108 protein-coding genes, 3 tRNA genes, 1 other RNA gene and 1 other annotated feature (1 of these 113 running past the window's edge) are annotated in these 115,343 nt (G+C 53.9%); of the genes, 69 read left to right on the forward strand and 43 right to left on the reverse strand.

Annotated elements, in window-relative coordinates:
* Positions 1-645: the 3' portion of a glutamine amidotransferase gene (locus tag NR302_RS08035; protein ID WP_258145171.1), read on the forward strand. Its footprint begins 81 nt before the window's first position; the window shows 645 of its 726 coding nt (coding positions 82-726); the start codon falls outside the window, past its left edge; its stop codon occupies positions 643-645.
* Here the strand turns inward: NR302_RS08035 and NR302_RS08040 are convergent.
* Positions 633-1,196 (reverse strand): class I SAM-dependent methyltransferase, encoded by a 564-nt coding sequence (locus tag NR302_RS08040; protein ID WP_061716776.1) that lies wholly within the window; start codon positions 1,194-1,196, stop codon positions 633-635. The two genes, NR302_RS08035 and NR302_RS08040, sit on opposite strands and share 13 nt — an antisense overlap.
* A 317-nt stretch (positions 1,197-1,513) precedes the next feature.
* On the opposite strand from NR302_RS08040, the gene NR302_RS08045 reads away from it, so the two are divergent.
* Positions 1,514-3,034, forward strand: a complete 1,521-nt coding sequence (locus NR302_RS08045) for an aldehyde dehydrogenase family protein (protein ID WP_008102757.1) — start codon at positions 1,514-1,516, stop codon at positions 3,032-3,034.
* A 172-nt stretch (positions 3,035-3,206) separates the two neighbouring features.
* The gene (locus NR302_RS08050) at positions 3,207-3,419 is read left to right on the forward strand and encodes a hypothetical protein (RefSeq protein ID WP_008102759.1); all 213 of its coding nucleotides are present in this window, start codon (positions 3,207-3,209) and stop codon (positions 3,417-3,419) included.
* A gap of 101 nt (positions 3,420-3,520) precedes the next feature.
* Here the strand turns inward: NR302_RS08050 and fumA are convergent, their stop codons facing one another.
* The gene (gene fumA / locus NR302_RS08055) at positions 3,521-5,164 is read right to left on the reverse strand and encodes a class I fumarate hydratase FumA (RefSeq protein WP_008102761.1); all 1,644 of its coding nucleotides are present in this window, start codon (positions 5,162-5,164) and stop codon (positions 3,521-3,523) included.
* Between the two features lie 164 nt (positions 5,165-5,328).
* Positions 5,329-6,843 carry an anion permease gene (locus tag NR302_RS08060; protein ID WP_008102763.1) on the reverse strand — a complete coding sequence of 505 codons (1,515 nt, stop codon included), beginning with the start codon at positions 6,841-6,843 and terminating at the stop codon, positions 5,329-5,331.
* Between the two features lie 605 nt (positions 6,844-7,448).
* On the opposite strand from NR302_RS08060, the gene NR302_RS08065 reads away from it, so the two are divergent.
* Together NR302_RS08065 and NR302_RS08070 are read left to right on the forward strand one after the other, a co-directional pair.
* Positions 7,449-10,229: a flavocytochrome c gene (locus NR302_RS08065; protein ID WP_061716774.1), complete on the forward strand. Its 2,781-nt coding sequence runs from the start codon at positions 7,449-7,451 to the stop codon at positions 10,227-10,229.
* 51 nt (positions 10,230-10,280) lie between these two features.
* A complete protein-coding gene (locus NR302_RS08070; protein ID WP_258144959.1) occupies positions 10,281-11,240 on the forward strand; it encodes an FAD:protein FMN transferase in 960 nt (319 codons plus the stop codon).
* On the opposite strand, the gene dcuR is transcribed toward NR302_RS08070, so the two are convergent.
* From dcuR to NR302_RS08090, 4 genes are all read right to left on the reverse strand, one after another.
* Positions 11,234-11,953, reverse strand: coding sequence for a two-component system response regulator DcuR (dcuR, locus tag NR302_RS08075; protein WP_008102769.1), 720 nt, complete (start codon positions 11,951-11,953; stop codon positions 11,234-11,236). The genes NR302_RS08070 and dcuR overlap by 7 nt on opposite strands.
* Positions 11,950-13,575 carry a sensor histidine kinase gene (locus NR302_RS08080; protein WP_258144960.1) on the reverse strand — a complete coding sequence of 542 codons (1,626 nt, stop codon included), beginning with the start codon at positions 13,573-13,575 and terminating at the stop codon, positions 11,950-11,952. The genes dcuR and NR302_RS08080 overlap by 4 nt, the downstream gene beginning before the upstream one ends.
* 108 nt (positions 13,576-13,683) lie before the next feature.
* On the reverse strand, positions 13,684-14,220 hold the full coding sequence (gene msrA / locus NR302_RS08085; RefSeq protein WP_061716771.1) for a peptide-methionine (S)-S-oxide reductase MsrA: 537 nt from the start codon (positions 14,218-14,220) through the stop codon (positions 13,684-13,686).
* 63 nt (positions 14,221-14,283) lie between these two features.
* A complete protein-coding gene (locus NR302_RS08090) occupies positions 14,284-14,838 on the reverse strand; it encodes a flavin reductase family protein (protein WP_008102775.1) in 555 nt (184 codons plus the stop codon).
* Positions 14,839-14,944: 106 nt separating this feature from the next.
* Between NR302_RS08090 and NR302_RS08095 the strand changes: the two genes are divergently transcribed.
* Together NR302_RS08095 and NR302_RS08100 are read left to right on the forward strand one after the other, a co-directional pair.
* The gene (locus NR302_RS08095) at positions 14,945-15,448 is read left to right on the forward strand and encodes an ATP-binding protein (RefSeq protein ID WP_258144961.1); all 504 of its coding nucleotides are present in this window, start codon (positions 14,945-14,947) and stop codon (positions 15,446-15,448) included.
* An 18-nt stretch (positions 15,449-15,466) separates the two neighbouring features.
* Positions 15,467-16,525, forward strand: a complete 1,059-nt coding sequence (locus tag NR302_RS08100) for a nitronate monooxygenase family protein (protein ID WP_258144962.1) — start codon at positions 15,467-15,469, stop codon at positions 16,523-16,525.
* Positions 16,526-16,541: 16 nt separating this feature from the next.
* Here NR302_RS08100 and NR302_RS08105 read toward each other — a convergent pair whose 3' ends face one another.
* Complete coding sequence (locus tag NR302_RS08105) at positions 16,542-16,934, reverse strand: YgiW/YdeI family stress tolerance OB fold protein (protein ID WP_258144963.1); 393 nt, start codon at positions 16,932-16,934, stop codon at positions 16,542-16,544.
* A gap of 274 nt (positions 16,935-17,208) precedes the next feature.
* On the opposite strand from NR302_RS08105, the gene katE reads away from it, so the two are divergent.
* Together katE and NR302_RS08115 are read left to right on the forward strand one after the other, a co-directional pair.
* Positions 17,209-19,473 carry a catalase HPII gene (gene katE / locus NR302_RS08110; protein ID WP_258144964.1) on the forward strand — a complete coding sequence of 755 codons (2,265 nt, stop codon included), beginning with the start codon at positions 17,209-17,211 and terminating at the stop codon, positions 19,471-19,473.
* 269 nt (positions 19,474-19,742) lie between these two features.
* Positions 19,743-21,311 (forward strand): sensor domain-containing diguanylate cyclase, encoded by a 1,569-nt coding sequence (locus NR302_RS08115; RefSeq protein ID WP_258144965.1) that lies wholly within the window; start codon positions 19,743-19,745, stop codon positions 21,309-21,311.
* 8 nt (positions 21,312-21,319) lie between these two features.
* Here the strand turns inward: NR302_RS08115 and NR302_RS08120 are convergent, their stop codons facing one another.
* From NR302_RS08120 to NR302_RS08135, 4 genes are all read right to left on the reverse strand, one after another.
* Positions 21,320-21,571, reverse strand: a complete 252-nt coding sequence (locus NR302_RS08120; RefSeq protein WP_008102814.1) for a hypothetical protein — start codon at positions 21,569-21,571, stop codon at positions 21,320-21,322.
* Between the two features lie 83 nt (positions 21,572-21,654).
* Positions 21,655-22,917, reverse strand: a complete 1,263-nt coding sequence (gene umuC, locus NR302_RS08125; protein WP_258144966.1) for a translesion error-prone DNA polymerase V subunit UmuC — start codon at positions 22,915-22,917, stop codon at positions 21,655-21,657.
* Complete coding sequence (umuD, locus tag NR302_RS08130; RefSeq protein WP_256696276.1) at positions 22,917-23,339, reverse strand: translesion error-prone DNA polymerase V autoproteolytic subunit; 423 nt, start codon at positions 23,337-23,339, stop codon at positions 22,917-22,919. Before umuD ends, umuC begins: the two co-directional genes overlap by 1 nt.
* Positions 23,340-23,479: 140 nt before the next feature.
* Positions 23,480-23,992: a GNAT family N-acetyltransferase gene (locus NR302_RS08135; protein WP_258144967.1), complete on the reverse strand. Its 513-nt coding sequence runs from the start codon at positions 23,990-23,992 to the stop codon at positions 23,480-23,482.
* A gap of 196 nt (positions 23,993-24,188) precedes the next feature.
* Between NR302_RS08135 and NR302_RS08140 the strand changes: the two genes are divergently transcribed.
* From NR302_RS08140 to NR302_RS08155, 4 genes are all read left to right on the forward strand, one after another.
* Positions 24,189-24,467, forward strand: coding sequence for a hypothetical protein (locus NR302_RS08140; RefSeq protein WP_008102827.1), 279 nt, complete (start codon positions 24,189-24,191; stop codon positions 24,465-24,467).
* Positions 24,468-24,680: 213 nt separating this feature from the next.
* Positions 24,681-24,926, forward strand: coding sequence for a regulatory protein YcgZ (ycgZ, locus tag NR302_RS08145; RefSeq protein WP_007891089.1), 246 nt, complete (start codon positions 24,681-24,683; stop codon positions 24,924-24,926).
* 121 nt (positions 24,927-25,047) lie between these two features.
* On the forward strand, positions 25,048-25,338 hold the full coding sequence (locus NR302_RS08150) for a hypothetical protein (RefSeq protein ID WP_179451180.1): 291 nt from the start codon (positions 25,048-25,050) through the stop codon (positions 25,336-25,338).
* Between the two features lie 62 nt (positions 25,339-25,400).
* On the forward strand, positions 25,401-25,667 hold the full coding sequence (locus tag NR302_RS08155) for a biofilm development regulator YmgB/AriR family protein (RefSeq protein ID WP_008102831.1): 267 nt from the start codon (positions 25,401-25,403) through the stop codon (positions 25,665-25,667).
* Positions 25,668-25,702: 35 nt separating this feature from the next.
* On the opposite strand, the gene NR302_RS08160 is transcribed toward NR302_RS08155, so the two are convergent.
* From NR302_RS08160 to NR302_RS08185, 6 genes are all read right to left on the reverse strand, one after another.
* Positions 25,703-25,963, reverse strand: a complete 261-nt coding sequence (locus NR302_RS08160; RefSeq protein WP_154181509.1) for a hypothetical protein — start codon at positions 25,961-25,963, stop codon at positions 25,703-25,705.
* 85 nt (positions 25,964-26,048) lie between these two features.
* Positions 26,049-26,858 carry a hypothetical protein gene (locus NR302_RS08165; RefSeq protein WP_008102835.1) on the reverse strand — a complete coding sequence of 270 codons (810 nt, stop codon included), beginning with the start codon at positions 26,856-26,858 and terminating at the stop codon, positions 26,049-26,051.
* Positions 26,859-27,056: a hypothetical protein gene (locus NR302_RS08170; protein WP_008102837.1), complete on the reverse strand. Its 198-nt coding sequence runs from the start codon at positions 27,054-27,056 to the stop codon at positions 26,859-26,861.
* Positions 27,057-27,252: 196 nt separating this feature from the next.
* Positions 27,253-28,404 (reverse strand): lactaldehyde reductase, encoded by a 1,152-nt coding sequence (gene fucO, locus NR302_RS08175; protein WP_258144968.1) that lies wholly within the window; start codon positions 28,402-28,404, stop codon positions 27,253-27,255.
* Between the two features lie 205 nt (positions 28,405-28,609).
* Entirely contained in the window at positions 28,610-29,293 is a 684-nt protein-coding gene (locus NR302_RS08180; RefSeq protein ID WP_258144969.1) for an outer membrane protein, read from the reverse strand.
* Between the two features lie 153 nt (positions 29,294-29,446).
* The gene (locus NR302_RS08185; RefSeq protein WP_154152545.1) at positions 29,447-29,740 is read right to left on the reverse strand and encodes a hypothetical protein; all 294 of its coding nucleotides are present in this window, start codon (positions 29,738-29,740) and stop codon (positions 29,447-29,449) included.
* Between the two features lie 536 nt (positions 29,741-30,276).
* Between NR302_RS08185 and otsB the strand changes: the two genes are divergently transcribed.
* The 15 genes from otsB (at position 30,277) to cheZ (ending at position 47,778) form a co-directional block, all read left to right on the forward strand.
* Positions 30,277-31,065 carry a trehalose-phosphatase gene (gene otsB / locus NR302_RS08190; RefSeq protein ID WP_258144970.1) on the forward strand — a complete coding sequence of 263 codons (789 nt, stop codon included), beginning with the start codon at positions 30,277-30,279 and terminating at the stop codon, positions 31,063-31,065.
* Entirely contained in the window at positions 31,062-32,501 is a 1,440-nt protein-coding gene (otsA, locus tag NR302_RS08195) for an alpha,alpha-trehalose-phosphate synthase (RefSeq protein WP_258144971.1), read from the forward strand. Before otsB ends, otsA begins: the two co-directional genes overlap by 4 nt.
* A 1,069-nt stretch (positions 32,502-33,570) precedes the next feature.
* Positions 33,571-33,921, forward strand: a complete 351-nt coding sequence (flhD, locus tag NR302_RS08200; RefSeq protein ID WP_008102850.1) for a flagellar transcriptional regulator FlhD — start codon at positions 33,571-33,573, stop codon at positions 33,919-33,921.
* Positions 33,921-34,499, forward strand: coding sequence for a flagellar transcriptional regulator FlhC (gene flhC, locus NR302_RS08205; RefSeq protein ID WP_008102852.1), 579 nt, complete (start codon positions 33,921-33,923; stop codon positions 34,497-34,499). The genes flhD and flhC overlap by 1 nt, the downstream gene beginning before the upstream one ends.
* Positions 34,500-34,631: 132 nt before the next feature.
* Complete coding sequence (gene motA / locus NR302_RS08210) at positions 34,632-35,519, forward strand: flagellar motor stator protein MotA (protein WP_007891047.1); 888 nt, start codon at positions 34,632-34,634, stop codon at positions 35,517-35,519.
* Positions 35,516-36,547 (forward strand): flagellar motor protein MotB, encoded by a 1,032-nt coding sequence (gene motB, locus NR302_RS08215; RefSeq protein ID WP_258144972.1) that lies wholly within the window; start codon positions 35,516-35,518, stop codon positions 36,545-36,547. The genes motA and motB overlap by 4 nt, the downstream gene beginning before the upstream one ends.
* Positions 36,548-36,557: 10 nt before the next feature.
* Positions 36,558-38,528 carry a chemotaxis protein CheA gene (gene cheA / locus NR302_RS08220; protein WP_258145172.1) on the forward strand — a complete coding sequence of 657 codons (1,971 nt, stop codon included), beginning with the start codon at positions 36,558-36,560 and terminating at the stop codon, positions 38,526-38,528.
* Between the two features lie 22 nt (positions 38,529-38,550).
* On the forward strand, positions 38,551-39,048 hold the full coding sequence (cheW, locus tag NR302_RS08225) for a chemotaxis protein CheW (RefSeq protein WP_008102858.1): 498 nt from the start codon (positions 38,551-38,553) through the stop codon (positions 39,046-39,048).
* A gap of 168 nt (positions 39,049-39,216) precedes the next feature.
* Positions 39,217-40,896, forward strand: coding sequence for a methyl-accepting chemotaxis protein (locus NR302_RS08230; protein ID WP_154181513.1), 1,680 nt, complete (start codon positions 39,217-39,219; stop codon positions 40,894-40,896).
* Positions 40,897-41,166: 270 nt separating this feature from the next.
* The gene (locus NR302_RS08235) at positions 41,167-42,828 is read left to right on the forward strand and encodes a methyl-accepting chemotaxis protein (RefSeq protein ID WP_258144973.1); all 1,662 of its coding nucleotides are present in this window, start codon (positions 41,167-41,169) and stop codon (positions 42,826-42,828) included.
* Positions 42,829-42,996: 168 nt separating this feature from the next.
* Positions 42,997-44,673: a methyl-accepting chemotaxis protein gene (locus NR302_RS08240; RefSeq protein ID WP_061716731.1), complete on the forward strand. Its 1,677-nt coding sequence runs from the start codon at positions 42,997-42,999 to the stop codon at positions 44,671-44,673.
* Between the two features lie 103 nt (positions 44,674-44,776).
* Positions 44,777-45,652 (forward strand): protein-glutamate O-methyltransferase CheR, encoded by an 876-nt coding sequence (gene cheR / locus NR302_RS08245; RefSeq protein ID WP_008102867.1) that lies wholly within the window; start codon positions 44,777-44,779, stop codon positions 45,650-45,652.
* Positions 45,649-46,698, forward strand: a complete 1,050-nt coding sequence (locus NR302_RS08250; RefSeq protein WP_008102868.1) for a chemotaxis response regulator protein-glutamate methylesterase — start codon at positions 45,649-45,651, stop codon at positions 46,696-46,698. The genes cheR and NR302_RS08250 overlap by 4 nt, the downstream gene beginning before the upstream one ends.
* Before the next feature lie 39 nt (positions 46,699-46,737).
* Positions 46,738-47,127: a chemotaxis response regulator CheY gene (gene cheY / locus NR302_RS08255; protein ID WP_008102871.1), complete on the forward strand. Its 390-nt coding sequence runs from the start codon at positions 46,738-46,740 to the stop codon at positions 47,125-47,127.
* Positions 47,128-47,136: 9 nt separating this feature from the next.
* Positions 47,137-47,778, forward strand: coding sequence for a protein phosphatase CheZ (gene cheZ, locus NR302_RS08260; protein WP_008102872.1), 642 nt, complete (start codon positions 47,137-47,139; stop codon positions 47,776-47,778).
* A 73-nt stretch (positions 47,779-47,851) separates the two neighbouring features.
* Here the strand turns inward: cheZ and NR302_RS08265 are convergent, their stop codons facing one another.
* Complete coding sequence (locus NR302_RS08265) at positions 47,852-48,670, reverse strand: DeoR/GlpR family DNA-binding transcription regulator (RefSeq protein ID WP_008102874.1); 819 nt, start codon at positions 48,668-48,670, stop codon at positions 47,852-47,854.
* Positions 48,671-49,046: 376 nt separating this feature from the next.
* On the opposite strand from NR302_RS08265, the gene NR302_RS08270 reads away from it, so the two are divergent.
* The 7 genes from NR302_RS08270 (at position 49,047) to NR302_RS08300 (ending at position 56,835) form a co-directional block, all read left to right on the forward strand.
* The gene (locus NR302_RS08270) at positions 49,047-49,844 is read left to right on the forward strand and encodes a GolD/DthD family dehydrogenase (RefSeq protein WP_154194788.1); all 798 of its coding nucleotides are present in this window, start codon (positions 49,047-49,049) and stop codon (positions 49,842-49,844) included.
* A 63-nt stretch (positions 49,845-49,907) separates the two neighbouring features.
* Positions 49,908-50,843, forward strand: a complete 936-nt coding sequence (locus NR302_RS08275; RefSeq protein WP_008102877.1) for a D-ribose ABC transporter substrate-binding protein — start codon at positions 49,908-49,910, stop codon at positions 50,841-50,843.
* 42 nt (positions 50,844-50,885) lie between these two features.
* Complete coding sequence (locus NR302_RS08280; protein ID WP_258144974.1) at positions 50,886-51,497, forward strand: DUF2291 family protein; 612 nt, start codon at positions 50,886-50,888, stop codon at positions 51,495-51,497.
* A gap of 9 nt (positions 51,498-51,506) precedes the next feature.
* Entirely contained in the window at positions 51,507-53,027 is a 1,521-nt protein-coding gene (locus NR302_RS08285; RefSeq protein WP_258144975.1) for a sugar ABC transporter ATP-binding protein, read from the forward strand.
* Between the two features lie 20 nt (positions 53,028-53,047).
* A complete protein-coding gene (locus NR302_RS08290; protein WP_008102883.1) occupies positions 53,048-54,115 on the forward strand; it encodes an ABC transporter permease in 1,068 nt (355 codons plus the stop codon).
* Positions 54,116-54,126: 11 nt separating this feature from the next.
* Entirely contained in the window at positions 54,127-54,924 is a 798-nt protein-coding gene (locus NR302_RS08295) for a glucose 1-dehydrogenase (protein ID WP_258144976.1), read from the forward strand.
* A gap of 474 nt (positions 54,925-55,398) precedes the next feature.
* Positions 55,399-56,835 carry a YchO/YchP family invasin gene (locus tag NR302_RS08300; RefSeq protein WP_258144977.1) on the forward strand — a complete coding sequence of 479 codons (1,437 nt, stop codon included), beginning with the start codon at positions 55,399-55,401 and terminating at the stop codon, positions 56,833-56,835.
* Positions 56,836-56,925: 90 nt separating this feature from the next.
* On the opposite strand, the gene NR302_RS08305 is transcribed toward NR302_RS08300, so the two are convergent.
* Entirely contained in the window at positions 56,926-57,999 is a 1,074-nt protein-coding gene (locus NR302_RS08305; RefSeq protein WP_308713866.1) for a porin, read from the reverse strand.
* 876 nt (positions 58,000-58,875) lie between these two features.
* Between NR302_RS08305 and NR302_RS08310 the strand changes: the two genes are divergently transcribed.
* The 6 genes from NR302_RS08310 to spy all read left to right on the forward strand — a co-directional run bounded on the left by NR302_RS08310 (position 58,876) and on the right by spy (position 65,776).
* Positions 58,876-60,096, forward strand: a complete 1,221-nt coding sequence (locus NR302_RS08310; protein ID WP_154183270.1) for an aspartate aminotransferase family protein — start codon at positions 58,876-58,878, stop codon at positions 60,094-60,096.
* Positions 60,093-61,124, forward strand: a complete 1,032-nt coding sequence (gene astA / locus NR302_RS08315) for an arginine N-succinyltransferase (protein ID WP_154152525.1) — start codon at positions 60,093-60,095, stop codon at positions 61,122-61,124. Before NR302_RS08310 ends, astA begins: the two co-directional genes overlap by 4 nt.
* On the forward strand, positions 61,121-62,587 hold the full coding sequence (gene astD / locus NR302_RS08320; RefSeq protein WP_258144978.1) for a succinylglutamate-semialdehyde dehydrogenase: 1,467 nt from the start codon (positions 61,121-61,123) through the stop codon (positions 62,585-62,587). Before astA ends, astD begins: the two co-directional genes overlap by 4 nt.
* Positions 62,587-63,915: an N-succinylarginine dihydrolase gene (gene astB, locus NR302_RS08325; protein WP_258144979.1), complete on the forward strand. Its 1,329-nt coding sequence runs from the start codon at positions 62,587-62,589 to the stop codon at positions 63,913-63,915. The genes astD and astB overlap by 1 nt, the downstream gene beginning before the upstream one ends.
* 45 nt (positions 63,916-63,960) lie before the next feature.
* Positions 63,961-64,956: a succinylglutamate desuccinylase gene (astE, locus tag NR302_RS08330; protein ID WP_154152517.1), complete on the forward strand. Its 996-nt coding sequence runs from the start codon at positions 63,961-63,963 to the stop codon at positions 64,954-64,956.
* A 322-nt stretch (positions 64,957-65,278) separates the two neighbouring features.
* Positions 65,279-65,776 (forward strand): ATP-independent periplasmic protein-refolding chaperone Spy, encoded by a 498-nt coding sequence (gene spy / locus NR302_RS08335; RefSeq protein ID WP_061716717.1) that lies wholly within the window; start codon positions 65,279-65,281, stop codon positions 65,774-65,776.
* Between the two features lie 79 nt (positions 65,777-65,855).
* Here the strand turns inward: spy and cho are convergent, their stop codons facing one another.
* From cho to NR302_RS08350, 3 genes are all read right to left on the reverse strand, one after another.
* Positions 65,856-66,716, reverse strand: a complete 861-nt coding sequence (gene cho, locus NR302_RS08340) for an excinuclease Cho (RefSeq protein ID WP_258144980.1) — start codon at positions 66,714-66,716, stop codon at positions 65,856-65,858.
* 143 nt (positions 66,717-66,859) lie between these two features.
* Positions 66,860-67,687: an ammonia-dependent NAD(+) synthetase gene (gene nadE, locus NR302_RS08345; RefSeq protein WP_008102906.1), complete on the reverse strand. Its 828-nt coding sequence runs from the start codon at positions 67,685-67,687 to the stop codon at positions 66,860-66,862.
* Positions 67,688-67,804: 117 nt separating this feature from the next.
* Positions 67,805-68,995, reverse strand: coding sequence for a multidrug effflux MFS transporter (locus NR302_RS08350; protein ID WP_091003186.1), 1,191 nt, complete (start codon positions 68,993-68,995; stop codon positions 67,805-67,807).
* Positions 68,996-69,186: 191 nt separating this feature from the next.
* Here NR302_RS08350 and osmE point away from each other — a divergent pair, with 191 nt between their 5' ends.
* Positions 69,187-69,522, forward strand: coding sequence for an osmotically-inducible lipoprotein OsmE (gene osmE / locus NR302_RS08355; protein WP_007892614.1), 336 nt, complete (start codon positions 69,187-69,189; stop codon positions 69,520-69,522).
* 55 nt (positions 69,523-69,577) lie between these two features.
* Here osmE and NR302_RS08360 read toward each other — a convergent pair whose 3' ends face one another.
* The 6 genes from NR302_RS08360 to hxpB all read right to left on the reverse strand — a co-directional run bounded on the left by NR302_RS08360 (position 69,578) and on the right by hxpB (position 74,904).
* On the reverse strand, positions 69,578-69,961 hold the full coding sequence (locus NR302_RS08360; protein ID WP_258144981.1) for a DUF6515 family protein: 384 nt from the start codon (positions 69,959-69,961) through the stop codon (positions 69,578-69,580).
* A gap of 229 nt (positions 69,962-70,190) precedes the next feature.
* Complete coding sequence (locus NR302_RS08365) at positions 70,191-71,582, reverse strand: L-cystine transporter (RefSeq protein WP_258144982.1); 1,392 nt, start codon at positions 71,580-71,582, stop codon at positions 70,191-70,193.
* A gap of 153 nt (positions 71,583-71,735) precedes the next feature.
* Positions 71,736-72,326 (reverse strand): metal-dependent hydrolase, encoded by a 591-nt coding sequence (locus tag NR302_RS08370; protein WP_258144983.1) that lies wholly within the window; start codon positions 72,324-72,326, stop codon positions 71,736-71,738.
* 140 nt (positions 72,327-72,466) lie between these two features.
* On the reverse strand, positions 72,467-73,228 hold the full coding sequence (gene kduD, locus NR302_RS08375; protein ID WP_258144984.1) for a 2-dehydro-3-deoxy-D-gluconate 5-dehydrogenase KduD: 762 nt from the start codon (positions 73,226-73,228) through the stop codon (positions 72,467-72,469).
* 13 nt (positions 73,229-73,241) lie between these two features.
* A complete protein-coding gene (gene kduI / locus NR302_RS08380; protein WP_258144985.1) occupies positions 73,242-74,078 on the reverse strand; it encodes a 5-dehydro-4-deoxy-D-glucuronate isomerase in 837 nt (278 codons plus the stop codon).
* A 157-nt stretch (positions 74,079-74,235) separates the two neighbouring features.
* Entirely contained in the window at positions 74,236-74,904 is a 669-nt protein-coding gene (gene hxpB, locus NR302_RS08385) for a hexitol phosphatase HxpB (protein ID WP_258144986.1), read from the reverse strand.
* A 142-nt stretch (positions 74,905-75,046) separates the two neighbouring features.
* Here hxpB and NR302_RS08390 point away from each other — a divergent pair, with 142 nt between their 5' ends.
* Complete coding sequence (locus NR302_RS08390; RefSeq protein ID WP_008102926.1) at positions 75,047-75,583, forward strand: YniB family protein; 537 nt, start codon at positions 75,047-75,049, stop codon at positions 75,581-75,583.
* 4 nt (positions 75,584-75,587) lie between these two features.
* Here the strand turns inward: NR302_RS08390 and NR302_RS08395 are convergent, their stop codons facing one another.
* Positions 75,588-76,481 carry a fructosamine kinase family protein gene (locus tag NR302_RS08395; protein ID WP_258144987.1) on the reverse strand — a complete coding sequence of 298 codons (894 nt, stop codon included), beginning with the start codon at positions 76,479-76,481 and terminating at the stop codon, positions 75,588-75,590.
* Between the two features lie 89 nt (positions 76,482-76,570).
* The gene (gene ghoS, locus NR302_RS08400) at positions 76,571-76,861 is read right to left on the reverse strand and encodes a type V toxin-antitoxin system endoribonuclease antitoxin GhoS (RefSeq protein WP_154194123.1); all 291 of its coding nucleotides are present in this window, start codon (positions 76,859-76,861) and stop codon (positions 76,571-76,573) included.
* Between the two features lie 331 nt (positions 76,862-77,192).
* On the opposite strand from ghoS, the gene NR302_RS08405 reads away from it, so the two are divergent.
* The 16 genes from NR302_RS08405 to NR302_RS08480 all read left to right on the forward strand — a co-directional run bounded on the left by NR302_RS08405 (position 77,193) and on the right by NR302_RS08480 (position 91,612).
* On the forward strand, positions 77,193-77,954 hold the full coding sequence (locus NR302_RS08405; protein WP_008102936.1) for a YdiY family protein: 762 nt from the start codon (positions 77,193-77,195) through the stop codon (positions 77,952-77,954).
* A gap of 246 nt (positions 77,955-78,200) precedes the next feature.
* Positions 78,201-80,138, forward strand: a complete 1,938-nt coding sequence (gene thrS / locus NR302_RS08410) for a threonine--tRNA ligase (RefSeq protein ID WP_007892653.1) — start codon at positions 78,201-78,203, stop codon at positions 80,136-80,138.
* Complete coding sequence (gene infC, locus NR302_RS08415) at positions 80,134-80,685, forward strand: translation initiation factor IF-3 (RefSeq protein WP_036647992.1); 552 nt, start codon at positions 80,134-80,136, stop codon at positions 80,683-80,685. Before thrS ends, infC begins: the two co-directional genes overlap by 5 nt.
* 99 nt (positions 80,686-80,784) lie before the next feature.
* Positions 80,785-80,982 carry a 50S ribosomal protein L35 gene (gene rpmI, locus NR302_RS08420; RefSeq protein ID WP_004157374.1) on the forward strand — a complete coding sequence of 66 codons (198 nt, stop codon included), beginning with the start codon at positions 80,785-80,787 and terminating at the stop codon, positions 80,980-80,982.
* Positions 80,983-81,154: 172 nt separating this feature from the next.
* A complete protein-coding gene (gene rplT / locus NR302_RS08425; RefSeq protein WP_007892678.1) occupies positions 81,155-81,511 on the forward strand; it encodes a 50S ribosomal protein L20 in 357 nt (118 codons plus the stop codon).
* 116 nt (positions 81,512-81,627) lie between these two features.
* Positions 81,628-81,753: a sequence feature (Phe leader region), on the forward strand.
* Positions 81,633-81,677 carry a pheST operon leader peptide PheM gene (gene pheM, locus NR302_RS08430; protein WP_106120997.1) on the forward strand — a complete coding sequence of 15 codons (45 nt, stop codon included), beginning with the start codon at positions 81,633-81,635 and terminating at the stop codon, positions 81,675-81,677. It overlaps the preceding feature by 45 nt.
* Before the next feature lie 71 nt (positions 81,754-81,824).
* Positions 81,825-82,808 (forward strand): phenylalanine--tRNA ligase subunit alpha, encoded by a 984-nt coding sequence (gene pheS, locus NR302_RS08435; protein ID WP_154152484.1) that lies wholly within the window; start codon positions 81,825-81,827, stop codon positions 82,806-82,808.
* A gap of 14 nt (positions 82,809-82,822) precedes the next feature.
* Positions 82,823-85,210: a phenylalanine--tRNA ligase subunit beta gene (gene pheT / locus NR302_RS08440; RefSeq protein WP_258144988.1), complete on the forward strand. Its 2,388-nt coding sequence runs from the start codon at positions 82,823-82,825 to the stop codon at positions 85,208-85,210.
* A 4-nt stretch (positions 85,211-85,214) separates the two neighbouring features.
* Positions 85,215-85,517: an integration host factor subunit alpha gene (gene ihfA, locus NR302_RS08445; protein ID WP_007892687.1), complete on the forward strand. Its 303-nt coding sequence runs from the start codon at positions 85,215-85,217 to the stop codon at positions 85,515-85,517.
* Between the two features lie 190 nt (positions 85,518-85,707).
* On the forward strand, positions 85,708-86,082 hold the full coding sequence (locus NR302_RS08450; protein ID WP_008102942.1) for a DUF2502 domain-containing protein: 375 nt from the start codon (positions 85,708-85,710) through the stop codon (positions 86,080-86,082).
* Between the two features lie 90 nt (positions 86,083-86,172).
* Positions 86,173-87,156: a vitamin B12 ABC transporter permease BtuC gene (gene btuC, locus NR302_RS08455; protein WP_061716702.1), complete on the forward strand. Its 984-nt coding sequence runs from the start codon at positions 86,173-86,175 to the stop codon at positions 87,154-87,156.
* Between the two features lie 39 nt (positions 87,157-87,195).
* Positions 87,196-87,741, forward strand: coding sequence for a glutathione peroxidase (locus NR302_RS08460; protein ID WP_154152475.1), 546 nt, complete (start codon positions 87,196-87,198; stop codon positions 87,739-87,741).
* Entirely contained in the window at positions 87,742-88,488 is a 747-nt protein-coding gene (gene btuD / locus NR302_RS08465; RefSeq protein WP_258144989.1) for a vitamin B12 ABC transporter ATP-binding protein BtuD, read from the forward strand. It begins immediately after the preceding gene.
* Positions 88,489-88,557: 69 nt separating this feature from the next.
* A complete protein-coding gene (locus tag NR302_RS08470) occupies positions 88,558-89,016 on the forward strand; it encodes an NlpC/P60 family protein (RefSeq protein ID WP_008102952.1) in 459 nt (152 codons plus the stop codon).
* A gap of 314 nt (positions 89,017-89,330) precedes the next feature.
* Positions 89,331-90,074, forward strand: a complete 744-nt coding sequence (locus NR302_RS08475; protein WP_154194128.1) for an EAL domain-containing protein — start codon at positions 89,331-89,333, stop codon at positions 90,072-90,074.
* A gap of 98 nt (positions 90,075-90,172) precedes the next feature.
* Entirely contained in the window at positions 90,173-91,612 is a 1,440-nt protein-coding gene (locus tag NR302_RS08480) for a YdiU family protein (protein WP_258144990.1), read from the forward strand.
* Between the two features lie 7 nt (positions 91,613-91,619).
* On the opposite strand, the gene NR302_RS08485 is transcribed toward NR302_RS08480, so the two are convergent.
* Together NR302_RS08485 and NR302_RS08490 are read right to left on the reverse strand one after the other, a co-directional pair.
* Positions 91,620-92,666: a 3-deoxy-7-phosphoheptulonate synthase gene (locus NR302_RS08485; protein WP_008102958.1), complete on the reverse strand. Its 1,047-nt coding sequence runs from the start codon at positions 92,664-92,666 to the stop codon at positions 91,620-91,622.
* A gap of 233 nt (positions 92,667-92,899) precedes the next feature.
* The gene (locus NR302_RS08490; protein WP_008102960.1) at positions 92,900-93,727 is read right to left on the reverse strand and encodes a pyruvate, water dikinase regulatory protein; all 828 of its coding nucleotides are present in this window, start codon (positions 93,725-93,727) and stop codon (positions 92,900-92,902) included.
* A gap of 449 nt (positions 93,728-94,176) precedes the next feature.
* Between NR302_RS08490 and ppsA the strand changes: the two genes are divergently transcribed.
* Positions 94,177-96,564, forward strand: a complete 2,388-nt coding sequence (gene ppsA, locus NR302_RS08495) for a phosphoenolpyruvate synthase (RefSeq protein WP_154152463.1) — start codon at positions 94,177-94,179, stop codon at positions 96,562-96,564.
* A 99-nt stretch (positions 96,565-96,663) separates the two neighbouring features.
* Here ppsA and rprA read toward each other — a convergent pair.
* An RNA gene (gene rprA / locus NR302_RS08500) (antisense sRNA RprA) lies at positions 96,664-96,771 on the reverse strand.
* A gap of 338 nt (positions 96,772-97,109) precedes the next feature.
* Positions 97,110-98,222: an AI-2E family transporter YdiK gene (gene ydiK / locus NR302_RS08505; RefSeq protein WP_154152460.1), complete on the reverse strand. Its 1,113-nt coding sequence runs from the start codon at positions 98,220-98,222 to the stop codon at positions 97,110-97,112.
* A gap of 205 nt (positions 98,223-98,427) precedes the next feature.
* On the opposite strand from ydiK, the gene NR302_RS08510 reads away from it, so the two are divergent.
* Complete coding sequence (locus NR302_RS08510; protein WP_258144991.1) at positions 98,428-101,481, forward strand: FAD-binding and (Fe-S)-binding domain-containing protein; 3,054 nt, start codon at positions 98,428-98,430, stop codon at positions 101,479-101,481.
* A 30-nt stretch (positions 101,482-101,511) separates the two neighbouring features.
* On the opposite strand, the gene NR302_RS08515 is transcribed toward NR302_RS08510, so the two are convergent.
* Entirely contained in the window at positions 101,512-101,916 is a 405-nt protein-coding gene (locus NR302_RS08515) for a hypothetical protein (protein ID WP_008102969.1), read from the reverse strand.
* A gap of 389 nt (positions 101,917-102,305) precedes the next feature.
* On the opposite strand from NR302_RS08515, the gene sufA reads away from it, so the two are divergent.
* From sufA to NR302_RS08550, 7 genes are all read left to right on the forward strand, one after another.
* Complete coding sequence (gene sufA / locus NR302_RS08520) at positions 102,306-102,680, forward strand: Fe-S cluster assembly scaffold SufA (RefSeq protein WP_007892717.1); 375 nt, start codon at positions 102,306-102,308, stop codon at positions 102,678-102,680.
* A 7-nt stretch (positions 102,681-102,687) separates the two neighbouring features.
* Positions 102,688-104,181 (forward strand): Fe-S cluster assembly protein SufB, encoded by a 1,494-nt coding sequence (gene sufB / locus NR302_RS08525; RefSeq protein ID WP_008102971.1) that lies wholly within the window; start codon positions 102,688-102,690, stop codon positions 104,179-104,181.
* Positions 104,182-104,215: 34 nt separating this feature from the next.
* Positions 104,216-104,962, forward strand: coding sequence for a Fe-S cluster assembly ATPase SufC (gene sufC / locus NR302_RS08530; RefSeq protein WP_008102973.1), 747 nt, complete (start codon positions 104,216-104,218; stop codon positions 104,960-104,962).
* A complete protein-coding gene (sufD, locus tag NR302_RS08535; protein WP_110866026.1) occupies positions 104,937-106,214 on the forward strand; it encodes a Fe-S cluster assembly protein SufD in 1,278 nt (425 codons plus the stop codon). The genes sufC and sufD overlap by 26 nt, the downstream gene beginning before the upstream one ends.
* Positions 106,211-107,434, forward strand: coding sequence for a cysteine desulfurase SufS (gene sufS / locus NR302_RS08540; protein WP_258144992.1), 1,224 nt, complete (start codon positions 106,211-106,213; stop codon positions 107,432-107,434). The genes sufD and sufS overlap by 4 nt, the downstream gene beginning before the upstream one ends.
* Positions 107,435-107,454: 20 nt before the next feature.
* Positions 107,455-107,871 carry a cysteine desulfuration protein SufE gene (gene sufE / locus NR302_RS08545; RefSeq protein WP_008102979.1) on the forward strand — a complete coding sequence of 139 codons (417 nt, stop codon included), beginning with the start codon at positions 107,455-107,457 and terminating at the stop codon, positions 107,869-107,871.
* A gap of 61 nt (positions 107,872-107,932) precedes the next feature.
* Entirely contained in the window at positions 107,933-108,910 is a 978-nt protein-coding gene (locus NR302_RS08550) for a L,D-transpeptidase family protein (RefSeq protein WP_258144993.1), read from the forward strand.
* Positions 108,911-108,983: 73 nt separating this feature from the next.
* Here NR302_RS08550 and NR302_RS08555 read toward each other — a convergent pair whose 3' ends face one another.
* From NR302_RS08555 to NR302_RS08580, 6 genes are all read right to left on the reverse strand, one after another.
* Positions 108,984-109,220, reverse strand: coding sequence for a major outer membrane lipoprotein (locus NR302_RS08555; protein WP_007892735.1), 237 nt, complete (start codon positions 109,218-109,220; stop codon positions 108,984-108,986).
* Between the two features lie 304 nt (positions 109,221-109,524).
* Positions 109,525-110,937 (reverse strand): pyruvate kinase PykF, encoded by a 1,413-nt coding sequence (gene pykF, locus NR302_RS08560; protein ID WP_008102983.1) that lies wholly within the window; start codon positions 110,935-110,937, stop codon positions 109,525-109,527.
* A 342-nt stretch (positions 110,938-111,279) separates the two neighbouring features.
* Positions 111,280-111,356 (reverse strand) — tRNA-Val (locus NR302_RS08565).
* Positions 111,357-111,375: 19 nt separating this feature from the next.
* Positions 111,376-111,452, reverse strand: a tRNA-Val gene (locus tag NR302_RS08570).
* 3 nt (positions 111,453-111,455) lie between these two features.
* A tRNA-Val gene (locus NR302_RS08575) sits at positions 111,456-111,532 on the reverse strand.
* Between the two features lie 134 nt (positions 111,533-111,666).
* Positions 111,667-113,040, reverse strand: a complete 1,374-nt coding sequence (locus NR302_RS08580; RefSeq protein ID WP_179451122.1) for an MATE family efflux transporter — start codon at positions 113,038-113,040, stop codon at positions 111,667-111,669.
* 198 nt (positions 113,041-113,238) lie between these two features.
* On the opposite strand from NR302_RS08580, the gene NR302_RS08585 reads away from it, so the two are divergent.
* Complete coding sequence (locus NR302_RS08585; protein ID WP_008110317.1) at positions 113,239-113,883, forward strand: riboflavin synthase; 645 nt, start codon at positions 113,239-113,241, stop codon at positions 113,881-113,883.
* Between the two features lie 49 nt (positions 113,884-113,932).
* Here the strand turns inward: NR302_RS08585 and cfa are convergent, their stop codons facing one another.
* Complete coding sequence (gene cfa / locus NR302_RS08590) at positions 113,933-115,081, reverse strand: cyclopropane fatty acyl phospholipid synthase (protein WP_008110314.1); 1,149 nt, start codon at positions 115,079-115,081, stop codon at positions 113,933-113,935.
* Positions 115,082-115,343 lie beyond the last annotated feature (262 nt).

Here is a 115,343-nt window from a genome sequence, read left to right on the forward strand (position 1 = left end):
CAACCCCGCTGGTTTATCGACGCGCTGCAATTGCAGCCTGATGACTATGTGATTGTGCGTCCGCATCTGGGTGATGATTTACCGGCCTTTGACCGCGTCAGTGGCGCGATCCTCAGTGGTTCCTGGGCGATGGTTACCGATCACGCTGACTGGAGCGAACGCACTGCCGCCTGGATTCGTGGCGCGCTGGAAGCGGATCTGCCGCTGCTTGGCGTCTGTTACGGACATCAATTGATGGCGTATGCGCTGGGTGGCAAAGTGGGCGATAACCCGCATGGCTGGGAGCGTGGACTGAAACCGCTGACGCGTAGCGCGCAGGCGCACAACGATCCGTGGCTGGCTGCGTTACCGGGTGAATTTCAGGCGTGGTTGTCACATCGGCAATCGGTGCTAACGCCGCCGCAGCATGCGCAGGTGCTGGCAAGTTCGGCGCAGGATGGCTGTCAGATTTTGCGTTATTCGCCGCAGGCGCTGTCGGTACAGTTCCATCCGGAATTTACCCGCGACATTATGAGCGCCTGTTTACCCGCGGGCGTGAGTGACGATGGTACGCAACTGGCGGGGGAAGATTGGTCGCGTGAACTGCTGCGCCGCTTCTGGCTGCAAACGCGGCCGCAGCCGCGCGCACAGGTTCAGGGCGCGTAGTTACGCGTGCAGCGATAAACCCACGCGGGTGGCATGTTTTTCAGCACCCGCTGGCGTTCCCAGGTGAAGTAGCGTGACAAATTTGGCTGGGTAAACGAGGTGTATTGAAACTGCACGAATACGCCACGTGGACCCAGCGCATCATGCACCGCGCTGAGAATATTGTCGCGTGTGGCGGGCGGTAACGACAGCAGCGGCAAGCCAGAGAAAATCACATCATATTCCCCCGCGAGATATTCTGCCGAGCATGCGCGTACCTGCATGCGCGCATCGGGCAATCCCCGCAGGCTTTTCACCAGTTCCGGGCTAATTTCGAACACATCCAACTGAGCTTGCGGTGACATACGCGACAGCACGTGGCGTGTGAGTACGCCATCACCGGCGCCGAGTTCGGCGATACGCAGGCTGTTATCCCAATTCACCGCATCGCACATGGTGCGGCACAGCGCGGCGGAAGAGGGCGTGATGCTGCCCATTTTGCGCGGGTTACGGATGAATTGCTGAACAAAGTTCGCTTTGGCGCGCATTAACGTCAGGGCTGAAGCCAACATCTGTTTCTCCTGGTTAGTATCCTGCTTCATATTGACCACATATTTCGCCCATGTTCCGCTTTTTGCGGCATAACCGGGAAAACTCGGAATTTTCCGTAACGGAGCAGGGATGATACACAGGCTGCATTTTAGGCATACAAGACCTGGCTGAAACTTAGGGCAATGTGAAAAATCGTAAAGCGATGGGCTGTGCCGGATTTCCTTCGATGCGGTCACAGTTTCCCCTTCTGCGATCTGACAGGCTGACGTTGATCGCTCAATGTTAATAACAGGTTTCATAGTTGTTAATCGCCACTCTGTCCGCAAGGAGAAACACCATGCGTTACGCTGCTCCGGGAGAACAAGGTTCTCTCATTACTCTGCAATCGCGTTATGGCAACTTTATCAACGGCGAATTTGTTGCGCCGGTGAACGGTAATTACTTCGTCAACACCTCACCGATTAATGCTTCCACCATTGGCGAGTTCCCACGCTCGGATCGTGCCGATATCGATAACGCCGTGGCTGCCGCCCAGGCCGCTGCCGATGCGTGGGGCAAAACCTCACCGCAGGCACGCTCGCTGGTGCTGCTGAAAATTGCCGACCGGCTGGAAGAGAATCTGGAATACATCGCGGTCAACGAAACCTGGGATAACGGGAAGCCGGTGCGTGAAACGCTGGCAGCGGATCTGCCGCTGGCGGTCGATCACTTCCGCTATTTCGCTGGCTGCGTGCGTGCGCAAGAAGGCACCGCTGCTGAAATTGATGAGTTCACCGCCGCCTATCACTTCCACGAACCGCTGGGCGTGGTCGGGCAAATCATTCCCTGGAATTTCCCGCTGCTGATGGCGGCATGGAAACTGGCACCGGCACTGGGCGCAGGCAACTGCGTGGTGCTAAAACCGGCCGAGCAAACGCCGCTGTCGATCACGCTGTTTATGGAAGTGATCAAAGATCTGCTGCCGCCGGGCGTGATTAACGTGGTGCACGGCTACGGCAAAGAGGCGGGCGAAGCGCTGGCGTCGCATCCGGGCATCGCCAAAATAGCCTTTACCGGTTCCACCGCAACCGGCGGCCATATTCTGGAGCTGGCGGCGAAAAGTCTGATTCCGTCCACCGTTGAGCTGGGCGGTAAATCGCCGAATATCTTCTTCGAAGACATCATGGATGCCGAAGAGAGTTTCATTGAGAAAGCGGCCGAAGGTGTGGTGCTCGGCTTCCTTAATCAGGGGGAAGTCTGTACCTGTCCATCACGTGCGCTGGTGCAGGAATCGATTTTTGAGCCGTTTATGGCGGCGGTGATGAAGCGTATTAAAACCATCAAACGTGGCGATCCGCTTGATACCGAAACCATGATTGGTGCGCAGGCATCACAGCAGCAGTTCGATAAAATCCTCTCCTATCTGGAGATTGCGCAGCAAGAGGGCGCGCAGGTGCTGCACGGCGGCGGCGTAGAGAAAGTGGGCGAAGAGTTTGCAAGCGGCTACTACATCCAGCCGACGCTGTTGAAAGGCGATAACAGCATGCGCGTGTTCCAGGAAGAGATCTTTGGCCCGGTGGTTGGCGTGCTGACCTTCAAAGATGAAGCCGAAGCGCTGGCTATCGCCAATGACTCGATTTACGGGCTTGGCGCCGGCGTCTGGACGCGTGATATCAACCGCGCCTATCGCATGGGCCGCGCGATTAAAGCTGGTCGCGTGTGGACCAACTGTTATCACCTCTATCCGGCGCACGCGGCGTTTGGCGGCTATAAGAAATCGGGTATTGGCCGCGAAACCCACAAAATGATGCTCGACCATTATCAACAGACTAAAAACCTGCTGGTGAGCTACAGCACGCAACCGCTTGGTTTCTTCTAATGATAAAAGGCAGCGGAGTGATCCGCTGCCTTTTCATCTCTTCGTCATCTTACGACCGCAGGATGACTCTATCGCCAGAAACTTCTGATGGAAGTGGCATCTTTAAGCCAGGTCTTGTGTGTTTAAAGGAGGCGATTGGGCAGAATAGCCCACCTATTTTCAAGGAGAACCCATGAACACGTTGTATAACTACCTGGAACAGCATGACGAGATGCTGGACGGAGTGGAGCAAAATATTATTACCGTTAACCTGCCTGGACGTCAGGCGGTGTATGTAATTGGTCAGAACGATGCTGACCTGCTGTTGGAAGTGAAAGCACGCGAAGTCGCCACGGCGCAGCGGATGGAAACATTGCGTCAGCTGGAGAGCCAATTCCGTTTTTAACTTTTCTGCTTTGCCTCATTTAATGATCAATTCGTCAGAAATATCGCAATAAAAAAGCCGCTATCACGCGATAACGGCTTTTTTGCGGTGCGATGCGTAGATTACTTCACGCAGGCGGCGCAGTTGTTATGAATCTGCTGGAAGAAGTCGTTGCCTTTGTCATCCACCAGAATGAACGCCGGGAAGTTCTCCACTTCAATTTTCCAGATCGCTTCCATGCCGAGCTCGGCATACTCCACGCATTCCAGACTCTTAATACTCTGCTGTGCCAGCACCGCTGCCGGGCCGCCGATGCTGCCCAGATAGAAGCCGCCGTGTTTATGACACGCATCGGTAACCTGCTTGCTGCGGTTGCCCTTCGCCAGCATCACCATGCTGCCGCCGTTGGCCTGCAGCAGGTCAACGTAGGAATCCATACGACCTGCAGTAGTTGGGCCGAGTGAACCAGAGGCATAACCTTCTGGCGTCTTCGCCGGACCCGCATAATAGACCGGATGATCTTTGATGTACTGCGGCAAACCTTCGCCGTTATCGATGCGTTCTTTCAACTTAGCGTGGGCAATGTCGCGCGCCACGATGATGGTGCCATTAAGTGACAAGCGGGTTGAGACTGGATAAGCCGACAGCAGCGCCAGAATCTCACTCATCGGCTGGTTCAGATCGACATGCACCACTTCGCCTTCGCCCTGCTGACGCAGTTCTTCCGGAATGTAGCGGCCTGGATTGTCTTCCATCTTCTCAATCCAGATACCTTCACGGTTGATCTTGGCTTTGATGTTACGGTCTGCTGAGCAAGATACGCCCATACCTACCGGGCAGGATGCGCCATGACGCGGCAGACGTACCACGCGGATATCGTGGGCAAAGTATTTACCACCAAACTGCGCGCCGAGGCCCAGTTCCTGCGAGGCTTTCAGCAGTTCTTCTTCCAGCTGAATGTCGCGGAAGGCCTGACCATGTTCATTACCTTCGGTCGGCAGCGAATCGTAATAGTGGGTTGAGGCCAGCTTGACGGTTTTCAGCGTGGCTTCGGCTGAAGTACCGCCAATCACAAACGCAATGTGGTACGGCGGGCAAGCGGCGGTACCCAGCGACATCATCTTATCGACCAGATAGTTCTTCAGCTTGGCGGGCGTAATCAGCGCTTTGGTTTCCTGATACAGATAGGTTTTATTGGCGGAGCCGCCACCTTTGGCAATGCACAGGAATTTGTATTCGTCGCCATCAACGCTATATAGGTCAATCTGCGCCGGCAGGTTGGTGCCGGTATTCACCTCTTTATACATATCCAGCGCGGCATTCTGTGAATAGCGCAGGTTATCTTCAATAAAGGTGTTGTAGACGCCTTGCGACAGTGCGGCTTCATCGCCGCCGCCGGTCCAGACGCGCTGGCCTTTTTTGCCCATGATGATAGCGGTGCCGGTATCCTGACAGGTTGGCAGCACGCCTTTGGCGGCAATTTCAGAGTTGCGCAGGAACTGCAGGGCAACGTATTTGTCGTTCTTGCTGGCTTCGTCGTCGGCAAGAATTGACGCGACCTGCGCCTGATGCGAGGCGCGCAGCATGAAAGAGGCATCGTGGAATGCCTGCTTCGCCAGCAGCGTCAGCGCTTTGGGATCGACTTTCAGGACTTCTTCGCCATCGAAGTTGGCCACCGAGACGTAATCAGTGCTCAGCAGATAGTATTCGGTATCATCTTTGGCGAGAGGAAAGGGATTCTGATAATAGAAGGGTTTGTTCGACATGTTGGCTCACTTAGCTTCGTGTTGCCCGCCAGCATGACGGGCGACAAATTAGGCAGTCTGTTATTCGATTTTCTCTCGCCAGCCCTCCGCAGGGGCTGACTGGCGAGCATCATAACATTTTCACGGTAATGCGCGGCTCCGTTTTTAACATCGAAGCAACATCATCAGAACATCATCACCATCCATGGATAGGCGACAACCATCAGAAGAACCAGGAACAGCGCGCCGAAGATGGTGCCCAGGCGCCAGTAATCTTTGGTTGGCAGATAGCCGCTACCGTAATAAATCGGGCTTGGGCCGGTGCCGTACGGGGTGATAATGCCCATCACACCCAGAGAAACACACATCATCAAGCAGAATACCGGCATGTTGATGCCCGGGATTGAGGCGGCGATAGTCAGCATTGCTGGCAGCAGCGCGGTGGTGTGCGCGGTGGTACTGGCGAACAGGTAGTGCAGCAGGTAGAAGGCGATTAACAGCACCACCGCAGAAACCTGAGGATCGTAACCGTGCAGCAGCATCGCACCTTCTTTACCCAGCCAGGCGATGAAGCCGACGCGCGCTAAACCATCTGCCAGCGCGACCAGCGTGGCGAACCAGGCGAAGGTGTTCCATGCGGCTTTATTGCTGGTGATGTCATTCCAGTTTAGTACACCGGTCCACAGCATCAGCACGATGACTAACAGTGCGGCCATTGCCGGTTCAATCCATGCGGTGGCGAAGATCCACATCATCAGCGCAGCAACCACGAAGCCCAGCAGCAGGATTTCGTTGCGTTTCAGCTTGCCGAGTTTTTCCAGCTCGGCAGTCGCCCAGCGCGGCACTTCATCATTCACTTTCACTTCTGGCGGATAGAGCCAGTAAGCCAGCAGCGGCATGGTGAGAATCAGCAGCACACCCAGCGGCAGGAAGGCGAGGAACCACATGCCCCATGAGATTTCAAAGCCCACCACGCTTTTCACCAGCGCCAGTGCCAGCAGGTTCGGCGCCAGAGCTGAAAGGAACATTGAGCTGGTGATACAGGCGGCGGTGATCGCCACCCACATCAGGTAAGAACCAATCTTACGCGCGCTTGGGTCGTTAGGTTTTGAACCGTACAGCGGCGGCAGGTTAGCAATGATTGGATAGATGGTACCACCACTGCGCGCGGTGTTGGATGGCGTAAACGGTGCCAGCAACAGGTCAGCGAAGGTAATGGCGTAACCCAGCGTCAGGCTGCGGCGGCCAAGATATTTCACCAGAATCAGCGCCAGGCGGCGACCGAACTGGGTTTTATCGTAGCCGGCGGCGAACATAAAGGCACCGAAGATCAGCCAGACCGTAGAGTTGCCGAAGCCACTTACCGCCCATTTGAACGACTGCGCAGCGGTTTTGAACTTGGGATCCGCCAGTTCTGCCGGGCTAAACAGCACCCACTGGCTGAACAGCGCAATCACCACCACGCCGGTTAAACCGATAACGGCGCCCGGCAGCGGTTCGAAAATCAGTCCCACAATAACCCCGACAAAAATGGCGAAGAAGTGCCATGCGTAAGGTTCCAATCCCGCAGGAGTCGGCACCAGCAGCAACAGCACAGCCACAATAATTGGCAGGCACAACATTATCAGGCGGTTCTTTTTTTTCCCCGGTGCCGCGGGAGGCGCGGTGAGGGATTCACTCTGGGTTGTTTGTGTGTTCATAGTTTTGTCTGCAAGTTATGGAGAATGCGTATATACGCCCCGAACCAAGCTGGTTTTTTTAGTTACAAAACTCTTTTAACAGATTAGTCGTGACATTTAAAACTGAGTTTTAATAAATCGCTATTTACAAAATTTGATGCGCGAATTATCTAATGGATGCGCCTATGATGCGATTAATTAAAATATCTATTTTGATCCAGATCAATAAAGTTTATTCGTGGTTTTTTTGCTTTAAACATGCACGCCTTAATAAATGAACCATTAGGTGAAAATTAACTGTGTGAGGCGAATAAAACGGCACAAATCAAGCAAAAAACAGAGAAAGGAGACGGTTTATCTTTATGATAAGGCTGGATTTGTTTTAAATGTAAGGAAAAAGTTGATTTTTGTCAAGTCTTGGTTAAAACTTAGCTCAGCGCAACTTTCAGCAATAGGTATCAAATATTATTTCCATGCGTAAAACTTATATAACTAACGAATAAGGTTATGTAAGTAAATAAAATGGTATATTTACGCCATGAAATCGGACCACTCAAATAATTATAAATGTCTCCGAACCGCCAAAGAATTGAATACAAAGTTTCTTAATTCTGGAGTTGCTCATCATGAATACGCTCACCCCGATTCTTAATCCGCTTACGCTACCGAAAGGTGCGGTGCTTAAAAACCGATTGGTTATGGCGCCGATGACCACCTGTACCGGTTATTACGATGGCGGTGTTACCAGTGACCTTGTCGAATATTATCGCGTGCGTGCCGGCAGCATCGGTACCGTAATTGTAGAGTGCTGCTTTATTGATAACCGTGGACCTGCTTTCCCAGGTGCGCTCGGTATCGACAGCGACAACAAAATCCCCGGTCTGGCGAAAATTGCCCACGCCATCAAATCGCAAGGCTCCAAAGCGGTTCTGCAGATCTATCACGGCGGCCGCATGGTGGAACCGGCGCTGATCGGCGGTAAAACTCCGGTCGCACCAAGCGCTATCGCCGCACCGCGTGACGGTGCCACCAAACCTCAGGCGCTGACTGCAGAAGAAGTGGATGTGATGATCACCAAGTTTGGTGATGCAGTGAACCGTGCGATTAAAGCCGGCTTCGACGGCGTGGAGATCCACGGTGCCAACACCTATCTGATCCAGCAGTTCTACTCGCCAAACTCTAACCAGCGTGACGACAAATGGGGCGGCAGCCGCGACAATCGCGCGCGTTTCCCACTGGAAGTACTGGAAATTACCCACAAGATGGCGGACCGCTTTGCTGCGGCAGACTTCATCATCGGTTATCGCTTCTCACCGGAAGAGCTGGAAGTGCCGGGCATCCGCTGGGACGACACGCTTTACCTGCTGGAGAAACTGGCAGAGCGCGGTCTTGATTACGTGCACTTCTCGGTTGGCCAACTGCTGCGCCCGTCAATTGTTGACACTCAGGATCCAACGCCGTTGATCACCAAATATCTGGCGCAACGCTCTCCTAATCTGGCGAAAGTGCCGGTGATTGGCGTCGGCGGCATCGTCAATAAAGAAGATGCCGAGAACGCGCTGGAGCACGGTTTCGACTTAGTAGCAGTCGGTAAAGCCTGCATCGCTTATCCGGACTGGACCGATCGCGTCATCAAGAATCAGCATATGGAGCTGTATATCGACAGCACCAAGCGCGAAGAGTTGACCATTCCAGAACCGCTGTGGCGCTTCTCGCTGGTGGATGCGATGATCCGTGACACCAGCGATACCGGCCGTAAATACAAAGCGGGCGTTTATCAGGCGAAAGTGGAAGCCGAAGCGCTGAAGCTGAAAATCAACGTTACGCTCGACACCGACCGTATCACCGATATCTCTCTGGTGCCGGATCCGAGTCTCGACGTCGACTTCACCAGCACCTTCGAAAGCCTGCGTGAACGCATTCTGGTGGCGAACAGCCCGCACGTGGATGCCATCACCGGCGCCACCACGCAGAGTGAAGCGCTGAAAAAAGCGGTATCGCGCGCCATGACCACCTCAAGCAAAGAGTATGTGATTGAAGAGGGCGGTAACCCGAACGCGCCGGTCAATTATGATGTGGTGGTGGTGGGCACCGGCGGTGCCGGTCTGGCGGCGGCGATTCAGGCGCATGACGATGGCGCACGCGTGGTGATCATCGAGAAGATGCCAACCATCGGCGGTAACACCATCAAGGCCTCGGTCGGCATGAACGCAGCGGAAACCCGTTATCAGAAGTTGAAAGGCATCGAAGACAGCAAAGAGCTGTTCTACGAAGAGACGCTGAAGGGCGGCAAATTCAAAAACAATCCGGTGTTGCTGCGCGAGTTCGTTGAGCAAGCGCCCGAAGCGATTGAGTGGCTGGCAGCGAAAGAGATCGAGCTGTGCGACATCACCATCACCGGCGGCATGAGCATCGATCGTACGCACCGTCCGGAAGATCGCTCTGCGGTCGGCGGCTTCCTGATCAGCGGCCTGGTGAAAAACGTTAACCAGCGCAATATCGAAGTGCTGCTGGAAACCTCGGTAGCGGAAATTCTGGTGGAAAACGGCGCGGTCACCGGCGTGAAAGTGGTGGATGAGTACAATGACAGCCGCATTATCAACGCCAAAAGCGTGATTGTGGCGACCGGCGGCTTCAGTGCCAACCGCGAAATGGTAGTGAAATATCGCCCTGAGCTGGACGGTTTCGTCACCACCAACCACAAAGGCGCCACCGGCAGCGGCATCGCCATGCTGCAGCACATCGGTGCGGATACCGTGGATATGGGCGAAATCCAGATTCACCCAACGGTTGAGCAAACCACTTCGTACCTGATTTCCGAAGCGATGCGCGGCGGCGGGGCGATTTTGGTGAGCCAGGCGGGCAAGCGTTTCTACAACGAAATGGAAACCCGCGACAAAGTTTCCGCTGAGATCATCGCGCTGCCAGAGAAGAGTGCGTGGATTGTGTTTGATGAGCAGGTACGCGCCAACAACAAAGCGGCTGACGAATACATCGCCAAAGGTTTTGTTATCAGCGCACCAACGCCACACGAGCTGGCGGTGAAACTCAACATGGATCAGGAGGCGCTGCAAACCACGCTGGGTCGTTACAACGAGTTCGTGGCAAAGCAGGATGACGAAGACTTCGGTCGTAAGACTGCGCTGCGTCACCCGCTGAATAAAGGACCGTACTTCGCGATTCGTATCGCACCGGGCGTGCACCACACTATGGGCGGCGTGACCATCAACACCGATACCGCGGTGCTGGATGCGCAGAAAGAGGTGATTCCAGGTGCCTGGGCGGCGGGTGAAGTGGTCGGCGGCATTCACGGCGCCAACCGCATCGGCGGTAACGCGGTGGCTGATATCATCATCTTCGGTATCAAAGCCGGTCATAACGCGGCTAAACTGGCGTTAGGACATTAAGCTGTAAAGATGCCCGCCTTGTGCGGGCATCGTTTTATTTAGAGGCATGCAATGACCGCTGGCGTTTTTTCTTACTCTGCCGTTCTGATGGGTTCACCCATTCTGCTCAAATTGTTCGATGACAATCCCACGCTTGCCCGCCACGTCTTTCAACTGATCAAACAGCAAGAAAACCTGTTCACCGTTAATCGCGCTGAATCCGAAGTCATGTCGATCAACCACGCCGCAGGCCGCCATCCGGTGATCGTCAGCGAGCCAGTATTCGCCTTAATCAGCGTGGCGCACGCGGTGAGTTTGCTGCCGGATAGCGCCTTTAATTTCACTATTGGCCCGGTGGTAAAACGCTGGAAAATTGGCTTTCAGGGTCGCGCCGTACCGCCTGCGCTGGAAATCGCTTCACTGCTGAAACTGACCGATCCGCATCAGGTGCTGCTCAATCCCGCCGATCGCTCCGTGTTTTTGCAACAGCCGGGCATGGAGATCGATCTCGGTGCCATCGCCAAAGGCTACATCGCCGATCGCGTGCAGGCGTTTTTGCGTCAGCAGGGCGTGCAGCAGGCGCTGATCAATCTGGGTGGCAATGTGCAAACGCTGGGATCGCCGCCGCACGAGCCGCAAGGTTGGGGCATTGGCCTGAAAAAGCCGTTTGGTCGCGATGATGAGCTGTTAGGCGTGCTGCAGGTGCAGGGCAAATCGGTGGTGACGTCGGGGATTTATGAACGTTACTTCGAACTGGATGGCCGCTGCTGGCACCATATTTTTGATCCGCAAACCGGCTATCCATTGGATAACGAACTGCTGAGCGTGACGGTGATTTCCGATCGCTCAATTGATGGCGATATCTACACCACGCTGCTCTACGGCATGGGCGTGGAGCAAGGGCTGGCTTATCTCGCTGACCAGCCCGACATCGACGCGGTTTTCGTTACGCGCGATCGGCAGATCATCTGCTCCTCGCCGCATCATTTCCACTTCCAGCAGCTCGATTTCGACTGGCAGCTGCGTTACTGACAATATTGCTGCAGCAGCGAATGGTATTCCGGCTGCAGACGATAGCGGTACACCGGACGACCGGTCGCGCCGTAGTGAATACTGGTGAACAGAATATTAATCTGCGCCAGCCAAATCAGGTATTTACGGCAGGATACGCGCGAGATGTTCACTTCAGCCGCCAGTTCGTCGGTGGAGAATTCGTGTCCCGGATGCGCATCAATCCACTGACACAGCGTGCGTAGCGTTTGCGGCGTTAAGCCTTTTGGCAAGCGCTTGTTGTCGTGCTGCGTCGCCGGGCTGCCGTGAATCAGCAGATCCACATCCGCTTGCTGATAGTAATGCTGATTGTCCATCAGCGACTTCTTCTGCCGCCAGCCGGTCAGCGCTTCTTCAAAACGCGGGAACTGGAATGGTTTGATCAGGTAGTCCACTACGCCGTAGTGCAGCGAGGTTTTGATATTCTCCGCATCAGCGGCAGACGAAATGATGATCACTTCCACCGCGCTCTGCGCCGTGCGCAGCTCCGGCAACAGATCGAGGCCATTTTCCTGCTGCATATAGATATCCAGCAGCACCAGATCGACCGCGGTATCGCTGTTGAACAGGATCTCTTTCGCCTGCTTCAAGGTTGAGGCGGTGCCACAACAGTGAAAGCCCTGAATTTGGCCGATATACGCGCGATTAAGCTCGGCGACCATGGCGTCATCATCGACCACTAACACATTGATCATGCGGATTGGTTTCCTCCATCCCAGGGAAGTTGGACTAAAAATTGGGTAAACACGCCGGGTTCTGACTCGACACTCACGCTGCCACCGATATTTTCGGTTTGCTGCTGCAGCAGAAACAGCCCGACACCACGGTTTTCACCTTTGGTGGAGAAGCCTTTTTCGAAAATGGTGCTGAGATGATCGGCTTCAATGCCCGGACCATCATCACTCACTTCGCAGGTTAGCCAACCGTTTTGGTAGTGCAGCATCACGTGAATCTCGCCTTCTACCTGCTCGCTCATTGCATCCAGCGCGTTCTCAATCAGATTGCCGATCACCGTAATCAGCGCCGCCATCTGCTGCTCATTGCCGCTGTCAGGCAGGAAGCTGGCATCGCTGATGGTCAGGCGATGACCGCAATCCGATGCGCGATTGATTTTGCTCAGCAAGAAACCGGCAATCACCGGAGACTTAATTTTATCGAGCAGGAAACCGATCTCAGTTTGGTAATTATTGGCGGTTTTGAGAATGTAGCTTTCCACCTGCGTGTAGTTTTTCATATGCAGCAGGCCGAGGATCACATGCAGCTTGTTCATAAACTCGTGCGAGCGCTCACGCAGCGCATCGACGTAGTTTACCATGCCCGTCAAGCGCTGCATCAGTTGACTGATTTCCGTCTTATCCCTGAAGGTGCAGACCGCGCCGATAATCCGTCCCTGGCTGCGCACTGGCACGGTATTACTCAGTAACACGCGGCCATTCACATTTAACTCTTCATCACGCCGTGCGCGCCCGCTTTGCAGCACATCCTGCAGATGATGGTTGATCACCGAGGCATCGTAGATGCGGTCGCCGCTGATGGTGCCCATCGAATCGTTCAGCAACGAACGCGCCGCCTGATTGACCAGCGTCACCTGCGCCTGATCGTCCATTGCTACCACGCCTTCTTTTAGCGAATTGAGAATCGCCTGGCGCTGTTCAAACAGGGTGGAAATTTCGTAGGGTTCAAGGCCAAACAGGATGCGCTTCAGGACGCGTACCAATACAAAGGTGCCGATGGCGCCCGCAAAGGTGCCAATCAGGATAGTCCACAAGATGCTCCAGCGGCTTTGATTAATCTGATCGGTAACGGCGCTGAGTGAAATGCCCACTACCACAACACCAATCTGCTTATGCTGCGCATTATAGACCGGCGTATAGACGCGCATTGCCCGGCCCAGTACACCTTGATTGACGGAGACATTTTCATGGCCGCGTATCGCGGGCTCAATATCCGTACCAATAAAGTGCTGACCGATGAGTTCAGGATTCAGGTGCGAATAGCGGATGGTATCCATGTTGGTCACCACCACAAACAGCAGGTTATTGCTTTCCTGCACGGCTTTAGCAATGGGTTGGATGCTGGTGGCATTTGGCGGCAATATCAGCGCGCGCTGAATCTCAGGAAATTTGGCCAGTGTGCGCGCCACCGCCATCGCTTTGTCCTCCAGCTGCGCGCGGGTCGCGGCGCCAATCTGGAAGAAATAGAACATATGCACGCTGAGCAGCACCAGCACAATCACCGCGCTGAGCATCAGAGTGACCAGCGTATTGAGCTTCATCGGCTGCTTGCGCGCCGCGATTCCTTGCTGTGAAGAAGACATGATCGCTCTCAGAGGAGAAGAGGGCGTGTATTATGACGGATAAACTGCAGAAGGTCGCGTATCACGTACGGTCGCCATTCATGGCGACCGTCTGAACTCACGCGGGAATTAACTCGATTTAACCCGATTGGCAAAACTCTTACGCAGCTTCTGCAGTTTCGGTGGGATCACCGCCATGCAGTAGCCGTTGCGCTGACCTGCGCCTTCCCAATAATCCTGATGATAACCTTCCGCCGCATACCACTCTTTCAGCGGCTCGATGGTGGTAACCACCGGATCGCTCAGTCCTTCCTGCGCACGCGCAATCGCGGCAATCGCTTCGGCTTCCTGCTCAGCATTCGCCGGGAAAATCGCCGAACGATACTGGGTGCCCACATCATTGCCCTGGCGGTTCAGCGTGGTCGGATCGTGGGTGGCGAAGCTGATATCCAGCAGATCGCCATACTTCACCTGTTGCGGATCGAAACCGATACGAATCGCTTCGGCATGACCGGTCGCGCCGCTGCACACCTGCTCGTAGGTTGGGTTCGGACGTGCGCCGCCGGTATAACCACTCTCGACTGACTCGACGCCAATCACATCTTTAAACACTGCTTCAGTACACCAGAAACAGCCACCAGCGATCACCGCATATTCGGTTGCCATTATATTTACTCCTGTCAGGGCGAAAGGTTAAAAGTGGGGGCAAGCCCATATCAATTCAAGCAGTTAAATTAACATTTCTGGCTTAAAGTCGCTGCGCTTGTCGAGCCGCAAGTTGCTCATCACGCTAAAGCGTCCTTCGCCGGTGTAGTGCAGCGTCGGTGGGAACTCCGGCGTTTCTGCCACATGCGCTTTGACGATCTCAAAGATAAAGAAGTTGTAGTTATCCACCATCGAATCGTCATACAGCTGGCACTCGAAGCTGGCAAAGCACTCATCGATTAACGGCGCATTGACTACGCTGGCCGGTTCGGGCGTCAGGTTAAAGGCATCAAACTTATCAAGGCGATCGCCGTGGCTGTTGCCGATCGCTACCACGTTATCCACCAGATTGGCCGACGGCACGTTAATCACGCACTGTCCGCTCTGGCGAATCAGTTCATGGCTGTAATTGCCGCCGGCAATCATGCAGCCAACCAGCGAGGGCGAGAACTCCAGAATGGTGTGCCAGCCGAGCGTCATGATGTCGCGGTGATCCTCAAACTGTGAACTCAGCAGCACCACCGGACCCGGCTCCAGATATTTGCGCGCTTTACTCACCGGAAAGTCGATTTTATGCATCGGGATTCTCCTGTTGTAGGTACAGATGTTCTAAGTGTAGCTGCGACCCTTTACTGGGCTGGCATTTCACGGCATGTTAATGCGTCATCTTATCTGGAGCTGTTTTATGGAATCTGCGTGCGCGTCCACATCTCGTCCTGTGTTGCATCTGCTGTGCGGTAAAATTGCAGCCGGAAAATCGACGCTGGCTCATCAACTGGCGCAGCAAACCGGCGCGGTGATCATCAGTGAAGATGCCTGGCTGGCGCATCTGTTTGCTGAAGAGATGCAGGATGTAGCGGATTACGTGCGCTGTGCCGGTAAGCTGCGTAATGCGATGACGCCGCATCTTATTTCGCTGTTGCAGTGTGGCGTGTCGGTGGTGCTGGATTTCCCCGCCAACACCGTGGCTCAACGCCAGTGGATGAAGGCGGTGATCCACAGCGCCGAGGCTGAACATCAACTGCATTTCCTCGATGTGCCCGATGAACTGTGTAAATCGCGGCTGCACGCGCGCAATGCATCCGGCCAGCACGACTTCGCCGCCACCGATGCGCAGTTTGCGCTGATCAGCAGTTACTTCGTCGCGCCACACAGCGATGAAGGGTTTAACGTGGTGAATCACCGTTAATTAAGCAGGGAGGCAAAAATGAATTATCCGCTGTGCCAGAAGCTTAACCTCACTTATCCGATCATTCAGGCGCCAATGGCCGGCGTCTCCACGCCGGAACTGGCGGCGGCGGTGAGTAACAGCGGCGCATTGGGATCGATCAGCGTGGGTGCCTCAACACCGCAGCAGGCGGAAATCATGATCCGCAAAACGCTTTCGCTGACCTCCGCGCCGATTAACGTCAACGTCTTCTGCCACGCGCCGGTGCAGCGCAATCCACAGCTAGAACAAGCGTGGATCGCCCGCTTTCAGCCGGTGTTTGCTCGCTATGAAGCGACACCGCCGGATGCGCTGTCGGAGATTTACCAAACGTTTGTCGATAACGACGCGATGCTGGAGGTGTTGCTGGAAACCGCGCCCGCCGCAGTGAGTTTCCACTTTGGTTTGCCGTCCGCCGCTTTCGTGCAGCGTTTGAAAAGTCGCGGCATTATCACGCTGGCGAGCGCCACCAGTATCCGCGAAGCTCAGGCGATTGAAGCCGCCGACATCGATTTTATTGTGGCGCAGGGCATTGAGGCGGGCGGGCATCGCGGGATATTCCATCCTCAAGGCGACGATCAGCAGCTCAGCACCTTCACGTTGGTGCAGGCCATTCGCCAGGTTTCGCGCCTGCCGGTGATTGCCGCCGGTGGTGTGATGGACGGCGCAGGCATTGCCGCCATGCTCAAATTGGGCGCGGCGGGCGTTCAGCTGGGCACCGCGTTTATCTTGTGCCCGGAATCCGCTGCCAATGCGGCTTATCGTCAGGCGCTGAAAAGCGAGCAGTCCAATAGCACCGAGATGATCGCCGCCATCTCTGGCCGCTCAGCAAGATGTCTCACCAACGATTTCTGCCACCTGGCGCGCGAATTTGCGCAGGAATCCATTCCACCTTATCCACTCACCTATGCGTTAGGCAAAGCGCTTGCCGCCGCAGCGGCTGCCAAAGGCGTGCACGGCTTTGGCGCGCAGTGGGCCGGACAGGGCGCGATGCTGGCGCGGGAAATGCCGGCTGCTGAATTGGTCAAAACGCTGGTGAAGGAGTGGCAGGCGGCATAACGCCGCCGCTAATTAATTAAGGCTCATCAATACGCGTTACGTTTAAATGAGAATTATCGCCGCGACCATAAACTTTTCCGCTGACGCGAATTTTGTCATCAGCCTTATACGTTTTGCCTTTAAAAGCTTCGGCCTTAGCATCAAGAGTGATGGTTCCCGTATTATCCCGGAATTCGTAACTCTCATCTTTTAATTTTTTAACGATGTAACCTTCTAAGGTGACATATCCGCCCTGACGAAAATCACGAATGCGTGATATCGGCGTTTGGCCCGTGTCTTCAGAACCTTTGTAGCCTGCATCCTGTTTACTTTGTGGCGGTGCGCTTTCTCCGGCCTCGAATCCGCCTTGTGCCGCACTGGCACCCACGCTTAACAGCATTAATAACGACGCTAAAACACGTTGCTTCATCTCTTCACCCGCTATTTATTTATCCATGATGTTTAATCCTGGCACAATTACGTCTGTTTACACGTTAGAGCCCTGGCTAATTAATCGGGTATGAAAAGTATTTATTTTGTACAGAAAGTGAAATGGGCATAAAAATATAAAACGCTTCGCTTAAATTTACTTCACGGCAAATCAACGCCATTCATCTCTTTAAACATCATTTATAAGCGAAGCGGAAATTTAAATGCTTTTTTGCTCTACAGTTAATAGGGTCTTAACTGGAGGAGCATGTGAAATGTCGAAAGATAAAAAAGAGCAAAATTTAACCCATACCGCGCCGCACAAAGGGCCAGAAACCTCTGAGCCGGGTTTAGGTGACTTAGCGCCGCATGATGGTGGACATAAACCTGCCGCCGAACCTACACCGCCGGGCAAACAGCCCACCGCGCCTGGCAGCCTCAAAGCGCCCGCGACGCAAAACGATAAGCTTGAGCAGCTCGATGAGTACCGTAAAAATGGTGAAAACGCTGACCTGACCACCAATCAGGGCACGCGCATCGCCAACGATCAGAACTCATTGCGTGCCGGTGCACGCGGCCCCACGCTGCTTGAAGACTTCATCATGCGCGAAAAAATCACGCATTTTGACCATGAACGCATTCCTGAACGTATCGTGCATGCGCGCGGTTCGGCGGCGCACGGCTATTTCCAGCCTTACCGCTCGCTGGAAAAACTGACCAAAGCAGGCTTCCTCAGCGATGCCGAAAAAATCACACCCGTCTTCGTGCGTTTTTCCACCGTGCAAGGTGGTGCAGGATCGGCTGATACGGTGCGCGATATCCGTGGATTCGCCACCAAGTTCTATACCGATGAGGGCGTATTTGATTTAGTCGGCAACAACACGCCAGTGTTTTTCATTCAGGATGCGCATAAATTCCCGGACTTTGTGCATGCGGTGAAACCCGAGCCGCACAACGAAATCCCGCAAGGGCAAAGTGCGCATGACACCTTCTGGGATTATGTGTCGCTGCAACCGGAAACGCTGCACAACGTCATCTGGGCGATGTCGGATCGCGGCATTCCGCGCAGCTATCGCACCATGGAAGGTTTCGGTATCCATACTTTCCGCCTGATTAACGCCGAGGGTAAATCTACCTTTGTGCGTTTCCACTGGAAACCGGTGGCAGGCAAAGCATCGCTGCTGTGGGATGAGGCGCAGAAGCTGACCGGCCGCGATCCTGACTTCCATCGCCGCGATCTGTGGGAAGCGATTGAAGCCGGCGATTTCCCGGAATATGAACTGGGTTTGCAGCTGATCCCGGAAGAGGATGAGTTCAAGTTCGATTTCGACATTCTCGATGCCACCAAACTGATTCCGGAAGAGCTGGTGCCGGTTGAGCTGGTTGGCAAAATGGTGCTCAACCGCAATCCGGACAACTTCTTCGCTGAAACCGAACAGGTGGCGTTCCATCCGGGCCACATTGTGCCGGGGCTGGATTTCAGCAACGATCCGCTGCTGCAGGGCCGTTTGTTCTCCTACACCGATACGCAAATCAGCCGTTTGGGTGGGCCGAACTTCCATGAGATTCCGATCAATCGTCCGGTTTGCCCGTACCACAACTTCCAGCGTCAGGGCATGCATCGTACGGAAATCAATACCAATCCGGCCAACTACGAACCGAACTCCATCAACAACAACTGGCCGCGTGAAGTGCCGCCAGCGGCGAAACAGGGCGGATTTGAGAGTTATCAGGAACGCATTGAAGGCAGCAAGGTGCGCGAGCGCAGCCCATCGTTTGGCGAATATTACTCACAGCCACGGCTGTTTTGGCTGAGCCAGACGGCGGAAGAGCAGCAGCACATTATTGGCGCTTATTCGTTTGAGCTCAGTAAGGTGGCGCGTCCTTATATCCGCGAGCGCGTGGTCGATCATCTTCTGCAGATTGATGTCACGCTGGCGCAGGCCGTGGCGAAAAATCTCGGTCTGAAGCTAAGTGATGAGCAGCTGAAAACCGCGCCGCCGAAGGATGTCAATGGACTGCAAAAGGACGAAAGTCTCAGCCTGTACGCACAACCGAGCGGCGATATTAAAGGCCGTCAGGTCGCATTAATGTTGAGCGATGGCGTGAAAGCTGCCGACGTGCTGGCGATTCTGCAGGCGCTAAAAGCGCAGGGCGTGCATGCCAAAATCCTGGCGGCACATATGGGGCAAGTGCTGGCTGATGACGGCTCGGTGCTGCCGGTTGATGCCACCTTTACCGGTCTTCCTTCACTGACCTTTGATGCGGTGATTGTGCCGGATGGCAATATTGATGCGTTGCTGCTGAGCGGCGATGCGCGCTATTTCCTGCTGGAAGCGTACAAGCATCTTAAAGCCATTGGTCTGAGCGGTGATGCGCGCCGGTTCAAAGCGCAGTTCAACGTGCAGGATAATGAAACCGAGGAAGGGCTGGTGGAAGCGGTGAAAGCCGAAGGCAGCTTTATGGCGGATTTCCTCGCGTTGATGGCATCTCATCGCGTCTGGTCGCGCAGTAAAAAAGCGCTGACCGTCGCAGCATAAAACTTCAGGACGGCGCTTTCTGCTCCGTCCGCTTTCCCTGCATCTCAAATAAAAAAAGCCCGCAATTTGCGGGCTGGTCGATGTGACTACCGAATGATCTCGTTGTAAACGCGTGCCGTAGTGCAGCCACTGTGTGTGGTGAAGCTATACTACAGTAATATCTGGTTACTGGTCATATGAGTTATCGATGGTCCGAAAAATATCCGCCTCATCCCGCGCTGCATCAATTACATGCTTAACTCTGTTGTAGCTTGAAAACAGAGGACAACATGCAGTTAAAAAGAAAAATGGATCCCAGGGCGACATCTGACGCAGGTTTGCAGCAAAGTATAGTGCTGTCCGGTCTCTTTTTGATTATCACCGTCGTGGGGATGAGCATCTGGACCCTGCGCGAAGACTGGCTCGGCACCGTGCGACAAACGCAGCAAACGGCGATGAATTTGGCGCTGTCGCAGTCGCGCCAGGCGGAAGATACCTTTCTGCAGACGGAGTTGTCGCTGCGGCAGATGCAGCGTGATCTCCAGCTACAGCTGGCCACACATATTCAGGGTGCTGACCTGAGTAACACCATGCGCGAACTGCAACGTCGTCTGCCACAACTGCATGGACTGTTCTATTACGATGCCGAGGGCAAGTGGATTGCGACCTCTGCTGAACGTGTGCCCAACAATATTAATAACTCCGATCGTGAATACTTCACCTTTCAGCGCAGCAACCATCGTAACAGCGTGCATATTAGCCCGGTGATCACCAGCCGCAGCACCGGCGATTTGGTGATCCCCGTTTCCCTGCGCGTCAGTGATGCGGGTGGTGGATTTAAGGGCGTGTTGCTGGCCACCATCAAGGTGGATTTTTTCCGTCGCTTCTACAGCTACTATGAGATCGGTGCACGCGATGTGCTGGTGTTAATGCTGGCCGATAGCACCGTGCTCTATGCGCGTCCGATGCCAGACAGTTTCATCGGTAAGAATCTCTCGGCCAGCCCGCTGTTTCAGGAGATGCTGGCTAAGATGGATCGTGGCAGCGGGCAGTGGCGATCGGTGCTCGATGGCCAACCGCGTATTTTTGGTTTTGCCCGTTCCGATCGTTATCCGATTATTGTTGCGGCGGGTTACAACAGCGACGATCTGTTCCACGTGTGGGTCAACGGTCGGGCGCAGGATATTCTGCTCAGCATCATTCTGCTGCTGACCATCATCTTACTCGGCACCTTCCAGCTGCGTCAGGCGCGCCGCGTGTTGCGCTATCAGCAGGAGCTGACGCTATTGCGTGACGAACTGCACAACGCCAACCTGACGCTGAACAAACTCGCGCATGTCGATGGCTTAACCGGGCTGGCGAATCGCCGGGAATTTGATCGTTTCCTGCGTGAAGCGTTAACCCATGCGGCGGCCAGCGGCAAACCGCTCTCGCTTATCATGATGGATATCGATTTCTTCAAACACTACAACGATACCTATGGTCACATTGCCGGGGATAAGTGCCTGAAAGTGGTTGGCGAGGTTCTGGCGTCTGTAACCGGAAGACGTTCAGACATGGCCGCGCGTTATGGCGGCGAGGAGTTTGCGCTGATATTACCGGATACCACATTTGGCGAAGGGATGACCATTGCCAATCGCGTGGTTGAAGCGGTGAGGGTGATGCAGCTTCCCCATGTTGCCTCGCCCGTTGGGCATGTCACGCTCAGTGCCGGCTGCGCCACCACCGTTACGGCGGCGGCGGTGAGCGCCGTGAAACTGCTGGAATACGCCGATCATGCTTTGTATCAGGCAAAGCGTGAAGGGCGTGATGGGGCGAAAGGCATGGATATCGCCTCGATGCCAGAAGAGCAGAAATAAGCGTGGGCTTATTCCACGGCAGGCAGCTGGTATTTGATATATTGACGCAGCGCTTCGTGCATCTGGCTATTCCTTTCGTCCTCTAAGCCGCGCTCTTCATATTCTTTCGCCAGCTGAATAATCACCTCATCATATTTCCCTTTGAAGGTGATGTTATTTACCGCCACCTGCTTAATCATTAACTCGCGCAAGGCAGCGACTTCAATCTGCAGCTGGTTTACCGTTTCTTCCAGCTCGTTTACGCGTTCTTCATTCGACATAGGTTCTCCGGATGTTATTAAGCTGTGGCTGTGTCAGGGCCTGAATATCGCATTGGCATGCGCGTAATTCAAGCGTGAAGCGGTTACTTCGCCACAGGCAGATCCGCCAGCCGCGTGGTGTACGCCGGGGACAGCATCTCGCGTTTCATCGACCAGGGTTTCTGAATGCCTTGCCCGGCAAACCATAGCGCGCCGCGCTGGTGGGCATTCATCTTATCGATCAGGGCCATCAGTTGGTCACTGTTATGACGCGGCTGATATTCCGCAAACAGATCAAACTGCGCCACGCCATCGCTAAAGAAATCGCCCAGCATCACGCCGCCTTTCATATAACGCTTACCGGGAACCCAGATACGATCTAAACAATTAAGCGTGGCCTGAATAATATCGCGACTGTCAGCGGTCGGCGTAATCAAGGTTTGACTGGCCGCATTGGCGTAATAAGGATGATGCGGATCGTGCGGGCTGGTGCGAATAAACGTACCGATATGACGACAATATTGCCGCTCGCTGCGCAGCTTCTCTGCGGCACGCGCGGCGTAATTGGCGATGGCTTCGCGCATATCCTGATATTCGGTAATACGATCGCCAAACGAGCGCGAGCAGAGAATATTTTGTCGGTTGGGAATCACCTCCTCAAAAGCCAGACAAGACTCGCCACATAATTCACGCACCGTGCGCTCCAGCACCACGCCGAAGTGTTTCCGGATCAGCGCGGTTGGGGTTTCTGCCAATTCCAGCGCGGTGTTAATCCCCATCAGGTTGAGCTTTTTCGATAAGCGACGGCCCACGCCCCACACCTCTTCAACCTTGACGAGTTTCATCAACTCGCGCTGACGGCGGGGCAAAGAGAGATCCATCACGTTCTCGGCTTTGGTCCAGCGTTTGGCGGCCCAGTTGGCGAGTTTGGCGAGGGTTTTGGTCGGCGCAATGCCGACACCCACGCGCAGATGGGTGTCCTGATAAATGCGGTCGCGAATATCACAGCCTAACTGTTCAAACGTCATGCAGGCGTTGATGCCGGTGACATCAACGAAGGCTTCGTCGATGGAATACTCATCCACACGCGTGGATATCAGCGCCAGCGTCTCCATCACGCGGCGCGACATATCGCCATACAACGCATAGTTAGACGAGAACACCACCACTTTATGGCGCATTAGCTCTTCGCGATGTTTGAAGTAGGGCGCGCCCATCTTGATGCCCAGCGCCTTGGCTTCTCTGCTCAGGGAAATAATGCAGCCATCATTATTCGACAGCACCACAATCGGTTTGCCACGCAGATCCGGGCGAAACACCGTTTCACAGCTGGCATAAAACGAGTTCACATCCACCAGGGCAAACATCAGCGGCCTATGGTTTTAATCACGTGTTTAACGATGCCGAAGACTTCAAACTCATCGGCGTCAGGAATGGCAATAATCGCATGGGTTGCGTTCATCGGTTTGAGATGCAGGTAAGGCTGCAGCATCAACTGTTTCACGGTGAACTCGCCGGAAAGCGAAGCCACTACAATGTCACCGTGCTTGGGTTTCAGCGAGCTGTCCACTACCAGCATGTCGCCCTCATTGATACCAATGTCGATCATCGAGTCACCGCTGACTCGGATGAAGTAGGTTGAACTGGGGTGATCGACTAAAAAGTCGTTGAGGTCGATGCGTTGTTCAACGTAGTCCTGCGCCGGGGACGGAAAGCCGCAGGGCACGCGGCTGATGAACAAGGGTAAGGCGAGAATGGCGCGGATTTCCGCGGGCTGATAAAACTGCATGGCTGCGATCTCAAATCATTACTGTATATGCATACAGTAATGTCGATTGGGCAGTTTGATCAAGCCAGAACCGGCAATGATTTGCAAAACAGTTGGCAACAAAGGGAATTTATTTTGTGCCAAATAGCTTGCCGCTGCGCTTAAATCATCATTCCCATGATCTGCAGAATACTCTGCTGCGAAGCGGTGACAAACGGAATGTCTTTGATGTGCTGCATGCCAAAGGCTTCATAAAACTTACGTGCACGCACGTTATCGCCTAACACTTCCAGCCACAGATAGCCTTCACGCTTGTCGCGCGCCTCATTGATGATGCTCTCGAACATCCAGCGACCGTAGTTTTTGCCGGTTTCTTCCGGATTGAGGTACAGCTTATTCAGCAGCGCGCCGCTCATGCTGGAATCCGGTACCGGTGTGTTCCAGGTGACTTTGGCAAAGCCAATCGGCTTGTCGGTCTCGGCGATCAGCCAGCTCTCGTTGGGGGCCGCCAGGCTGCTATTCAGCTCCGCCAGACCATATTCCTTGTCGATAAAGGCATCCAGCTCTTCTGCGGAAACCCACATATGTTTAAAATGCGCGCTGTAGGTCATGCGGCCCAGCAGGTGCAGCAGCTCTGCATCCTCTGCCTTGGCTTTGCGTATGGTGAACTCCATGCCAGATTTCCTTGCTTCATTCTTGTTATTAATCACATCGTCGGTGCGAGCAGAGGCCACCGAAGGGCAGTTACCATAACGTGTTAGTAACAAAAACCCAAGATAACCAGAGCTTTCTGTTAACAAGGCGCCACGCTGATGATCTATAGTGAGTAGTGAGAACCAAGCGTAAGCCCATATTCTCAGGAGGTAGAAGATGTCAGATTCGCAACCTAAAATTATCGGCGAAGCGGCCTATGCGTTACTGCTACGTCGTGAGGATGTCAGCGTCTCCTCACTGCTGGCAGAACTCGCGCGCATGGCGAGAAAAGAGCAAAACACGCAACAGCAGCAGCGCATTGCCCAGGCTCAGCAATGGTTGCTCACGCACCGTCAACCGGCGGGCAGCGATAACCGCGTCCATTCCGCGTTGCGCGGGTTGAGCCGTCAGGAAGGCAGCGTCAGAATGCCCTCGGCCGACGCCGACGACAGTTGACCATCCCAATAAGCTCACGCGTCGATGACTTTCGGCGCTGAGCGCACGGATTTGGAAATAAAAGCTTTCCAATTATCCTAATTCACCTTTATTAGCACTTTTTGCAACAAATCCCGCCTGCTAACTTGAGTAAGCTCCTTGTACAGCTTTTTGCTATCTGTACAACTTTACTTAGGTCAAATGACCTAACTTTTTTAATTATTGGGGTCAATTATGCGTCAGAACGGATACACGCCGAGTTCAGTCGAGGCCATTGCCAACTACTTCAGCAAAGCGTCGCTGCCATCGCAGCAGGAAACATTGGGTCAGATCGTGGTTGAAATCTTACGCGAAGGCCGTAATCTCAACCGCAAATCGCTCTGCACCAAGCTGCTGCGCAGACTGGAACTGGCCGCCAATGCCGAAGAAGAGCATCATTATCATCAGCTGATTGGCTTATTATTCGAACGCGAAAGCTGAGAGCCTGTCAGACGTCAAACTTGTACAAGTATTAAAATTTTACTCTGAATACGCTCCCACACTGGCTTCGCCCCGCACCGGGGCGAAGCGGCGATCAGAGATTCGTTATGAATGATTCGTTATGAATAGAAGTGAACAGCAGAAAATAATCGATGAAATTATTGGCGAAGCCGCGCTGGCGTTGCTGCAGCAGCCGGGTCCCGTTAATACTCAGGCGCTGATGGATCAGCTGACGCTGATGAAACAGCAGAGCACCGATGACGAACAGCGTAAGGCGATTACTGCCGCCATCACCGATGTGCGCAACAGCATTTCGGCGGGGAAAAAACTGCGCGAAGAGCAGCCGCAAAGAGATAACGTTCTCCAGCTGTTTGGTCATAACCAGCAGTCTGGCAACAATCGTAAACATTGACCGATTGGCTCGCGTTTAGGACATAGCAATGCGGGCACACACGCAATCACGGGACTGGAATCATGTCGGAAAATCATAACCTCTATGCTGCACTGCCTGATACCGAGTTGGCAGAGCATTTTCGCAATGCAGACAGTACGTTAAGAAACGAAGCTGCCGTATTGGATAGGGTTATCCGCCACGTGCTGGCCACGGAAGGGCGCGTCAGTAATAAATCGATTATTCTTTGTCTGATTATGGCGCTGGAAACCGCAGAAAGTGATGCTGAAGCCGATGTGCTGCGCAAAACGCTGGAAATTGTGGTGGGCTATACGCCTGACGACGCCTGATATTTTCCGCTGTCCCCCACGCGGGGACAATGTCATTACTCCTTTCGTAACAGAGCCAACCGGCGTTTTGCTTTACCAATGTTAATTCTGTGTAACCATGTGCGAAACTGTTTTAACTGAATATGTGACGCAATCTCAGTAGAAAGCGTGCAAATATAAAGTTGACTCTGGGTATGATTATTGGTGCCGGTGGCGTAAATTTCGCTTTTATTATCACGCTGTTGTAATTCAATTCCTGTGAAGTGTAAATCCCCCCACAGCTGAAGAGTGGCCTCGAACTTTTTAAAGTCCATCATGATTACCTTATTATTTTGACTTATTATGGAGTGTTGCTGGCTCGGTACAACATAAAAAATTAAGCCAGCATCTTTGATTATTAAATTATGGATAGTCGCGTTTAGGCGCAGACTTCCTAATCCATTTGCGTTTATTACCGCTTTGCTTATCCATGGCTAATGCGCTGGCGCTAGCCGGATCAAACAGCGACAAACTTTCTATTTGGTGCACCATAATCACTTTGCGAAACTCAAGGGCACTTTTCGGCGACGAAGAGAAATCAATGTCGTGATTGTGGTACCACTTACTGTAATTATGCTCAATTGCCAGATTTAACGTGCGTGAATCGCGATAGCCGCTCAGCATCGGGATCAACACAATATTGGCGGTATTGGCATACTCAAAGGTCGCCGCGTGAATCATGCCGATATAGATACGGCGCGATTTCAGCGTGACCCACGCCAGTTCGCCTTCCTCCATGCACTGCAGCAATAATTGTTCAATGCCGTTGGAGCGTGAAAGGCGCTGATACAGCTCTTTGCGCCCACCGGCGTTAAGCCGAGCGCTCACCGCCCAATTGGATCGATACATGCAGAACAGAATGGCAAAGGCCAACATCAGCACTACCGGCGCCTGAATGCCTAAAAAACTCCACGTCATGAAATCGACGTTCCAGTGCACATTCTCCGCAGAAGTCAGGGCAAAGGCATTGTTCACACCGGATGCGGCCAGCAGAATCAGCCAGATAATGGCGGTCGCCAACACGCCTTGCAGTACAAATATGCAGCCATAAAGTGCAATAAGAAAATAGACATCCCAGCCAAAAGAGCGCTTAATTTTCAAACGGCTCGACATGTCGCGGCTAGTATACCAATAACCGCATACCATCATTACCATAAATATCGCCGTGCCCATTTAAATATCCTTTAATGTGCTGACATGATGGGCAAAATCGCGCTGTACTTCAGGACTCAATGGATTAACCGAAGCGTTACCGTCTTCATCAATAATAATTCTGTCACCTTCCTCAATCGATTCCTGAATGTCCTGGCGCGTCATGACTTGCACTAATGATTCTGGACTACCAAAAAGAGAGGTTAAAAAGCCAAACATAGCAGGATCCTTTATATTTCATATCAACATGAACTATGGCACATCCTGCAAAGAGAACGCCTCATAACCGAATATTAAGCAAAATTTCCAGATTAATCTGCCGATAGACCTAGCGTAATTGGCGATAAAACGGGAATAACCGATGCGGCTAATAACAGGCAATGCTGTTCATTCAGCATTGCCTATTTAGCATTAATCAGAACAGTTCACGATAAAGCGATCTAATCATTTCAACGCTGCACTCACGCGGATTGCCCGGCGTACACACATCAGCGAAGGCGGCGGCAGCGAGCGCATCCACATCCTGCTCCTGCATGCCGATATCACGCAGTCTGAGCGGAATACCGATATCGTGGTTCAGGGTAATCACCGCATCAATCGCCAGCGCACGTGCGTCGGCTAATGAACAGGCATAGGCACCTTCCATGCCAAGTGCATGCGCGATAGCGCGGTACTTCTCGCCGGTATGCTCGGCATTGAACGCCATGATGTGCGGCAGCAGGACTGCATTGGCGATACCGTGCGGCGTGCCGTAAAACGCGCCCAGCGGATGCGCCATACCGTGCACCAGACCTAATCCGACATTCGAGAAGCCCATTCCGGCGATGTACTGACCCAGCGCCATATCGGCAACGCCCGCCGGCACGCCTTTGACCGAGTCACGCAGCGAGCGGCCAATAATTTCAATTGCCTTGAGATGGAACATGTCGGTGAGTTCCCACGCACCGCGCGTGATGTAGCCTTCAATGGCGTGGGTCAACGCATCCACGCCGGTTGCCGCTTTCAGGCTGGCGGGCATGCTGGCCATCATGTCGGGATCGATGATAGCAATCGCCGGAATATCGTGCGGGTCGTAGCAGACGAACTTGCGCTTCTTCTCTTCATCGGTGATGACATAATTGATGGTCACTTCCGCCGCAGTGCCCGAGGTGGTCGGTACCGCAATGATCGGCACGGAAGGATTACGCGTGGCGGCGCCGCCTTCAAGCATGCGCACATCGCTGAACTCGGGATTGGCAATCATCATGCCGATGGCTTTGCAGGTATCTTGCGGCGAGCCGCCGCCCACTGCGATCAGATAATCGGCACCCGAACGACGAAAAGCATCGACGCCCGCATGCACCACATCAACGGTAGGATTAGGAATCACTTCATCATAGATCTCGAAACTGAGGTCGTGCTGCGCCAGCAGATCGGTAATGCGGGTGGCGACCGAAAACTTGATCAAATCCTTGTCGGTGACCACCAACGCTTTAGTAAAACCGCGTTTGTGAATCTCATCGACAATCGAATTAATCGCGCCCGCACCGAAATAAGCGGTCTCATTGAGGATCATTCTGTTAATCATATTAATTACCTTCACGTAGATGCCATATTTATGTTTTTTCGATTAAATTCATCAAGATAAGAAGATTTAACCTGATCTAGATCTACGGGGTAATCGGCGGGCAGGTATTGAGATTTCTCAATAAAAACGTGGTTTCCGCAGGTCTGGAATTTTGCGGGCAAACTTCCCCCAACGCGAGATCAGGGGAAGTCGAAAAATTAACGCATCAGAACAAATAGCGTGCGCCCAGCGTGAACTGGTTCTCAACCAGATGGGCTTTCATTTGCTCATCCTTATAACCGCGAGCATTAACGAAGTTGTTATAGCCGCTTTCAATCTTGCCCATATCCACGTAGCGATAACCGACGTCGATGGCGATGCGATCAATTGGCGCGTAACTCAGACCGGCACCAATGCTGTAGGTGAGATTGTTTTGCGTGCTTGAGGCGTACTCACGCGATGGCACGCCTTGCCAGCCGCCTGCTTTGATTTTGCTCACGCCCACGCCCGCGGTGCCGTACAGCGAAACGTTATAGCCAAGTTCGATATCACGATAGAGGTTGAACATCAGGCGCTGCACGTCAGTTTGCAGATGGTTATAGCTGGTGGCGAAGGTGGATGAACCGCTGGTGAACTCCGCGCTTTGGCCAAAGGTGTATTCACCTTCGGTGCGCCAGCCGTTGCCCCATTGATAACCGAGTGCCAGCGCGGCAGTGGCCTGATGCGCCTTCTCGTTACCCGCGACAAACTGTCCGACGCCCGGACGCGCGCTGGTGTTCATCTCTTTGGCATTCTGTTGGTTTTGCAGATATTTCGCCGAAGCGTAATAGCCTTGATTCACATCCGCTGCCACGGCCGAACCGGCGATGATCATCAACGGCAGCGCGCAGCATAATAGTTTTAATTTCATCTGAATCCATTCTCTTCGTCAGGTGGAAAGCAGGAACGCGACTGTTCCTGATGACGAATCATAGGTAATGCGAGAGGGGGAAAACATGCGGTTGAATACGCAGGGAAATAGGTAGAACTACGCAGGAAACGCGCCGGCGAACCGGCGCAACAATCACGAACCTAAACGCAGGGTCTCGGCACGCTTTGCGGTGTCGTAGACATATTGCAGCATTGGTTCCAGGTCGGTGTCGGGCCCGGAGCTGATGATCTTGGCGCGCAGCCACTCAATCTCGCTGGTGATATCCGGCGGGAAAATGGTGTTGTTCTGCGCATTACGCAGCCATTTCAGCAGGAAATTATTCTTGCCGCGCACGCCGCCAGACTTCTTAGTTTTAGCGTTGATTTTCAGGGCGACCAGAATGCAGTAATAGAAGTGAACGCGTTGGCTGTAACTCTGCGGGATCATCGTCGTTCACCCGCCATGACATATGAAAAATGTGATGTCGATCGGTTTTCCATCATCCGGATTCCTGCCTGAATGGATCTAAAAGCCGTGATCTATGCGGTTCAGGGCTCTATTTCCGCGCTGTAGCCGCACGGTAAACGCACCATATGATAATCCGCGCGGCGGATGCAAGTCGGCATAATCCGGGAATTGAGGCGGGAGAAGGGCGTAATACTGCCAGAAATAAGCGAAGCGTATGAAAAACCCGTGAGGCGATTCTTTTGCGGCATAACCCCTAAAACTGCCACTTATCCTATAGCGAAGCCGCATGAATCTGGCAATATCGTGATCTGCGTCTACACTTAAAGCTGACGATGTTCGCAGTCAGCCTGGCGAGTGAGTTCAAATGATGTTTGTTTGTGGAGAGTTATCTATCGAAATTCCGTGTTATCTGCAAAACCTCCTCGCACACACTTCTGCGGTTGTAACCGCCTCGATCGCCCAGCCAGCCTCCGAACATCCTGTGATGGTAAATTCCACAAGACAGGAGAAGAGTCGTGACCCCCGCGGTTAATCAGAACAGCACCTTGCCGTCGTTAAGTGGCGGACTTTATGCCTTCTTTTTTGATGTCGACGGCACGCTGGCAGCGATTCAGTCGCAGCCCGAGTCGGTCTCCATTCCCGCCTCGGTACGCCAGCTCCTGCAACAAATTTCCAATCTCAGCCACGGCGCAGTCGCGCTGGTTTCCGGACGTCCAATTGCGCAACTTGACGCCTTAGTGGCACCCCTCGAAGCGCCAGCCGCTGGTGTGCACGGTGCAGAACGCCGCGATGCGGCAGGCCGCATTCATCGCCACAGCTTGCCGGGCGATGTGGCGCAAACGCTGCAAACCGAACTGCAGCAGACGCTGGATCAATGGCCGAATACGCTTTTAGAAGTGAAAGGCATGGCGTTTGCGCTGCACTATCGCAATGCGCCGCAGTATGAAAACGCCATCATGCAGCTGGCCGAAGACGCCGTCGCACGCTTTCCCGAGCTGGCGTTACAGCCAGGCAAATGCGTGGTGGAACTGAAGCCGCAAGGCATCGATAAAGGTGCCGCCGTACGTGAATTTATGCAGGAAGCGCCCTTTGCCGGACGCATTCCGGTATTTGTGGGAGACGACCTGACAGACGAAAAAGGATTTCTCGCGGTCAACGCCATGCAGGGCATTTCTGTCAAAGTCGGTGAAGGGGCCAGTCATGCACGCTATCGCCTCGACAGCGTTGAGGCCGTATGGCACTGGCTTGAACAACTATTATTACAACTAGAACATGACAATGTGGGTAAGGAGTTTAGGTTATGAGTCGTTTAGTCGTCGTATCTAACCGTATCGCGATTCCCGATGGTAGCAAGGCCAGCGCAGGCGGGCTTGCTGTCGGTATTTTGGATGCTCTGCGAGATACCGGAGGATTATGGTTTGGCTGGAACGGAGAGATCAGCGAATTCTCGGGCCAAGAGGAAGATGAAGAACTTTCGCAGATCGAAAAAGACGGCATTACCTACGCGTCACTGCCGCTGAATCAAAACGATTACGATCAATATTATCTCCAGTTCTCCAATACCGTGATTTGGCCGGCTTTCCACTATCGTCTCGATCTGGTGCAGTATCAGCGCGAAGCCTGGGATGGCTATTGCCGCGTCAACACCTTGCTGGCGCAGCGCCTTAAACCGCTGCTCAAGCCTGACGATATTCTGTGGATCCACGATTACCATCTGCTGCCGTTTGCCGCCGAACTGCGCAAACAGGGCATTAATAACCGCATCGGATTCTTTCTGCATATCCCGTTCCCAACGCCTGAGATCTTCAACGCGTTGCCGCCGCATCAGGAACTGCTGGAGATGCTGTGCGACTATGACCTGCTGGGTTTCCAGACAGAATCCGACCGCGTTGCCTTCCTCGATAGCCTGAGCCAGCTGACGCAGCTGCAGAATAAAGGAGAGAAGAAGCATCGCGCCTTCGGCAACACCTTTATGACCGAGGTCTATCCGATTGGTATTGAGCCGGACACCATTAAAGAGATGGCGGAAGGGCCACTGCCACCGAAAATGGCGGCGATGAAACGTGATTTGGGCGATTTGCAGAACATCATCGCCTGCGAGCGTCTGGATTACTCCAAAGGGTTGCCGGAGCGTTTCCTCGCCTTTGAAGCCTTGCTGGCGAATTTCCCGCAGCATCGCGGCAATGTGCGCTACTCGCAAATTGCGCCCACTTCGCGCGGCGACGTGCAGGCTTATCAGGACATCCGTCACCAATTGGAAACGGAAGCGGGGCGCATCAACGGTAAATACGGCACCTTGGGCTGGACGCCGCTCTATTACCTCAATCAGCACTTTGATCGCCGCCTGTTAATGAAGATCTTCCGTCTCACCAACGTCGGCTTGATTACGCCACTGCGTGACGGCATGAATCTGGTGGCGAAAGAGTATGTGGCCGCGCAGGACCCGGATAATCCTGGCGTGCTGGTATTGTCACGCTTTGCCGGTGCGGCCAATGAGCTGACGTCGGCGCTGATCGTCAATCCATACGATCGTGATGAGGTGGCAGCGGCGCTGGACCGCGCGTTGACCATGCCGCGTACCGAACGTATTTCGCGTTATAACGACATGATGGCGGTGTTGCGTAAACAGGATATTTCGCACTGGCGCGAAAGCTTCCTGAAAGATTTAAATACGTTGCCGGTACGCAGTGACGATCACGGCACGGCAAATAAAGTCGCTACCTTTCCGAAATTAGCGTAACACGCACCCAACAAGTAGGGTCGCCATTAATGGCGACCTTCTTTCCAAAAACTCCCAGCCGTCAATGACAATCTCCTCACCAAAAACTTCCTGCTATTACGCCATCCATCGCAACCTCATTTCTGCTTCACTGCACAGCGTTTTCACGCGCCATCCTAACTTCACGAAATCGATTTCATTTCTTTAAGCGCTAATGCGCTGACTCATCAGCAAAAAGCGCACATTTTGGTTAAAAAGCACGCAATCGAAAGGTCAAAAAAGCTTTTTTTCATCTCAACCCTAAAGATCTCAGGTGGTACGCCGATAGTAATCGCGTAGCAAACCGAAAAAACACCGATTCATTCATTTCTCTAATGTAACGCTCTGTTACATCCCCTGCCGTGCGCTAAACACTCCCTACAATCCATTGACAGTTCCCAGGCGCTCTACGCCCAGTCTTCACGCTTCGCTAGCGTCTCGCTTTACGGCACATGGGCAATATTCCCTGTAAGTGATTAATTTAGAAGCGAATAGTTTCGTGCTAATTCAGAGTATTATGCTGCATATAATTCTTTATATGGCGCGTTATAGCACTCTAATTCCAACAAAACAGATATCTGATCGCGTTGTAATGACAATCTTCCGCAGAGCCTAAAATCCGCCTTACTTCAGCAAAATATTAAAGAAATAATCAGAAATCGCGCAAAAAACAGACAACAGAAAAGCGATGCTGAAGGGTTAGCGAAAAAATTTGCCTTAAAAGTGTGACGCAGATCACACTTTATCTAAAATTTCGCGCCACTCACGTTGTATGTCGAAATCAGACGATATAGATTTGCCTTGTTTTCAGATTAGTCTTAAAAAACTGTAAGCAGACGTCACGGAAGATGGTTACTACTCAAGCAAAGAATGGCCTGGAGTTTTGATTACTACTGATCAGTGTCCTGACGGGAAGTGAAACAGTTAGGTACGCGTTGGCTCAAGCCTGATTATTTTTTGCCATCTTTAGATTTACCAACCAGCAGCCCGAACCATAGAACAATTTAATTCTGTGGCCGTATATGTGTCGCGTCTATCAGGATGGAAAAAAATGGGTACATCAGAATTACTAAAACATATATATGACATCAATCTGTCATATTTGCTTCTTGCTCAGCGTTTAATTAACCAGGAAAAAGCTTCAGCAATGTTTCGTTTAGGCATCGATGAATCGATGGCTGATGCATTGTCGCAATTAACCTTACCTGAGATGGTAAAATTAGCGGAAACCAATCAACTGGTTTGCCAGTTCCGTTTTACCGATCACAACCATATTAATCGTTTGACTCAAGAGTCACGCGTGGATGACTTGCAGCAAATCCACACCGGTATTTTATTATCCAGCCGCCTGCTGCGGAATGCGTCTAAAGATGACGTCTCCGCGAAGAAGAGGGCAGTTTAATGACCGAAAAAAGTATTGTTCAGGAAGCGCGCGATATTCAGCTGGCAATGGAGCTGATTACGTTGGGCGCACGACTGCAAATGCTGGAGAGTGAAACGCAGCTGAGCCGTGGTCGCCTGATTAAACTGTATAAAGAACTGCGTGGTGCTCCACCACCGAAAGGCATGCTGCCATTCTCTACTGATTGGTTCATGACCTGGGAACAAAACATCCACTCTTCTATGTTCTGTAACGCCTGGCAGTTCCTGCTGAAAACCGGCTTGAACAGTGGCGTTGAAGCGGTAATCAAAGCTTATCGCTTGTATCTTGAGCAGTGTCCGCAATCGGACGAGGGCCCGCTGTTGGCGCTAACGCGTGCATGGACCCTGGTGCGATTCGTTGAAAGCGGCATGCTGGAACTTTCTGACTGTAAGTGCTGTGGTGGAAGCTTTATTAACCACGCGCACCAGCCCGTCGGCAGCTTTGTCTGCAGCCTGTGCCAGCCGCCATCACGTGCCGTAAAAAGACGTAAACTTTCTGCAGATTCTGCCGATACCTTTCCACAACTGCTGGATGAACAGGTTAAACGCGCCGTTTAAGTTTGTTCGCATCGTGGAAAACATCCAGCAGCGGTTAATACCGCTGCTTTTTTTTTGCCTGCGATAAACGAATAACACCTGCGGCTCTCTGGCTTAACTTCCATCAACACGTTACGGACGTAAGGATTTTTTGTGCTGATAATTCTGGGTTATATCGTGGTCGTCGGCTCCGTGTTGGGCGGCTACGCGATGGTCGGCGGACATTTAGGCGCGCTATATCAACCGGCGGAGCTGATCATTATCGGCGGTGCCGGTATTGGTGCCTTTTTAGTCGGCAATAATGGCAAATCGATTAAGAAAACATTAAAAGCGCTGCCATTGTTAATGCGCGGCTCGAAATATAACAAAGCGGTATACATGGATTTAATGGCGCTGCTGTATCGCCTGATGGCGAAATCACGTCAGCAAGGCATGTTGTCATTAGAACGCGACATTGAAGATCCCAGCCAGAGTGAAATTTTCGCTAACTATCCGCGTATTTTGTCCGATAAACAGTTAGTCGATTTTATTACCGATTATTTGCGTTTAATGGTCAGCGGAAATATGAACGCTTTTGAAATCGAAGCGTTGATGGATGAAGAGATCGAGACCTATGAGCACGAGTGCGAAGTACCAGCGCAAAGTATATCGGCGGTGGGTGATGGCTTACCGGCTTTCGGTATTGTCGCGGCGGTAATGGGTGTGGTGCACGCACTGGCATCAGCCGACCGTCCGGCGGCCGAACTGGGTGCGTTAGTAGCCCACGCGATGGTCGGTACCTTCCTTGGAATTTTGCTGGCTTACGGCTTTATTTCTCCGCTGGCGTCGGTGCTGCGTCAGAAATGTGCCGAAACCACCAAGATGATGCAGTGCGTGAAGGTGACGTTGCTCTCCAGCCTCAATGGTTACGCGCCGCAAATCGCCGTGGAATTTGGTCGTAAAACGCTGTACTCCGCCGAGCGTCCATCGTTCTCAGAGTTGGAAGAGCACGTGCGTAACGCCAAGAACCCGGCGAAACAAACTTCGGATGAGAATTCATGAAAGCAGGCAATCGCCCCATTGTGCTGGTTAAAAAGCGCAAACATAAAGGTCACCATGGGAGCCACGGTTCGTGGAAGATTGCCTATGCCGACTTTATGACGGCGATGATGGCGTTCTTTATGGTGATGTGGTTGCTCTCCATCTCCAGCCCCAAAGAGTTGGTCCAAATTGCGGAATACTTCAAAACGCCGTTGAAAGTGGCGTTAACCGGCGGTCAGCGCAGCAGCGACAGTGAAAGCCCGATCCCTGGCGGCGGCGACGATCCAACGCAGCAAAAGGGTGAAGTAAAGAAGATTGTCGATATGGATGCGCAGAAGAAGAAGCTGGAGGAGATCCGTCTGAATCGCCTGCGTGAAAAGCTCGACCAGTTGATTGAAGCCGATCCGCGTCTGAAAGCGCTGCGCCCGCACCTGATTATCAACATGGTGGAAGAGGGACTGCGCATTCAGATTATCGATAGCCAGAACCGCCCGATGTTTAAAACCGGCAGCGCGGACGTGGAGCCTTACATGCGCGACATCCTGCGCACTATCGCGCCGGTACTGAATGATATCCCGAACAAAATCAGCCTCGCGGGTCACACCGATGATTTCCAGTATGCCAACGGCGACCGTGGCTACAGCAACTGGGAACTGTCGGCGGATCGTGCCAATGCCTCACGGCGCGAGCTGGTGATTGGTGGCCTCGACGGCGCCAAAATGCTGCGTGTGGTCGGTATGGCCGACACCATGAAGCTGAAAAACCGTGGTGCTAATGATGCAGTCAACCGCCGCATTAGCCTGCTGGTGTTGAATCACGACACCGAAGCGGCGATTGAAAAAGAGAATGCCGAGAGCGATGCCGTTCAGGTAAGCGACCCGGCGCAAATTATTCCCGACATTACCGCACCCGCTGTACCGGCTGCGTCGACTGCCCCAACAGGTTCCTCTGCGACACCGGCTGCGCCGGCTGCTGCAACGGCCCCTGCGGCAGCGGCGACGCCCGCGGCGAGCGCGGTGACACCAGACCAACCCTCACAGCCGAGGTGATCCCGTGAGCATGGACATCAGCGATTTTTACCAGACGTTTTTCGATGAAGCCGATGAGCTGTTAGCGGATATGGAGCAACACCTGTTGGGACTTGATCCCCAGGAGCCCGATTCCGAGCAGTTGAATGCCATCTTCCGCGCCGCCCACTCCATCAAGGGCGGAGCCGGTACGTTTGGCTTTACGGTTTTACAGGAAACCACCCACATCCTGGAAAACATTCTGGATGGTGCGCGCCGCGGCGAGATGCAGCTCAGCACCGATATCATCAACCTGTTTTTGGAAACCAAAGATATTATGCAAGAACAGCTCGATGCCTATAAAACGGCGCAGGAGCCGAATGCAGAAAGCTTTAAATACATCTGCGAAGCGCTGCGTCAGCTGGCACTGGAAGCGAAAGGCATTGTGCCTGAAGCACCGAAAGTCGCCGAAGTGGTTGAGATTGCTGCAGCCGTTGCGGCCAGCGGTCTGCGCCTGCAACTGTTTGACCTGAAAGAGAAAGAGCCGGAGCTGATGCTGGAAGAGCTCGGCAATCTGGGCACCGTCAGCAACGTGGTGAAAGGCGCCAATTCGCTGGAAGTCACCATTGATGGCGTCGGCAAAGATGACATCGTAGCGGTGCTGTGTTTTGTGCTGGACGAAGCACAGATCCACTTCCCGTCAGGCGCGGCGGCAGTTGCTGAAGCGCCGGTAGCGGAAGTGGCTGCAGAAGCGGTGCAAACCGCCACCGTGACCGACATTACGCCAGCGGTGAAACGTGAACCTAAGCGTGCCGCCGCACCGGCTAAAGGCAGCGAATCCAGCAGCATCCGCGTAGCAGTAGAGAAAGTTGACCAACTGATTAACCTGGTTGGCGAACTGGTGATCACCCAATCGATGCTGGCGCAACGCTCCGGCGCGCTGGATCCGGTGGCGCACGGCGACCTGCTGAACAGCATGGGTCAGCTGGAGCGTAATGCCCGCGACCTGCAGGAATCGGTGATGTCGATTCGTATGATGCCGATGGAGTATGTCTTCAGCCGCTTCCCGCGTCTGGTGCGCGATCTGGCCAGCAAGCTGGGCAAAGAAGTTGAACTGACGCTGCTCGGCAGCTCGACCGAACTGGATAAGAGCCTGATTGAACGCATCATCGATCCGTTAACGCATCTGGTGCGTAACAGCCTCGATCACGGCATCGAAACCCCGGAAAAACGTCTGGCGGCGAATAAAACCGCCGTCGGCAACCTGACGCTCTCTGCGGAACATCAGGGCGGCAACATCTGCATCGAAGTGATCGATGACGGTGCCGGTCTGAACCGCGAACGTATTCTGGCGAAAGCGCTGTCGTCTGGTCTGCCGGTCAGCGACAGCATGAGCGACGAAGAAGTCGGCATGCTGATCTTCGCGCCGGGCTTCTCCACCGCCGAGCAGGTCACCGACGTGTCGGGCCGTGGCGTGGGCATGGACGTAGTGAAACGTAATATTCAGGAGATGGGCGGTCACGTCGAAATCTCCTCGAAGCAGGGCAAAGGCACCACCATTCGCATCCTGCTGCCGCTGACGCTGGCGATCCTCGACGGCATGTCAGTGCGCGTGGCTAACGAAGTGTTCATTCTGCCGCTCAACGCGGTGATGGAATCGCTACAGCCGACCGCCGAAGAGCTGAAACCGCTGGCCGGTGGCGAGCGCGTGCTGGAAGTGCGTGGCGAATATCTGCCGCTGGTGGAGTTGTGGAATGTGTTTGAGGTGCAGAACGCCAAAACCGACGCCACCCAAGGCATCGTGGTGATTCTGCAAAGCGCAGGCCGTCGCTATGCGCTGCTGGTTGATCAGCTGATTGGTCAGCATCAGGTGGTAGTGAAAAACCTTGAAAGCAACTATCGCAAAGTGCCGGGCATCTCTGCCGCCACCATTTTGGGCGATGGTAGCGTGGCGCTGATTGTGGATGTCTCAGCACTGCAATCGTTGAACCGTGAAAAGCGTGTGGCCGGTGCCGCAGCGTAATAGATAACGAAAGGGTAAAAAAATGACTGACATGGCAACCGTGACCAAAATCGCTGGCGAAACCGTGGGCCAGGAATTCTTAGTTTTCACACTGGGTGACGAAGAGTACGGCATCGACATTCTGAAAGTGCAGGAGATTCGTGGTTACGATCAGGTAACCCGCATCGCTAACACGCCGGAATTCATCAAAGGCGTGACCAACCTGCGCGGCGTGATCGTGCCAATCATCGACCTGCGCGTGAAGTTCTCGCAGCCGGATGTGGTGTACAACGAGAACACCGTGGTGATCGTGCTTAATCTTGAGCATCGCGTGGTAGGCATCGTGGTGGATGGCGTTTCTGACGTGCTGTCGCTGACGCAAGAGCAGATTCGCCCTTCACCGGAGTTCGCCGTCACCATGTCCACCGAGTACCTGACCGGTCTCGGCGCGTTGGGTGAACGTATGCTGATTCTGGTCGACATCGAAAAGCTGCTGAGCAGCGAAGAGATGGCGCTGGTGGATAACCTGCGTACCGCATAATCCCCGCAACGGGCCGCGCTGCTGCGGCCCGTTATCATCACGCGCGTGAATTAATTCCTTACAAATCAACAACAAAACCGCGAAAAACCTCTGCAATACCCCTCAATATTCTCCGCCTTTGGTCGATAACTGATCTGTACCATTTTTCTTCATTTTCCAGGGCAAACTATGTTTACGAGAATCCGCGTGGTCACCAGCTTATTGCTGGTGTTGTTGGTGTTTGGCTTTTTACAGCTGGCATCCGGCTCACTGTTTTTCAAAGCGTTAAGCGATGACAAAAACAGTTTTAACGTTTCACAACTGGCGAGCAAAAACACTGCCGCCATCAACGACGCTTACATGAGCCTCAACCAGAGCCGTGTGGTGTTAACCCGCATTCAGCTGCGTATGGCAACCAGCAAACTCACCGGCAGTGAAGCGGATATCGCTGGTTTGTATGACGACAGCAAAGCCTTCCAGAAAGATGCTGCCGATAACTATCAGCTGTTTAAAGCCACCCCGGACACGCCGGGACAGGATGCCGCGCTGAATAAACGTGTGGATGAAACCTATACCGCCTATGCCAGCGCGCTGGGCCAGTTGCACGATGCGCTGGTGGCAAAAGATCTCGATCAGGCAGCCAAAGCGCCGGTTGCGCCGAGTCAAAACGCCTTCCTGAAAGAGTATCGCCAGTGGCGTGCCGATCAGGATCGCCTGACCGCTGCGGGTGTCGAAGCCAACAGCTCAGCCTACGACCACATGATTTGGCTGTTAGGCGCGGTGTTGGCGATTGTGGTGGCGGTGATTGTGCTGTGCTGGTTTGGCATGCGCAAAATTCTCATCAAGCCGCTTAATGAGAACATCCAGCATATTCAGCACATTGCGCAGGGCGATTTAACGCAGAGCATCGCGGTTGAAGGGCGCAACGAAATGAGCCAGCTGGCGGAAAGCCTGCATGAGATGCAGCAGTCGCTGGTACGCACGGTGAGTGATGTGCGTGACGGTTCGGATGCCATCTTTACCGGGGCGAGCGAAATCTCTGCGGGCAACAACGATCTCTCGGCACGTACCGAAGAGCAGGCGGCTTCACTGGAGCAGACCGCCGCCAGCATGGAACAGCTGACTGCCACCGTGAAGCAGAACGCCGAAAACGCGCGTCAGGCGTCGCAGCTGGCATTGAGCGCCTCCGAAACCGCACAGAAGGGCGGCGACGTGGTACAAGGCGTGGTGCGCACCATGAGCGACATCGCTGGCAGTTCGAAGAAGATCGCCGACATCACCAGCGTGATCGATGGCATCGCTTTCCAGACCAATATCCTGGCGCTGAACGCGGCGGTAGAAGCGGCGCGTGCCGGTGAGCAGGGCCGAGGCTTTGCGGTGGTTGCCGGTGAGGTGCGTAATCTGGCCCAGCGCAGCGCGCAAGCAGCGAAAGAGATCAAAGGGCTGATTGAAGATTCCGTCCAACGTGTGAACAGCGGATCTGAACTGGTTGGCACCGCCGGTGAAACCATGAGCGATATCGTTAATGCGGTGACGCGCGTCACTGACATCATGGGCGAAATTGCCTCAGCGTCGGATGAGCAGAGCCGTGGTATCGATCAGGTCGGTCAGGCGGTAACGGAGATGGATCGCGTGACGCAGCAGAACGCCTCGCTGGTGGAAGAGTCGGCGGCGGCGGCGGCATCGTTGGAAGAGCAGGCCAGCCGCCTGAGCCAGTCGGTAGCAGTGTTCCGCGTACCGCGCGCGGCGCAAGCGCAGCCGCAGGCCAAAGCAGGCGTGCGTCATCCACAGATCGCACCACCAACGCTGGGCACACCGCGTAAAGCGGTGACCGCTGCGGCGGGTGACAGCAACTGGGAGACGTTTTAACGCGTTAAATAGCGGTCGGCATAAATGCCGACCCTACGCACACCTTACTTGTAGGGTCGCCATTCATGGCGACCAACATTAAAAAAATGCGCCTTTTATCGCTAACCCGATAAAAGGCGCATTTTTTTTATTGTTAATTTTTTTAGTTATAAAACACTGCAATCATGCTCAAACGCAGAGTTTTAATTCGTAAAGTAGCTTAAGCACCCTGAAATATTCAGATTACCGGTCGATAACTGGGGGAGCCGAAACGCATCCCCTGGAGAACCCATGTTAAAACGAATCAATGTAGTGACCAGCCTCATCGCCGTATTGCTGGTTTTTGGCGCTTTACAATTACTGTCGGGTGGCCTGTTCTGGTCCGCCTTACAAAAAGATAAAGAGGCGTTTGCGGTAGCGCAGATCTCCTCCAACAACGTCGGCGCGATGTCCGATGCCTGGATTGAACTGAACCAAACCCGCACGGTACTCAACCGCGCCATGTTGCGTATGCAGGGCACCATGGCCGCGCAGGCGAATGGCGGCCAGCTGGCAGCGTTAATTGCGCAAACTGAAAAGCAGCTCAACGTGGCTGCCGGTCACTATCAACGCTACTACGACTTACCGGCCACGCCGGGCTTGCCGGAAGCGCTGCGCGATAAGCTGGAAGCGAACTACGCCGCCTTTAACGACGGATTGAAAGCCATGCTGGATCGCCTGAAAGCCAACGATCTGCAAGGCATGTTTGCGCAGAACATCGAAGCGAAACAGGTGGCGATGAAAGCCACTTACGAAGAGTGGCGGACTGAGCAAAGCAAACTGGCGGCAGAAGGCGTGGCGCAAAACCAGCGCGCCTTCCAGACCATGATGTGGTTGCTGGCGTCCGTGGCGCTGGTGGTGGTGGCGGTGATTGTTGGTTGCTGGTTTGGTCTGCGTAGCGTGCTGATTCAGCCGCTGCATCAGCTGCTGGCGCATATTCGTCATATCGCTGCTGGCGATCTCACGCAACATATCGTGGTGGAAGGGCGCAATGAAATGAGCCAGTTAGCCGGCAGTCTGCACGAGATGCAGCAGTCACTGGTTAGCACCGTCGGCAATGTGCGTGACGGTTCCGATGCGATTTTCACCGGCGCCAGCGAAATCGCCGCCGGGAATAACGATCTCTCTGCGCGTACCGAAGAGCAGGCCGCCTCACTGGAGCAGACTGCAGCCAGCATGGAGCAGCTCACCGCGACGGTGAAACAGAACGCCGAAAATGCGCGTCAGGCATCGCAGCTGGCGCTCAGCGCGTCCGATACCGCACGCAAGGGCGGCGAGGTGGTCGATGGCGTGGTGCGTACCATGCAGGATATCGCCGGCAGCTCGAAGAAGATCGCCGATATTATCAGCGTGATTGATGGCATCGCTTTCCAGACCAACATCCTGGCGCTGAACGCGGCGGTTGAAGCGGCGCGTGCCGGTGAACAGGGCCGTGGTTTTGCCGTGGTGGCAGGTGAAGTGCGTAACCTGGCGCAGCGCAGTGCGCAGGCGGCGAAAGAGATCAAAGGCTTGATCGAAGACTCAGTCAACCGCGTCAACAACGGTTCGCAGCTGGTTGGCACCGCCGGAGAGACCATGAATGATATCGTCGGCGCCGTCACGCGCGTCACCGATATTATGGGCGAAATCGCCTCGGCATCGGATGAGCAGAGCCGTGGTATCGATCAGGTAGGACAAGCGGTGACCGAGATGGACCGCGTCACCCAGCAGAACGCCTCGCTGGTGGAAGAGTCCGCTGCTGCTGCTGCGTCACTGGAAGAGCAGGCGAGCCGCCTGAGCCAGTCGGTATCGGTGTTCCGCATTCCACGCGCCGCGCAGGCGCAACCGAAGGCGAGCATGGTACGTCAGATCGCCAGCGCACCGCGCAAAGCGGCTGCCGCGCCGGTGAGTGACGGCAACTGGGAGACGTTTTAACCGTTAGTAACAGGTCGCCATAAATGGCGACCCTACAAAATCCCCCGTAAGGTCGCCATTTATGGCGACCTTTTTCATCCCCAAGCTGGTCCAACCCCTGCGAACACACATAAAGATCCCTCTTTGAGCGCCGATAACAGAGGCGATCCGCCAACCAATGAGGTGTTTATGTTTAGTCGTATTCGTGTTGTATCCGGCCTGCTGTGCGTGCTGGCGCTGTTTGCCTTACTGCAGCTGTTCTCCGGTGGGGTGTTCTACTCCACGGTCAAAGCCGATAAAGATAATTTTGCCTATAACCAGCGTCTTAGCACGCTGCAGCGGGCGATGGGCACCTCATGGGTATCGCTGGTTCAGGCGCGTAACACGCTGAACCGTGCGGGGATCCGTTACCTGCTGGACAGTCAGCAGGCTGGCTCAGGCGCAACCGTGAAAGATCTGGTGGCGCTGGCGAGTGAGGAGTTGAAGAACGCCGATCAGGGTTTTGCCGAATTTAACGCCAACCTGTCTGAAAAGGGCAAAAAGGCCGAGAACGTGCTGACGCTGCAGGCCAACTACAACGCCTATCGGGGTGCATTGGGTGAGTTGATCGATTTCCTCGGTAGCGGAAATTTCAAAGGATTTGTTGATCAGCCGACGCAGGGATTCCAGGACAAATTTGCCAAAGATTACAACGCGTGGCTGAGCTACAACATTGTGCTCGCCAATCAGGGCATTGAAGCCAATGACGCGGCGTATACCAAGTCCATCATGCTGGTGGTCGGCACGCTGCTGGTGACCTTGCTGGTGATTGCGCTAGTGTGGAGCGGCATGCGTACGGTGCTGATCCGTCCGCTGAAGCAGAGCATCGAGCACATTCGTCACATCGCACGCGGCGATTTGACGCAGCAGGTCGACATCACGGTGCGCAACGAGATGGGCGAGCTGCTCACTTCGGTGCAAGAGATGCAGCAAGAGCTGGCGCGGACGGTGCGTACCGTGCGTGACGGTTCCGATGCCATCTACACCGGTGCCAGCGAAATCGCCATGGGCAACAACGATCTCTCCTCGCGTACCGAGCAGCAAGCGGCTTCGCTGGAAGAGACCGCTGCCAGCATGGAGCAGTTGACCGCCACCGTGAAGCAGAACGCCGAAAACGCCCGTCAGGCGTCGCAGCTGGCGCTCACCGCCTCGGAAACCGCGCAGCAGGGCGGCAAAGTGGTGGATGGCGTGGTTACCACCATGAAAGAGATTACCGGCAGCTCGAAGAAAATCGCTGACATCATCAGCGTGATCGATGGCATTGCCTTCCAGACCAATATCCTCGCACTGAACGCCGCGGTAGAAGCTGCGCGCGCCGGTGAGCAGGGACGTGGATTTGCTGTGGTAGCGGGCGAGGTGCGCAGTCTGGCACAGCGCAGCGCACAAGCGGCGAAAGAGATTAAAGGATTGATCGAAGATTCGGTCAGCCGCGTCAACACCGGTTCTGTGCTGGTGGAGAGCGCCGGGGAAACCATGACCAACATCGTGAATGCGGTTACGCGCGTCACCGACATCATGGGCGAAATCGCCTCGGCGTCGGACGAGCAGAGCCGTGGTATCGATCAGGTCGGTCTGGCGGTGAACGAGATGGATCGCGTGACGCAGCAGAACGCCGCGCTGGTCGAAGAGTCTGCAACTGCGGCAGCGGCGCTGGAAGATCAGGCCAGCCGACTGAAACAGTCAGTTGCGGTGTTCAATATCGGTAAAGAATTTGTCGTTCAGGCCGTTAACGTATCTACAGCGGCAAAAAATTTGCGTTCTGGCACGCCAAAAGCACTGGCACCGGCAGGCGCACGTAGCACGGACGATAACTGGGAAACCTTTTAATCCTTGTGGCCGCCGCAAGGCGGCCCATAAGAATGGCGCGACTGGCAGCACAGTAGCAACCGCAGTATCACAATTTAAACAGTTTGTTGCCGGGTGACCTGAAATGAAGAAATCGACGTTATTGGATCAAAGTGAAGCGACCACGCTGCTCTCGCAAATGGTGCAGCGCTTACCGCTCTCAGATACGCATTTTCGTCGCATTAGCCAGCTGATCTATCAGCGCGCAGGTATTGTGCTGGCCGACCACAAACGCGAGATGGTTTACAACCGTTTGGTACGTCGTCTGCGCATGCTGAATATTGATGACTTTGGCCGCTATCTGGCGCTGCTGGAGCAGGACCAAAACAGTGCGGAGTGGCAGGCGTTTATTAACGCGCTGACCACCAACCTGACCTCTTTCTTCCGCGAGGCGCATCACTTCCCGATCCTCGCGGATCATGCGCGTAAGCGCACGGGTAATTACAGCGTCTGGAGCACCGCCGCCTCAACCGGCGAAGAGCCGTACTCCATCGCCATGACGCTGGCGGAAACGCTTGGCACCGGTCCGGGTAAATTCCAGGTCCATGCCAGCGATATCGATACGCAGGTGTTAGAGAAAGCCGTGGCGGGCGTGTATCGCCAGGAAGAGCTACGTACGCTCTCGCAGTCACAGCTGCAGCGCTTTTTCCTGCGCGGCACCGGTCCGCACGAAGGCATGGTGCGCGTGCGTTCCGACCTCGCCAACATGGTGAACTATACGCAACTGAATTTACTGGCTAACGACTGGGCGTTGCCGGGTCCGTTCGACGCAATTTTCTGTCGCAACGTGATGATCTATTTCGATAAAGAGACGCAGGAACAGATTCTGCGCCGTTTCGTGCCCCTGCTGAAACCCGGCGGTCTGCTGTTTGCCGGGCATTCCGAGAACTTTAGTCAGATCAGCAAAGAGTTCTGGCTGCGTGGACAGACAGTCTATGGACTGAGCAAGGAAAGACGATGAGCAAAATCACCGTGATGTGCGTGGATGACTCTGCGCTAATGCGACAGTTGATGACCGAGATCATCAACAGCCATCCCGATATGGAGATGGTCGCGAGTGCGCCAGATCCGCTGGTGGCGCGGGATTTAATCAAACAGTACAACCCGCAGGTGTTGACGCTGGATGTCGAGATGCCGCGTATGGATGGCCTCGATTTCCTCGAGAAGCTGATGCGCCTGCGCCCGATGCCGGTGGTGATGGTCTCCTCGCTGACCGGTAAAGGTTCAGAAGTAACGCTGCGCGCGCTCGAGTTGGGTGCGGTGGATTTCGTCACCAAGCCGCAGCTCGGTATTCGCGAAGGCATGCTGGCATACAGCCAGATGATTGCCGATAAGATCCGCGCCGCCGCACGCGCCAAGCTACATGTGCGTGCCTCCACGCCGATGCCGGTGACGCTGAAAGCGGGTCCGCTGCTGAGTAGTGAAAAGCTGATCGCCATCGGCTCTTCTACCGGTGGCACCGAGGCGATCCGCCATGTGCTGCAGCCGCTGCCGGCGACCAGCCCGGCGCTGCTGATTACTCAGCATATGCCGCCTGGCTTTACCCGCTCGTTTGCCGAGCGCCTTAACAAGCTGTGCCAGATCACCGTGAAAGAGGCGGAAGACGGCGAGCGTATTCTGCCGGGCCACGCCTATATTGCGCCAGGCGCGATGCACATGGAGCTGGGCCGTAGCGGTGCCAACTATGTGGTGAAACTGAATGACGGTCCGCCAGTGAACCGACACAAGCCATCGGTAGATGTGCTGTTCCGTTCGGTGGCGGTGCACGCAGGACGAAATGCGGTGGGTGTAATTCTGACCGGGATGGGTAACGACGGCGCGGCCGGGATGCTGGAAATGCATCGCGCGGGCGCCTGGACCATCGCGCAGGATGAAGCCAGCTGCGTGGTATTTGGTATGCCGCGCGAAGCGATTGCGATGGGCGGCACCAGTGAAGTGGTCGATTTAGGCCACATCAGTCAGCACATGCTGGCGAAAATTAGCGCCGGACAGGCATTGCGAATTTAACGAGCCCGTCCTGCTGGACGAGACAACACGGGAGTAGATATGGCTGATAAAAATATGCGCTTTTTGGTGGTGGATGACTTCAATACGATGCGTCGTATCGTCCGTAACCTGCTGAAAGAGCTTGGATTCAACAACGTCGAAGAAGCAGAAGATGGCGTCGATGCCCTAACCAAACTGCGTGCCGGTGGCTTTGATTTCGTGGTTTCCGACTGGAACATGCCGAACATGGACGGTCTGGAGCTGCTGCAAACCATTCGTGCTGACGCCACGCTGAATAAACTGCCGGTGCTGATGGTGACCGCAGAAGCGAAGAAAGAGAACATCATCGCGGCCGCGCAGGCGGGCGCCAGCGGCTACGTGGTGAAACCGTTCACGGCGGCCACGCTGGAAGAGAAGTTAGGCAAAATATTCGAAAAACTGGGTATGTAAGGAGATGTGATGAGCGACCTTCCGAAATCAACCGAAGAAGCCTCGGCACACGACATTATTACCCGCATCGGCTCACTGACGCGCATGTTGCGTGACAGTCTGCGTGAGCTGGGGTTAGACCAGGCGATTGCTGAAGCGGCGGAAGCCATTCCTGACGCGCGCGATCGTCTGGATTATGTTGTGCAAATGACGGCGCAAGCGGCAGAACGTGCGTTGAACTGCGTTGATGCAGCGCAGCCACACCAGGACCAAATGGAAGCCGGCGCCAACCAGCTGAAAGGCCGGTGGGATGCGTGGTTTGAAAATCCGATTGAACTGACTGATGCGCGCGAGTTGGTTTCGGATACGCGCCAGTTCCTGACTGACGTTCCGGGACACACGTCGTACACCAATAAGCAGTTGCTCGAAATCATGATGGCGCAGGATTTCCAGGACCTGACCGGTCAGGTGATCAAGCGCATGATGGATGTGATCCAGGAGATCGAGCGTCAGCTGTTGATGGTGCTGCTGGAGAATATGCCAGAAGCCAACGCCGCGGCGCGTAAAGAGGGCAACAGCCTGCTGAACGGTCCGCAGATCCACGCCAATGCACCTGGCGTGGTGGCGAACCAGGATCAGGTTGATGACCTGCTGGATAGCTTAGGGTTTTAACGGTTAGCGAGCGGTCGGCATCAATGCCGACCCTACAAAACCGCGTAGGGTGGGCATTTATGCCCACCTGGTTTTACACCGCGCGCTTCTGCGCCAATGCCAATTGCGCCACCAACACTTCCACGCCTAACGCCTCAAACGCCGCAACCTGCGCCGGAGAAATACCGCTATCGGTAATCAGATAGTGAATATGGCTCCAGTCACACGGTAGCGCGAACATCGACACCTTATCGATCTTGCTGGAATCCGCCACCACATACACGGTGTTGGCTGACTTGATCATCGCCATTTTCACCTTGATATCGGTCTCGCTGGGAAAGCTCAACCCCAGACGCGGCGAGATACAGGCCGTGGCAAGAAATAGCTTTTCAGCCAGCACGTTTTCGAAAAACGAAGCCGCTTTCTCGCCCGAAGTCGAAAGCGTCGGGAACTTGAACGTCCCACCGGTCAGCAAAATATTAATGCCCGGCTCGCCGCCCAGCTTCAGCGCAATATTCACCGCCGTGGTAATCACCGATAACCGACGAATATGGCTAATCGCCTCGGCAATCGCCGTGGTGGTGGTACCGGAATCGAAAATCACCGTATCGCCATTTTCTACATGCTGCGCGGCAAGACGGCCAATCGCCTGTTTTTCTTCAAGATGCGTCTGACGCTCCAGCAACATTGCGCCGGTATTCTGCTTGCCGGTCATCAAGGTGGCACCGCCGTGATAACGCTGCACGTGGCCCTCTTGCTGCAACATGCGCAGGTCGGTGCGAATGGTGGCTTCGGTCAGGCCGAAGGTGTCGGTCAGCGCTTTAACCGTGACTGTGCCGTCTTCGCGGATCATCTCCAGAATCTTCTCACGGCGCTGCTGCATATCAGCCAGCTGCTCAGTTTTGCTTTTCAATCGAAATGCTCCCTCTTTCCAATCACGGTCTGGTTTCGCCAATAAGGAAACCCGAGCTGATTTTACTCTGCGTTTTGGGCATTTGCGAGGCAGCTTCCAGAACTAATCATTTTCGAATGAAAATCATCATTTGCTATGCGATTGATTTCGCAGAAAGCCACTAGCAGCTCTCTCCATGTCATAAATTCAGCAATTTAAGCAAATCTAATAAAATCATGGGGATAATTTTTCTTGCTGCGATTTGTATGAAATTTGATCTCCTCCACAAACCATTATTAAACGATAGCTTATATTTTTGTTCGAAAATGATATTTGCCAAAACGATAACCCGGCCAGCCGTAACCAGAGCCGCCGTACACCATTATGGAGAGAGACGATGAGTGGGGAATATGACGTTAACCTGCGCTACGGCGTGAACATTGAGCAGGATTTAACCGGCAAAGTGGCGGTGGTCACCGGCGGGCTGGGCGGGATTGCGATGGCCAGTAATGCCATGCTGCTGGAGAAGGGCGCACGGCTGGCGCTGCTCTATCCGCCCTTCGAAAGCGACAAAGTGGCTGGCGTGCAGGATCAGTTTGCTGCCGATCGTGTGCTGCTGGTGTGCTGCGACGTGACCGACCCAGCTTCGGTTGAAGCGGCATTTGATAACGTCGAACAGCATTACGGTCAGATTGATATCCTGGTGAACTGCGCGGGCTACGTGATGTTGCAACCGGTGTTAGAAACCGATTTTGCCGAGTGGCAGAAGCAGATCGACGTCAATCTTACCGGACCTTTCCTCTGCTCGCAGGCGGCCGGTAAACGCATGGTGCGCGCCGGTAACGGCGGCAAAATCATCAATATCGCCTCGCAGGCCGCTTCTATCGCGATCGATAACCACGTTGCCTACACCTCAGCCAAAGCCGGTCTGCTCGGCATGACCAAAGTGATGGCTAAAGAGTTCGCTCCCTATCGCATCAACGTTAATACCTTATCGCCCACCGTGGTGCTGACGCCGATGGGTGAAAAAGCCTGGCGCGGCGAGAAGGGCGAGCAGATGAAAAAGCTGATCCCACTCGGACGCTTTGCCTATACCGACGAAATCGCCGCCGCAGTGCTGTTCTTCGCCAGCAACGGCAGCGACATGATCACCGGCGCAGATTTAATGATCGACGGTGGCTTTACCATCTGGTAAGCCGCGCCAACACCAGAACGGCTGACCCTGCGTGACCCAATATAACAATGAGAGAACCTCACCATGAAAAAACGTACCCTGCTGTTAACTGCCATTGCCAGTTGCATGATCTCCCAAGCCAGTTTCGCTGCCGATAAAGGCACCATCATGATTCTGGTAAACTCGCTGGATAACCCGTATTACGCCTCCGAAGCCAAAGGTGCCAACCTCAAAGCGCAGCAGCTGGGCTATAAAACCAGCGTGCTGTCGCATGGCGAAGATGTGAAAAAACAAAGTGAACTGATTGATGCCGCCATCGGCAAAAAGGTGCAGGGCATCGTGCTGGATAACGCCGACTCCACTGCCAGCGTGGCCGCCATTAAAAAAGCCAAAGATGCCGGCATTCCGGTGGTGCTGATCAACCGTGAAATCCCGGTAGACGACGTAGCGCTGGCGCAAATCACCCACAACAACTTCCAGGCCGGATCTGACGTGGCCAACGTGTTTGTTGAGAAAATGGGGGAGAAGGGCAGTTACGCGGAACTCACCTGCAACCTTGCCGACAACAACTGCGTCACACGCTCTAAATCCTTCCATCAGGTGCTCGACCAATATTCAGACATGAAAAGCGTCGCGCGTCAGGATGCCAAAGGCACGCTGATTGACGGCAAACGCATTATGGACAGCATTCTGCAGGCGCATCCGGATGTGAAAGGGGTGATCTGCGGTAACGGTCCGGTAGCGCTGGGCGCGATTGCGGCATTGAAAGCGGCGGGCCGTAACGACGTCATCGTGGTCGGCATTGACGGCAGCAATGATGAACGTGACGCGGTGGAAAAAGGCGACCTGAAAGCCACAGTGATGCTGCAGGCGCAAGCCATCGCCGCACAGGGCGTGACCGACCTCGACAACTTTATTCAGAAAGGCACCAAGCCTGAGAAGCAACGCGTGATGTTCCGCGGCATTCTCATCACGCCAGACAACGCCAAAGGCGTGCAGGACTTTAACTTCAAGTCGTAATCAATGCGGTGCGCCCGTCTATCGGGCGCCCAGGAGAATGTGATGCACAGACGACTCTGGTTACTGCTTCCTGTCGTGATCCTTAGCGGTTGCCGCATTGTGTCGCAGCAGGAGCTGGCCGACCTGAAAAATCCTCCCAATCCCAAAATGGGCAATATTGCCCAAACGTGGCAACAGAAGCTGGTGCCGCAGATTCAGCATGATGCGAAGCCGGTGGCTGAGTTGTTGAATGCGCTTAAGTCCGCCAAAGATTTTGATAGCGCCTGTAAAACCTACGGCTATCGCAGTCAGGAAGAGAACCCGTGTGTGTTCAGTGTCAACGTGAGCGGCGAAGTCACCGCCGTCAACACCACGTCGCGTAATGGCCGGATGACGGTCAAGGATGTGTCCGGTGACAACATCACGGTGCAGGTTGGCCCGATTTTTCCCGGCACGGTGTTGCGTGATGCCTATAAAGGTGCCAGCTATCAGGACTTTAACGATCAGGTGCTGTTCGGCGACTACAGCCGCGCAATCAATCAGCAAGCGGCGAACATGATGAGTGCTTTCAAGCCCAAAGTGGGTGACAAAGTGCAGCTTGCAGGCGTGTTTAGCAGCTTCGATATGCCGGAGCAGGTGCCGAATGTGACACCTGCGGCGATTACACGTCAGTAAGGAGCGGATATGCAACAGCCTCAACATGACGTGATTATTGAAACCCGCAACGTGTCGCGTATCTATCCCGGCGTCACCGCGCTGGATCAGGTTAATTACCGCGTCTATCGCAACAAGGTTAACGTGCTGATTGGCGAAAACGGCGCCGGCAAATCCACCATGATGAAAATGCTGGCGGGCGTGGAGATTCCGTCATCGGGCGAGATTCTGCTGGACGGCGCAGCGGTGTCGCTGAGCTCCACACATCAGGCGGAAAAACAGGGCATCAGCATTATCTTTCAGGAGCTGAACCTGTTTCCCAACATGAATGTGATGGACAACATCTTCATGGCCAATGAGTTTTTCCAGCGCGGTGTGATCAACGAAAAGTACCAATATTCACTGGCCAAAGCGCTGCTGGAACGGCTGGAACTGGATGTCGATCCCTACGCGCCACTGGCTGAACTCGGTATCGGCCATCAGCAGCTGGTGGAGATCGCCCGCGCGCTGTCAAAAGATACGCGCGTGCTGATCATGGATGAACCGACCAGCGCGCTCAGCCAGTCAGAAGTGAAGGTGCTGTTCAACGTCATTGACCAGCTAAAACGGCGCGGCGTCACCATCATCTATATCTCACATCGACTGGAAGAGCTGATGGAGATTGGTGATCACATCACCATCTTCCGCGACGGACGCTTTATCAGTGAACGCGAAGTCCGCGACGCCTCGATTCCGTGGATCATCGAGCAGATGGTGGGTGACAAGAAGAAACACTTCGATTACCAACCAGCGACCCAGGGCGAAACGGTACTCAGCGTGAACGGGCTCACCGCGCTACATCAAAATGGCGGCTACAAACTCAATGATGTCTCTTTCTCGCTGCGCAAAGGCGAAGTGATTGGCATCTACGGCTTGCTGGGCGCCGGGCGCACCGAGTTGTTCAAAGGGCTGATTGGCATGATGCACTGTCAGTCGGGCAGCGTCAGTCTGAACGGCGAAGCGCTGGAGAAGCGCAGCTTCCAGCAGCGACTGAAAAAAGGTATCGCGCTGGTGCCGGAAGATCGTCAAACCGAAGGCGTGGTGCAGCTGATGTCGATCACCGCCAATATGACGCTCAGCGATCTCAGTCTGCGCGGCTTCCGCCGCTGCTGGCGCATGCTCAATCCGCACAAAGAAAAGAGCCGCGTTGATGAAATGATTGGCCATCTCGCCATCAAAGTCAGCGATGCCGAATTGCCGATCACCTCGTTAAGCGGTGGCAATCAGCAAAAAGTGGTGCTGGGCAAAGCCCTGATGACCGGGCCGCAGGTGGTGCTGCTGGATGAGCCGACGCGCGGCATCGATGTGGGCGCCAAAACCGACGTCTATCACCTGATTGGCAGTCTGGCGCAGCAGGGATTGGCAGTGATGTTCTCCTCGTCCGAGCTGGATGAAGTGATGGCGCTGGCTGACCGCATTCTGGTGATGGCGGATGGTCGTATCACCGCCGATTTACCGCGCGCGGCGGCCACGCGCGAAGCCCTGATTAGCGCCTCAACGCCGCATGATTGAGCCCGCTGGAGAGTAAAACGATGAATCAAAAATACCTGATCTACATGTACCTGCTTAAGGCGCGCACCTTTATTGCCTTATTAATCGTGGTGAGTTTCTTCAGCTTTATGGTGCCTAACTTTCTCACCACCTCCAACCTGCTGATCATGACGCAGCATGTGGCGATCACCGGCTTGCTGGCGATCGGCATGACGCTGGTGATTTTGACCGGCGGCATCGATCTGTCCGTGGGCGCGGTGGCGGGCATATGCGGCATGGTAGCGGGTGCGCTGCTTACTAACGGCGTACCGCTATGGGGCGGCAACGTGCTGTTCTTCAACGTGCCAGAAGTGATTTTGGTGGTGGCGCTGTTTGGCGTGGCGCTGGGGCTGATTAATGGCACGGTGGTCACGCGACTCGGCGTAGCGCCCTTTATCTGTACGCTCGGCATGATGTACGTGGCACGCGGCGCGGCACTGCTGTTCAACGATGGCAGCACCTATGCCAACCTTGTCGGCACACCAGCGCTCGGCAACACCGGTTTCGCCTTGCTCGGTTCCGGTTCGGTATTGGGCGTGTATATCCCGATATGGATGATGCTCGGCTTCCTGCTGCTGGGTTTGTATCTGACACGCAAAACGCCGCTCGGTCGATACATCTACGCCACCGGCGGCAACGAATCGGCGGCGCGCCTGGCGGGTGTGCCGATTATCAAGGTCAAAGTGTTTGTCTACGCCTTTTCCGGTTTGTGCGCCGCGCTGGTCGGTTTGATTGTGGCGTCACAGCTGCAAACCGCGCACCCGATGACCGGCAACATGTTTGAGATGGACGCCATCGGTGCCACGGTGCTGGGTGGCACGGCGCTGGCGGGCGGACGCGGGCGGGTCTCGGGCTCGATTATCGGCGCTTTTGTCATCGTGTTCCTCGCCGATGGCATGGTGATGATGGGCGTCAGCGATTTCTGGCAGATGGTGATCAAAGGTCTGGTGATTGTTACTGCGGTGGTGATCGACCAGTTCCAGCAAAAATTACAAAGTAAGGTGGTGCTGCTGCGCAGACATGAAAAAAAGCAGCAATCGGCCGCCCTGCCTGAAGCGACACATGGATAACAGGAGGCAATATGACACGCGATTTTAGTGGAAAAACGGTGGTGATTACCGGCGCATGCCGAGGTATTGGCGCTGGCATTGCGGCGCGTTTTGCCCGCGACGGCGCGCGGTTGGTGATGGTGTCAAATTCGGAGCGCGTCTTCAGCACTGCGCAGACAATCGAGCAGCAGTTTGGTAGTGAGATTCTGGCGCTGCAGGTCGATGTTACCGATGAAAATGAGGTAAAGCAGCTCTATCAGCAGGCGGCTGAGCGTTTCGGCAGCATTGATGTGTCGATTCAAAATGCGGGCGTCATCACCATCGATCGCTTCGACTCGATGCCGAAAAGCGATTTCGAGAAGATCCTTGCGGTGAACACCACGGGCGTGTGGTTGTGCTGCCGCGAAGCGGCGAAATATATGGTCAAGCAGGGCAGCGGAAGCCTGATTAACACTTCGTCCGGTCAGGGACGGCAGGGTTTCATTTATACCCCGCACTATGCGGCCAGCAAGATGGGCGTGATCGGGATTACCCAGAGCCTGGCGTTGGAGCTGGCGCCATGGCATATCACGGTGAACGCCTTCTGTCCGGGCATCATCGAGAGTGAAATGTGGGACTACAACGATCGCGTGTGGGGCGAGATCCTCAGCAGCGATAAAAAGCAGTATGGCAAAGGCGAGCTTATGGCGGAGTGGGTGGAAAATATCCCGCTTAAGCGCGCGGGGCAGCCGGAAGATGTCGCCGGTTTGGTGGCTTTCCTCGCTTCTGACGATGCACGCTATATCACCGGGCAGACCATCAATGTGGATGGCGGTTTAATCTTCTCCTGATAGTTCACCGTAGGGTGCCCATAAATGGGCACCCTACGAAACAATCGCTGCATCCGTAGGGTCGCCATTTATGGCGACCTGGTATTCCAGGTGCCCATAAATGGGCACCCTACGAAACAATCGCTGCATTCGCCGGGGCGCCATTTATGGTGACGTGATTTCCAGGTGCCCATAAATAGGCACCCTACAAAACAATTGCTGCATCCGTAGGGGCGCCATTTATGGCAACCTGGCTTTCAGGTGCCCATAAATGGGCACCCTACGAAACAATCGCTGCATCCGTAGGGGCGCCATTTATGGCGACCTGGTTTCCAGATGCGCACGAATGCGCACTCTACAAATCCGAAAATACCCGCCATTGTCTTAATCGAAACCAGACATTTCCGGCACTTGCATCAGAATATGCTAGGGTAGACTTATGCACTTTTGTGAGCCACCTCAAATTCTGAACTGGGTCGAACCCTATTTTTAGCTATGTTATCTACTTTGTTATCACTCAAAAGCGTGCGATATCTCTCTGGTTTTTCATTACTTGCTGCATCCGCGCCTGCGCTGGCGTTGATTTCTGACACTAAACTCGCCGATGCGCCGTTTAGCGATCCCACACGTTTTCAGAAAATGGCCGATCAGTTACCTGCGTTGGGATATCAGGACGAAACCGAAGCGTTCAACAAAAAGCTGGCGACCATTGCCAAAAGCATTGGCGAAGCCAGCCAGAACAGCACAGACGACAATTCGTTAAGCCAGCAGGCCGGTCTTTGGGCCTTTAATCATTTCCGCGATGAAGTAGGAAATCGTCTGGTCAATGAAGGTCAATCATTGCTGTCGCCGTATGGCAACGCGCAGATCGACTTCAACGTGGACATCGATGGCAACTTTAACGGCAGCGGTGCTTCGCTGCTGACGCCGTGGGCAGATAACTATCGCTATTTGACCTTCAGCCAGGTGGGTTTCCATCAAACCGATGATGGGCTGGTGGGCAATGTGGGTCTCGGCCAGCGTTGGATGGCGGGTAAATGGCAGCTGGGCTACAACGGCTTTGTGGACCGCATGTTCAGCAGCGGCCTGCAGCGCGCCTCGCTGGGTACCGAAGCGTGGGGCGATTATCTGCGCTTCTCCGCCAACTATTACACGCCGCTCTCAGGCTGGCAGGATCGCAATCCTTTCCAGCAGCAGCGTATGGCGCGCGGCTACGATTTCACCACCCAGGGCTATTTGCCGCAGTATCGCCAGCTCGGTGCATCAGTGAGCTGGCAGCAATATCTTGGCGATAACGTCGATCTGTTTAGCTCCGGCAATCGCTACCACAATCCGTCGGCGTTGACCTTTGGCGTCACTTACACGCCCGTGCCGCTGGTGACCTTATCCGCCAGCCACAAAACCAGCGACAGCGGTGAGAGCCAGGATCAGCTCGGTTTGCGCCTCAACTATCGCTTTGGCGTGGCGCTCAGCCAGCAGCTTAGTCCGGATAACGTGGCGGCGGCGCACTCACTGCGCGGAAGTCGCTATGATAACGTGACGCGTAGCTATACGCCGGTGCTGGAATATCGCCAGCGTAAAACGCTGTCGGTGTTTCTCGCCACGCCACCGTGGCAGCTGAATGGCGGAGAAAGTTTGCCGCTGAAATTGCAGATCCGCAGCACCAATCCGATCGCTAAAGTGATGTGGCAGGGCGATACGCAGGCACTGAGCCTGACGCCGGGTGCTAATCCCAACGATCCTCAAGGCTGGAGCGTAATCTTGCCCGCGTGGGATAGCTCGCCTGGCGCGCATAACAGTTATCGCTTGTCGGTGGTATTAGAAGACAGCAAACAGAATCGCGTCACTTCGAACGAAATCGTCCTGCAATTGCAGCCGCCGTTCTCATTGGATCAGGGTGATGACAATCGCTTTGATTTGATGGCGCCGTAATCGCATCACGCCAATAAAAAAGGGCAGCTTTCGCTGCCCTTTGCGCATATTCAGCCGACACTAGCCGAATAGCAATGAGGGTAAAGCAACTTAGAACTGGTAAACCAGACCTACTGCGGTGACATCGTCAGTTGGGATGTTCAGCGCATTGTTATCTTTCAACAGGTTAATCTTGTATTCAGCATACACAGACATGTTTTTGTTGAAGTAGTAAGTCCCGCCAACACCAACGTATTTGAAGATGTCAGCGTCGCCAATACCTTCAACGTCTTTAGCTTTAGAGGATACGTAGCCGATTGAAGGACGCAGACCGTTCAGGAACTGGTACTGTGCAACCGCTTCAAAGTTAACCGCTTTGTTAGCAAAACCACCCGTGATTGGCGTCGCGTTCAGCGTTTCGCCGTAGATGGTTGCCAGGTAAATTTGGTTTGCGTCGTATTTCACACCCGCAGTCCAGTGCTGCGCTTTTTCACCGTCACCACGCGCTGCCAGGTTCTGCGCATTGGTGCGATCCAGGCTGGCGTAAGCACCCAGCAAGCTCAGACCGAAATCGAAGTCGTATGAAGTAGAGAGCGCGAAGCCATCACCGTTTGAACGGCGCACTGTAAGCGTTTGATCGCTACGATCGTTTTTACCTTCGTACTGAGCTGCAACGTTCCAGCCTTTCACCAGACCAAAGAAATCTTTGTTGCGCCAGGTTAGCACGCCACCAGAGCGGCCAGACAGGAACGCATCGGTATAACCGGAATCACCGCCGAAGAATGGCAGCATATCGGTAACGCCCAGCACATCATAAATCAGGCCGTAGTTACGACCGTAATCGATCGAGCCAAACTGACCGAACTTCAGACCGGCAAAGCCCAGACGGGTTTTATTGCCGACGTTGGCATCGCTGCCTTCAGAGTTGGTCAGGCTGTACTGATACTGCCACTGGCCGTAACCGGTCAGTTGATCGTTGATCTTGGTTTCGCCTTTAAAACCCAGACGGGTATAAGACGAGGTGTCGCCATTTGCTGCATCGTTATCTGAGAACAGATGCGAGACGTTAATTTTGCCAGTCAGGTCTAGCTTGTTGCCATCTTTGTTATAGATTTCGGCGGCCTGAGCCGAAGAAAGTCCCAGCAGTAAAGGCATCACTGCTGCCAGTAAGGAGCGCTTCATCATTTAATTTTTACCCTGTGATATTTTTTAATTTTGTCCCCTTATTCGGGGTGAAAAGAAAATGACACAAAAGGTTCAAGATCGACAGTGCAATATATGTAACTAAATATTTCTCGTTAACTTTTTGTGTGATTTTTAATCTTAAATTCCATTATATGGAATTTTGTATTGGTTAAACTTATCCCTAAAACAACAAGGGATATGAATGTTTAAATAGTTATATTAATGATTTTATTCGATAATTTAAAAATTAAAGATGCGTAAATAAAGTAACTAGCTTGTTCGTGAAATAGCACAAGCCTATGCATAATTGTTCAATAGCAAATATCTGAATCCAGCTAATCGTTAGCATGGTAATTATCGGGTTCATGGCTTTGTGTCTGTTTATTTCTGTTCTGATAATAACCTTGGTCACAAAATGTTATTTTGGTTTCGTTTAATAACGAACTGGCGAAATAATATTCAATTTGACCATGTAAATGTTAAAGACCGATTAATCTACTCCATGCTAAATCTGCACCGCGCTAACACTTTCCTGCACCAATCAGGCACATTTCGCCCCAAAAAAGTGCGTTTATCGCATTAATTTGGCGAAATATTTCCTGCCCGATCACAAAAGCAATATTTCATTTTGCGGATGCATAAATCCGCTAAATAAATTGCTGCTATTCAGCCTGCATCAGACTGATATTCACTTTTTATGCAATTAATGTGAATAGCCGCACTGGTTAAGTTATTGATATTTCGTAGTGGCAAGGCGTTTATGCATTTTTGCGGCTGGCTGGCACGCTATCTGCAAGATACAGTAGAGCTGCCACTTAACATTTTTAACAATTTCAAAACAAAGGCTTCACCGGGTGTGAAGCAGGAGAAAGGGCTATGTCACAGCAGGTTTCGCGTCAAAATTTTGATCAATGGATGATGCCAGTTTATGCACCCGCGGCTTTTGTACCGGTTCGTGCTGAAGGTTCTACGCTGTGGGATCAGCAAGGTAAAGAGTATATCGATTTCGCCGGTGGCATTGCGGTTAACGCCCTGGGTCATGCGCATCCCGCGTTGCAGCAGGCGCTAACCGAACAGGCGAGCAAACTGTGGCATACCGGTAACGGCTACACCAATGAACCGATCCTGCGTCTCGCCAAACAATTGATTGATGCCACCTTTGCCGACCGCGTTTTCTTCTGTAACTCCGGCGCTGAAGCGAATGAAGCAGCACTGAAGCTGGCGCGTAAAACCGCGCATGACCGTTTCGGTGCTGAGAAAAATGGCATCGTTGCCTTTAATAATGCTTTCCACGGTCGCACGCTGTTTACCGTGACAGCGGGCGGACAACCGGCTTATTCCCGTGATTTTGCGCCGCTGCCGCCAGCAGTTGAGCATGCTAATTTCAACGATCTGGCCTCGGCGGCCGCGCTGATCAATGACCAAACCTGCGCGGTGATCGTCGAGCCGATTCAGGGTGAAGGCGGCGTGCTGCCAGCCGATCCGTCTTTCCTGCGCGGATTGCGCGAACTCTGCGATAAGCATCATGCGGTGTTGATTTTTGATGAAGTACAGAGCGGCGTGGGGCGTACCGGTTCACTGTACGCCTACATGCATTATGGGGTGACGCCGGATGTGTTAACCACCGCCAAAGCGCTGGGTGGCGGCTTCCCGATTGGCGCCATGCTGACGCGTGAAGATTTAGCGCAGGTAATGGGCGTGGGCACGCACGGCACCACGTACGGCGGCAACCCGCTAGCGGGCGCAGTCGCGGGCAAAGTGATGGAGCTGATCAACCAGCCAGCGTTTATGGCCGGCGTGACCGAGCGCCATCAATGGTTTGTTACTGCGCTGCAGGAACTGAACCAGCGTCTGCCGGTGTTTAAAGAAGTACGCGGATTGGGGCTGCTGATTGGCGCGGTGCTGAACGACGATTTCGCCGGTAAAGCCAAACAGTTCAACCTCACTGCGGCCGAAGAGGGCGTGATGGTGCTGATTGCCGGTGCCAACGTGGTACGTTTCGCGCCAGCGCTGAACATCAGCGAGCGTGAAGTAAAAGAAGGTTTGGCACGCTTCGAACGTGCCTGTGAACGCGTGCTCAAAGGAGCCACATCATGATGGTGATTCGCCCCGTCGAACGTGACGATCTCTCGCAGTTGTTGTCGCTGGCGGGCAAAACCGGAGGCGGCTTAACCTCGCTGCCTGCGGATAGCGATACGCTCAAAGCCCGTATTGAGCGTTCGCTGCTCACCTGGCAAGGTGCGCTGCCGCCTGCCGAGCAAGGCTATGTGTTTGTGCTGGCCGACAGCGAAGACAATCGCGCCGTCGGCATTTGCGCCATCGAAGCGGCGGTAGGTTTGCAGGATCCCTGGTACAACTTTCGCGTCGGCACGCAGGTGCACGCTTCGAAAGAGCTGAATGTCTATGCCAGCCTGCCGACGCTGTCGCTGAGCAACGATCATACCGGCAGCAGCGAGCTGTGCACGCTGTTCCTGGATCCTGATTACCGCGATGGCAAAAACGGCCATCTGCTGTCGAAATCGCGTTTTCTGTTTATGGCCAACTTCCGCGACCGCTTTATGAAGCACGTGGTGGCGGAGATGCGTGGCGTCAGTGATGACAATGGTCACTCGCCCTTCTGGGACAGTGTCGGCAGTCGCTTTTTCTCGATGGAGTTCAGCAAAGCCGATTTCCTCAGCGGCACCGGGCAGAAAGCCTTTATCGCCGAGCTGATGCCCAAACATCCGCTCTACATTCATTACCTGTCTGAAGCGGCGCAAAAAGTGATTGGCGAAGTCCATCCGAAAACCGCACCGGCGCGTGCGGTGCTGGAGGCGGAAGGCTTCCGCTATCTCAACTATGTCGACATCTTCGACGGCGGCCCGACGCTGGAGTGCGAAATCGATCGCATCCGTGCCATTCGCAAGAGTCGCCAGTTAACCGCTGAAAGCGGTGCCGCCGATGAAAGCTGGCCGCTGTGTCTGGTGGCGAACGCCGATTACCAGCATTTCCGCGTGGCGCTGCTGCCGGTGGATATGGCATCTGGCACGGTAAAACTGACTGAAAGCCAGCGCGCGGCGCTGCACTGCAACATTGGCGATCAACTGCGTGTGGTCACGCTGTGTCGCGAGGAGAAAAAAGCATGACGCATTTTATTCAAGGTCAATGGCTAACCGGCGGCGCTGATGCCCTGAGCAAACACAATCCGGTAACCGGCGAAACGCTGTGGCAGGGCAAAGCGGCATCGGCAGCACAAGTGGCTACGGCCTGTGAAGCGGCGCGCGCGGCGTTCCCGCAGTGGGCGAGAAAACCGTTTGCGGAACGTCAGGCGCTGGTGGAAGGTTTTGCCCGTCTGCTTGAAAGCCATAAAACCGCGCTGGCGGAAACTATCGCCCAGGAAACCGGCAAGCCGCGCTGGGAAACGCTGACCGAAGTGCAGGCGATGATCAATAAAATCGCCATTTCGATTAAGGCCTATCACAGCCGCACCGGCGAACAGGCCGACGGCGAGAGCTCGTTGCGTCATCGTCCGCACGGCGTGCTGGCGGTGTTTGGTCCATATAATTTTCCTGGCCATCTGCCGAACGGCCATATCGTGCCGGCTCTGCTGGCGGGGAACTGCGTGGTGTTTAAGCCGAGCGAGCTGACGCCGCTGACGGCAGAAAAAACCGTGCAGCTGTGGGAGCAAGCCGGTTTACCGGCGGGCGTGATGGCGCTGCTGCAGGGCGGTCGTGAAACCGGCCAGGCGCTGGCGAATGCGGCGCAAATTGATGGACTGCTGTTTACCGGCAGCGCCGCCACCGGCTATCACCTGCATCGTCAGTTCGCCGGGCAGCCAGAAAAAATGCTGGCGCTGGAGATGGGCGGCAACAATGCGCTGATTGTCGAAGATCCTTCCGATCTCGATGGTGCGGTACATATCGCTATTCAGTCGGCCTTTATTACCGCCGGACAGCGCTGCACCTGTGCGCGTCGTCTGCTGGTGAAGCGCGGCGCGGCGGGCGATGCCTTCCTGCAGCGTTTGGTTGAAGTCAGCGCGCGCTTGCAGCCTGGCGCATGGAATGCCGAGCCACAGCCGTTTATGGGCAGCGTGATTTCACCCGTCGCCGCCGGACATATTTTTGCTGCCTGGCAGCAGCAGGTGGAAAAGGGCGGGAAAGTGTTGCTCGGCATGCACTGGCCGGATCGCGACAGCGCCATCATTACGCCGGGCATCATTGATGTGACCGAAGTGAAAGAGTTAGCGGATGAAGAGGTGTTTGGTCCGCTGCTGCAGGTGATTCGCTACGACAGCTTCGAGCAGGCGATTGCCATCGCCAATAACACTCGCTATGGCTTGTCATGCGGCCTGATTTCGCCGCAGCGTGCGCAGTTTGATCAGCTGTTGCTGGAGGCGCGCGCCGGTATTGTTAACTGGAACAAACCGCTGACCGGCGCGGCCAGCACCGCACCTTTTGGTGGCATTGGCGCCTCGGGGAATCATCGTGCCAGTGCGTGGTACGCCGCTGATTACTGCGCGTGGCCAATGGCGTCGCTGGAGAGCCCAAGCCTGGCGCTGCCGGGCAGTTTATCGCCGGGCCTCGATTTCTCGGCGCAGGGAGCGAAATAATGAAAGCGTTTGAAGCTAACTTTGATGGGCTGGTCGGTCTGACACATCACTACGCGGGATTGTCGTTTGGTAATGAAGCCTCGACGCGCAATCAGCTGCAACCTTCGAACCCGCGTCTGGCGGCGAAGCAGGGCTTGCTGAAGATGAAAGCGCTGGCGGATATGGGTTACGTGCAGGGCGTGATCCCACCGCACGAGCGTCCTAATCTGCCGCTGCTGCGCCAGCTCGGTTTTAACGGCAGCGATGAGCAGGTGCTGGCGCAGGCGGCGAAGCAGGCGCCGCAGCTGCTGTCGGCGGCCAGCTCCGCCTCAGCAATGTGGGTGGCCAATGCCGCCACGGTGTCGCCGTCGGCGGATAGCGCCGATGGTCGCGTGCATTTCACCGTTGCCAATCTGAATAACAAATTCCATCGCGCCATTGAGGCGCCGGAAACTGCCGATCTGCTGCGCGCCATTTTCCGTAACCCTCAGCACTTCAGCGTGCACGATGCGCTGCCGCAGGTAGCGCAATTCGGTGATGAAGGCGCGGCCAATCACAATCGCTTCGGCAGTGATTACGGCGATGCGGGCGTGCAGCTGTTTATTTATGGCCGCGATGGTCAGCAGCAGGGCGCAACACCGGCACGTTATCCGGCGCGCCAAACCCGTGAAGCCAGCGAAGCGGTGGCGCGTTTACATCAGCTCGATGCGCAACGCACGCTGTTTGCCCAGCAAAATCCGGCGGTGATCGATCAGGGCGTGTTTCATAACGATGTGATTGCGGTGAGCAATCAGCAGGTGCTGTTCTGCCATCAGGATGCCTTTGTTAATCAGCCGCAGTTGCTGAACGACCTCGCCGCGCGCGTCAACGGTTTCCAGCCGATTGAAGTGCCGCGCGATAAAGTCTCGGTGACCGATGCGGTCAATACCTATCTGTTTAACAGCCAGCTATTGCAGCGTGCCGACGGCGGTATGCTGCTGGTGCTGCCCGAAGAGTCGCGCCAGCATGCGGGCGTGTGGCGTTATCTCACCGAGCTGGTGGAGAGTGGCGGGCCGATTCGTGAACTGAAAGTTTTCGATCTACGTGAAAGCATGTTCAACGGCGGCGGCCCGGCCTGTTTGCGTCTGCGCGTGGTGTTAACCGAAACCGAGCGTCAGGCGCTGAATCCGGCGGTGCTAATGAACGATCGCCTGTTTGCCACGCTCAACGATTGGGTGGATCGCCACTACCGCGATCGCCTAACCCAGGCCGATTTAGCCGACCCGCAACTGCTGCGTGAAGGGCGCACCGCGCTGGATGAGCTGACGAAGCTGCTAGACTTAGGCAGTGTCTACGCGTTTCAGCGTTAACGCCGGGGTGAGAGGTTCGCCCCACGTCGTTAAAAAGGAGTGAACATGCAGGATTTTTTACAGCAGACCTTGTCTGGTGAGCCGCCACAGCAAAGAGAGGGCAGCAACGATCATCTGAGTTGGCAATGGCATAACGAGGGACTTCTGTCCCTTACGCCGCACACGCCCACGCAGCAGGCGCTGGTGCTCTCTGCGGGCATTCACGGCAACGAAACCGCGCCGGTTGAGATTCTCAATCTGTTGCTGACGCCATTATTGAAAGGCGAGAAACCGCTGGCGGTGCGTTTGCTGGTGATTTTAGGTAATCCCGCCGCGTTGCGCAGCGGCAAGCGCTACCAGCAATACGATATCAACCGCCTGTTTGGTGGCCGCTGGCAGCAGGTGGCTGATGTACCGGAAGCGCAGCGTGTGCTGCAGCTCGAGCAGGAGCTGGAGAGTTTCTGGCGTGCCTGTCTCGATCACGAAGTGCGCTGGCACCTCGATCTGCATACGGCGATTCGCGGCTCGTATCATGCGCGTTTTGGCGTGATGCCGCTGAATCCCAATCCGTGGCCCGAACAGTTTATGCACTGGCTGGCGGCGGCAGAGATGGAAGCGCTGGTGTTCCATCGTTCACCGGGCGGCACTTTCACCCATTACAGCTGCGAGCACCATAATGCGGCGAGCTGTACGCTGGAGCTTGGCAAGGCTTTGCCGTTTGGTGAGAACGATTTGAGTCAGTTTAGCGGCGTGCAACGGGCGCTGGCGGCGTTGCTGTATGGCGAGACCTTGCCGGAGGTGCGCGAGCAGCCGCGTCATTATCGCGTGGCGCAGCAGCTGACCCGCCACGGTGATAAGTTTGTGTTGCACATGGGGCCAGAGACGCTGAACTTCACCGCTTTCCCGCAGGGCACGCTGCTGGCGGAAGAGGGCGATCGGCGTTACTACGTGCAGCAGGCACGCGAGTATGTACTGTTCCCGAATCCGAATGTCGCGCCGGGATTGCGCGCCGGGCTGATGCTGGTGGAGGAGAATGAACAGACGCAGGCGCTGGCGTTGTGATCTTTATGTAGTGGGTCGCCATGAATGGCGACCCTACAATGGACGAGGTGCGTAACGGGATTAATCGCCGACATTTCCCTTCCTGAAAACCGACAATACCGTTACACTCCTCCTTAATTCCTGCGTTTTTCCCTTGATTGTCATAAACTTTTGCAATTCCTCACGCATTTCTTCTCTTTCTCTCCATGATTGCCTGATCTCTGTCTTTTATGCTTTCAGGGCTTTACTCAGCCTCTGAGTAGTTGACGTTCAGCGTCGTATGCTTGTTTCCGAAGACGCGACACAGGCTGTCGTCATTAAACTGATAAGTAAGGACAATATTATGCGTAAATTAACTTCTGTGTTCCTGGCTACCGCAATGGCTCTTGGTGCTGCAAATATCGTCCATGCAGCGGCAGACAACCTGACTCCGCCGCCAGCAGGCAGCGAAAAACCGATGCACAAGCCGCCGATGCGCCATCACGGTATGGAGATGATGTTTAAAGGTCTGAACCTGACCGACGCGCAGAAAGCGCAGATCAAAACTATTCTGCGTGATGGTCACAAAGATATGAAACGCCCGTCGCTGGAAGAGCGTCGTGCTGACCATGCCATCATCGCTTCCGATACCTTCGACCGTGCGAAAGCCGAAGCGCAGGCTGAGAAGATGACAGCGAACGCCAAAGACCGCGCGCTGCAGATGATGGAAACCCAGAACAAGATCTACAACGTGCTGACACCAGAGCAGAAGAAACAGTACAACGCCAACTTTGAGAAGCGCTTAACCGAGAAAGGCCCGCACGATGGCAAAATGACGCCACCGCCGGCTGATGCTGAATAAGTTCTTTCGCTAACTGAATAGAGACCGCCGGGGTTGTCCATCGCATCTGATGCTTTGGGCAACCTCGGCGGTTTTGTTTTTACAGCTCGATCAGCGGGAACACGCCAGAAAGCAGCGGACGACAGAGGATTTTATAGCCGTCATGATCGAAGCCGTGCGAGGCGCGCTGCAGCTGGCGTGCTTCGGCTTCACTGTTTACCGATCCCAGCCAGAACCAGTGATCGATCACATGAATTTGTGTAATGTCCGTGCCCGTTTCCACCATGCCAACCGGGCCTTGCCACGGCCAGCACTGAATGCGCATCTGCTCTAACGCCGCATGCAAGCGCTGCTGATGCTCAGCAACCGATTCGTTACCGCAGCAGGCACCGGCGCAGCGTTTCAGGGCGGCGCGAAAACAGCCGCGTCCCGGACGTAACGATTCCAGGCCCAGCAAGCCGTGACACAAACGCTGCTCATCGGCGATGGCTTTTAGCTTCTCCAGCGCCGCAAAGCGACTGCGAAACAGTCCATAAAGATTGGGCGAGCGCGAGAAGTCGAGATCCTTTGCGTACACCACCTGCGGGGCACCGTCGCCCAGCTGCAGCGAACAGAGCTGGCGATTCTTACGCAGGCGCTTATTAAATAGCGGCTGTTGCGTTTTGATCATCTGCGCTTCCAGCAGCTGTGCGCCGACATCGCCAGCCGTGGGAATCCAGGTGACGCGTCGCGCCTGACGCAGCATTTTGGCTTCATCCGGCGTGCGGAAATGCGCCATCACCCGACTGCGCAGGTTAACGCTTTTGCCGATATACAGCGGCAGCTTTTCGCTTTCACCGTGAAAGGTATAGACGCCCGGCTGGTTGGGTAGACCTTCCAGCCACTGACGTAAATGTTCGGGGTATTGATAGATTGCTGCCGCATCGAAATCGAGGCGGTGGCTGGCTGCACGTCTGACCAAAGCACACTCCAATTACTGGTTGTCTATCCAGTGTATCAAACTGCGCTTTTTCTCGCCACTTTAGGTTCTGATTTGAATTAGGTCGCCATGAATGGCGACCCTACGGTGATTTGGCGGGGCGCATTTATGCGCACTTGCGTAACTTACGGTTTCCAGAAATCGTCGAACACGGTGATCGGCGGGCGACGTTTGTGTTCGGTTTTCAGATACCAGCCTTCGATGGTTTTCGCTGCAGCGGCATCGATGGTTTTGCCTTCCAGATAAGCATCGATTTGCTGATAAGTTACGCCAAGCGCCACTTCATCCTGCAAGCCGGGACGATCATCTTCCAAATCGGCGGTCGGATGTTTGAGATAGAGGTGCTCCGGGCAGCCCAGCGTTTTCAGCAGTTGTTTGCCCTGGCCTTTGTGCAGACGGAAGATCGGGTTGATGTCACTGCCGCCGTCACCGTACTTGGTGAAGAAACCGGTGATCGCTTCTGCCGCATGGTCAGTACCGACCACCACGCCTTTGGTCATGCCGGCGATGCTGTACTGCGCTTTCATGCGCTCACGCGCTTTTTCATTGCCACGTACAAAATCCGACACCGTGATACCTGCGTCTTTCAACGCACGTTCGCTGGCCAGAATCGCTTCTTTGATGTTCACCACCAGCGTGCGGTCCGGCTGGATAAACGCCAGCGCGTCCTGACAATCCTGCTCATCGGCCTGCACGCCATACGGCAAACGCACGGCGATAAAGGTGTAATCGTTATCGCCGCTCTCTTCACGCAGTTCGCGAATCGCGGTTTGCGACAAAATGCCGGTTAGCGTCGAATCCTGGCCGCCGCTGATGCCGAGCACCAGCGTTTTCAAAAAGGGATGGGCTTTCAGGTAAGACTTCAGAAAATCAACGCTGACGCGGATCTCCTGCTGCGGGTCGATAACCGGTTTTACACCAAGGGCTTCAATGATTTCCTGTTGCAGTGACATGAACCTCTCCTCAAGTCAGTAGCCTGACGGCACAATGCGAATCATCTGCTAAAGCTAACGCCTCTCCCCACAAACAACAAGCCGCACGGCTTGTTGTTCAGGTTATTTGCTGGCAAATCAGGCGTTTTTTGCCTTCTGCACCAGCAAATTGAACGACACAATCGCCAGCATAAAGCAGCCAAAGATGGTGCCGGTCATGCTCGCCACCGAGGTGCCGCCCAGGCCGGTGATCGGCACGCTGATGGCACCAAAGGTGAACATGCACACGCCAATCACCGCCGAGGCGCTGCCCGCACGCTGGCCCTGGCTTTGCATCGCCAGCGAAGAAGCGGTGGTAGCAATCACGCCGTTACTGGCAATGGTGAAGAACAGCGCGACCAGCAGAATCGGCAGCGCGGCGCCTGTCAGTCCCGCCAGCAGCAAACAGCTCGAAGCGACAAACGCCAGCGTCAGGCCGCCTTTCAGCACACGGTATTCACCCCACAGCGGACAGAGGCGCGCACTGGTTTGTGATGCAATAATCAGGCCGAGGCCGTTAGCAGCGAAGCAGAAGCTGAAGGCTTGCGGTGTCAGGCCGTACAGCTGTTGCAGTACAAACGGCGACGCGCCGATGTAGGCAAACATGCCGGACATCATAAAACCTTGCGTCAGGCAGAAGCCCATAAACTGACGATGAGTGACGACCTGGCCGAGCGCCGCCCAGGTAGAAAAGATCGAGCCCTGACTGCGGCGCTCAGGCGGTAAGGTTTCGTGTAATTTCCAACGGGCGAGAAAGATCAACACGATGGCTATGCAGCCAAGCACCACAAAAATGCCGCGCCAGTTGAGCACTGTCATCAAGGCACCGCCCAGCACCGGCGCACCAATTGGCGCTAAACCGTTGACCAGCATCAGCAATGCAAAGAAACGCGTCAGTTCATGACCGCTGTACATATCACGGGCAATGGCACGCGACAGCACCGCGCCGCCTGCGCCCGCCAATCCTTCAAACAGACGCGCCACTAACAGCGAGTTGATGTCTTTTGCCAGCGCACAGCCAATCGAGGCAATAAACAGCAGCACCAGCGATAACAGCAGCGGACGCAGGCGACCAAACTTGTCGCTCATTGGGCCAAACAGCAACTGACCGGCACCCAAACCGAGCAAGCCGGCGGTGAGGCTCAGCTGCGCGGTGGCGGTTTCGGTGTGCAGATCGCGCGCCAGTTCCGGCAGCGCCGGCAGGTAAAGATCGATACAGAGTGGCCCGAGTGCAGCGAGCAAGCCCAGCGTGATGGCATAAACCAGCCGATTAGAAGGTGCAGGTGTCATTAATCCTCTGTCTTTATTCATTGCTATAGGTATTTTTTCGCGGGTGATTATACGAACCGTAGCGCATCAACACAGCATTTTTACCAAATCCTAACGCTTCGGAATTTGGCTGAATTTGTCCCATAAAGTTGATAAATCTGGATTTATGTTCCAGGCTTATTCCACATGGACAAAAAACGAGGAACAACAACATGAATAAAGTGATGGGATGTATCGCTGCCGCTATGACGCTGGCAGCCCTGTCTGGTTGTACGACTTATGACAAAGCTGAAAGCTACGTAACCAAGCCGGTTGTGAAGGATGTGAAGAAAGGCATGACGCGCGATCAGGTTCGCCAGATTGCCGGTCCAGCATCTACTGAAATTACCATGGTTCACGCCCGCGGTACTTGCCAGACTTACGTGATTGGCGAGCGCGACGGCAAACCGCAGACCTATTTCGTTAGCTATAACGATACCGGTCGCGTCATGAACTATGGTTTCCAGAGCTGTAAAGACTACGATACCGATCCGCAAGCGGCTCAGTAATCGCAGCAGAATAAGAAACGGCCCGTCATTGACGGGCCGTTTTTCGTTGTGGCGCTTATAAACCGTAAGGACGCGGCACTTCGATATAATCACCATCGATCTCGCGCTGGTAGTAATGGCCTTCCTGCACGTAATAGCGCTTGCCGTTGAAATCCAGCACGCGCATTCCGCCGCCCGGCGGGGCTTCAGGCGGCTGTACAACCACATAAGTGTCGCCCTGGCGCTGATAGTAGTTGCCGTTCAGCATGTAATAGGTCAGGCCGCCCAGCAACACTGCGGTTGCCGCTTCCGGTAAGAAACGCAGCGGGCCGGGACCGCCCCAATGTGGACCTCCACCCCAATGCGGACCTGGACCGGGGCCCCAACCGCCGGGATGGGCGAAACTGATTGCTGGTGTTAATAAGGTTAACGCCAGCACCGAGGCGATAACTGTTTTCATCGGTGATTCTCCTGCTGTGACTGACAGCAGAATTGGCCTTCCTGAGCGAAAACTCAAGCGAAAAGCAGCTGATTTTTCCTCTGTTTACCATGCTTAACGTTTTCCTGACGCTAGCGCCATGATTGGGTGGAATTGGGGAGGAAATGGTGGGAGGTCGCCATGAATGGCGACCCTACAGGCATAAAAAAACGGCAGACCAATTGGCCTGCCGTTGTGGTATTGAGGAGTGTTAGCGGTGTGCCAGTTCGGTGTGCTCGTCGCTCTCCAGCACTTTTTTGTCGGTCAATCCAAGCCAGCGGCTGGTGAGTGAACCGGCGGTCATTGAACCATTTACGTTGAGCGCGGTACGGCCCATATCGATCAGCGGTTCGATGGAGATCAGCAGCGCGACCAACGTCACCGGCAGGCCCATAGCAGGCAGCACAATCAGTGCAGCGAAGGTTGCACCGCCGCCGACGCCTGCCACACCAGCAGAACTCAGCGTCACGATACCCACCAGCGTCGCAATCCACATTGGGTCAAACGGGTTGATGCCCACGGTTGGCGCAACCATCACCGCCAGCATGGTCGGATAGAGACCCGCACAACCATTCTGACCGATGGTGGCACCGAACGACGCCGAGAAGCTGGCGATCGATTCCGGCACGCCCAGACGACGCGTCTGCGTTTCCACGTTCAGTGGAATACTGGCGGCGCTGGAACGGCTGGTGAAGGCGAAGGTGATCACCGGCCACACTTTACGGAAGAAGCGCATTGGGTTGATGCCGTTAACCGACAGCAACAGCGCGTGCACGGCAAACATGATTGCCAGACCGAGATAAGAAGCCACCACGAAGCCACCCAGCTTGATGATGTCTTGCAGGTTGGAACCGGCCACCACTTTGGTCATCAGCGCCAGTACGCCGTACGGCGTCAGCTTCATGATCAAACGCACCAGCTTCATCACCCAGGATTGCAGAGTATCGATCGCCACCAGCACGCGCTCGCCTTTTACCTTGTCATCTTTCAGCAGTTGCAGCGCCGCAACACCGAGGAAGGCGGCGAAAATCACTACGCTGATGATCGAGGTTGGATTGGCGCCTGCCAGATCGGCAAACGGGTTTTTAGGAATAAAGGAGAGCAGCAGCTGCGGCGTGCTGAGGTCAGCCACTTTGCCTACGTAGTTGCTCTGAATCGCGCTCAGACGGGCGGTTTCCTGCGCACCTTGCACCAGACCTTCCGCGCTCAGGCCAAACAGGCCAGTCACCAGCACGCCGACCAGCGCGGAGATGGCGGTGGTAAACAGCAGTACGCCAATGGTCAGCACGCTGATTTTACCCAGCGATGAGGCATTGTGCAGACGCGCGACCGCGCTCAGGATCGAGGCAAACACCAGCGGCATCACGATCATCTGCAGCAGTTGCACGTAGCCGTTACCGACGATGTTAAACCAACCAATCGACGCTTTCACGGTTGGGCTGTTCTCGCCATAAATTGTTTGCAGCGCCAGACCAAAGGCCACACCGAATACTAATCCGGTCAACACGCGCTTTGACAGGCTCCAGCTTTGGTTGCCAATGCGATTCAACAGAATCAGCAGCGCGATAAACGCCACGATATTAATAATGAGGGGAAAATCCATGCTCAACTCCAGAGTGTGACGTGCCATCGCCCTGGGATGGCACGTAAAACAGTAAGTCCCCGTTAGGGAATATTTAGAATGTTATCAGTTCAGCGTGGGGCGGGCTTATACCCAAAAAGAATGTTTTATAACTTTATCGCTTGATTCGACTGGTTATTGACCGCTTTGACTATTAACCAACCGACCGACGCCATTTTGTAGCGTATTGAACAGTTGTTCCGGCCAGCCGTTGGCACCAAAAGAGGGCATACCGGGCGGGAACCACAACGCATAACCGACCAGCGCCAGGCAAAGTGCGCGCTCCAGCTGATTACCTTTCTGGCTATTGAGGATTGGCAAACGGAAGCGCCAGCGGCAAGGCCACAGCAATGGCACGCCAGCGGGCGTTAGCATATCGGCGACAATATGGCTGAGATAGCCGAGCGTCATACCTTGCAACACATCGGCGGGCAGAAACCAGTCGGCGGGCACATTGATTTGGAATAGCCACAAACTCACCGCTACCGCCAGCAAACTGTGGGTAAAGCCGCGATGACCAAAGGCGCGGGCGATGGGATGCGACAGCCACCTTAATCGCTGGCCTAACACGGATTTAGGGTGATCGATATCAGGCAGCAGGCAGGTTAACAGCGCAGCAGGCACTAAATGCCACCAATCGGCGCTGGCCAAAACTGGCGTCAGCTCCGCGCGCTTGGCAAAAATGGCGCTGGCAATGGCAAAAATGATATGGCCTTCGGCCGTCATGATGAAACCTGGCTGCATAAAACTGTCGATGCATCCAGTATAGGGATTTATCCAGTGAATGAGAATGGTGACGCTGTAACGAAGCGTTAATATTTTTCACTTTCCCGCGTCACAATGACGCGGGAAAAGAACGGGTTAGCTTAGCGCGCTAACCATCCACCATCGACTGCCAATGTATAACCTTGCACATAATCGGAGGCGCTGGAGGCGAGGAAGACAATCGGGCCCATCATGTCGTCCGGGACGCCCCAGCGACCCGATGGAATGCGGCCCAAAATTTCCTCGTTGCGTGACTCATCGCTACGTAATTGTTCAGTGTTATTGGTGGCCATGTAGCCTGGCGCAATGGCGTTAACGTTGATGCCGTGCTTGGCCCATTCGTTGGCCATCAGGCGGGTTAACCCCATCACCGCGCTTTTAGATGCGGTATAAGAAGGCACGCGAATGCCGCCCTGGAACGACAGCATCGAGGCGATATTAATGATCTTGCCGCCGTTACCTTGCGCGATAAACTGACGCGCGACCTGCTGCGACAGGAAGAACAGGCTTTTGCTGTTGATGTTCATCACATCATCCCAATCCTGTTCGCTGAAGTTGAGTGCATCCTCGCGGCGGATGATGCCGGCATTATTCACCAGGATGTCGATACGGCCGGCATGCGCCACCGCCTGTTCAACAATGTGCGGCACGATGGACGGTTTAGTCAGATCGGCCTGAATCGACCAAAAACGGCGGCCTAACGCCTCGACTTTTGCCTGCGTATCATCTGGCCCAGCGCGATTGACGCCAATAATGTCACAACCTGCCTGCGCCAAACCCAGCGCCATGCCTTGTCCTAAACCGGTATTGCAACCGGTGACCAGTGCGACTTTGCCTTCAAGACTAAATGCGTTAAGTATCATGATTCGCTCCTTGTTAGCGCAGCGCGCTGATGGCGACGTGGTCCATGTCATCGAAAACCTGGTTTTCGCCCACCATGCCCCAGATAAAGGTATAGCGCTGCGTTCCGACGCCCGCGTGAATCGACCAGCTCGGTGAAATCACCGCCTGCTCGTTGTGCACTAATAGATGACGCGTTTCCTGCGGCTGGCCCATCATGTGGAACACGGCGCTGTCGTCGGCCATATCGAAGTAGAAGTAGACTTCCATGCGGCGTTCGTGGGTGTGACACGGCATGGTGTTCCACAGGTTGCCGTCATCGAGGCGGGTTAATCCCATGGTTAACTGGCAGGTTGGTAACACGTCGGGCACGATGAATTTATTGATGGTGCGGCGGTTCGAGGTGGCCGCGTCGCCCAGCGTGGCTTTCACCGCTTCGGCGAGGGTGATTTTTTTGTCCGGATAATGAGTGTGTGCCGGCGCGCTGTTGTAGTAAAACTTCGCCGGATGATTGGCATCGCTACTGCGGAAAATCACGCTCTGCGCGCCTTGTCCGACATACAACGCTTCCTGATTACCGATTTCCCAGGTACTGCCATCCACTTCAATCAGTCCCGGCCCACCGATGTTGATTACGCCGAGCTCGCGGCGTTCGAGGAAGTAACTGACGCCCAGTTGTTTACCCACTTCATGGCCGATGGTCACGGATTTCTGCACCGGCATTACGCCGCCGATGATGATGCGATCGATATGGCTATAAGTGAGGGTGTAATTGTCGGCGTCGAAAATCTTGTCGATAAGAAACTCACGGCGTAGGCCGTCAGTGTCCAGCGTTTTGGCATGTTCGCTATGAATGCTTTGACGAATGTCCATCTCAGGCCTCTCAAGAGTCAAAGGAAGTGGTCCCGATGCGGGTCTTTGGGCATCTTAAGTAGGATGAGATGTGAATTCAATAAAAATGAAACGATGTTTTATTTATTTGCGTGTGCGATCAAATTGCACAAAAAAGCCCGCGATAAGCGGGCTGCGGTTAACCGTGCAGATGCTCGGGTTTGAGCTGGGTTAAATCATCAAGAATCACATTGGCTAGTGACCAACGTGCATCATCGCGATGATCGGCCGCTGGCACCACTATCGAGCGCATGCGTGCGGCTTTGGTGGCAATCATGCCGTTGAAGGAATCTTCCAGCGTTACGCAGTTGAGCGGATCGATACCCAGTTTGGCTGCGGCGTCGAGATAGACCTGCGGGTGTGGCTTGCTGTACGGCAGCGCTTCTGCAGACGCCAGCACATCAAAGTATTTGCGCAGATTAAACATCTCCAGCACGCGCTCCAGCATATGCAGCGGTGAGGCGGAGGCGAGGCCAATTTTCAAGCCTTGCTGCTGGCACAGTTGCAGCGCCTGCTCCACGCCAGGCAGCAGCGGACGCGTCTCTTCCACCAGCGCCAACGCGCGGGCGATGATGCGTTGGGTGACTTCCTGCTGATCCGGACCGTTCCACGGCAGCGCTTCAAACCACATGCGCACGGTTTGATCGATACGCAGACCCAGCGTATCGGGCAACTCGTGACGCCGGGTGATATCAACGCCAAGGCTGGCGAAGATATCCAATTCCGCCTGATCCCACAGCGGTTCTGAGTCGATCAACAATCCGTCCATATCAAAGATGGCGGCCAATACAGGACGACGATATGACATACAACTGCTCCCTTGGAAATTTGGCTTACCTTAGCACGAGTGCCGGAGAAAGCCGACTTGCGGCAGGCCACGCATTTTTCAGGAAAAATTGCAGTAGTGCAGGTAGACTTAGGCAAAACTATTATCGGTTTAGGGAGACACCATGACTTACCAACAGGCTGGCCGCATCGCCATCCTTAAGCGAGTGGCTGGCTGGGTGATTTTTATACCAGCACTGTTATCCACCCTTATTTCGCTGCTGGGCTTTATGTTTAAGCACAGTGAAAAGCAGCCAGGCATTGATGCCGTGATGCTCGATTTTGTCCATGTTATGGTCGACATGGTGAAGTTCAATACGCCGTTCCTCAATGTATTTTGGCAAAACTCGCCGGTGCCGGAGTTTAATGGCGGCGCGAATATCGGCTTTTGGCTGATCTACATCCTGATTTTTGTCGGCATTGCGCTGCAAGCTTCGGGTGCGCGGATGTGGCGTCAGTCGCGCCATATTAAAGAGGGCATTGAAGATCAGCTGATCATGGAACAAGCCAAAGGCAGTGAAGGGCGTACGCGAGCGCAGTTGGAAGAGAAAATCCATATGCCGCGTCACACCATTTTCTTGCAGATTTTTCCGCTCTACATTTTGCCGATTATTATCGCGATTGCCGGCTACTTTGTGCTGAAGCTGCTCGGCATGCTGTAACGCGTCAGGCCGGTCTGGCCTGACGTTCTCCCAACACATCTTCATCTAACAACTGGCCGATGGCGAACTGCGCTTCGCCCGTCCAGTTGCCGCCGAACACATTGGCGCGATTGAGCAGGTAATAGAGCTGATAAACCGGCTGACGCTGTGAGAATCCGTCCTCCAGTGGCCAAACCGCGTGGTAGCCATCATAAATCTGGCGCGGTAAATCGGCGTAGTAGCTCAGCATCGCCAGATCGCATTCGCGGTCGCCCCAATAGCAGGCGGGATCGAACAGCCACGGACCGGTTGCGCTGCCAGCGCAGTTGGCGGGCCACAAATCGCCGTGTAATAAAGAGGGTTGCGGATGATGGTTGGCTAACGTGCGCTGCACACAATCGACAATCAGCTCGGTATCGCCATAATGCACGCCTTTTTCCGCAGCCAGTTGCAGCTGCCAACCGATGCGCTGCTCTGCGAAGAACACTGACCAGCGGCGTAACCAGCTGTTCGGCTGAGGAGAGGTGGTGATGTTGTTGTCGTAATCAAGACCAAATTGCGGTTGCTCGCTCCATTGATGCAAGTGTGCTAATTGCTGACCGAGCTGGAAGGCACTCTGATCGGTAAAGGGTTGAGGCGGAATATATTCCAGCAGCAGGAAGCTGGTATCACGATCGTTGCCGACGCCATACACTTTCGGTACGCGAACGGTTTGCGTGCGCGCCAGCAGGTCGAGTTGATCGGCTTCCCAGCTAAACAAGGTGAGCATGTCGCGGGTGTTACATTTGACGAACACATCTAACTCGCCATAGCGGATACGCCAGGCAGGATGGACATCGCCACCGGGAAGTTCCTGACGGTCGATGATTTCAGCATCACCGGCGTACTCGCTTAACAGACGACTAATGGCTGACCACATCGGGTAATCCTCTTTGTTCGCTGCGTGAGTTCGATTGTAACGCGCAAAACCTGAGCAAACCTGGCGTCGATGCCGTTTTTTGCACTGCGTCAGGATTGTTCTTTCAAAAATGCCTCAAGCGTGGTGACGGTGACTTCAGGTTTGTGTTCGAGAGCGATTTGCGCATATCCCGCGGCCTGCTCCGCCACTTCATGCTCTTCTAACGCGCTGACAATGCCGAAACTGTTAGTGCCCAACTCATGCGGATGACCTTCATCATCACTTAACGTGGTGCTATATCCGCCATTGATCATGGCGCTATTCACTGACTGCAAGTCGCCAAGTCCATTTTCCTGATACTTTAGCGTGACAATGTAACGTTTGACATCATGGTCACTCATTATTCACCTCATTGTTATCGAACAGATTTCAGCGTAGACCAGCGGGCAGGATAGAGCGAATTTTAGGCGATTCATCAGCAGGAATGGCAGGTAAAGCTCTGTCAAAAAAGTTCAGAAAATTCTTCTGGTTTTTGGGCTGCTATTTAAGTAATTGCCCCCTATAATGCGCAACGAAAATGGGAAAAGTCCCATTAAAAGAGCGGTCCAGCGACTTTCCTGGCTTTTTTTGCGGGTACATATTTTTTTACAAAACTTACGGTAAATTGCATTGATTGACCGGAGAAACGCTTCAGACTCTTCGTTTTTTAAACTGTCGTACGGGTTACTTTTAATGAAAGCCTTTAACAAGCTGTCCGCTGTTTTATTGCTCTCTGCTGGAGCATTTTGTCACCAGGCATTTGCAGATAACGCCGTTTTCACCTCCATGGATGACCCTTCAACGGCGAAAAAACCGTTTGAAGGCAGTGCGTCAGCGGGTTACCTGGCTCAAACCGGTAACACCACCAGTTCTTCGCTGAGTGCGGCTACCAATATGACGTGGTACCAAACCAACACCGCACTGAGCCTGTGGGGTAACGCCTCGAACAACTCCTCTAACGATGAGCGTTCATCTGAGACCTACAACATCGGTGGCCGTAGCCGTTATAACCTCAACAGCGCCGATTACCTGTTTGGTCAGGCGAGCTGGTTGAGCGACCGTTTCAACGGTTATGACTCACGCGATGTACTGACCGCCGGTTACGGTCGTCAGATCCTTAACGGTCCAGTTCACTCTCTGCGTGCTGAATTCGGTCCGGGTGTGCGTTACGACGATTTCCATGAAGGCGGCCATGAAACCAAAGCATTGGGTTATGGTGCAGTGAGTTATCAATGGCAGCTGACAGATACCACCAAATTTATCCAGGGTGTTTCTGTGCTGAGCAGCTTCGGTGAAGACACCACGCTGAACTCAGAGACTGCACTGCAGGTGGCCATCAATGCGCACTTCGCGCTGAAGTTGGGCTACAACGTGACCTGGAACAACAATCCGCCAGAATCTGCGCCGGATCGTACCGATACCAAAACCACGATCCAGCTCTCATACTCAATGTAAGCGAGACGGATGTGAATCACCGCTGCCAGGCCTGTGCCTCGCAGCGGTTTTTTTTATTTCTCTTTAGCTTAGCGAATTTCCGCACGGGTTTTGATCGGCGGCGAAAGCTGCTATTATCATCGCCGCTTTACATTCCTGGCGTCATTCCGACAACGTGGGTCTGACATCACGCCGGGTTACACACTACAAAACTCATTTTTGCATGTAGGCTTTCGTGTGGCTTACCACTGCAATTAAGGATATGAAATGCCAGTAATTACTCTTCCTGATGGCAGCCAGCGCAGCTTTGACCGTCCGGTCAGCGTGATGGATATTGCGTTGGATATTGGACCGGGTTTGGCGAAAGCCTGTATCGCGGGTCGCGTGAATGGCGAGTTGGTTGATGCGGTTGATCCGATCACCGAAGACGCTCAGGTCGCGATTATTACCGCTAAAGACGACGCCGGTTTAGAAATCATTCGTCACTCTTGCGCGCACCTGTTAGGGCATGCGATTAAGCAGCTGTGGCCAAACACCAAGATGGCTATCGGTCCGGTGATTGATAACGGTTTCTATTATGACGTCGACCTGGAACATACCTTAACCCAGGAAGATCTTGAGCTGCTGGAAAAGCGTATGCACCAGTTGGCTGAAAGCAACTACGATGTGGTGAAGAAAAAGGTGAGCTGGCAGGAAGCACGTGACGTGTTTGCTGAGCGTGGCGAAAGCTACAAAACCACCATTCTTGACGAGAACATCAGCCACGACGATCGTCCTGGCTTGTATCACCATGAAGAATACATCGACATGTGCCGCGGTCCGCACGTGCCGAACATGCGTTTCTGCCATCACTTTAAACTGCAGAAAATCTCCGGGGCTTACTGGCGCGGCAACAGCGATAACAAAATGCTGCAGCGTATTTACGGTACGGCCTGGGCGGATAAAAAGCAGCTGGCTGCTTATTTGCAGCGTCTGGAAGAAGCGGCGAAGCGCGACCACCGTAAAATCGGTAAGCAGCTTGATCTCTACCACATGCAGGAAGAAGCTCCGGGCATGGTGTTCTGGCACAATGACGGCTGGACCATCTTCCGCGAACTGGAAGTGTTTGTGCGTACCAAGCTGAAAGAGTACGACTACCAGGAAGTGAAAGGTCCGTTCATGATGGACCGCGTGCTGTGGGAAAAAACCGGGCACTGGGAGAACTATAAAGAAGCAATGTTCACCACCTCTTCAGAGAACCGTGAATATTGCATCAAGCCGATGAACTGCCCAGGCCACGTGCAGATCTTTAATCAGGGTCTGAAATCCTACCGCGACCTGCCGCTGCGTATGGCGGAGTTTGGTAGCTGCCATCGTAACGAGCCATCAGGTGCCTTGCATGGTCTGATGCGCGTACGCGGGTTTACCCAGGATGATGCTCACGTCTTCTGTACCGAAGATCAGGTACGTGATGAAGTGAACAGCTGTATCCGCATGGTCTACGACATGTACAGCACCTTCGGTTTTGAAAAAATCGTGGTGAAACTGTCGACCCGTCCGGAAAAACGTATCGGTACCGACGAAATGTGGGATCGTGCGGAAGTGGATTTGGCAGAAGCGCTGAAAGAGAATGACATTCCATTCGAATATCAGCCGGGAGAAGGCGCCTTCTACGGCCCTAAAATTGAGTTTACCCTGTACGATTGTCTCGACCGCGCCTGGCAGTGTGGTACCGTTCAGCTAGACTTCTCCCTGCCGAAACGTCTGGACGCGACTTTTGTCGGTGAAAACAACGATCGTCAGACACCGGTGATGATTCACCGCGCAATTCTCGGTTCAATGGAGCGCTTTATCGGCATCCTGACCGAAGAGTTCGCTGGATTCTTCCCGAGTTGGCTGGCACCAGTGCAAGCTGTGGTGATGAATATCACCGACAGTCAGTCAGAATACGTCAGCGAATTGACAAAGAAACTGCAGAATGCAGGTATTCGTGTCAAAGCGGACTTGAGAAACGAGAAGATAGGCTTTAAAATCCGCGAGCACACATTACGTCGCGTCCCTTATATGCTGGTTTGCGGTGACAAAGAGGTGGAAGCAGGCAAAGTTGCCGTGCGCACCCGCCGTGGTAAAGACCTTGGGAGCATGGACGTAGATGTGTTTGTTGAGAAGCTGCAACAAGAGATTCGCAGCCGACATCTTCACCAATTAGAGGAAACAGGTTATTAAAGGCGGAAAACGAGTACAACCAACACGTCCGAACCGTATCAACGGCGAAATCCGTGCTACCGAAGTGCGCTTATCTGGCGTAGACGGCGAGCAACTTGGCATTGTCACCCTGCGTGAAGCCATTGAGAAAGCTGAAGAAGCCGGCGTAGATTTAGTTGAAATCAGCCCGAACGCCGAACCGCCGGTTTGCCGTATCATGGATTACGGCAAGTTCCTTTATGAAAAAAGCAAGTCTTCTAAGGAACAGAAGAAGAAGCAGAAAGTTATCCAGGTTAAGGAAATCAAATTCCGTCCTGGTACCGATGATGGCGACTATCAGGTCAAACTACGCAACCTGATTCGCTTTCTGGAAGAGGGCGATAAAGCCAAAATTACGCTGCGTTTCCGCGGTCGTGAGATGGCGCACCAGCAGATCGGCATGGAAGTGCTTAACCGCGTCCGTAAAGATCTGTGTGAAGACATGGATCTGGCGATTGTCGAATCCTTCCCTTCGAAGATCGAAGGTCGTCAGATGATCATGGTGCTCGCTCCTAAGAAGAAACAGTAGGCCTTCAAGTAATAAAGCCGCGCAGCGCTTGCGTTGTGCGGATTTTTATTCGCCTGTCTGATTCATTTTATTAACAATGCGAAGTGGATATTTGTAAAAATGCCAAAGATTAAAACTGTACGTGGCGCCGCTAAGCGCTTCAAGAAGACCGCTTCTGGCGGCTTCAAGCGTAAGCACGCGAACCTGCGTCATATTCTGACTAAAAAGTCTACTAAGCGTAAACGTCACCTGCGTCCGAAAGGCATGGTGTCTAAAGGCGATCTGGGTCTGGTTATTGCCTGCCTGCCGTACGCATAAGTAAAATTTTTTTAGTTTAGTTCCCCGATAGATTTCGGGTTGCAGCAAGGCGGCAACTGAATGAATCTCTGAGCTTACATCAGTAAGTGACTGGGATGAATGAAGACAGCCAACGCCGCTGCGGCACGAAAGATGAAGGGGAAATCACAGAATATGATATAGGAGAGCTCACATGGCTCGCGTTAAACGTGGTGTAATTGCTCGCGCACGTCACAAGAAAATCTTAAAACAAGCTAAAGGCTACTATGGTGCACGTTCACGTGTATACCGCGTTGCCTTCCAGGCTGTTATCAAAGCTGGTCAGTATGCTTACCGTGACCGTCGTCAACGTAAGCGTCAGTTCCGTCAACTGTGGATCGCGCGTATCAACGCTGCGGCTCGTCAGAACGGTATCTCTTACAGCCGTTTCATCAATGGCCTGAAAAAAGCCTCTATTGAAATCGACCGTAAGATTCTGGCTGACATCGCTGTATTCGACAAAGTGACATTTACTGCACTTGTTGAAAAAGCAAAATCAGCTCTGGCGTAAGTCAGTTGAAAAAGGGAGCTTGCTCCCTTTTTTATTACCCGCAACTCACGCAAAAGATTGACATTTTGGCCGCTGCGCATTTCAATAGTGCGGTTTCTAAATATGACAAGGTAACGCAAGCATGAATGCTGCTATTTTCCGTTTCTTTTTTTACTTTAGCGCCTGAACATCAGGGGCTTTTGCGCATAAGAAAAGAAACGAAAAATCGCGCTAAAAGCCTCCCTCGTGGAGGCTTTTTTGTTTCTGGCGACACTTAATCGGATCAGCTGATCCCAACGAGAACTGACCAGCCCGGCTGGAAGAAGAGGAAATCATGTCCCAACTCGCAGACCTGGTGGCTCGTGCCACGGCCGCCATCGACGAGGCGGCGGATATCGCTGCTCTGGACGCCGTGCGCGTCGAATTTCTGGGTAAGAAAGGGCATCTGACGCTGCAAATGACCACCCTGCGTGAACTGCCAGCAGAAGAGCGCCCGGCAGCGGGTGCGGTCATCAACGATGCCAAACAGCAAGTGCAGGATCGCCTTACCGCGCGCAAAGATACGCTGGAAAGCGCCGAGCTGAATGCGCGTCTGGCTGCGGAAACCATCGACGTGTCGCTGCCTGGCCGTCGCGTTGAGAATGGCGGCTTGCATCCGGTGACCCGCACTATCGATCGTATTGAAACCTTCTTCGGCGAACTGGGTTTCGCGGTAGTGACAGGTCCGGAAATTGAAGACGATTACCACAACTTTGATGCGCTGAACATTCCCGGCCATCACCCGGCACGTGCCGATCACGATACCTTCTGGTTCGATGCCACGCGTTTGCTGCGCACCCAAACCTCAGGCGTGCAGATTCGCACCATGAAAAACCAGCAGCCGCCGATCCGCATCATCGCGCCAGGCCGTGTTTATCGTAACGACTACGATCAGACACACACGCCGATGTTCCATCAGATGGAAGGTTTGATTGTCGATAAGGACATCAGCTTTACCAACCTGAAAGGCACGCTGCACGATTTCCTGAACAATTTCTTCGAAGAGAATCTGCAAATTCGCTTCCGTCCTTCTTACTTCCCGTTCACCGAACCGTCCGCAGAAGTGGATGTGATGGGTAAAAACGGCAAGTGGCTGGAAGTGCTGGGTTGCGGCATGGTGCACCCGAACGTGTTGCGCAATGTCGGCATCGATCCGGAAATTTATTCGGGCTTTGCGTTTGGCATGGGCATGGAGCGTCTCACTATGCTGCGCTACGGTGTGACCGATTTGCGCGCCTTCTTCGAAAATGATCTACGTTTCCTCAAACAATTTAAATAAGGGCAGGTTATCCAATGAAATTCAGTGAACTCTGGTTACGCGAATGGGTAAATCCAGCCCTGGATAGCGCTGCGCTGTCTGAGCAAATCACCATGGCTGGCCTTGAAGTGGACGGCGTGGATCCGGTTGCTGGCGCTTTCAACGGTGTTGTGGTGGGTGAAGTGGTTGAGTGCGGCCAGCATCCAAACGCCGACAAACTGCGCGTCACCAAAATCAACGTCGGTGGCGATCGCCTATTGGATATCGTCTGCGGCGCGCCAAACTGCCGTCAGGGCCTGAAAGTAGCAGTGGCGACCGTTGGCGCTGTGCTACCGGGCGATTTCAAAATCAAAGCGGCAAAACTGCGTGGCGAACCCTCTGAAGGCATGTTGTGCTCTTTCTCTGAGCTGGGTATTTCCGACGATCACAGCGGCATTATCGAGCTGCCAGCCGATGCGCCAATTGGTACCGACATCCGCAGCTATCTGCAGCTGGATGACAACACCATCGAAATCAGCGTCACGCCAAACCGCGCCGATTGCCTGGGCATCATCGGGGTTGCACGTGATGTAGCGGTACTGAATGGTTTGCCGCTGACGGCGCCTGCCATTGAGCCGGTAAAAGCCACCATCACCGATACTTTCCCGATTCGCGTCGATGCCACCGCCGCGTGCCCGCGCTACCTTGGCCGCGTGGTGAAAGGTATCAACGTCAAAGCCGCTACGCCATTGTGGATGCGTGAAAAGCTGCGTCGCTGCGGTATTCGTTCAATCGATCCGGTGGTTGATATCACCAACTTTGTGCTGCTGGAGCTTGGCCAGCCGATGCACGCCTTTGATCTCGACCGTATCGACGGCGGCATCGTGGTGCGTATGGCAGAAGAGGGCGAAGCCCTGACGCTGCTGGATGGGACCGAAGCTAAACTCAGCAGCGACACGCTGGTGATCGCGGATCACCACAAAGCGCTGGCGATGGGCGGCATCTTTGGTGGCGAGCATTCAGGTGTGAATGAAGAGACGCAAAACGTGCTGTTCGAATGCGCCTACTTTGATCCGCTGGCGATTACCGGCCGTGCACGCCGTCAAGGCCTGCATACCGATGCATCACATCGTTATGAGCGTGGCGTCGATCCGGCTCTGCAGCACAAAGCGATTGAACGCGCGACGCAGCTGCTGCTCGACATCTGTGGCGGCGAAGCGGGCCCGGTCATCGATCAAACTGACGCAAGCGCGCTGCCGCCACGCGCCACCATCACGTTGCGCCGTGAAAAGCTCGATCGCCTGATTGGTCACGTGATTGCTGACGATCAGGTAACTGACATCCTGACGCGTCTCGGTTGTGAAGTGAAGGTCGGTGCAGGCGAGTGGCAAGCCGTGGCGCCAAGCTGGCGTTTCGATATGGCCATCGAAGAAGATCTGGTCGAAGAAGTGGCACGCGTTTACGGCTACAACAACATTCCTGATGTGCCGGTGAAAGCCAGCCTGATCATGACGCAACATCGTGAAGCTGACCTGTCGCTGAAGCGTGCGAAAAATCTGCTGGTGGATAAAGGCTATCAGGAAGCGATTACTTACAGCTTCGTCGATCCAAAAATGCAGCAGTTGCTGCATCCTGGCGAAGAAGCGCTGATCCTGCCAAGCCCAATCTCCAGCGATATGTCGGCCATGCGCCTGTCGCTGTGGACCGGCTTACTGGGCGCGGTGGTGTACAACCAAAACCGTCAGCAGGGCCGCGTACGCCTGTTTGAGAGCGGTTTACGCTTTGTTCCTGATACACAGGCCGATCTGGGTATCCGCCAGGATCTTATGCTGGCCGGCGTTTTAAGCGGTAATCGCTATGAAGAGCATTGGGATCTGGCGCGTCAGACGGTTGACTTCTATGATTTGAAAGGCGATTTAGAATCGCTGCTGGATTTGACCGGTAAACTTGATGAGATTTCCTTCCGTGCGGAAGCCAATCCGGCGCTGCATCCAGGACAAAGCGCCGCAATTTATTTACGCGGCGAACGAATCGGATTTATCGGGGTGGTTCATCCAGAGCTGGAACGTAAGCTGGATCTTAACGGGCGCACCTTAGTGTTTGAACTGCTTTGGAATAAGGTCGCAGACCGCGTCCTGCCTGATGCGCGCGAGATTTCCCGCTTCCCGGCAAACCGTCGTGATATCGCCGTTGTCGTGGCTGAAAACGTGCCTGCAGCAGATATCATTGCGGAGTGTAAGAAAGTTGGCGTAAATCAGGTAGTTGGCGTAAACTTGTTTGACGTGTACCGTGGTAAGGGCGTGAACGAGGGTGAAAAGAGCCTTGCGATTAGCCTGATTTTGCAGGATACCAGCCGGACACTCGAAGAAGAGGAGATTGCCGCGACCGTTGCCAAATGCGTTGCGGCATTAAAAGAGCGATTCCAGGCAACCTTGAGGGATTGAACCTATGGCGCTTACAAAAGCTGAAATGTCAGAGTACCTGTTTGAAAAACTCGGGTTGAGCAAACGCGATGCCAAAGAGTTGGTAGAACTTTTTTTTGAAGAGGTTCGCCGCGCGTTGGAAAACGGAGAACAGGTAAAACTGTCCGGATTTGGTAATTTTGATCTGCGTGACAAAAACCAGCGTCCGGGCCGTAACCCGAAGACGGGGGAAGATATTCCTATCACCGCGCGCCGAGTGGTGACATTCCGTCCGGGACAGAAGTTGAAAAGTCGCGTCGAGAACGCGACACCCAAGGATGCTGACTAATTTCAGTACGACAAAAAGGCCGCTTAGCGGCCTTTTTTTTGCCTTAAATTTGGTCATTCTACACGATTTATCCACGATGTAAGGATTTCGTAAGTATCCGGAAAATAGGGCGAAAATCGGTCCTCACTGATAGTGACGGCGTCGACACTTTTGTTATAACAGCGCCATCACATAGCAAATGGTTTGAATAATGAAAAAGACAGCACTTTTATTAAGCATCCTGTTAGGCATGCCGCTGCTGGCTAGCGCCAATGTTTCCGTCAACATCAACACGCCGGGCGTTTCGATTCATATCGGCGATCAGGATAAGCGTGGTTACTATTGGGATGGTTACGACTGGCGTGCACCAACGTGGTGGAAGCAGCACCATAACCAGCGGATTGGCACCAAAGGTCCGCACGGTTACTGGAACGGTAACGGCTGGCAGGCGCAGCATCCGGGCAATGGACCGCATCGGGATGACAAACGTCAGCCACAGCATCAGCCGCAACCGCAGCATCACGATCAGCATGATAATCAGCAGAAGCGTGATAACCACGGTCAGCCGCTTCCTCCGCATCAGTAATGCTTCTCTGGCGGCGCCTCCACAGCGCCGCTTTCTTTTTGCTGTAATCCCACTACAATCAAATCTCTGTTTTCTCAGCCAATCTTATCTATGACTCTGCTGGATCAGCTTGCTTCTCAGGCAAATCGCCGCAGCCAGCGCTGGCTCATCGCACTCAGTGCGCTGTTGTTGCTGCTCATTGGGCTTAGCCTGTCTGCCGGTGATAGCTGGATCTCCCCCACACAATGGTTTTCGGCGCAAGGCGATCTATTCGTTTGGCAACTGCGCATGCCGCGTACGCTGGCGGTGCTGCTGGTGGGTGCGGCGCTGGCGGTGTGCGGCGTGGTGATGCAGGCGCTGTTCAACAATCCGTTAGCGGAACCTGGCTTACTGGGCGTGTCGAATGGGGCGGGGATTGGTCTGGTATTGGGCGTAATGCTCGGCAACGGTTCGTTATGGAGTTTAGCGCTGGCGGCAATGGCCGGTGCGCTGCTGATCACGCTGATTCTGCTGCATTTCGCTCACAAACAACTCTCGGTGAGCCGACTACTGTTAACCGGCGTGGCGCTCGGCATTATCTGTAGCGCCATCATGACGTGGGCGGTGTACTTTAGCACCAGCCTCGATCTGCGCCAGCTGATGTACTGGATGATGGGCGGCTTTAGCGGCATCGACTGGCGCTATGGCTGGATGATGCTGGCGCTGCTGCCGGTTACGCTGCTGCTGATCGCTACCGCACGCACACTGAATTTGCTGGCGCTAGGTGAAACCTCGGCGCGTCAGCTCGGATTACCACTGCTGCTGTGGCGCAACCTGCTGGTGCTGGCAATGGGCTGGCTGGTGGGCGTGAGCGTGGCGATGGCGGGGGCAATCGGCTTTGTCGGTCTGGTTATCCCGCATTTATTGCGTCTCAGTGGTTTCAGCGATCATCGTTATTTGTTGCCTGCGGCGGCATTAGCCGGTGCCGCAGTGCTGCTGGGCGCGGATATTATTGCGCGGCTGGTGTTAACCTCCGCCGAACTGCCAATTGGCGTGGTAACGGCCACGCTCGGCGCGCCGCTGTTTATCGTGTTATTAGTGAAGTCTTCGCGCTAGCTACGGCTGGCAACGTGTTATCAACAACAGGAATCGACTATGAGCATTTATCAAACAGAACTGGTGACGCTGGACGGTGAAAAAACCTCGCTGGCCGCCTATGAAGGCAAGGTGCTGCTGGTGGTGAACGTGGCATCGAAATGCGGCCTGACGGCGCAGTACGAACAGTTAGAATCGCTGCAGAAAGCCTGGCAGGATAAGAACTTCAGCGTGCTGGGCTTCCCGTGCAATCAGTTCCTCGAGCAAGAGCCGGGCAGCAACGAAGAGATCAAAACCTTCTGCAGCACCACCTACGGCGTGACTTTCCCGATGTTCGATAAAACTGACGTCAACGGCGAACATCGTCATCCGCTCTATGCGCAGCTGACGGCGGCGCAGCCAGTGGCGCAGCGCCCGGAAGGCAGCGGTTTCCTTGAGCGCATGGAGAGCAAAGGCCGCGCGCCGAAAGCGCCAGGCGATATCCTGTGGAACTTCGAGAAGTTCCTCATTAATAAGCAGGGCAAAGTGATTGCGCGCTTCTCACCGGATATGACGCCGGACGATCCGATCATCCTGAAAAGTGTTGAGCAGGCGCTGGCCGGGTAAATGCTATTGCAGTGTCAGGGAGTCAGCGTCATAGGGCGCCTGGCTCCCGTCGAACTTAGCGTTAACGCCGGTGAGTTAGTACATCTGGTGGGGCCGAACGGTGCTGGCAAAAGTACCTTGCTCAACGTGCTGTCCGGTTTGTTGCCGAGTCAGGGCAGCATTGTGCTGGATGGCGCGCCTCTGTCCACGTTAAACGGTGCGGCATTGGCTCAGCTGCGCGGCTGGCTGCCGCAGCAGCAGATGGCGCCGGGACAAATGCCGGTATGGCATTACTTACGCATGCATATCTCCGCCCAGACGGCGGAAACGGACCGCGTTTTACTGGATGTTTTCGCGCAGTTAGCTCTGCAGGACAAGCTGACGCGCAGTCTGACTCAGCTTTCTGGTGGCGAATGGCAACGCGTGCGGCTGGCTGCCGTGGTGTTACAGGTTCATCCGGCGATCAATCCACGCGGCAAGCTGCTGCTGCTGGATGAGCCGATGAGCGCACTCGATGTGGCGCAACAGCGTGCAGTTGATAAGTTGCTGGCTGAACTGTGTCGCAGCGGACTGGCGATTGTTGCCAGCGGGCACGACCTCAACCACAGCTTGCGCCATGCCGATCGCGTGTGGCTAATGCATCAAGGCGCGGTGGTGCGTCAGGGCAGCGCCCGTGACGTGCTGACCGCTGCGCAATTAGCACCGCTTTATCAAACCCCGTTTGAACAAATCGATACTGCACAAGGCCCGCTGCTGTTTATTCCCTGACTGAGGATTGCGTGCCGTGGCGCTTTGCCGCTAAAGTGTCAGCCGGACGAGGGAGAGAGGAAAAGGCTGATGCGGCTGACAATTTTGATTTTGGCACTCTTGCTGGCGGGCTGTAGCCATCATGCGCCGCCGCCTAATGGTCGCCTTTCTGATTCCATCACCGTGATTGCCCAACTCAACGATCAGCTGAGCCGCTGGCGCGGAACGCCGTATCGCTACGGCGGGTTAAGCCGCGGTGGCGTGGACTGTTCCGGCTTCGTCTACCTGACCTTCCGCGATAAATTCGAGATGCAATTGCCGCGCTCGACCATTGACCAAACCGACATTGGTACGCGCATCGACAAAGGCGATCTGCTGCCGGGCGATCTGGTGTTCTTCAAAACCGGCAGCGGAGAAAACGGTTTGCACGTGGGTATTTACGATACCGACAACACCTTTATTCACGCCTCGACCAGCCAGGGTGTGATCCGCTCTTCGCTGGATAACGTTTACTGGCGCAAAGTATTTTGGCAGGCGCGTCGCATCTAAATAGTGCTTATATCGCTTAATAAAGACGCGGAAAAAGAAAGGTTATCTCACCCTGAATTAATTCCGAATCGTGCCGATATTTAACTATCATTTAGAATGGCACTTTACCCGCCATCGATTTAATACTAATAATAAAGCTAAATTTATTTAATTGGTATGGACATTAACCCCGGCTTATTTGGCTTAAGTATTATTTGCGGCTTAAATCGGCGTAATAAGACCTAAAACGGCACCTCTTCAAACGTTTGGTCCTATTGCCTGGTGGTATTCGTTGATATACGATGCGCCAATTGCCATTGCTTCTGGCTTGAAAAATGAAAGTCCATTTGTCTGCCGACTATCAGTCGGAAACCTGGTTTTATCCAGTTTACTCTCTGGCGGGCCAGCTGACTGCGGTCGAGCTGGTGACGCAATTTGTCCACGACAGCGCACCTATTACGCTGCCGCAGGATTTGCTATTGCCACAATTGGACGATGCGCAGCAATTACGTTTGCTGCAGAGCCAGCTTTCATTGCTGGAAAAGTACCGCGACTTTTTTGAGATTAATCAAATTACCGCTTTGGTACGTATTGATGATTCCATGGCCAATACACTTTTAGCCAGCGAATTTCTGTTAAGGAAATTCCGACAAATTCCTTTTATTGTTTTGGATATCAGCGAAACGTTTCCGCAATTATCTTTGGGTAAATCCCATCCGTTGCTCGCCGCATTACAAAGTGAATTTCGTTTATCGCTTTCACAATTTGGTGCAGGAAAAGCACCGGCAACGGCGGTCTACGATAATCTGTTTAGCGTGTTAAAACTGGATAAAGCCTTTATTCAGAACCTGGCAAAACGTGCCTCGTTTACGCCTTTTATTCAGACGGTTATCAATAATTTTTCTGATTTTGCGGAGCAGATCATTATTTGTGGTATTGACGATAACCAAATGATGGAAAAGATGAGCACGTTGAGCGGTGCGCAGCTGCAGGGCAGTTTGTTCCCGGTTGTTAAAGCTGAACGCCTTAGCGATCTCATCTATTCCGATCTGAATTTACACACGCCTTCGCAGCAGTAATCCTTTCGCCTGTCTTCCGCGCCGCGTCGGCGTTACAATCCTGGTTATCTTAAAACTCAATGCGGGTGCCTTCGTTAAGAGCACCTTCCGGAGTGTCGATGCAATTTACCAATAGCTGGCAGCAAGAATTAGCCGGATTCTACACCGCGCTGGACCCAACGCCGTTGGCAGGTGGACGGCTGTTTTATCACAATGCGCCGCTGGCACAAGAGATGGGTTTAGGCGATGCGCTGTTCGCCGGCAACGGGCATGGCGTGTGGTCAGGGCGCGAACTGTTGCCCGGCATGTCGCCGCTGGCGCAGGTGTATGGCGGCCATCAGTTTGGCGTCTGGGCCGGACAACTGGGCGATGGGCGCGGCATTCTGCTGGGTGAACAGCAGCTGACAAACGGTCGCAAGCTCGACTGGCACTTAAAAGGCGCTGGATTAACCCCTTATTCGCGCATGGGCGACGGCCGCGCGGTGATCCGCTCCAGCGTACGCGAATTCCTCGCTTCCGAAGCGCTGCATCATCTTGGCATACCCACCACGCGCGCGCTGGCGCTCTCCATCGGAGATGAGCCGGTGCTGCGCGAAACCCAGGAACGCGGTGCGATGCTGATGCGCATTGCCGACAGCCATCTGCGTTTCGGCCATTTTGAGCATTTCTATTACGGCGGTGAACAAGACAAAGTGCGCCAGCTGGCGGATTACGCTATTCGCCATCACTGGCCGCAGCTGAAAGAGGAATCGGACCGTTATCTGCTGTGGTTCACCGATATCGTCAAACGCACCGCCAGCCTGATCGCCCATTGGCAAAGCGTAGGCTTTGCGCACGGTGTGATGAACACCGATAACATGTCGATTCTGGGCTTAACGCTGGATTACGGCCCGTACGGTTTCCTCGACGACTATCAGCCGGATTACATCTGTAATCACAGTGATTATCAGGGCCGCTATGCCTTCGAAAATCAGCCGATGATTGGCCTGTGGAACCTTAATCGCCTGGCGCACGCCTTGTCGGGCTTAATGACCACCGAGCAACTCAAACTGGCGCTCGGTCATTATGAAAACGAGTTGATGCGCGTATGGGGCGAGAAGATGCGAGCCAAGCTCGGCTTGCTGACGGCGGATGCCAATGACAACACGCTTCTGACCGGCTTGCTGGCGATGATGACGGCGGAACGCAGTGATTACACGCTGACCTTCCGCATGCTAAGCGACACGCAGCAAGATGAAAGCCGTTCGCCGTTGCGGGATGAGTTTATCGATCGGGACGCTTTTGATCGCTGGTACAGCGATTATCGTCAGCGTTTGTTGCAAGATCACGCCAGCGATGCGCAGCGTCAGGCGGTGATGAAGGCGGCTAATCCGGCGCTGGTATTGCGCAACTATCTGGCACAGCAGGTGATTGAAGAGGTTGAGAACGGCGAGACCACGGCGTTAGCCAAACTGCACAGCGCCTTACAGCAGCCGTTTAGCGATGCGGCCGTCAGCGCGGAGTTGCGTCAACGGCCACCAGAGTGGGGCAAAACGCTGGAAGTGAGTTGTTCCAGCTAGGTCGGAATTAAAAACGGCTGTCGACAGCGGCAGCCAGTTTCGCCAGCACCTCGGCGCTGTCTTCCCAGCCGAGGCACGGATCGGTGATCGACTGACCATAAGTCAGCGCTTCACCGCTCACCACTTTCTGATTTCCTTCCTGCAGGAAACTCTCAATCATCACGCCCGCGACCGCGCGCGATCCGGCACGGATTTGCGCCGCCACGTCATCGGCAACATCACGCTGACGACCATGTTGCTTCAGGCAGTTGCCGTGGCTGAAGTCGATCACCAGCTGCTCCGGCAGATTGAAGTCGCGCAGATTGGCCGCCGCTGCTGCCACATCTTCGGCGTGATAGTTCGGCTGACGACCGCCGCGCAGGATCACATGACCATGCGGATTACCGCTGGTTTGATAAATGGTCATCTGACCGTTTTTATCCGGTGACAGGAACATATGGCTTGCGCGCGCGGCGCGAATCGCATCGACGGCGATCTGCACGTTGCCGTCGGTGCCGTTCTTGAAACCGACCGGGCAGGAGAGCGCCGATGCCATCTCACGGTGAATCTGGCTTTCGGTAGTACGCGCGCCAATTGCGCCCCAGCTGATAAGGTCGGCAATAAACTGGCCGATCACCATATCGAGGAATTCGGTGGCGGTTGGCATGCCGAGCGCGTTGATATCCAGCAGCAGTTTGCGCGCGATGGCGATGCCGCGATTGACATCATAGCTACCATCCAGATCCGGATCGGAAATCAGGCCTTTCCAGCCAATCACGGTGCGCGGTTTTTCAAAATAGGCGCGCATCACGATTTCCAGACGATCTTTATGGCGCTCACGCAGCACGTTCAGTCGTTCTGCATACTCAATCGCCGCTTTAGGATCGTGCAGAGAGCAAGGTCCAATAATCACTAAAAGACGCGGATCTTCACCGGTTAGGATGCGCGCGATGCGTTGACGGGAAGCGGTGACGTTGGCGGCAATTTCTGCCGAAATAGGGTGTTCATGCGCGAGCGCAGCCGGAGTTAACAGGCTACCGATGCGCGCGGTACGCAGTTCATCAGTTTTGTTCATTGGGATTCTCAAAAATTTTTTCTTCGCAGCGGTGAAATACCGGGAAGTGATGGTGGTCACAATAAACTAATAGCCTGCGAATTCAACCTGCTAAAAACAAAGGTCATCAAATCGGACGGAAGCGTGGCTTTACATTGGAATTACAGTGAGATCAGGTCGCCATAAATGGCGACCCTACGGATGTGTAGTGCGGTTTTTGTAGGGGCGCCATTTATGGCGACCGGCAGCAACACCTAATACATGTTGCGGTTCAGGCCCATAATGTCGAGGATTTTGGTGGCGATCTCCTCCACCGAATAGTTGGTGCTGTTGAGATAACGAATCTGATTGGTGCGGAACAACGCTTCCACTTCGCCCACCTCGAGACGGCATTGGCGCAGCGAGGCGTAACGGGTATTTTCCGCGCGCTCCTGACGAATCGCCGCCAGACGTTCAGGATCGATGGTCAACCCAAACAGCTTATGCTGATGTGCACGCAGCGCCGGCGGCAGTTTCAGGTTATCCATATCATCGGCGATAAACGGATAGTTAGCGGCGCGCACGCCAAACTGCATCGCTAAATACAAGCTGGTGGGCGTTTTCCCGCAGCGAGACACGCCGAGCAAAATCACCTGCGCATCTTCCAGACCGCGCAAAGAAATGCCGTCATCATGCGCAAGGGTGTAATCGATGGCCGCGATACGCGCGTCATATTTGCCGAGGTTGCTGGCGGTTAAACCGTGTGTGCGGTGCGCCACTGGCATTGACGCCACGCCCAACTCGCTCTGCAGCGGTGCCACCAGCGCCTGCACGATGTCCTGACAAAAGCCTTCGCTCTCCAGAATAATTTCACGTACATCGGGCGTGACAATGGAGAAGAACACCAGCGGGCGTACGCCGCTCTGCTGATAGAGCGCATTGATTTGTGCTTTAACCGCTTGAGCGCGCTGCACATTCTCAACAAACGGCAGCGTCACGCTGTGGGCCATCACCGGGAACTGAGATAACACCGCATGGCCCAGTACTTCGGCGGTTATGGCGGTGCCATCAGAAATGTAGAATACGCTGCGTTCAGTGTTCATTGTGCAAATATCCTCTTGCGTATCAATGCCTAAATTATTGATGACAATATTTCATTTTAATTAATAGTAAAATGAAATATCCATATTGTCCGCTATTGCGCTCACAAAGATGAATCAGCGAATAATCAATATTAGATGAAATGCTGTTTTGAAAAGCGTTATTTTCGCGCATTTTCCTTTTCGCGCATGAAATAAAGTGTGAAGCCGTTGCGCAACAAAAATCAATCGCTAACCCTCTGAAAAAGGGAAAAATATCGTTGCAGCAATCCATTAGCGTGAAATAGCCCGGTTGCGCAACTCTATTAATTCTAAGTACTAATCCGATTTTGCCTTTCTTTTCCTGCTTTAACGATTCAACACTTAGTCTTTATTAATCGGTTGTGCCAGGCTGTTTTGGCGAATAGCAAAATGTTCCATGTGTATTCACATCATTTAAAAGGATAATCTCAATGTCCAATCAAGACCAACAGTCGCTAGTGCTCTGGTACAACCAGCTTGGCATGCATGATGTTGATCGGGTGGGAGGCAAGAATGCTTCCCTGGGAGAAATGATTACGAATTTGTCGTCGCTGGGTGTTTCCGTGCCAAACGGTTATGCGACCACATCTTATGCGTTTAATCTGTTCCTCGATCAAAGCGGACTGAACCAGCGTATTTATGATTTGCTGGATAAAACGGATGTTGATGATGTTGCTGAACTCGCGCAAGCGGGTAAACAGATTCGTCAATGGGTGGTCGATACGCCATTCCAGCCTGAGCTGGAAGCGGCGATTCGTAGCGCCTACGAACAACTCTCTGCTGATGATGCCGACGCCTCTTTTGCGGTGCGCTCGTCAGCCACCGCCGAGGATATGCCCGACGCCTCGTTTGCCGGCCAGCAGGAGACTTTCCTTAACGTGCAGGGCTATGACGCGGTGATCATCGCGGTGAAGCACGTGTATGCCTCTTTATTTAACGATCGCGCTATCTCTTACCGTGTGCATCAGGGCTACGACCATCGCGGCGTAGCGCTCTCGGCCGGTATTCAGCGCATGGTGCGATCGGATCTCGCCTCGTCGGGCGTAATGTTTACCATTGATACCGAATCAGGCTTCGATCAGGTGGTGTTTATCACCTCAGCCTTTGGTTTGGGCGAAATGGTGGTGCAGGGCGCAGTTAACCCCGACGAGTTCTACGTGCACAAACCGACATTGGCAGCCAACCGTCCGGCGATTGTGCGCCGCACCATGGGCTCGAAAAAGTTGCGCATGGTATATGCCGATTCGCAGGAGCATGGCGAGCAGGTGCGCATTGAAGATGTCGAGCAGGAACAGCGCGATCGCTTCAGCTTAACCGATGACGAAGTGCAGGCGCTGGCGCGTCAGGCGGTGCTGATTGAGCAGCACTACAAACGCCCAATGGACATTGAGTGGGCGAAAGATGGCCACACCGGCAAACTGTTCATCGTGCAGGCGCGTCCGGAAACGGTGCGCTCCAACGGTCAGGTGATGGAGCGCTATACGCTGCAGGGCAAAGGCAAAGTGGTGGTCGAGGGCCGCGCCATTGGTCATCGCATCGGTGCCGGTGAAGTCAAAGTTATTCACGACATCAGCGAGATGCACCGCATTGAAAAAGGCGATGTGCTGGTGACCGACATGACCGATCCCGATTGGGAGCCGATCATGAAGAAAGCCTCGGCCATCGTCACCAATCGCGGCGGTCGTACCTGCCACGCGGCAATCATCGCGCGTGAATTGGGCATTCCGGCGGTGGTGGGCTGTGGCGATGCCACCGATCACCTGAAAGATGGCCATAAAGTCACGGTTTCCTGTGCCGAAGGCGATACCGGTTATGTCTATGACGAACTACTGGATTTCGAAGTCACCAGCTCGCAAGTCGATACCATGCCGGAACTGCCGCTGAAGATCATGATGAACATTGGTAACCCGGATCGTGCCTTTGATTTCGCCTGCTTGCCGAATGAAGGTGTCGGGCTGGCGCGTCTGGAATTCATCATTAACCGCATGATTGGCGTGCATCCGAAAGCGCTGCTGGAGTTTGATCAGCAAACGCCGGAACTGCAGCAGCAGATTCGTCAAATGATGAAAGGCTTTGATGATCCGATTGAGTTCTACATCGGCCGTCTAACCGAAGGGATTGCGACCTTGGGTGCGGCGTTTGCGCCGAAGCGCGTGATTGTTCGTCTCTCGGATTTCAAAACCAACGAGTACGCCAACCTGGTCGGCGGCGAGCGTTATGAGCCGGAAGAAGAGAACCCGATGCTCGGTTTCCGTGGCGCCGGTCGTTACGTTGCTGACAACTTCCGCGACTGCTTCAAGCTGGAGTGCGAAGCGGTGAAGCGCGTGCGAAATGAAATGGGACTGACCAACGTTGAGATCATGATTCCGTTCGTGCGTACCGTCGATCAAGCCGAAGCGGTGGTCGCCGAGCTGGCGAAAAACGGTCTGAAGCGCGGCGAGAACGGCCTGAAAGTGATCATGATGTGTGAGATCCCGTCCAACGCCTTGCTGGCTGAGCAGTTCCTCGAGCACTTCGACGGCTTCTCCATCGGCTCAAACGACATGACGCAGCTGGCGCTAGGTCTCGATCGTGACTCTGGCGTGGTGTCCGCGCTGTTTGATGAGCGTAATGATGCGGTGAAAGCGCTGTTGTCGATGTCGATCAAAGCGGCGAAAAAGCAGGGCAAATATGTTGGTATTTGTGGTCAGGGCCCGTCGGATCATCAGGACTTTGCGGCATGGTTAATGGAGCAGGGCATTGATAGCCTGTCGCTGAATCCGGATACCGTGGTTGAAACCTGGTTAGGTTTGGCAGAGCTCAACGCTGCGAAACATTAACCAAGCGGCAATTTGATGCTTTAAATGAGAATTTGACGTGTCATTAAGGTAATTATCAAGGCCAGCGCTGCTGGCCTTGTTGTTTTGCCTGAAAAAAAGCCAAAAAAAAGCCCATCACAGGGGATGGGCAAAGACTACACACAGCAATTCTTCACTTTACTCAGGGGAATAAGGTTGTTTAAAAATCAGTAGCTTGATTCCAAACATAGGAAACATGTTATTGATCAGGCCCGCTGGCGTCTTTAAGAATCCTCTTATTAGTTTAAAGCTGATAACCTTTCGTGGTGATTTTCTTAGTGATCTACCGCTATTTCAGCTGCAAAAATAATCATTCCGTAAGCGAATCCCACCTAAAGCGCCTAAAACTGCGTTTTTTCTTAAAAATCGCTTATGGAAAAAAATTATTATCGGTAGGGAATGCAAGGTGACGAAGTTGAGGCATTAGGCGGGTTAAAGTAAGGCCAGTGTAAAACGGAGACTTTGTGCATTTACGTAGGGTGGGCATTCAGGTGTATCAGGTCGCCATGAATGGCGACCCTACGAACTTAACGTTGCGTTTCTTCGTGATCGTCTAATGCTTCGATGGCGGTTTGCATATCGTCATCCGGTTCAGGTGCTTCATGCATCCACACCGAAACCAGACGATAAGAGACCGCCAATACCACCGGACCGATAAATAGCCCAATCATGCCGAAAGCAATCAATCCGCCAATAACGCCGGAGAGAATCAGGATCATCGGTAAATCGGCGCCCATACGAATCAACATCGGACGCAACACGCTGTCCAGCGTACCGACCACGCAACTCCATACCAACAGCACCGTGCCCCATGTGGTATCGCCGCTCCAGTAGAGCCAGATAATTGCTGGCACTAACACTACCAGCGGTCCGAGCTGCACCAGACAGGTCAGAATCATCAGCACGGTTAACAGCGTGGCGTAAGGAATGCCGGAAATGGCTAAACCGATGCCGCCGAGTACGCCCTGCACCAGTGCGGTGACCACTACGCCGAGCGCCACGGCGCGAATTGCCTGACCAGCCAGCAGCACGGCGGCATCACCCCGGCGTCCGCTCATGCGATAAGCAAAATGACGAATCCCGTGACCCACCTGCTCGCCGCGCCAGTAGAGCAGCACGCTGAACAGCAGCATCACGATGAGATGCATCATAAAGCGGCCAAAGTGTCCGGCCTGCGCCACGAAGAAGCCCGTGGTGCGACCAATATAAGGCTGCACCTGATTGAGCATCGCCGCGCCGCCGCCATCCACTAATTTGTGGTAGCTGGAATAGAGTTTTCTGCCGACATAGGGAATCTGTCGCAACCAATCGAAGTCTGGCATCACCAGATGGCGCTGCGTTGCCCAGGCAATCACCGGCGCGCTGTTATCAATCAGGCTGCTGACCAGCAGGGCGATAGGAATAATAAACAGCAGTAATAGCAAAATGGTCATGGCGATAACCGCCAGTGAGCGGCGTCCCCATAACATTTGTTGCAGACGAATCATCAACGGCCAGGTGGCGATCACCACCATGCTGGCCCAGGCGAAGCCGAGAATAAAGGGCTGCACCACCCACAGACTGGCGATGATCATGATCAGAATGAACATCAGTGAAAACAGCATTTGCGGTAAATCCATACCGCGTTGCAGGTCTTTCATCACAACGGTTAACCTCGATTGAATCCTTCAGAGTGGGGCTGAACAGCCCTGATTAATGATGATCTATTTCCTGAAAATTAAACAGGAAAAGCAGCGACGGCGGCGCGCTTTCCTGAAAAAACAGCAGCCAGCGGAAAAGTATGATAAAACCAATGGCTGAAAAAAATTACGACGCAAACGTTTACAACATCTCGGTCACTCAATAATGATCCCACAGATTTCTCAGGCACCGGGCCTCGTTCAACTGGTGCTGACATTCCTGCAGTCCTTAAAAGAGCAAGGCTTTACCGGCGATACCGCCACCAGCTATGCCGATCGCCTCTCGCTTTCCACCGACAACAGTATTTATCAGCTGCTGCCTGATGCGGCGCTGTTTCCGCGCTCGACGGCGGATGTAGCCTTGATTGCGCGCCTCGCCGGTGAAACCCGCTTTACCAGCCTGGTGTTTACGCCACGCGGTGGCGGTACCGGCACCAACGGGCAGTCGCTCAATCAGGGTATCGTGGTGGATATGTCGCGCTACATGAACCGCATCCTGGAAATCAACACCGAGCAAGGTTGGGTGCGTGTTGAAGCGGGCGTGGTGAAAGATCAGCTCAATGCGTGGCTCAAGCCCTATGGCTTCTTCTTCTCGCCGGAGCTCTCCACCAGCAACCGCGCCACGCTTGGCGGCATGATCAACACCGATGCATCGGGCCAGGGATCGCTGGTGTATGGCAAAACCTCCGATCACGTTGAAGGTCTGCGTGCGGTGCTGCTGGGCGGCGATATCCTGGATACGCGTGCCATGCCGACCGCACTGGCGGAACAACTGGCGAACACGCCAACGGCGGAAGGGCGCATTTATCAGCAGGTGCTTAGCCGCTGCCGCGAACAGCGCGATCTGATTCTGGAGAAATTTCCCAAACTCAATCGCTTCCTGACCGGCTACGACCTGCGTCATGTTTTCAGCGACGATTTACAGACATTCGATTTGACGCGTCTGCTGTGCGGCGCGGAAGGTACATTGGCCTTTATTACTGAAGCGCGCCTCGACATCACGCCCATCCCGAAAGTGCGCCGTTTGGTGAACATCAAATACGACTCCTTCGACTCGGCCCTGCGGAACGCACCTTTTATGGTGGAAGCCAAAGCGCTGTCGGTGGAAACCGTTGACTCGAAAGTATTGAACCTGGCGCGCGAAGATATCGTCTGGCATTCGGTGAATGAATTAATTACCGATGTGCCAGACAAAGAGATGCTCGGCCTCAACATTGTGGAGTTTGCCGGTGATGATGGCGAACTGATTGAGCAGCAAATCAGCACGCTGTGCCAGCGTTTAGATGAGCTGATGCAGCAGCAGATGGGCGGCGTGATCGGCTATCAATTGTGTGACGATTTAGGCGGCATTGAGCGCATCTATAATATGCGCAAAAAAGCGGTTGGCCTGTTGGGGAACGCCAAAGGGCGCGCCAAGCCGATTCCGTTTGTCGAAGATACCGCCGTGCCGCCAGAACAGCTGGCGGATTATATCGTCGATTTTCGTGCGCTGCTCGATAGCCACGGCCTGAGCTACGGCATGTTTGGTCACGTGGATGCTGGCGTGCTGCATGTGCGTCCGGCGCTGGACATGTGCGATCCGCAGCAAGAGCTGCTGATGAAGCAGATCTCCGATGAAGTGGTGGCGCTGACTGCGCGCTACGGCGGTTTGTTGTGGGGCGAGCACGGCAAAGGCTTTCGCGCGCAGTACAGCCCGGAATTTTTTGGCGAAACGCTGTTCAACGAATTGCGCCGCATCAAAGCCGCCTTCGATCCTGACAACCGCATGAATCCCGGCAAAATCTGTACGCCGCTGGGCAGTGATGAACCGATGATGCAGGTTGATGCAGTGAAACGCGGCACCTACGATCGGCAGATTCCCGTCACGGTGCGCAACGAGTGGCGTGGCGCAATGGAGTGTAATGGCAACGGTTTGTGCTTCAACTTTGATGCGCGTAGCCCGATGTGCCCATCGATGAAAATCACCCGCAACCGCATTCACTCACCGAAAGGTCGCGCGACATTGACGCGTGAATGGCTGCGCTTGCTCTCCGAGCAGGGCGTGGATCCCGTACAGCTGGAGCAGGCGCTGCCCAAACAGGGCGCGAGCTTGCGTACGCTGATTCAGCGCACGCGTAATACCTGGCACGCAAACCAGGGCGAATATGACTTCTCGCACGAAGTGAAAGAGGCGATGTCGGGCTGCCTGGCGTGTAAAGCCTGCTCGACGCAGTGTCCAATCAAGATTGATGTGCCGAACTTCCGTTCACGCTTCCTGCAGCTTTATCACACTCGCTATCTGCGTCCGATGAGCGATCATCTGGTGGCCACAGTGGAAAGTTACGCGCCGTTGATGGCTAAAGCGCCCAAGGTGTTCAACTTCTTCCTCAAACAGCCGTGGATGCGCGAACTGAGCAAAACGCATATCGGCATGGTGGATTTGCCGCTCCTGTCATCGCCAAGCCTCAAGCAGCAGTTAAGCGGTCATCCGGCGATGAACCTGACGCTGGAGCAGTTAGAAGCACTGGATGCGGGGCAACGCGAAAACTGCGTGCTGGTGGTACAAGATCCTTTCACCAGCTATTACGAGGCGCAGCTGGTCACCGATTTCGTCAAGCTGATTGAGAAACTCGGTTATCGTCCGGTGCTGCTGCCGTTCTCACCGAACGGCAAGGCGCAGCATGTGAAAGGCTTCCTGCAACGCTTTGCACGTACCGCCAGCAAAACCGCCGATTTCCTCAACCGCGTGGCGAAACTGGGCATGCCGATGGTTGGCGTCGATCCGGCGACCGTGCTTTGTTATCGCGATGAGTATAATCAGGTGCTGGGCGAGCAGCGCGGCGAGTTTAACGTGCAGCTGGTGCACGAGTGGCTGCAAACCGCGTTGTCTCCACGCGCGGAACAAACCGCCAGCGGCGAAGCCTGGTATTTGTTTGCGCACTGCACTGAAGTGACCGCGCTGCCATCCACGCCGAATCAGTGGCAGAGCATCTTTGCGCGCTTTGGCGCGAAGCTGGAAAACGTCAATGTCGGTTGTTGCGGCATGGCGGGAACCTATGGTCACGAAAGCGCAAACCTGGAGAATTCGCTGGGGATTTACGAGCTTTCCTGGCATCCGCAGCTGCAAAAGCTGCCGCGTCAACGCTGTCTCGCGACCGGCTTTTCCTGTCGTAGCCAGGTAAAACGCGCAGAGGGCAATGGCATGCGTCATCCACTGCAAGCGTTACTGGAAATGATGTAAACAAATTGTAGGAGACGTCACAAAGCTGGATTAGAATATCCAGCCTGCGTGGCGAACAAAATCACTCTGCAGGCGGGTAGCTTGATCCCACTCGCCGCTGAGCGCCAGTTGATGACACAAACGTGTTAATGACAGGCGCGCCAGTTGATAGGCCTGAATCCGGAACAAACGGTCACGATCGGCATTGCCCATTTCCTGCACTAAGCGGTGATGGAGCTTGCCCATGGCATGCAGAAAGCTGTGATCGTCGCCGTTAAGTTCGCAGATTTCTGCCATATCGAGGCAGGTGTCGTTGAAGCGACGCAGTTGGTCGAGAGTGCAATCGGTGCGGTTGAGCTTTGCCTGAGCCATGTAGAAGTCAACGGTGATATCGCGCACCGAAAACTTATATTCGTCGATTTTATGTTGTAACCAGGCTGAGACGGTAAGCGTCATATCGCCACCTTTTTAGGTTAATGATAATCATTATCATATTCAACCGCGTCAGGAATGCAATTCCCGCTGTGAAATTTTATTGATTTCTTCTGCCTGTTACTAAAATCGGCAATAACAATTTCTTTACATTGTAGAAAGGCGTAACCTATCAATCAGGATTAAATCGTAAAATTGATTTTAAAAATTTTGCGGCAATTTAACGGGTTACGCAGGTCAGGCGCGCACGGGAATGCCGCCGTCAATCTGCTTTGAAGCGACTATGCTTAATAAAGCAGCAGTGAAAAATAGCACGAGATGATTATCCCTGCAAAACAAGAGGTTGAAGTGATATCTGATATCACTACCATAGGGGGATAGCCTGAAAAGGCCCAGACATACGAGGTAGCACAATGTCATCAGTAAATGCCGACTCCTTTTCACCCGAAGATTTCGTCTGGAAAGGGCTCACGCTGACCGAATCGGCAGCGAAACAGATTCTTAACCTGGTAGAACAAGACCCTGAAGTCAAGGGCTTGAAACTGGGTGTGAAAACGTCCGGCTGTGCCGGCTTTGGGTACGTTATGGATCTGGTAAAAGATCCTGCCGATGACGACCTGCAGTTTGAGCAATTCGGCGCAAAACTGTTTGTGCCACTTCAGGCGATGCCGTTTGTTGACGGTACCGAGCTGGATTATGTCCGCGAAGGTCTTAACCAGATTTTTAAATTCAACAACCCTAAAGCTCAACACGCCTGCGGGTGCGGTGAAAGCTTTGGCGTCGAGTAAGTAAAACATGTCACGACACACCGAAGCATCTGATGATGTACAAATGTGGGAAGGCAAGCTCAACTATAAAGAGGGCTTCTTTACCCAGTTACAAACCGAAGAATTTGCTCACGGCATCAATGAAGATGTGGTGCGCGCCATTTCGGCTAAACGTAACGAACCTGAATGGATGCTTGAATTCCGTCTCAAGGCGTTCCGCGCCTGGGAGCAAATGGAAGAGCCGCACTGGCTGAAAGCGCATTACGAAAAACTGGATTATCAGGATTACAGCTACTACTCCGCGCCGTCCTGCGGCAACTGCGATGACAGCTGTGCTTCTGAACCTGGCGCGACCCAAACCTCCGGCAGCGTCGCCTCCAGCGACTACCTGACGAAGGAAGTGGAAGACGCGTTCAACCAGTTAGGCGTTCCGGTGCGTGAAGGGCGTGAAGTGGCGGTGGATGCGATTTTCGACTCCGTCTCCGTTTCCACTACCTATCGCGGCAAGCTGGCGGAGCAGGGCATTATCTTCTGCTCGTTCGGCGAAGCGATTCACGATCATCCAGAGCTGGTGCAGAAGTATCTCGGTACTGTCGTGCCGCCAAACGATAACTTCTTTGCCGCGCTGAACTCCGCTGTGGCCTCTGACGGAACCTTCGTGTACATCCCGAAAGGCGTACGTTGCCCGATGGAGCTGTCGACCTATTTCCGCATCAACGCGGCAAAAACTGGTCAGTTCGAGCGCACCATCTTGATCGCTGATGAAGACAGCTACGTCAGCTACATCGAAGGTTGCTCAGCACCGGTGCGTGACACCTATCAGCTGCACGCCGCAGTGGTAGAAGTGATCATCCACAAGAATGCTGAAGTGAAATATTCCACCGTGCAGAACTGGTTCCCAGGCGGCGAAGGCGAGGGCGGTATCCTCAACTTCGTCACCAAACGTGCCCTGTGCGAAGGCGATCACAGCAAGATGTCCTGGACACAGTCTGAGACCGGTTCGGCGATCACCTGGAAATATCCAAGCTGCATTCTGCGCGGTGACTACTCGATTGGTGAGTTCTACTCAGTCGCGCTGACTGCGGGCCGCCAGCAGGCGGATACCGGTACCAAGATGATTCACATTGGTAAAAATACCAAGTCGACCATCATCTCGAAAGGTATCTCCGCCGGTAAGAGCCAGAACACCTATCGCGGCCTGGTGAAAATCATGCCAACCGCCACCAACGCGCGTAACTTCACCCAGTGTGATTCGATGCTGATTGGTGCCGAGTGCGGTGCGCACACTTTCCCGTATGTTGAAACGCGCAACAACACCGCCCATCTGGAGCATGAAGCCACTACCTCGCGCATCGGTGAAGATCAGATGTTCTACTGCCTGCAGCGTGGCATCAGCGAAGAAGATGCGATCTCAATGATCGTTAACGGCTTCTGCAAAGACGTTTTCTCCGAGCTGCCACTGGAATTCGCCGTGGAAGCGCAAAAATTGTTAGCTATCAGCCTTGAGCACAGTGTGGGCTGATGCCCGTTGCCGGAAGCAATGTGAAGGAAAGAGTATGTTAAGCATTAAAGATTTGCAGGTTAGCGTTGAAGACAAAGAGATTTTGCGCGGTCTGAACCTTGAAGTAAAACCGGGCGAAGTCCACGCCATCATGGGACCGAACGGTTCAGGTAAAAGTACCCTGTCTGCAACGCTGGCTGGTCGTGAAGATTACGAAGTCACTGGCGGTTCTGTCACCTTTAAGGGCAAAGATCTGCTGGAACTTGAGCCAGAAGAGCGTGCCGGTGAAGGCATCTTCATGGCATTCCAGTATCCGGTAGAAATTCCGGGCGTCAGCAACCAGTTCTTCCTGCAGACCTCGGTCAACGCGGTACGTAAATACCGTGAGCAGGAGCCGCTGGACCGTTTCGACTTCCAGGACTTTATCGAAGATAAAATCCAGCTGCTGAAGATGCCAGAAGATTTGCTGACCCGTTCAGTGAACGTGGGCTTCTCCGGCGGTGAGAAGAAGCGTAACGACATCCTGCAGATGGCGGCTCTGGAACCTGAGCTGTGCATCCTTGATGAAACCGACTCCGGTCTGGATATCGATGCGCTGAAAATCGTGGCCGAAGGCGTTAATAGCCTGCGCGACGGTAAGCGTTCATTCATCATCGTGACGCACTATCAGCGCATCCTGGATTACATCAAGCCGGATCACGTACACGTGCTGTATCAGGGCAAGATCGTTAAATCTGGCGACTTCTCGCTGGTGAAACAGTTGGAGGAGCAAGGCTATGGCTGGCTTACCGACCAAGAGTGATAACGCCCTGCAGCAGTGGCATCACCTGTTTGAATCGCGCGGTGACGTGCGTTCTTTACAGGCGCAGCAGCACTGGCAGCAACTGATGCGTGTCGGCCTGCCGACGCGTAAGCATGAAAACTGGAAATACACGCCGCTTGATGGCCTGCTGGCGCAGCAGTTTGTGCTGCCGCAGCCGCAGGAAGTGAGCGCGGAGCAAGTTGAAGCGCTGGCGCTGCCGGTTGATGCGGTGCGTCTGGTGTTTGTTGACGGTCGCTTTCAGGCCGAATTGAGCAGCCGTGATACCGGCCTGTTTGAAATTCAACATGCGCAGGCTTCTGAGCGTCGTCCGCTGCCGGCACCGATTCAGCCGGAAGTGTTCCTGCATCTGACCGAAAGCCTGGCGGAAGAAGCCACCACCATTCGTCTGGCGCGTGGCAAATCAGCGGCTAAACCGCTCTATCTGCTGCACATCACCAGTGGTCAGGACGCGGGCACTAACACCGTGCATCATCGCCACCATCTGCAACTGGAAGCCAGCGCAGAAGCGGAAGTGATTGAGCACTACGTTACGCTGAATGATGTGGCGCACTTTACCGGCGCGCGTTTCACGTTCGACGTGGCCGACAATGCCAAACTGCAGCACATCAAACTGTCATTTGAGAGCGAGAAGGCTTACCACTTCGCGCACAATGACGTGGTGATGGGCCGTGATGCGAATGTAGCCACCACCAGCTTCCTGCTGGGGGCGGGCTTATCGCGTCACAACACCAGCGCGCAGCTGAATGGCGAAAATACCAATCTGGCGATCAACAGCTTGTCGTTGCCGGTGAATCAGGAAGTGTGCGATACCCGCAGCTATCTGGAGCACAACAAAGGCTACTGCACCAGTCGTCAGATGCACAAAGTCATCGCGCGCGATAAAGGTCGTGCGGTGTTCAACGGCATGATTAAAGTGGCACAGCACGCGCTGAAAACCGATGGACAGATGACCAACAACAACCTGTTGCTGGGCCGTCTGGCTGAAGTGGACACCAAGCCGCAGTTGGAAATCTATGCTGATGACGTGAAGTGCAGTCACGGTGCGACCATTGGTCGTATTGATGAAGAGCAGATGTTCTATCTGCGCTCGCGCGGCATCGATGAGACCGCCGCACAGCGTATGATCATCCATGCATTTGCCGCTGAACTCACCGAAACGCTGGAGAATCCGGTACTGCGTCAGGTGGTGCTGCAGCGCATTGCCGCGCGTATTCCGGGAGTTGAGTCATGAGTTTCGATCTCGAACGCATCAGAGCGGAATTTCCGATTCTGAAACGTGAGGTCAACGGACATCCGCTGGCCTACCTTGATAGCGCGGCCAGCGCACAGCGCCCGCTCGCGGTCATCAATGCGGAAAGTTATTTCTACCAGCACGGCTATGCAGCTGTGCACCGCGGTATCCATTCGTTGAGCGCGCAGGCGACCACTGACATGGAGAACGTGCGTCATCAGGCAGCGCGTTTTCTTAACGCCGCTTCGCCTGAAGAGATCATCTTCGTCAAAGGCACCACGGAAGCCATCAATCTGGTGGCTAACAGTTGGGGCGGCAGTCAGCTGCAGCCAGGCGACAACATCATCATCACCGAGATGGAGCATCACGCTAACATCGTACCGTGGCAGATGGTGGCACAGCGTACCGGCGCAGAAATTCGCGTACTGCCGCTAAATGCGCAGGGCGAGCTGGCGCTGGAGCAGCTGAGCGGCTTGATTGATGGCCGCACTCGTTTGCTGGCGGTGACCCACGTTTCAAACGTGCTCGGCACCGTCAATCCTGTGAAAGCCATCGTGGCGCAAGCGAAAGCCGCTGGCGTGATTACGCTGGTGGATGGCGCGCAAGCTGTGATGCATCACGCGGTGGATGTGCAGGATATCGACTGTGACTTCTACGCCTTCTCCGGCCATAAAATTTATGGTCCGACCGGTATTGGTGTGCTGTACGCGCGTAAAGCGTTGCAGGAGATCATGCCACCGTGGGAAGGCGGCGGTTCGATGATTTCTGAAGTGGTGCTGCCAACCGGCACCACCTTTAACAGTACGCCATGGCGTTTCGAAGCGGGCACGCCAAATACCGGCGGTATCATTGGTTTGGGTGCGGCGTTAACGTGGATCAGCGAACTGGGCCTGGACGTTATTCATCAGCGCGAATCGATGCTGATGCGTTATGCGCTGGATAAACTGGCTTCGGTGCCGGATCTGGTGATTTACGGTCCGGAGAGTCGTAGCGGCGTGGTGGCTTTTAACCTCGGCAAGCATCACGCGTTTGATGTCGGCAGTTTCCTTGATCAATACGGTATTGCGATCCGCACCGGCCATCATTGCGCAATGCCGCTGATGCGTCATTATGCGGTGCCGGCGATGTGTCGTGCCTCCTTCGCGCTGTATAACACCGAAGAAGAAGCCGATCGCCTGGCCGCAGGTTTGACCCGTATTCATCGTCTGCTGGGCGGTTGAGCAGATTTCAGGAGTGATTCATGGCGAATTTGCCAGATAAAGAGAGACTGGTTCGTAACTTTAATCGTTGCGCTAACTGGGAAGAGAAGTACCTCTACATCATTGAACTCGGTGGGAAATTACCAGAATCCTCCGAAAGCTTACAGCAGCCAGAACACGTGATTTCAGGCTGTCAGAGCCAGGTGTGGATACGCATGACCCCGCAGGCCGATGGCACTATCGCCTTCGAAGGTGACAGTGATGCCGCCATCGTTAAAGGGTTGATTGCAGTGGTATTTAGCCTGTATCAGGGGCTTAAGGCGCCAGAGATTCTCGATCTCGATGTGCGTCACTGGTTCGGCGAATTGGCGCTGACCTCACATCTCACTCCCTCGCGTTCACAGGGTCTGGAAGCCATGATCCGCGCGATCCGGCATAACGCTCAGACCCTCAGCTAAGTTACACTCTCCAGACCCCGGCTTGACCGGGGTCTGTTCTATCCGACAAAGAGAAAATTGCATGAAACCAGCCTTACGTTTAGCCGGTGCATTGCTGTTGTCCTGTTGCGGACTCTCTGCACCTGCATTTGCTACGGAATATCCCCTACCAGCCGATAACAGCCGTTTAATTGGCGAGAATACCCTAACCATCGTGCCGGATGACAAACGGCCGCTGGAGAGCATTGCCGCGCATTATAAGATAGGCATGCTCGGCATGCTGGAAGCCAATCCAGGCGTTGATCCCTGGCTGCCAAAGGCCGGCACACAATTAACCGTGCCGCTGCAGATGCTGCTGCCTGATGCGCCACGCGAAGGTATCGTGATTAACCTCGCGGAACTGCGGCTCTACTACTATCCGAAAGGTGAAGATCGTGTGGTGGTCTATCCGATTGGTATCGGCCAATTGGGCGCCATGACGCCAACCATGGTCACCAGCATCAGCCAGAAAATCCCTAATCCTACCTGGACGCCAACCACCAATATCCGCAAGCGCTATGCCAAAGAGGGCATCACTTTGCCGGGCGTGGTGCCCGCTGGGCCAGATAACCCGATGGGGCTGTTTGCGATGCGTCTGGCGCGCGGCACCGGTCAGTATCTAATTCACGGCACTAATGCTGACTTTGGTATTGGTATGCGCGTGAGTTCTGGCTGTATTCGCCTGCGACCGGATGATATTGAAGCGCTGTTCAACAGCGTGCCGAAAGGAACGCGCGTGCAGGTGATCAACCAGCCCATCAAATATGCCATTGAGCCCGACGGTAAGCGCTACGTTGAAGTGCATCAGCCTTTATCGCGCAATGATAAGGATGATCCACAAACCATGCCGATTGCACAGTCTGCGCAGCTGAAAGCCTTCTCAAAGAGTGAGAAGAGCGATACCGCGTTGATTAAGGAAGTGATAGCCCGACGTTCAGGAATGCCGGTGTTAGTGAGCAGCGGTGAGCCGGTAACTAATCAGAGTGCTGAAGCTGTAGGTGAAGCAGTAGCGCAACCCTAATTCGGACCAGATAAACGCAGAATCCGGACAAAAAAAATGGTGCCACATGGGCACCATTTTTCAACCAGTACTCTTACTTACGGTAAGAGTGAGCCTGGTTGTCCAGACGCTGGTTAGCGCGAGCTGCGTCATCTTTAGCAGCCTGAACGTCAGAACGGATTGCGTTCACGTCGTTGCTCAGCTGATCAACTTTAGCGTTCAGAGTCTGAACGTCTGAAGACAGTTGGTCGATTTTAGCGTTGCTTGAGCAACCAGCCAGCATAGTTGAAGCCAGGATTACAGCGCCCAGTACCAGTTTAGTGCGATTCATTCTTTATACCCTCTAGATTGAGTTAATCTCCATGTAGCGTTACAAGTATTACACAAAGCTTTTTGAGTTGAGAATAAATTTTTGATGAGAACATGCTTAATTTTGATCGTTCGCTCAAAGAAACAGCATTTCACAGAAGAAGATGAAAATAATTAGCTAAAACAGAGAGATTTAATCGGACTAACCTTAATCATACGAGATTTTGAATAGTTAATTTCGATTGGAAATTTCTGGTTTTTGTATTACATCAGCAATAAAAAAAGCGCCTGGAAAAGGCGCTTTTTAATAAAAATTCAGTTGCTAATCAGATTACATGTACAGAAGCGGTGTTTGTCGTTCCGCTTGGTACTAATGCGCCTGAAACCATTACCACAACATCGCCTTTCTGCGCATATCCGCTTTCCAGCGCCATTTCTTTACCAATGCGATAGAAATCATCAGTTGAGGCAATTTCTGTCACCAGATGGGTTTCGATACCTTTGCTCAGAATCAGCTGACGCGCGGTGGTTTCGTTGGTGGTGAGCGCCAGAATGGTGGCATCCGGGAAATACTTACGGATCGCTTTGGCAGATTTACCGCCTTCGGTAGCTACAACAATCAGTGGTGCTTCCAGCTTCTCTGCAGTCTCAACCGCACCGCGGCACACTGCTTCGGTGATGCGCAGCTTGCGTGAGTCTTGCAATGAATCGATGCGGGATTTCATCACGCGATCGGTGCGCTCACAGATGGTCGCCATGATGGTGACCGACTCCAGCGGATAGCGGCCTTTCGCGCTCTCACCAGACAGCATCACCGCATCGGTACCATCGAGGATGGCGTTAGCCACGTCGCCAGCTTCTGCGCGGGTAGGGCGCGGGTTTTTGATCATTGAATCCAGCATCTGCGTCGCGGTGATCACCACTTTGCGGGCTTTATTACATTTTTTGATCATCATCTTCTGCGCGAAGATCACTTCTTCAACCGGGATCTCAACGCCGAGGTCGCCACGCGCAACCATGATGCCGTCTGACGCTTCGAGGATTTCGTCGAAGTTGTTCAGGCCTTCCTGGTTCTCGATTTTCGAGATGATTTGAATGTGTTCGCCGCCGTGTGCTTTCAGGTGCTCACGGATTTCCAGCACGTCAGAACGCTTACGGATAAATGAAGCGGCGACGAAATCAACGTTCTGCTCGCAACCAAAGATCAGGTCGCGCTTATCTTTTTCCGCCAGTGCAGGCAGCTGAATGGAGACACCTGGCAGGTTAACGCCTTTGTTCTCACCCAGATCGCCGTTGTTCAGGACATTACAGATCACTGAGTTCTCAGTGACTTCAGTCACCTGCATACCGATCAAGCCATCGTCGACCAGCACGGTGTTACCAATTTTCAGGTCTTCAGTGAAACCGGCGTAGGTCACGGCAACACGTTCGCTGTTACCAATCACCGACTGATCGGTAGTGAAGGTGAAGGTCTGGCCCGCTTTCAACGATACATCGTTGCCGCCTTCCAGTTTCATGGTACGAATTTCCGGACCTTTGGTGTCCAGCAGAATAGCGGCCTGACGACCGGTTTTTTCCATAACGGCACGCATGTTGGTAATGCGTTGGCCGTGTTCAGCATAGTCCCCGTGCGAGAAGTTCAGGCGCATCACGTTCATGCCCGCTTCCAGCAGTTGGGTCAGCATCTCTTCAGATTCGGTTTTTGGACCGATAGTACAAACGATTTTGGTCTTTTTCATGTCAGGTTTTCTATAAGTTGTGATGGATGATAAAGGTCGGGATTCGATGCGCATGGCACCGAAGTGAGAATATTTATGGTGTTGGAACGGATTTCACAGAAATAAGAATAGGAGACGAAAGCAAAGCGTGCAGAGAAGTTATGCAGTACGCGAGGGAACTGAGTGATCAGTGTTGCGCAAATCATTGGAGTTGTTTGCATAGGCACGTTAGCGCTGAAACCTTTCAGGTGGAACAACGCGGCATAGTATAGTCGCTAAGTATGCGAAAACCAATATAAAAGCGGCGTGATAAAGACGATGCAGATCAAGAAAAAGGTGTTGCGCAAGGAGATAAAACCAGAATGGTGCGCTCTAATGGACTCGAACCATCGACCCCCACCATGTCAAGGTGGTGCTCTAACCAACTGAGCTAAGAGCGCATGCAGAATATTCAATAATTGGTGCGTCCGAGTGGACTCGAACCACCGACCCCCACCATGTCAAGGTGGTGCTCTAACCAACTGAGCTACGGACGCACTTGGTGCGCTCTAATGGACTCGAACCATCGACCCCCACCATGTCAAGGTGGTGCTCTAACCAACTGAGCTAAGAGCGCAACACGCTGTCAGGGCGACAGCGGGGACGAATATTAACGGCAGGCCGTGATGCTGGCAAGGGGAAAAAGTGTTTTTCCCCTACGACTGACCAGCAACTGTGCTATGCGTCGTTTTTTTCGCCGTTACCAGCCACTTAGCGCGCGGCGCGCGCCAAAATCACTTGCGCAGGCAGGCGCTGCAAACGACGGATGCGCCAAATCATCATCACTGCTGCGGAGGTCAGGCCGATAATAAAGCCACACCAGAAACCGGCGGGACCGAGTTTCGGCAATACCCAATCCGTCATCGCCAGTACATAACCCACCGGCAAACCCAGCACCCAATACGCGATAAAAGTAATGAAGAAGATCGAGCGCGTGTCTTTATATCCTCGCAAGATACCGCTGCCAATCACCTGAATCGAATCTGAGAACTGATAGATCGCCGCCAGCAGCATCAGTTGCGCCGCAAGAGTAATGACTTCAGGATTTGCGGTATACAGCGCGGCGATATCATGACGGAATATCACGGTAAACAGCGCGGTGATGGCCGCCATACTGATGCCGACTCCCTGGCCAGTCCACGCGGCAACGCGCGCCTGTTCGGCTGAACCTTGTCCGAGTCGATAGCCAACGCGAATGGTGGTGGCCACGCCGAGCGACAACGGCAACACGAACATCAACGAGCTGAAGTTGAGCGCAATCTGGTGCCCGGCCACTTTGACGATGCCGAGTGGTGATACTAAAAGCGCCACCACGGCAAACAGGGTCACCTCAAAGAACAGCGCCAATGCCACCGGCAAACCCAGCGTGAACAGGCGTGACAAAATTGCGCGTGACGGTGCGGACCAACGCGTTTTCATGCGGATATCGCGCATGCTTGCCATGCGTTTAACCCAGAAGCGCATCACCAGGAACATCACCCAATAGACCGACGCCGTCGCCACACCGCAGCCGACGCCGCCTAAGGCCGGCATACCGAAATGCCCATAAATGAACACATAGTTGAGCGGAATGTTCACCATCAGACCGAGAAAGCCGAGCAGCATCGCCGGTTTGGTTTTCGACAAACCTTCACACTGGTTGCGCATCACCTGGAACAGCAGATAACCCGGCGCGCCCCACAGCAACGCATGCAGGTATCCTTCGGCTTTGGCGGCCAATTCAGGATCGATGTCATGCATGGTGTTAATCAGATAACCGGCATTCCACAGTACCACCATAATCAGTAGCGCAACGGCAATTGCCATCCAGTATCCCTGGCGCACTTGTTCCGCGATACGTTCGCGTCGTCCTGAACCGTTGAGTTGCGCAACGGTAGGCGTCAAAGCCAGTAGAAGACCATGACCAAACAGAATGGCGGGAAGCCAGATAGAGGTGCCGACAGCAACGGCGGCCATATCCGTGGCGCTTACCGCACCGGCCATAACAGTATCTACAAATCCCATCGCCGTCTGGGCCACCTGAGCAAGGATGACCGGGATCGCGAGGGCCAGCAATTGACGCGCTTCTGTAAAATACTTCTGCACGTTACACCTGCTTAATTAAAGAAGAGAGCGGGGCGAAATCCCCAAAGAATGCGCGGCATAGTGTAGCGGCAGCGCTGGCTTCCGCCAAACGTTGATCGCATTTTGTTTAGCAATTTGTGTAAAGTTTGAACTCCGCCAAATTAAGCTGCCGCCAACAAGCTGTGATAAACTGACGCAAACTTTGCAGAGGCTGAGATCATGTTTACTGGAATTGTGCAAGGCACGGCAGAAATTGTCGGCATTGAAGAGAAAGATCTGTTTCGTACCCATATTGTGCGCTTACCGGAGGATCTGTTACCGGGCCTGGCGCTGGGCGCATCGGTGGCACACAACGGCTGCTGCCTGACCGTAACCGAGATTAACGGTGATCTGGTCAGCTTCGATCTGATTAAAGAAACATTGCGCATTACCAACCTGGGTGAATTAAAGGTGGGTGATGTGGTGAATATTGAACGTGCCGCGAAGTTCAGTGATGAAATTGGCGGCCATTTAATGTCTGGCCATATTATGACCACGGCGGAAATCTGCAAAATCATCCAGTCAGAAAACAACCGCGAAATCTGGTTTAAATTACAGGACGCCACGCAGATCAAATATATTCTGCACAAAGGTTTCGTGGGTATCGATGGAATTAGTTTGACCGTTGGCGACGTGACGAAAAGCAAATTCTGTGTGCATTTGATTCCGGAAACGCTGGAGCGCACCACTTTAGGCGCGAAGAAGTTTGGTCATAAGGTCAATATTGAGATTGATCCGCATACGCAGGCCATTGTGGAAACGGTTGAGCGCGTATTAGCGCAGCGTGAAGCCGCTGCACTGGCGCAGATTGCTAGCGCAGAATAATACCGTTAAAAAAGGCGCCATGTGGCGCCTTGATTCATTTCAAAGCTTATTAACGCGCAACGCGTAAACCGCCATCCTTGCCACGACTGAATACTACCTGCCACAGCTGAATATCACGGGCACGAAACGCACCGGCGCAGGCGTTGAGATAATAGTCGAACATTCGTTTAAAACGTTCGCCATATTTCTCAGCCAGCTGCGGCCACGCCGCCTGAAAACGTTCATACCATGCCATTAACGTCGTATCGTAATCTGCGCCAAAGTTATGCCAATCTTCCATGACGAAATGTGGCTCACTGGCGTCAGCGATTTGACGCACTGACGGCAAACAACCGTTCGGGAAGATATATTTATCAATCCACGGATCGACATTCATATCTGTGGTGAGGGCGCCAATGGTGTGCAGCAAAAATATGCCGTCTGGTTTGAGGTTGCGGTCAGCAACATCAAAATAAGTGGCATAGTTTTTCGGCCCGACATGTTCAAACATACCGACAGAAACGATGCGATCATATTGATTATTCAGGTCGCGATAGTCCTGCAGTAATATAGTGACATCCAGTCCTTCACAGCGTTGTTGAGCCAGTTTTTGTTGCTCTGCTGAAATAGTCACGCCATGCACCGTGACGCCATAATGGCGCGCAGCGTATTCTGCCAGTCCGCCCCAGCCACAACCGATATCCAACAGCGTCATACCCGGTTCAAGTTGCAACTTGCGGCATATCATATCCAGTTTGGCTTGCTGCGCGTTTTCCAGGGTATCAGCATCTTTCCAGTAGCCGCAGGAATATTGCATATAAGGATCAAGCATCAGTGAGAATAGATCATTACCAAGGTCGTAATGCTCTTTACCCACAATCCAGGCGCGTTTTTTTGATTGCAAATTAGTGAGACGCGCGGCGGCGATGCGCAACGTATCTTTAAAATGCCGGGGTAATTGTTTATCCAGATGGTGTTTTAAAACGCGATGGAAGAACATATCGAGCTGTTCGCACTCCCACCAACCATCCATGTAACTTTCACCTAATCCGAGCGATCCTTCCTCAAGAACGCGTTTAAAAAAATCTGGATGCTTTACCTGAATATCCCAGGGACGAGTGCCATTAACTGCAATATCAGCCCGCTCTAGCAGTTCATTGACGATCCGATACCAATGGTTTTCTTCAAGGCTCACTTCTTCTATAACAGATGAACTCATAGCTTCTCCATCACCTTCCGATCTGAACCTGAGAAAAAGAATAGCCAATTTCCCAAGACCTGTGAGAGAACTCACGGAAAATCCGTGCGCCAGAAATCCGACGTTGTACGACGTAGTACAGAGGTATGAATTTGAGCAGAAAAGTGGGTCGCCGCACCGGATAATGTGCAGACGCCATCCCGCGACAGTGTCGCTAAAGGCATTACATTTATATTATTGATTTAATACAGAATTACTGACCCACAGAGTATATGCTCACGTG

Origin of the sequence: Pantoea sp. SOD02 (assembly GCF_024707505.1) — a bacterium.
GTDB lineage: Bacteria > Pseudomonadota > Gammaproteobacteria > Enterobacterales > Enterobacteriaceae > Pantoea > Pantoea symbiotica.

Excerpts from the sequence above, each read along its gene's own strand:
- NR302_RS08120 (WP_008102814.1), bottom strand. The coding sequence starts at position 21,571 with ATGTCGAATGAAGAACGCGTAAACGAGCTGGAAGAAACGGTAAACCAG.
- NR302_RS08160 (WP_154181509.1), bottom strand. The coding sequence starts at position 25,963 with ATGATGGACTTTAAAAAGTTCGAGGCCACTCTTCAGCTGTGGGGGGAT.
- NR302_RS08090 (WP_008102775.1), bottom strand. The coding sequence starts at position 14,838 with ATGCATAAAATCGACTTTCCGGTGAGTAAAGCGCGCAAATATCTGGAG.
- ihfA (WP_007892687.1), top strand. The coding sequence starts at position 85,215 with ATGGCGCTTACAAAAGCTGAAATGTCAGAGTACCTGTTTGAAAAACTC.
- nadE (WP_008102906.1), bottom strand. The coding sequence starts at position 67,687 with ATGTCACTGCAACAGGAAATCATTGAAGCCCTTGGTGTAAAACCGGTT.
- astB (WP_258144979.1), top strand. The coding sequence starts at position 62,587 with ATGAAAGCGTTTGAAGCTAACTTTGATGGGCTGGTCGGTCTGACACAT.
- NR302_RS08155 (WP_008102831.1), top strand. The coding sequence starts at position 25,401 with ATGTCGGAAAATCATAACCTCTATGCTGCACTGCCTGATACCGAGTTG.
- NR302_RS08450 (WP_008102942.1), top strand. The coding sequence starts at position 85,708 with ATGAAAAAGACAGCACTTTTATTAAGCATCCTGTTAGGCATGCCGCTG.
- NR302_RS08170 (WP_008102837.1), bottom strand. The coding sequence starts at position 27,056 with ATGTTTGGCTTTTTAACCTCTCTTTTTGGTAGTCCAGAATCATTAGTG.
- NR302_RS08310 (WP_154183270.1), top strand. The coding sequence starts at position 58,876 with ATGTCACAGCAGGTTTCGCGTCAAAATTTTGATCAATGGATGATGCCA.
- astE (WP_154152517.1), top strand. The coding sequence starts at position 63,961 with ATGCAGGATTTTTTACAGCAGACCTTGTCTGGTGAGCCGCCACAGCAA.
- otsA (WP_258144971.1), top strand. The coding sequence starts at position 31,062 with ATGAGTCGTTTAGTCGTCGTATCTAACCGTATCGCGATTCCCGATGGT.
- astD (WP_258144978.1), top strand. The coding sequence starts at position 61,121 with ATGACGCATTTTATTCAAGGTCAATGGCTAACCGGCGGCGCTGATGCC.
- NR302_RS08270 (WP_154194788.1), top strand. The coding sequence starts at position 49,047 with ATGAGTGGGGAATATGACGTTAACCTGCGCTACGGCGTGAACATTGAG.
- NR302_RS08550 (WP_258144993.1), top strand. The coding sequence starts at position 107,933 with ATGAAACCAGCCTTACGTTTAGCCGGTGCATTGCTGTTGTCCTGTTGC.
- sufA (WP_007892717.1), top strand. The coding sequence starts at position 102,306 with ATGTCATCAGTAAATGCCGACTCCTTTTCACCCGAAGATTTCGTCTGG.
- NR302_RS08365 (WP_258144982.1), bottom strand. The coding sequence starts at position 71,582 with ATGGATTTTCCCCTCATTATTAATATCGTGGCGTTTATCGCGCTGCTG.
- NR302_RS08370 (WP_258144983.1), bottom strand. The coding sequence starts at position 72,326 with ATGACGGCCGAAGGCCATATCATTTTTGCCATTGCCAGCGCCATTTTT.
- sufC (WP_008102973.1), top strand. The coding sequence starts at position 104,216 with ATGTTAAGCATTAAAGATTTGCAGGTTAGCGTTGAAGACAAAGAGATT.
- NR302_RS08060 (WP_008102763.1), bottom strand. The coding sequence starts at position 6,843 with ATGAACACACAAACAACCCAGAGTGAATCCCTCACCGCGCCTCCCGCG.
- NR302_RS08585 (WP_008110317.1), top strand. The coding sequence starts at position 113,239 with ATGTTTACTGGAATTGTGCAAGGCACGGCAGAAATTGTCGGCATTGAA.
- NR302_RS08180 (WP_258144969.1), bottom strand. The coding sequence starts at position 29,293 with ATGAAATTAAAACTATTATGCTGCGCGCTGCCGTTGATGATCATCGCC.
- NR302_RS08460 (WP_154152475.1), top strand. The coding sequence starts at position 87,196 with ATGAGCATTTATCAAACAGAACTGGTGACGCTGGACGGTGAAAAAACC.
- NR302_RS08515 (WP_008102969.1), bottom strand. The coding sequence starts at position 101,916 with ATGACGCTTACCGTCTCAGCCTGGTTACAACATAAAATCGACGAATAT.
- NR302_RS08405 (WP_008102936.1), top strand. The coding sequence starts at position 77,193 with ATGAAAGCCTTTAACAAGCTGTCCGCTGTTTTATTGCTCTCTGCTGGA.
- msrA (WP_061716771.1), bottom strand. The coding sequence starts at position 14,220 with ATGGCAACCGAATATGCGGTGATCGCTGGTGGCTGTTTCTGGTGTACT.
- flhD (WP_008102850.1), top strand. The coding sequence starts at position 33,571 with ATGGGTACATCAGAATTACTAAAACATATATATGACATCAATCTGTCA.
- NR302_RS08350 (WP_091003186.1), bottom strand. The coding sequence starts at position 68,995 with ATGACACCTGCACCTTCTAATCGGCTGGTTTATGCCATCACGCTGGGC.
- NR302_RS08555 (WP_007892735.1), bottom strand. The coding sequence starts at position 109,220 with ATGAATCGCACTAAACTGGTACTGGGCGCTGTAATCCTGGCTTCAACT.
- fucO (WP_258144968.1), bottom strand. The coding sequence starts at position 28,404 with ATGATTAACAGAATGATCCTCAATGAGACCGCTTATTTCGGTGCGGGC.
- NR302_RS08510 (WP_258144991.1), top strand. The coding sequence starts at position 98,428 with ATGATCCCACAGATTTCTCAGGCACCGGGCCTCGTTCAACTGGTGCTG.
- NR302_RS08300 (WP_258144977.1), top strand. The coding sequence starts at position 55,399 with ATGTTATCTACTTTGTTATCACTCAAAAGCGTGCGATATCTCTCTGGT.
- sufB (WP_008102971.1), top strand. The coding sequence starts at position 102,688 with ATGTCACGACACACCGAAGCATCTGATGATGTACAAATGTGGGAAGGC.
- umuD (WP_256696276.1), bottom strand. The coding sequence starts at position 23,339 with ATGCAGTTTTATCAGCCCGCGGAAATCCGCGCCATTCTCGCCTTACCC.
- ycgZ (WP_007891089.1), top strand. The coding sequence starts at position 24,681 with ATGCGTCAGAACGGATACACGCCGAGTTCAGTCGAGGCCATTGCCAAC.
- spy (WP_061716717.1), top strand. The coding sequence starts at position 65,279 with ATGCGTAAATTAACTTCTGTGTTCCTGGCTACCGCAATGGCTCTTGGT.
- NR302_RS08065 (WP_061716774.1), top strand. The coding sequence starts at position 7,449 with ATGAATACGCTCACCCCGATTCTTAATCCGCTTACGCTACCGAAAGGT.
- NR302_RS08135 (WP_258144967.1), bottom strand. The coding sequence starts at position 23,992 with ATGGAGTTCACCATACGCAAAGCCAAGGCAGAGGATGCAGAGCTGCTG.
- sufE (WP_008102979.1), top strand. The coding sequence starts at position 107,455 with ATGGCGAATTTGCCAGATAAAGAGAGACTGGTTCGTAACTTTAATCGT.
- umuC (WP_258144966.1), bottom strand. The coding sequence starts at position 22,917 with ATGTTTGCCCTGGTGGATGTGAACTCGTTTTATGCCAGCTGTGAAACG.
- motB (WP_258144972.1), top strand. The coding sequence starts at position 35,516 with ATGAAAGCAGGCAATCGCCCCATTGTGCTGGTTAAAAAGCGCAAACAT.
- NR302_RS08305 (WP_308713866.1), bottom strand. The coding sequence starts at position 57,999 with ATGATGAAGCGCTCCTTACTGGCAGCAGTGATGCCTTTACTGCTGGGA.
- NR302_RS08285 (WP_258144975.1), top strand. The coding sequence starts at position 51,507 with ATGCAACAGCCTCAACATGACGTGATTATTGAAACCCGCAACGTGTCG.
- NR302_RS08080 (WP_258144960.1), bottom strand. The coding sequence starts at position 13,575 with ATGTCTTCTTCACAGCAAGGAATCGCGGCGCGCAAGCAGCCGATGAAG.
- NR302_RS08395 (WP_258144987.1), bottom strand. The coding sequence starts at position 76,481 with ATGTGGTCAGCCATTAGTCGTCTGTTAAGCGAGTACGCCGGTGATGCT.
- ghoS (WP_154194123.1), bottom strand. The coding sequence starts at position 76,861 with ATGAGTGACCATGATGTCAAACGTTACATTGTCACGCTAAAGTATCAG.
- flhC (WP_008102852.1), top strand. The coding sequence starts at position 33,921 with ATGACCGAAAAAAGTATTGTTCAGGAAGCGCGCGATATTCAGCTGGCA.
- NR302_RS08360 (WP_258144981.1), bottom strand. The coding sequence starts at position 69,961 with ATGAAAACAGTTATCGCCTCGGTGCTGGCGTTAACCTTATTAACACCA.
- ydiK (WP_154152460.1), bottom strand. The coding sequence starts at position 98,222 with ATGAAAGACCTGCAACGCGGTATGGATTTACCGCAAATGCTGTTTTCA.
- kduD (WP_258144984.1), bottom strand. The coding sequence starts at position 73,228 with ATGATACTTAACGCATTTAGTCTTGAAGGCAAAGTCGCACTGGTCACC.
- cheY (WP_008102871.1), top strand. The coding sequence starts at position 46,738 with ATGGCTGATAAAAATATGCGCTTTTTGGTGGTGGATGACTTCAATACG.
- NR302_RS08490 (WP_008102960.1), bottom strand. The coding sequence starts at position 93,727 with ATGAACACTGAACGCAGCGTATTCTACATTTCTGATGGCACCGCCATA.
- NR302_RS08100 (WP_258144962.1), top strand. The coding sequence starts at position 15,467 with ATGAATTATCCGCTGTGCCAGAAGCTTAACCTCACTTATCCGATCATT.
- cheA (WP_258145172.1), top strand. The coding sequence starts at position 36,558 with ATGGACATCAGCGATTTTTACCAGACGTTTTTCGATGAAGCCGATGAG.
- NR302_RS08040 (WP_061716776.1), bottom strand. The coding sequence starts at position 1,196 with ATGTTGGCTTCAGCCCTGACGTTAATGCGCGCCAAAGCGAACTTTGTT.
- NR302_RS08045 (WP_008102757.1), top strand. The coding sequence starts at position 1,514 with ATGCGTTACGCTGCTCCGGGAGAACAAGGTTCTCTCATTACTCTGCAA.
- cheR (WP_008102867.1), top strand. The coding sequence starts at position 44,777 with ATGAAGAAATCGACGTTATTGGATCAAAGTGAAGCGACCACGCTGCTC.
- NR302_RS08230 (WP_154181513.1), top strand. The coding sequence starts at position 39,217 with ATGTTTACGAGAATCCGCGTGGTCACCAGCTTATTGCTGGTGTTGTTG.
- NR302_RS08280 (WP_258144974.1), top strand. The coding sequence starts at position 50,886 with ATGCACAGACGACTCTGGTTACTGCTTCCTGTCGTGATCCTTAGCGGT.
- astA (WP_154152525.1), top strand. The coding sequence starts at position 60,093 with ATGATGGTGATTCGCCCCGTCGAACGTGACGATCTCTCGCAGTTGTTG.
- btuC (WP_061716702.1), top strand. The coding sequence starts at position 86,173 with ATGACTCTGCTGGATCAGCTTGCTTCTCAGGCAAATCGCCGCAGCCAG.
- NR302_RS08070 (WP_258144959.1), top strand. The coding sequence starts at position 10,281 with ATGACCGCTGGCGTTTTTTCTTACTCTGCCGTTCTGATGGGTTCACCC.
- NR302_RS08475 (WP_154194128.1), top strand. The coding sequence starts at position 89,331 with ATGAAAGTCCATTTGTCTGCCGACTATCAGTCGGAAACCTGGTTTTAT.
- NR302_RS08115 (WP_258144965.1), top strand. The coding sequence starts at position 19,743 with ATGCAGTTAAAAAGAAAAATGGATCCCAGGGCGACATCTGACGCAGGT.
- sufS (WP_258144992.1), top strand. The coding sequence starts at position 106,211 with ATGAGTTTCGATCTCGAACGCATCAGAGCGGAATTTCCGATTCTGAAA.
- NR302_RS08275 (WP_008102877.1), top strand. The coding sequence starts at position 49,908 with ATGAAAAAACGTACCCTGCTGTTAACTGCCATTGCCAGTTGCATGATC.
- NR302_RS08185 (WP_154152545.1), bottom strand. The coding sequence starts at position 29,740 with ATGATCCCGCAGAGTTACAGCCAACGCGTTCACTTCTATTACTGCATT.
- NR302_RS08290 (WP_008102883.1), top strand. The coding sequence starts at position 53,048 with ATGAATCAAAAATACCTGATCTACATGTACCTGCTTAAGGCGCGCACC.
- NR302_RS08050 (WP_008102759.1), top strand. The coding sequence starts at position 3,207 with ATGAACACGTTGTATAACTACCTGGAACAGCATGACGAGATGCTGGAC.
- btuD (WP_258144989.1), top strand. The coding sequence starts at position 87,742 with ATGCTATTGCAGTGTCAGGGAGTCAGCGTCATAGGGCGCCTGGCTCCC.
- pheS (WP_154152484.1), top strand. The coding sequence starts at position 81,825 with ATGTCCCAACTCGCAGACCTGGTGGCTCGTGCCACGGCCGCCATCGAC.
- NR302_RS08485 (WP_008102958.1), bottom strand. The coding sequence starts at position 92,666 with ATGAACAAAACTGATGAACTGCGTACCGCGCGCATCGGTAGCCTGTTA.
- cfa (WP_008110314.1), bottom strand. The coding sequence starts at position 115,081 with ATGAGTTCATCTGTTATAGAAGAAGTGAGCCTTGAAGAAAACCATTGG.
- fumA (WP_008102761.1), bottom strand. The coding sequence starts at position 5,164 with ATGTCGAACAAACCCTTCTATTATCAGAATCCCTTTCCTCTCGCCAAA.
- NR302_RS08150 (WP_179451180.1), top strand. The coding sequence starts at position 25,048 with ATGAATAGAAGTGAACAGCAGAAAATAATCGATGAAATTATTGGCGAA.
- NR302_RS08095 (WP_258144961.1), top strand. The coding sequence starts at position 14,945 with ATGGAATCTGCGTGCGCGTCCACATCTCGTCCTGTGTTGCATCTGCTG.
- NR302_RS08470 (WP_008102952.1), top strand. The coding sequence starts at position 88,558 with ATGCGGCTGACAATTTTGATTTTGGCACTCTTGCTGGCGGGCTGTAGC.
- sufD (WP_110866026.1), top strand. The coding sequence starts at position 104,937 with ATGGCTGGCTTACCGACCAAGAGTGATAACGCCCTGCAGCAGTGGCAT.
- NR302_RS08140 (WP_008102827.1), top strand. The coding sequence starts at position 24,189 with ATGTCAGATTCGCAACCTAAAATTATCGGCGAAGCGGCCTATGCGTTA.
- NR302_RS08480 (WP_258144990.1), top strand. The coding sequence starts at position 90,173 with ATGCAATTTACCAATAGCTGGCAGCAAGAATTAGCCGGATTCTACACC.
- NR302_RS08240 (WP_061716731.1), top strand. The coding sequence starts at position 42,997 with ATGTTTAGTCGTATTCGTGTTGTATCCGGCCTGCTGTGCGTGCTGGCG.
- pheT (WP_258144988.1), top strand. The coding sequence starts at position 82,823 with ATGAAATTCAGTGAACTCTGGTTACGCGAATGGGTAAATCCAGCCCTG.
- cheZ (WP_008102872.1), top strand. The coding sequence starts at position 47,137 with ATGAGCGACCTTCCGAAATCAACCGAAGAAGCCTCGGCACACGACATT.
- kduI (WP_258144985.1), bottom strand. The coding sequence starts at position 74,078 with ATGGACATTCGTCAAAGCATTCATAGCGAACATGCCAAAACGCTGGAC.
- hxpB (WP_258144986.1), bottom strand. The coding sequence starts at position 74,904 with ATGTCATATCGTCGTCCTGTATTGGCCGCCATCTTTGATATGGACGGA.
- osmE (WP_007892614.1), top strand. The coding sequence starts at position 69,187 with ATGAATAAAGTGATGGGATGTATCGCTGCCGCTATGACGCTGGCAGCC.
- dcuR (WP_008102769.1), bottom strand. The coding sequence starts at position 11,953 with ATGATCAATGTGTTAGTGGTCGATGATGACGCCATGGTCGCCGAGCTT.
- NR302_RS08250 (WP_008102868.1), top strand. The coding sequence starts at position 45,649 with ATGAGCAAAATCACCGTGATGTGCGTGGATGACTCTGCGCTAATGCGA.
- rplT (WP_007892678.1), top strand. The coding sequence starts at position 81,155 with ATGGCTCGCGTTAAACGTGGTGTAATTGCTCGCGCACGTCACAAGAAA.
- NR302_RS08105 (WP_258144963.1), bottom strand. The coding sequence starts at position 16,934 with ATGAAGCAACGTGTTTTAGCGTCGTTATTAATGCTGTTAAGCGTGGGT.
- cheW (WP_008102858.1), top strand. The coding sequence starts at position 38,551 with ATGACTGACATGGCAACCGTGACCAAAATCGCTGGCGAAACCGTGGGC.
- pykF (WP_008102983.1), bottom strand. The coding sequence starts at position 110,937 with ATGAAAAAGACCAAAATCGTTTGTACTATCGGTCCAAAAACCGAATCT.
- rpmI (WP_004157374.1), top strand. The coding sequence starts at position 80,785 with ATGCCAAAGATTAAAACTGTACGTGGCGCCGCTAAGCGCTTCAAGAAG.
- NR302_RS08390 (WP_008102926.1), top strand. The coding sequence starts at position 75,047 with ATGACTTACCAACAGGCTGGCCGCATCGCCATCCTTAAGCGAGTGGCT.
- ppsA (WP_154152463.1), top strand. The coding sequence starts at position 94,177 with ATGTCCAATCAAGACCAACAGTCGCTAGTGCTCTGGTACAACCAGCTT.
- NR302_RS08295 (WP_258144976.1), top strand. The coding sequence starts at position 54,127 with ATGACACGCGATTTTAGTGGAAAAACGGTGGTGATTACCGGCGCATGC.
- katE (WP_258144964.1), top strand. The coding sequence starts at position 17,209 with ATGTCGAAAGATAAAAAAGAGCAAAATTTAACCCATACCGCGCCGCAC.
- thrS (WP_007892653.1), top strand. The coding sequence starts at position 78,201 with ATGCCAGTAATTACTCTTCCTGATGGCAGCCAGCGCAGCTTTGACCGT.
- NR302_RS08165 (WP_008102835.1), bottom strand. The coding sequence starts at position 26,858 with ATGGGCACGGCGATATTTATGGTAATGATGGTATGCGGTTATTGGTAT.
- NR302_RS08235 (WP_258144973.1), top strand. The coding sequence starts at position 41,167 with ATGTTAAAACGAATCAATGTAGTGACCAGCCTCATCGCCGTATTGCTG.